This is a genomic window from Microbacterium shimangi (genome assembly GCF_043556445.1).
Taxonomy (GTDB): Bacteria; Actinomycetota; Actinomycetes; order Actinomycetales; family Microbacteriaceae; genus Microbacterium.
Genome location: NZ_JBIGII010000004.1, coordinates 171972 through 287314, shown reverse-complemented (window position 1 = coordinate 287314; position 115343 = coordinate 171972). Strand labels below are relative to the sequence as shown.

General features: G+C 68.9%; 104 protein-coding genes, 2 tRNA genes and 2 riboswitches (2 of these 108 cut by a window edge). Of the genes, 40 read left to right on the top strand and 66 right to left on the bottom strand.

What is annotated here, in order from left to right; translation table 11 throughout:
* The 3 genes from gcvH to ACFXQA_RS08195 form a co-directional block, all read right to left on the bottom strand.
* Positions 1–222: the 5' portion of a glycine cleavage system protein GcvH gene (gene gcvH / locus ACFXQA_RS08205; protein WP_394519329.1), read on the bottom strand. It extends 195 nt beyond the left edge of the window; the window shows 222 of its 417 coding nt (coding positions 1–222); the start codon lies at positions 220–222; its stop codon lies off the left edge, out of view.
* A complete protein-coding gene (locus tag ACFXQA_RS08200) occupies positions 219–1421 on the bottom strand; it encodes a glycine cleavage system aminomethyltransferase GcvT (protein WP_394519328.1) in 1203 nt (400 codons plus the stop codon). The genes gcvH and ACFXQA_RS08200 overlap by 4 nt, the downstream gene beginning before the upstream one ends.
* A 46-nt stretch (positions 1422–1467) precedes the next feature.
* Positions 1468–1583: riboswitch (glycine riboswitch) on the bottom strand.
* Positions 1584–1678: riboswitch (glycine riboswitch) on the bottom strand. It abuts the riboswitch before it with no gap.
* Positions 1679–1766: 88 nt separating this feature from the next.
* Positions 1767–2939, bottom strand: a complete 1173-nt coding sequence (locus ACFXQA_RS08195; protein ID WP_394519327.1) for a MarP family serine protease — start codon at positions 2937–2939, stop codon at positions 1767–1769.
* 101 nt (positions 2940–3040) lie between these two features.
* Between ACFXQA_RS08195 and ACFXQA_RS08190 the strand changes: the two genes are divergently transcribed.
* From ACFXQA_RS08190 to ACFXQA_RS08165, 6 genes are read left to right on the top strand one after another with little or no spacing between them, the layout of a single operon-like run.
* Positions 3041–3787, top strand: coding sequence for an NUDIX hydrolase (locus ACFXQA_RS08190; protein ID WP_394520216.1), 747 nt, complete (start codon positions 3041–3043; stop codon positions 3785–3787).
* An 11-nt stretch (positions 3788–3798) separates the two neighbouring features.
* A complete protein-coding gene (nadA, locus tag ACFXQA_RS08185) occupies positions 3799–5124 on the top strand; it encodes a quinolinate synthase NadA (protein WP_394519326.1) in 1326 nt (441 codons plus the stop codon).
* Positions 5125–5165: 41 nt separating this feature from the next.
* Positions 5166–6809 carry an L-aspartate oxidase gene (gene nadB, locus ACFXQA_RS08180; RefSeq protein ID WP_481825243.1) on the top strand — a complete coding sequence of 548 codons (1644 nt, stop codon included), beginning with the start codon at positions 5166–5168 and terminating at the stop codon, positions 6807–6809.
* Positions 6803–7678, top strand: a complete 876-nt coding sequence (gene nadC / locus ACFXQA_RS08175) for a carboxylating nicotinate-nucleotide diphosphorylase (RefSeq protein WP_394519324.1) — start codon at positions 6803–6805, stop codon at positions 7676–7678. The genes nadB and nadC overlap by 7 nt, the downstream gene beginning before the upstream one ends.
* 2 nt (positions 7679–7680) lie before the next feature.
* Positions 7681–8820, top strand: a complete 1140-nt coding sequence (locus tag ACFXQA_RS08170) for a cysteine desulfurase family protein (protein WP_394519323.1) — start codon at positions 7681–7683, stop codon at positions 8818–8820.
* Positions 8817–9758, top strand: a complete 942-nt coding sequence (locus ACFXQA_RS08165) for a glycosyltransferase family 2 protein (RefSeq protein WP_394519322.1) — start codon at positions 8817–8819, stop codon at positions 9756–9758. The genes ACFXQA_RS08170 and ACFXQA_RS08165 overlap by 4 nt, the downstream gene beginning before the upstream one ends.
* A 118-nt stretch (positions 9759–9876) precedes the next feature.
* Here ACFXQA_RS08165 and ACFXQA_RS08160 read toward each other — a convergent pair whose 3' ends face one another.
* Both ACFXQA_RS08160 and ACFXQA_RS08155 read right to left on the bottom strand, forming a co-directional pair.
* Positions 9877–14376 (bottom strand): glycoside hydrolase family 97 N-terminal domain-containing protein, encoded by a 4500-nt coding sequence (locus tag ACFXQA_RS08160; protein WP_394519321.1) that lies wholly within the window; start codon positions 14374–14376, stop codon positions 9877–9879.
* 178 nt (positions 14377–14554) lie between these two features.
* Positions 14555–16441 carry an ABC transporter ATP-binding protein gene (locus ACFXQA_RS08155; RefSeq protein WP_394519320.1) on the bottom strand — a complete coding sequence of 629 codons (1887 nt, stop codon included), beginning with the start codon at positions 16439–16441 and terminating at the stop codon, positions 14555–14557.
* Between the two features lie 162 nt (positions 16442–16603).
* On the opposite strand from ACFXQA_RS08155, the gene ACFXQA_RS08150 reads away from it, so the two are divergent.
* Both ACFXQA_RS08150 and ACFXQA_RS08145 read left to right on the top strand, forming a co-directional pair.
* Positions 16604–18103, top strand: coding sequence for a DHA2 family efflux MFS transporter permease subunit (locus ACFXQA_RS08150; protein WP_394519319.1), 1500 nt, complete (start codon positions 16604–16606; stop codon positions 18101–18103).
* A gap of 37 nt (positions 18104–18140) precedes the next feature.
* Positions 18141–19775, top strand: a complete 1635-nt coding sequence (locus tag ACFXQA_RS08145; RefSeq protein ID WP_394519318.1) for an FAD-dependent oxidoreductase — start codon at positions 18141–18143, stop codon at positions 19773–19775.
* Positions 19776–19779: 4 nt separating this feature from the next.
* Here ACFXQA_RS08145 and ACFXQA_RS08140 read toward each other — a convergent pair whose 3' ends face one another.
* The 3 genes from ACFXQA_RS08140 to ACFXQA_RS08130 all read right to left on the bottom strand — a co-directional run bounded on the left by ACFXQA_RS08140 (position 19780) and on the right by ACFXQA_RS08130 (position 22262).
* Positions 19780–20592 carry a DNA-formamidopyrimidine glycosylase family protein gene (locus tag ACFXQA_RS08140; RefSeq protein WP_394519317.1) on the bottom strand — a complete coding sequence of 271 codons (813 nt, stop codon included), beginning with the start codon at positions 20590–20592 and terminating at the stop codon, positions 19780–19782.
* Between the two features lie 123 nt (positions 20593–20715).
* Complete coding sequence (locus tag ACFXQA_RS08135) at positions 20716–21609, bottom strand: SDR family oxidoreductase (RefSeq protein ID WP_394519316.1); 894 nt, start codon at positions 21607–21609, stop codon at positions 20716–20718.
* Positions 21610–21698: 89 nt separating this feature from the next.
* A complete protein-coding gene (locus tag ACFXQA_RS08130) occupies positions 21699–22262 on the bottom strand; it encodes a Dps family protein (protein WP_394519315.1) in 564 nt (187 codons plus the stop codon).
* Positions 22263–22433: 171 nt separating this feature from the next.
* Here ACFXQA_RS08130 and ACFXQA_RS08125 point away from each other — a divergent pair, with 171 nt between their 5' ends.
* Together ACFXQA_RS08125 and ACFXQA_RS08120 are read left to right on the top strand one after the other, a co-directional pair.
* A complete protein-coding gene (locus ACFXQA_RS08125; protein ID WP_394519314.1) occupies positions 22434–24242 on the top strand; it encodes a glycoside hydrolase family 15 protein in 1809 nt (602 codons plus the stop codon).
* Positions 24232–25122 carry an SMP-30/gluconolactonase/LRE family protein gene (locus ACFXQA_RS08120; protein ID WP_394519313.1) on the top strand — a complete coding sequence of 297 codons (891 nt, stop codon included), beginning with the start codon at positions 24232–24234 and terminating at the stop codon, positions 25120–25122. Before ACFXQA_RS08125 ends, ACFXQA_RS08120 begins: the two co-directional genes overlap by 11 nt.
* Here ACFXQA_RS08120 and ACFXQA_RS08115 read toward each other — a convergent pair.
* Both ACFXQA_RS08115 and ACFXQA_RS08110 read right to left on the bottom strand, forming a co-directional pair.
* A complete protein-coding gene (locus ACFXQA_RS08115; protein WP_394519312.1) occupies positions 25115–26083 on the bottom strand; it encodes an SDR family NAD(P)-dependent oxidoreductase in 969 nt (322 codons plus the stop codon). The genes ACFXQA_RS08120 and ACFXQA_RS08115 overlap by 8 nt on opposite strands.
* Positions 26083–26880, bottom strand: coding sequence for an SDR family NAD(P)-dependent oxidoreductase (locus ACFXQA_RS08110; protein ID WP_394519311.1), 798 nt, complete (start codon positions 26878–26880; stop codon positions 26083–26085). Before ACFXQA_RS08110 ends, ACFXQA_RS08115 begins: the two co-directional genes overlap by 1 nt.
* Before the next feature lie 54 nt (positions 26881–26934).
* On the opposite strand from ACFXQA_RS08110, the gene ACFXQA_RS08105 reads away from it, so the two are divergent.
* Complete coding sequence (locus ACFXQA_RS08105; RefSeq protein ID WP_394519310.1) at positions 26935–27546, top strand: TetR/AcrR family transcriptional regulator; 612 nt, start codon at positions 26935–26937, stop codon at positions 27544–27546.
* Positions 27547–27573: 27 nt separating this feature from the next.
* Here the strand turns inward: ACFXQA_RS08105 and chrA are convergent, their stop codons facing one another.
* Positions 27574–28764: a chromate efflux transporter gene (chrA, locus tag ACFXQA_RS08100; RefSeq protein WP_394519309.1), complete on the bottom strand. Its 1191-nt coding sequence runs from the start codon at positions 28762–28764 to the stop codon at positions 27574–27576.
* A 3-nt stretch (positions 28765–28767) separates the two neighbouring features.
* Positions 28768–29169 (bottom strand): arsenate reductase ArsC, encoded by a 402-nt coding sequence (locus ACFXQA_RS08095; RefSeq protein WP_394519308.1) that lies wholly within the window; start codon positions 29167–29169, stop codon positions 28768–28770.
* Between the two features lie 86 nt (positions 29170–29255).
* Here ACFXQA_RS08095 and ACFXQA_RS08090 point away from each other — a divergent pair, with 86 nt between their 5' ends.
* From ACFXQA_RS08090 to ACFXQA_RS08070, 5 genes are all read left to right on the top strand, one after another.
* Positions 29256–30332, top strand: coding sequence for an acyl-CoA dehydrogenase family protein (locus ACFXQA_RS08090; protein ID WP_394519307.1), 1077 nt, complete (start codon positions 29256–29258; stop codon positions 30330–30332).
* Positions 30329–31675, top strand: coding sequence for a PIG-L family deacetylase (locus tag ACFXQA_RS08085; protein ID WP_394519306.1), 1347 nt, complete (start codon positions 30329–30331; stop codon positions 31673–31675). Before ACFXQA_RS08090 ends, ACFXQA_RS08085 begins: the two co-directional genes overlap by 4 nt.
* A complete protein-coding gene (locus ACFXQA_RS08080; protein ID WP_394519305.1) occupies positions 31672–32403 on the top strand; it encodes a glycosyltransferase family 2 protein in 732 nt (243 codons plus the stop codon). Before ACFXQA_RS08085 ends, ACFXQA_RS08080 begins: the two co-directional genes overlap by 4 nt.
* Positions 32404–32479: 76 nt before the next feature.
* Positions 32480–32641 carry a hypothetical protein gene (locus ACFXQA_RS08075; RefSeq protein ID WP_394519304.1) on the top strand — a complete coding sequence of 54 codons (162 nt, stop codon included), beginning with the start codon at positions 32480–32482 and terminating at the stop codon, positions 32639–32641.
* A 141-nt stretch (positions 32642–32782) separates the two neighbouring features.
* Entirely contained in the window at positions 32783–34165 is a 1383-nt protein-coding gene (locus ACFXQA_RS08070; protein ID WP_394519303.1) for an SPFH domain-containing protein, read from the top strand.
* On the opposite strand, the gene ACFXQA_RS08065 is transcribed toward ACFXQA_RS08070, so the two are convergent.
* The 4 genes from ACFXQA_RS08065 to ACFXQA_RS08050 all read right to left on the bottom strand — a co-directional run bounded on the left by ACFXQA_RS08065 (position 34151) and on the right by ACFXQA_RS08050 (position 40858).
* Positions 34151–35098, bottom strand: coding sequence for an HTTM domain-containing protein (locus ACFXQA_RS08065; RefSeq protein WP_394519302.1), 948 nt, complete (start codon positions 35096–35098; stop codon positions 34151–34153). The genes ACFXQA_RS08070 and ACFXQA_RS08065 overlap by 15 nt on opposite strands.
* A gap of 86 nt (positions 35099–35184) precedes the next feature.
* Positions 35185–35973: a DUF5819 family protein gene (locus ACFXQA_RS08060; protein WP_394519301.1), complete on the bottom strand. Its 789-nt coding sequence runs from the start codon at positions 35971–35973 to the stop codon at positions 35185–35187.
* 144 nt (positions 35974–36117) lie between these two features.
* Entirely contained in the window at positions 36118–39546 is a 3429-nt protein-coding gene (locus tag ACFXQA_RS08055) for a midas domain-containing protein (protein WP_394519300.1), read from the bottom strand.
* 547 nt (positions 39547–40093) lie between these two features.
* Complete coding sequence (locus tag ACFXQA_RS08050) at positions 40094–40858, bottom strand: formylglycine-generating enzyme family protein (protein ID WP_394519299.1); 765 nt, start codon at positions 40856–40858, stop codon at positions 40094–40096.
* Between the two features lie 59 nt (positions 40859–40917).
* On the opposite strand from ACFXQA_RS08050, the gene ACFXQA_RS08045 reads away from it, so the two are divergent.
* Complete coding sequence (locus ACFXQA_RS08045; protein WP_394519298.1) at positions 40918–41265, top strand: LysR family transcriptional regulator; 348 nt, start codon at positions 40918–40920, stop codon at positions 41263–41265.
* Between the two features lie 6 nt (positions 41266–41271).
* Here the strand turns inward: ACFXQA_RS08045 and ACFXQA_RS08040 are convergent, their stop codons facing one another.
* The 3 genes from ACFXQA_RS08040 to ychF form a co-directional block, all read right to left on the bottom strand.
* Positions 41272–42924, bottom strand: coding sequence for an ABC-F family ATP-binding cassette domain-containing protein (locus tag ACFXQA_RS08040; protein ID WP_394519297.1), 1653 nt, complete (start codon positions 42922–42924; stop codon positions 41272–41274).
* A gap of 30 nt (positions 42925–42954) precedes the next feature.
* On the bottom strand, positions 42955–43725 hold the full coding sequence (locus ACFXQA_RS08035) for an alpha/beta fold hydrolase (RefSeq protein ID WP_394519296.1): 771 nt from the start codon (positions 43723–43725) through the stop codon (positions 42955–42957).
* 694 nt (positions 43726–44419) lie between these two features.
* Positions 44420–45511 carry a redox-regulated ATPase YchF gene (ychF, locus tag ACFXQA_RS08030; protein WP_394519295.1) on the bottom strand — a complete coding sequence of 364 codons (1092 nt, stop codon included), beginning with the start codon at positions 45509–45511 and terminating at the stop codon, positions 44420–44422.
* Between the two features lie 86 nt (positions 45512–45597).
* Between ychF and ACFXQA_RS08025 the strand changes: the two genes are divergently transcribed.
* Both ACFXQA_RS08025 and ACFXQA_RS08020 read left to right on the top strand, forming a co-directional pair.
* Positions 45598–46200, top strand: coding sequence for a 3'-5' exonuclease (locus ACFXQA_RS08025; protein ID WP_394519294.1), 603 nt, complete (start codon positions 45598–45600; stop codon positions 46198–46200).
* A gap of 33 nt (positions 46201–46233) precedes the next feature.
* A complete protein-coding gene (locus ACFXQA_RS08020) occupies positions 46234–47568 on the top strand; it encodes a DNA recombination protein RmuC (RefSeq protein WP_394519293.1) in 1335 nt (444 codons plus the stop codon).
* A 25-nt stretch (positions 47569–47593) separates the two neighbouring features.
* Here ACFXQA_RS08020 and ACFXQA_RS08015 read toward each other — a convergent pair whose 3' ends face one another.
* Together ACFXQA_RS08015 and glpX are read right to left on the bottom strand one after the other, a co-directional pair.
* Positions 47594–47848, bottom strand: coding sequence for a UDP-N-acetylmuramyl pentapeptide phosphotransferase (locus ACFXQA_RS08015; RefSeq protein WP_394519292.1), 255 nt, complete (start codon positions 47846–47848; stop codon positions 47594–47596).
* A 109-nt stretch (positions 47849–47957) separates the two neighbouring features.
* Positions 47958–48947, bottom strand: coding sequence for a class II fructose-bisphosphatase (gene glpX, locus ACFXQA_RS08010; protein WP_394519291.1), 990 nt, complete (start codon positions 48945–48947; stop codon positions 47958–47960).
* 184 nt (positions 48948–49131) lie between these two features.
* Between glpX and fbaA the strand changes: the two genes are divergently transcribed.
* Complete coding sequence (fbaA, locus tag ACFXQA_RS08005) at positions 49132–50163, top strand: class II fructose-bisphosphate aldolase (RefSeq protein ID WP_394519290.1); 1032 nt, start codon at positions 49132–49134, stop codon at positions 50161–50163.
* 67 nt (positions 50164–50230) lie between these two features.
* Here fbaA and ACFXQA_RS08000 read toward each other — a convergent pair whose 3' ends face one another.
* Genes ACFXQA_RS08000 through ACFXQA_RS07980 form a run of 5 tightly spaced genes read right to left on the bottom strand, consistent with a single transcriptional unit; the run spans position 50231 to position 53732 of the window.
* The gene (locus ACFXQA_RS08000) at positions 50231–50779 is read right to left on the bottom strand and encodes an MOSC domain-containing protein (protein WP_394519289.1); all 549 of its coding nucleotides are present in this window, start codon (positions 50777–50779) and stop codon (positions 50231–50233) included.
* 35 nt (positions 50780–50814) lie between these two features.
* Positions 50815–51495 carry an anti-sigma factor family protein gene (locus tag ACFXQA_RS07995; protein WP_394519288.1) on the bottom strand — a complete coding sequence of 227 codons (681 nt, stop codon included), beginning with the start codon at positions 51493–51495 and terminating at the stop codon, positions 50815–50817.
* On the bottom strand, positions 51492–51998 hold the full coding sequence (locus tag ACFXQA_RS07990; protein WP_394520215.1) for a sigma-70 family RNA polymerase sigma factor: 507 nt from the start codon (positions 51996–51998) through the stop codon (positions 51492–51494). The genes ACFXQA_RS07995 and ACFXQA_RS07990 overlap by 4 nt, the downstream gene beginning before the upstream one ends.
* 43 nt (positions 51999–52041) lie before the next feature.
* Complete coding sequence (locus tag ACFXQA_RS07985) at positions 52042–52674, bottom strand: DUF6264 family protein (RefSeq protein WP_394519287.1); 633 nt, start codon at positions 52672–52674, stop codon at positions 52042–52044.
* A complete protein-coding gene (locus ACFXQA_RS07980) occupies positions 52671–53732 on the bottom strand; it encodes a 4-hydroxy-3-methylbut-2-enyl diphosphate reductase (protein WP_394519286.1) in 1062 nt (353 codons plus the stop codon). Before ACFXQA_RS07980 ends, ACFXQA_RS07985 begins: the two co-directional genes overlap by 4 nt.
* Before the next feature lie 78 nt (positions 53733–53810).
* Between ACFXQA_RS07980 and xseA the strand changes: the two genes are divergently transcribed.
* From xseA to ACFXQA_RS07955, 5 genes are all read left to right on the top strand, one after another.
* Positions 53811–55091 (top strand): exodeoxyribonuclease VII large subunit, encoded by a 1281-nt coding sequence (gene xseA, locus ACFXQA_RS07975; protein WP_394519285.1) that lies wholly within the window; start codon positions 53811–53813, stop codon positions 55089–55091.
* Between the two features lie 218 nt (positions 55092–55309).
* Positions 55310–55555 (top strand): exodeoxyribonuclease VII small subunit, encoded by a 246-nt coding sequence (locus tag ACFXQA_RS07970; RefSeq protein ID WP_394519284.1) that lies wholly within the window; start codon positions 55310–55312, stop codon positions 55553–55555.
* Positions 55555–56187, top strand: coding sequence for a DUF4245 family protein (locus ACFXQA_RS07965; RefSeq protein WP_394519283.1), 633 nt, complete (start codon positions 55555–55557; stop codon positions 56185–56187). Before ACFXQA_RS07970 ends, ACFXQA_RS07965 begins: the two co-directional genes overlap by 1 nt.
* Positions 56188–56225: 38 nt before the next feature.
* The gene (locus ACFXQA_RS07960; RefSeq protein ID WP_394520214.1) at positions 56226–56825 is read left to right on the top strand and encodes a carbonic anhydrase; all 600 of its coding nucleotides are present in this window, start codon (positions 56226–56228) and stop codon (positions 56823–56825) included.
* 28 nt (positions 56826–56853) lie between these two features.
* Complete coding sequence (locus ACFXQA_RS07955; RefSeq protein ID WP_394519282.1) at positions 56854–58263, top strand: class II fumarate hydratase; 1410 nt, start codon at positions 56854–56856, stop codon at positions 58261–58263.
* A 31-nt stretch (positions 58264–58294) separates the two neighbouring features.
* Here ACFXQA_RS07955 and ACFXQA_RS07950 read toward each other — a convergent pair whose 3' ends face one another.
* The 5 genes from ACFXQA_RS07950 to ACFXQA_RS07930 all read right to left on the bottom strand — a co-directional run bounded on the left by ACFXQA_RS07950 (position 58295) and on the right by ACFXQA_RS07930 (position 64278).
* A complete protein-coding gene (locus ACFXQA_RS07950) occupies positions 58295–58951 on the bottom strand; it encodes a response regulator transcription factor (protein ID WP_394519281.1) in 657 nt (218 codons plus the stop codon).
* A complete protein-coding gene (locus tag ACFXQA_RS07945) occupies positions 58948–60357 on the bottom strand; it encodes a sensor histidine kinase (protein WP_394519280.1) in 1410 nt (469 codons plus the stop codon). Before ACFXQA_RS07945 ends, ACFXQA_RS07950 begins: the two co-directional genes overlap by 4 nt.
* Positions 60358–60690: 333 nt before the next feature.
* Positions 60691–62046 carry an RNA 5'-3' helicase PhoH2 gene (locus tag ACFXQA_RS07940; protein WP_394519279.1) on the bottom strand — a complete coding sequence of 452 codons (1356 nt, stop codon included), beginning with the start codon at positions 62044–62046 and terminating at the stop codon, positions 60691–60693.
* Positions 62047–62225: 179 nt separating this feature from the next.
* A complete protein-coding gene (locus tag ACFXQA_RS07935; protein ID WP_394519278.1) occupies positions 62226–63347 on the bottom strand; it encodes an aminotransferase class V-fold PLP-dependent enzyme in 1122 nt (373 codons plus the stop codon).
* A 145-nt stretch (positions 63348–63492) separates the two neighbouring features.
* On the bottom strand, positions 63493–64278 hold the full coding sequence (locus ACFXQA_RS07930; RefSeq protein ID WP_394519277.1) for an isoprenyl transferase: 786 nt from the start codon (positions 64276–64278) through the stop codon (positions 63493–63495).
* Between the two features lie 136 nt (positions 64279–64414).
* On the opposite strand from ACFXQA_RS07930, the gene trhA reads away from it, so the two are divergent.
* Positions 64415–65107: a PAQR family membrane homeostasis protein TrhA gene (gene trhA / locus ACFXQA_RS07925; protein WP_394520213.1), complete on the top strand. Its 693-nt coding sequence runs from the start codon at positions 64415–64417 to the stop codon at positions 65105–65107.
* A gap of 14 nt (positions 65108–65121) precedes the next feature.
* Here the strand turns inward: trhA and ACFXQA_RS07920 are convergent, their stop codons facing one another.
* Positions 65122–65403, bottom strand: a complete 282-nt coding sequence (locus ACFXQA_RS07920; protein WP_394519276.1) for a hypothetical protein — start codon at positions 65401–65403, stop codon at positions 65122–65124.
* Between the two features lie 68 nt (positions 65404–65471).
* On the opposite strand from ACFXQA_RS07920, the gene ACFXQA_RS07915 reads away from it, so the two are divergent.
* Entirely contained in the window at positions 65472–65864 is a 393-nt protein-coding gene (locus ACFXQA_RS07915; protein WP_394519275.1) for a DUF4307 domain-containing protein, read from the top strand.
* A gap of 98 nt (positions 65865–65962) precedes the next feature.
* Positions 65963–66454 carry a transcription elongation factor GreA gene (gene greA / locus ACFXQA_RS07910; protein WP_394519274.1) on the top strand — a complete coding sequence of 164 codons (492 nt, stop codon included), beginning with the start codon at positions 65963–65965 and terminating at the stop codon, positions 66452–66454.
* A 23-nt stretch (positions 66455–66477) separates the two neighbouring features.
* On the opposite strand, the gene ilvA is transcribed toward greA, so the two are convergent.
* On the bottom strand, positions 66478–67704 hold the full coding sequence (gene ilvA, locus ACFXQA_RS07905; RefSeq protein WP_394519273.1) for a threonine ammonia-lyase: 1227 nt from the start codon (positions 67702–67704) through the stop codon (positions 66478–66480).
* Positions 67701–68891, bottom strand: coding sequence for an AI-2E family transporter (locus tag ACFXQA_RS07900; protein WP_394519272.1), 1191 nt, complete (start codon positions 68889–68891; stop codon positions 67701–67703). The genes ilvA and ACFXQA_RS07900 overlap by 4 nt, the downstream gene beginning before the upstream one ends.
* 77 nt (positions 68892–68968) lie before the next feature.
* Between ACFXQA_RS07900 and ACFXQA_RS07895 the strand changes: the two genes are divergently transcribed.
* Complete coding sequence (locus ACFXQA_RS07895; protein WP_394519271.1) at positions 68969–70252, top strand: winged helix-turn-helix domain-containing protein; 1284 nt, start codon at positions 68969–68971, stop codon at positions 70250–70252.
* A gap of 4 nt (positions 70253–70256) precedes the next feature.
* Here ACFXQA_RS07895 and ACFXQA_RS07890 read toward each other — a convergent pair whose 3' ends face one another.
* From ACFXQA_RS07890 to ACFXQA_RS07875, 4 genes are all read right to left on the bottom strand, one after another.
* Entirely contained in the window at positions 70257–70826 is a 570-nt protein-coding gene (locus tag ACFXQA_RS07890) for a LemA family protein (RefSeq protein WP_394519270.1), read from the bottom strand.
* Positions 70827–70908: 82 nt separating this feature from the next.
* Positions 70909–72222: a D-arabinono-1,4-lactone oxidase gene (locus ACFXQA_RS07885; RefSeq protein ID WP_394519269.1), complete on the bottom strand. Its 1314-nt coding sequence runs from the start codon at positions 72220–72222 to the stop codon at positions 70909–70911.
* Complete coding sequence (locus ACFXQA_RS07880) at positions 72219–73439, bottom strand: alanine racemase (protein WP_394519268.1); 1221 nt, start codon at positions 73437–73439, stop codon at positions 72219–72221. Before ACFXQA_RS07880 ends, ACFXQA_RS07885 begins: the two co-directional genes overlap by 4 nt.
* 68 nt (positions 73440–73507) lie before the next feature.
* Positions 73508–74716 (bottom strand): sensor histidine kinase, encoded by a 1209-nt coding sequence (locus ACFXQA_RS07875; RefSeq protein ID WP_394519267.1) that lies wholly within the window; start codon positions 74714–74716, stop codon positions 73508–73510.
* Between the two features lie 166 nt (positions 74717–74882).
* On the opposite strand from ACFXQA_RS07875, the gene ACFXQA_RS07870 reads away from it, so the two are divergent.
* From ACFXQA_RS07870 to ACFXQA_RS07855, 4 genes are all read left to right on the top strand, one after another.
* Positions 74883–75476 (top strand): molybdopterin-dependent oxidoreductase, encoded by a 594-nt coding sequence (locus tag ACFXQA_RS07870; protein WP_394519266.1) that lies wholly within the window; start codon positions 74883–74885, stop codon positions 75474–75476.
* Positions 75473–76189 (top strand): ferredoxin reductase, encoded by a 717-nt coding sequence (locus ACFXQA_RS07865; protein WP_394519265.1) that lies wholly within the window; start codon positions 75473–75475, stop codon positions 76187–76189. The genes ACFXQA_RS07870 and ACFXQA_RS07865 overlap by 4 nt, the downstream gene beginning before the upstream one ends.
* Positions 76190–76191: 2 nt before the next feature.
* Positions 76192–76488, top strand: coding sequence for a DUF6510 family protein (locus tag ACFXQA_RS07860; RefSeq protein ID WP_394519264.1), 297 nt, complete (start codon positions 76192–76194; stop codon positions 76486–76488).
* Between the two features lie 336 nt (positions 76489–76824).
* Positions 76825–77319, top strand: coding sequence for a hypothetical protein (locus ACFXQA_RS07855; protein WP_394519263.1), 495 nt, complete (start codon positions 76825–76827; stop codon positions 77317–77319).
* Between the two features lie 233 nt (positions 77320–77552).
* On the opposite strand, the gene ACFXQA_RS07850 is transcribed toward ACFXQA_RS07855, so the two are convergent.
* The 13 genes from ACFXQA_RS07850 to nhaA form a co-directional block, all read right to left on the bottom strand.
* Positions 77553–77625 (bottom strand) — tRNA-Leu (locus tag ACFXQA_RS07850).
* A 46-nt stretch (positions 77626–77671) separates the two neighbouring features.
* Positions 77672–79078 (bottom strand): NAD(P)/FAD-dependent oxidoreductase, encoded by a 1407-nt coding sequence (locus ACFXQA_RS07845; protein WP_394519262.1) that lies wholly within the window; start codon positions 79076–79078, stop codon positions 77672–77674.
* A gap of 13 nt (positions 79079–79091) precedes the next feature.
* Positions 79092–80384: a S8 family serine peptidase gene (locus tag ACFXQA_RS07840; RefSeq protein ID WP_394519261.1), complete on the bottom strand. Its 1293-nt coding sequence runs from the start codon at positions 80382–80384 to the stop codon at positions 79092–79094.
* Positions 80381–80899: a DUF501 domain-containing protein gene (locus tag ACFXQA_RS07835; RefSeq protein ID WP_394519260.1), complete on the bottom strand. Its 519-nt coding sequence runs from the start codon at positions 80897–80899 to the stop codon at positions 80381–80383. Before ACFXQA_RS07835 ends, ACFXQA_RS07840 begins: the two co-directional genes overlap by 4 nt.
* Positions 80900–80952: 53 nt before the next feature.
* The gene (locus ACFXQA_RS07830; protein ID WP_394519259.1) at positions 80953–81432 is read right to left on the bottom strand and encodes an FtsB family cell division protein; all 480 of its coding nucleotides are present in this window, start codon (positions 81430–81432) and stop codon (positions 80953–80955) included.
* Between the two features lie 40 nt (positions 81433–81472).
* A complete protein-coding gene (gene eno, locus ACFXQA_RS07825; RefSeq protein WP_394519258.1) occupies positions 81473–82753 on the bottom strand; it encodes a phosphopyruvate hydratase in 1281 nt (426 codons plus the stop codon).
* A gap of 117 nt (positions 82754–82870) precedes the next feature.
* Positions 82871–83551, bottom strand: coding sequence for an O-methyltransferase (locus tag ACFXQA_RS07820; protein WP_394519257.1), 681 nt, complete (start codon positions 83549–83551; stop codon positions 82871–82873).
* Positions 83552–83582: 31 nt separating this feature from the next.
* Entirely contained in the window at positions 83583–84428 is an 846-nt protein-coding gene (locus ACFXQA_RS07815) for an SGNH/GDSL hydrolase family protein (protein ID WP_394519256.1), read from the bottom strand.
* Between the two features lie 76 nt (positions 84429–84504).
* The gene (locus tag ACFXQA_RS07810; protein WP_394519255.1) at positions 84505–85047 is read right to left on the bottom strand and encodes a hypothetical protein; all 543 of its coding nucleotides are present in this window, start codon (positions 85045–85047) and stop codon (positions 84505–84507) included.
* Complete coding sequence (locus tag ACFXQA_RS07805; RefSeq protein ID WP_394519254.1) at positions 85044–85295, bottom strand: hypothetical protein; 252 nt, start codon at positions 85293–85295, stop codon at positions 85044–85046. Before ACFXQA_RS07805 ends, ACFXQA_RS07810 begins: the two co-directional genes overlap by 4 nt.
* 49 nt (positions 85296–85344) lie before the next feature.
* Entirely contained in the window at positions 85345–86601 is a 1257-nt protein-coding gene (hisS, locus tag ACFXQA_RS07800; protein WP_394520212.1) for a histidine--tRNA ligase, read from the bottom strand.
* An 81-nt stretch (positions 86602–86682) separates the two neighbouring features.
* Positions 86683–87384: a MazG family protein gene (locus tag ACFXQA_RS07795; protein WP_394519253.1), complete on the bottom strand. Its 702-nt coding sequence runs from the start codon at positions 87382–87384 to the stop codon at positions 86683–86685.
* The gene (gene nhaA, locus ACFXQA_RS07790; protein ID WP_394519252.1) at positions 87381–88535 is read right to left on the bottom strand and encodes a Na+/H+ antiporter NhaA; all 1155 of its coding nucleotides are present in this window, start codon (positions 88533–88535) and stop codon (positions 87381–87383) included. Before nhaA ends, ACFXQA_RS07795 begins: the two co-directional genes overlap by 4 nt.
* Positions 88536–88672: 137 nt before the next feature.
* Here nhaA and ACFXQA_RS07785 point away from each other — a divergent pair, with 137 nt between their 5' ends.
* Positions 88673–91342: a phosphoenolpyruvate carboxylase gene (locus ACFXQA_RS07785; RefSeq protein ID WP_394519251.1), complete on the top strand. Its 2670-nt coding sequence runs from the start codon at positions 88673–88675 to the stop codon at positions 91340–91342.
* A 161-nt stretch (positions 91343–91503) separates the two neighbouring features.
* Here ACFXQA_RS07785 and mfd read toward each other — a convergent pair whose 3' ends face one another.
* Positions 91504–95100 (bottom strand): transcription-repair coupling factor, encoded by a 3597-nt coding sequence (gene mfd / locus ACFXQA_RS07780; protein WP_394519250.1) that lies wholly within the window; start codon positions 95098–95100, stop codon positions 91504–91506.
* 198 nt (positions 95101–95298) lie between these two features.
* Between mfd and ACFXQA_RS07775 the strand changes: the two genes are divergently transcribed.
* Positions 95299–95847 carry a hypothetical protein gene (locus tag ACFXQA_RS07775; RefSeq protein WP_394519249.1) on the top strand — a complete coding sequence of 183 codons (549 nt, stop codon included), beginning with the start codon at positions 95299–95301 and terminating at the stop codon, positions 95845–95847.
* Positions 95848–95941: 94 nt separating this feature from the next.
* On the opposite strand, the gene pth is transcribed toward ACFXQA_RS07775, so the two are convergent.
* Complete coding sequence (gene pth, locus ACFXQA_RS07770; RefSeq protein WP_394519248.1) at positions 95942–96526, bottom strand: aminoacyl-tRNA hydrolase; 585 nt, start codon at positions 96524–96526, stop codon at positions 95942–95944.
* Between the two features lie 104 nt (positions 96527–96630).
* Positions 96631–97263 (bottom strand): 50S ribosomal protein L25/general stress protein Ctc, encoded by a 633-nt coding sequence (locus ACFXQA_RS07765; RefSeq protein ID WP_394519247.1) that lies wholly within the window; start codon positions 97261–97263, stop codon positions 96631–96633.
* A 248-nt stretch (positions 97264–97511) separates the two neighbouring features.
* Between ACFXQA_RS07765 and ACFXQA_RS07760 the strand changes: the two genes are divergently transcribed.
* Positions 97512–97634 carry a hypothetical protein gene (locus ACFXQA_RS07760; RefSeq protein WP_394519246.1) on the top strand — a complete coding sequence of 41 codons (123 nt, stop codon included), beginning with the start codon at positions 97512–97514 and terminating at the stop codon, positions 97632–97634.
* 10 nt (positions 97635–97644) lie between these two features.
* Here ACFXQA_RS07760 and ACFXQA_RS07755 read toward each other — a convergent pair whose 3' ends face one another.
* From ACFXQA_RS07755 to ACFXQA_RS07740, 4 genes are read right to left on the bottom strand one after another with little or no spacing between them, the layout of a single operon-like run.
* Positions 97645–99183, bottom strand: coding sequence for a gluconokinase (locus ACFXQA_RS07755; protein ID WP_394519245.1), 1539 nt, complete (start codon positions 99181–99183; stop codon positions 97645–97647).
* 17 nt (positions 99184–99200) lie between these two features.
* Complete coding sequence (locus ACFXQA_RS07750) at positions 99201–100217, bottom strand: L-idonate 5-dehydrogenase (protein ID WP_394519244.1); 1017 nt, start codon at positions 100215–100217, stop codon at positions 99201–99203.
* A gap of 35 nt (positions 100218–100252) precedes the next feature.
* Positions 100253–101020, bottom strand: a complete 768-nt coding sequence (locus tag ACFXQA_RS07745) for an SDR family oxidoreductase (RefSeq protein ID WP_394519243.1) — start codon at positions 101018–101020, stop codon at positions 100253–100255.
* Between the two features lie 14 nt (positions 101021–101034).
* On the bottom strand, positions 101035–102426 hold the full coding sequence (locus tag ACFXQA_RS07740; RefSeq protein WP_394519242.1) for a GntP family permease: 1392 nt from the start codon (positions 102424–102426) through the stop codon (positions 101035–101037).
* A 150-nt stretch (positions 102427–102576) separates the two neighbouring features.
* Here ACFXQA_RS07740 and ACFXQA_RS07735 point away from each other — a divergent pair, with 150 nt between their 5' ends.
* Together ACFXQA_RS07735 and gndA are read left to right on the top strand one after the other, a co-directional pair.
* Positions 102577–103284, top strand: a complete 708-nt coding sequence (locus ACFXQA_RS07735) for a FadR/GntR family transcriptional regulator (protein ID WP_394519241.1) — start codon at positions 102577–102579, stop codon at positions 103282–103284.
* 279 nt (positions 103285–103563) lie between these two features.
* A complete protein-coding gene (gndA, locus tag ACFXQA_RS07730) occupies positions 103564–104979 on the top strand; it encodes an NADP-dependent phosphogluconate dehydrogenase (RefSeq protein WP_394520211.1) in 1416 nt (471 codons plus the stop codon).
* 96 nt (positions 104980–105075) lie between these two features.
* Here gndA and ACFXQA_RS07725 read toward each other — a convergent pair whose 3' ends face one another.
* Positions 105076–105804 (bottom strand): ABC transporter ATP-binding protein, encoded by a 729-nt coding sequence (locus ACFXQA_RS07725; protein WP_394519240.1) that lies wholly within the window; start codon positions 105802–105804, stop codon positions 105076–105078.
* A 41-nt stretch (positions 105805–105845) separates the two neighbouring features.
* Positions 105846–107300, bottom strand: a complete 1455-nt coding sequence (locus ACFXQA_RS07720) for an ABC transporter permease (RefSeq protein ID WP_394519239.1) — start codon at positions 107298–107300, stop codon at positions 105846–105848.
* 161 nt (positions 107301–107461) lie between these two features.
* Here ACFXQA_RS07720 and ACFXQA_RS07715 point away from each other — a divergent pair, with 161 nt between their 5' ends.
* A complete protein-coding gene (locus tag ACFXQA_RS07715) occupies positions 107462–108196 on the top strand; it encodes a response regulator transcription factor (RefSeq protein WP_394519238.1) in 735 nt (244 codons plus the stop codon).
* Positions 108193–109647 carry a sensor histidine kinase gene (locus ACFXQA_RS07710; RefSeq protein ID WP_394519237.1) on the top strand — a complete coding sequence of 485 codons (1455 nt, stop codon included), beginning with the start codon at positions 108193–108195 and terminating at the stop codon, positions 109645–109647. Before ACFXQA_RS07715 ends, ACFXQA_RS07710 begins: the two co-directional genes overlap by 4 nt.
* 134 nt (positions 109648–109781) lie before the next feature.
* Here ACFXQA_RS07710 and ACFXQA_RS07705 read toward each other — a convergent pair whose 3' ends face one another.
* The 6 genes from ACFXQA_RS07705 to ACFXQA_RS07680 all read right to left on the bottom strand — a co-directional run.
* Positions 109782–111278 carry an FAD-dependent oxidoreductase gene (locus ACFXQA_RS07705; protein ID WP_394520210.1) on the bottom strand — a complete coding sequence of 499 codons (1497 nt, stop codon included), beginning with the start codon at positions 111276–111278 and terminating at the stop codon, positions 109782–109784.
* Positions 111279–111334: 56 nt separating this feature from the next.
* The gene (locus ACFXQA_RS07700; RefSeq protein WP_394519236.1) at positions 111335–112213 is read right to left on the bottom strand and encodes an FAD:protein FMN transferase; all 879 of its coding nucleotides are present in this window, start codon (positions 112211–112213) and stop codon (positions 111335–111337) included.
* Positions 112214–112221: 8 nt separating this feature from the next.
* Positions 112222–112707, bottom strand: coding sequence for an FMN-binding protein (locus ACFXQA_RS07695; RefSeq protein WP_394519235.1), 486 nt, complete (start codon positions 112705–112707; stop codon positions 112222–112224).
* A gap of 137 nt (positions 112708–112844) precedes the next feature.
* Positions 112845–113879, bottom strand: coding sequence for a ribose-phosphate diphosphokinase (locus tag ACFXQA_RS07690; RefSeq protein WP_394519234.1), 1035 nt, complete (start codon positions 113877–113879; stop codon positions 112845–112847).
* The gene (gene glmU, locus ACFXQA_RS07685; RefSeq protein WP_394519233.1) at positions 113869–115317 is read right to left on the bottom strand and encodes a bifunctional UDP-N-acetylglucosamine diphosphorylase/glucosamine-1-phosphate N-acetyltransferase GlmU; all 1449 of its coding nucleotides are present in this window, start codon (positions 115315–115317) and stop codon (positions 113869–113871) included. Before glmU ends, ACFXQA_RS07690 begins: the two co-directional genes overlap by 11 nt.
* Position 115318: 1 nt before the next feature.
* Positions 115319–115343: transfer RNA gene (locus tag ACFXQA_RS07680), tRNA-Gln, on the bottom strand (it continues 47 nt past the right edge of the window).

Genomic DNA, 115343 nt, shown 5'->3' with positions numbered 1-115343 from the left:
GGTCGACTCGATCTCGCCGCAGACGCCGGCCGCCTCGACCGCGGACCCGACGGCAGGCAAGTCGACGAACACGACGTCGCCGAGCTTGTCGGCGGCGAAGTCGGTGATTCCGACGGTGACCACGCCGGGCGCCGAGCCTCCGTCGGCCCCTGGGCCCGTCGAAGGGTCCGAGCCGATCCATTCGTGTTCGGCGGTGTAGAAGAGGGCGTCGAGATCGGTCATTTCTTCCTCCGGTAGAACGGCAGGGCGGTCACAGTGGCGGGTATGCGGGTGCCGCGTACGTCGATGGTCAGTGCGGTTCCGGGGGCGCTCGCCTCGCGAGAGACATACGCCATGGCGATCGGATGCTGCAGGGTCGGGCTCAGTGCTCCGCTCGTCACTTCGCCCACCAGGGTGTCGGCGTCGAACACCGCGTAACCGGCCCGGCCTGCGCGCTTGCCCTGGCTGGTCAGGCCGACCAGGACGCGCGCGGGAGAAGCAGCGGTCTCGAGTGCCGCCTTGCCGATGAAGTCGGCCTTGTCGAGCGCGACGACCCGGCCGAGGCCCGCTTCTTCGGGGACCATATCGCGCGAGAGTTCATGACCGTAGAGGGGCATCCCGGCTTCGAGGCGCAGGGTGTCGCGGGCGGCGAGGCCCGCCGGCACGAGCCCCGACGGCTCGCCCGCGGCAAGGAGGGCGTCCCACAGCGGCACCGCGACCCGATTCGGTACGAGCAGCTCGAAGCCGTCTTCGCCGGTGTATCCCGTGCGTGCCACGAACAGCGGTTGCTTCTCGAAGGCGCCCGCGGTCGAGGCGTAGTACGGCAGTTCGGCGAGCGGGGTGCCGGTGATCTCGATGCCGGCCGTGGCCTCGACGATCTCGCGCGCCCGAGGACCCTGGACAGCCAGCAGCGAGGTCTGGTCGCTCACGTCTTCGACTCGGGGGACTTCGGCGCCGACGACGAACGCGAAATCGCCCCGCAACGGCCCGTCGAGGAACGCGTGCACCCGTTTCCACGCCGCGAGCGCAGCATCCAATGCCCCGGCCACCGCGGTGCGGTTCGCAGCGTTCGCCACGACGAGAAAGTACGAAACGCCCGTGCGGTAGACGATCACGTCGTCGACGATGCCGCCATCGTCGGCCAGCACCAGGGAGTACTTGGCCTTGCCCACCGGCATCGCCGAAATGCGACCGGCGAGCGCGTAATCGAGGAAGTCGGCGGCCCGGCCATCGTGCACCCAGAACTCGGCCATGTGCGAAATGTCGAACAGGCCGGCGGTCTCGCGCACGGCACGGTGCTCGGCCAGGTCGGAGCCGTACCGCACGGGCATCATCCACCCACCGAAATCGGTGAAGGCCGCGCCGTGTGCCTCGTGACGCTCCCGGAGCGCCGTGTAGACGGGTTCTGCGTGATCAGGTTCTGCGCCGCGGGGTTCTGACATGGAGTTCTCCCGGTTCAGCATCGGGTTGTCGCCTCGCGGCGACGGGAACTCCCCCTCTGTCATGGGCCTGAGAGTTTCGGTGCGTCACCCCGGAGAGCGGATGCTGCGCCTTTCACCGTCGGCGGACGCCGAGACACGCTCGACATCGCTTTCCAGAGTGGCCCGATCGGCGCGGTACGCGTACCTGAGAGATTGGCGGGGAGGCTTGCTCCTTCGGTGCTCGGCGTGGATCTCCGAGGCTCTCCCGCAACGATCGTGGGGCCGTATGGACTTGTCGCGATCAGCATAGCGGCCGGTTCGGCCGGTCCACCGTCGGGCCGGGCAGACGCTCGACCGCGCCGCGGGTCAAGCGGTGCAGTCGCCCGACGCGACGGCGGAGTCGAGTTCGCCGAGCCGCGCGATGACGGGTGCGAGTTCGACGGGTGTCATCGCGTACCCGACGTCGTCATCGGAGTCGGAGCGGGCGAACACCACGCCGGCCACCTCGCCCGACGGGGTGAGCAGCGGTCCTCCCGAATTTCCGGGGCGCACCACGGCTGCCAGCGCGTAGATGTCTCGGGCCGCCGAGCTCGAGTCGTAGATGTCGGGCACGTTCGGCGACCCGACCGACACGACCTGAGCCGTGCCCGACGTGAAGGGTCCGCCGTGCGGGTAGCCCTGCACGACGGCTGCGGCACCCACCGCGAGCGTCGGCACCACGGTCAAGGGCGCCGCGTCGAGGTCGTCGACCGCGATGACGGCGAGGTCGTCGATCGGGTCGAAGTAGACGATCCGTCCTTCGCGGGCGGGTCGTCCGGGCAATTCGACGACGGGCTGCGCGACACCCGCCACGACGTGCGCATTCGTGACGACGCGGTCGGGCGCGACGGCGAACCCCGTGCCGCTCGCGGTGATGCCGCAGGCGTAGGCGACGCCGGTGATCTTCGCGACCGACTGCGCGGCGGCCGTCAGCGCCGGATCATCGAGGGCGACGGCGGGCGCGGTCGGGACGAACGCGGGCTCGAGCAGCTGACCGAGCGTCGGCAGGCCGTCGCCGAAGACCGAGCCGCGCAGTTCTGCCAGGGTGGCCCGCACCGGCGGCGGGGTCACCCCGTCGATCGTCCGCAAGACCGTCGACGATGCGAGCGCACTGGAGATGATCGGCGTTCCGGTCGACACGAGCGCGCCGCCCAGGAACGACACGGCGAGCGCCGCGGCGGCGAAGCTGACGAGCCCCCCGAGGAGTCGCTCGGGGACGCGGAGCTTGATGCGGTCGACCCCTCGCCGCATCGCTCGGCCGATCCCCGAGCCGACGGCGGCGCCGACGAAGAGAAGCAGGATGCCGACCCCGACGACAGCCGGAGCACGCCAGATCGCCTCGGGGATCCACGAGCTGACGAGGGGCATGACCCAATAGGCGGCGACAGCGCCGAGCGCGATCCCGGCGAAGAGACCCACGCTGGCGAGGAGTCCTCGGCGGAAGCCGACGAGGGCCGAAGCGACGAGAAGCACGATGAGAACGACGTCGACCACGATCACGGTTCCACCTCCTCGGCCAGGCTACGGGGGGTGGCTGACAGACCCCTGGTTTGCCCTTCGAGTCGCTCTGACTATAAGATGATCGTGAGGTAATGGTCATGATGACACAAAGCACCGCTCCGGCCCCCGGCCCTGTTGCAGCCCCTGGCACAGAGGCCGCACGCGTCGCCGTCTCGACGGTGATCTTCAGCCTGCGGCGCACCGACGATGCCGCGTCGTCCGATCTCGTGCTACCCCTCGTGCGGCGCACCCGTGACCCGTTCGACGGTTCGTGGGCGTTGCCGGGCGGCTGGCTCGATCCCACGGAGGGTCTGGATGCCGCGGCCTCCCGCACGCTCGCCGAGACCACGGGTCTCTCGGCGAGCTACCTGGAGCAGCTCTACGCCTTCGGGGCCGTCGATCGCTCCCCCACCCGCGTCGTGTCGATCGTCTACTGGGCGTTGCTGCGCGCCGATGAGGTCGACGCGCAGGTCGCGGCCCACGCGCTCTCGGCCGACGCGCCCGAGAACGTGGCGTGGTTCGATGTCGCCGCACTTCCGCAGCTCGCCTTCGACCACAACGCGATCGTCGACTACGCCCTCTGGCGGCTGCGCAGCAAGGTCGGGTACAGCCGCATCGCCCACGGCCTGCTCTCGCCCGAATTCACCCTCGCCGAACTGCGAGAGGTGTACGAATCGATCCTGTCGCGCAAGCTCGACCCCGCGAACTTCCGGCGGCAGGTCGAGAACTCCGGAACCCTCTTCCCCACCGACCGCTTCCGCACCGGAAGCCACCGCCCCGCCCGCCTGTACCGCTACGACCCCGACGTCGAGCTCGCCGAGCGCGGTCCGCTGACCGCCCGCCATTGATGGGAGCCCCCATGACCGCGATACCCCTCACCCTCGACCGGCGCGACCCCGGCCCGCTCGCCGATCCGTCGGTCGACCACGAGATCCAGGCAATCGTCGCGGGCGACTCCCTCACCGCGACGTGCACCACCGACCTCGCGGCCGGGCCCTGGAACTTCGACAGTCGCCCCGGCTACGGCCCCGGCGCGTCGATGGGCGACGTGATTCCCACCGGGTCTCCGCGCCAGGGCGAGTTGCCCCCGGAGTACCGCGACGCCTCCGACGAAGAGCTCGAGGCCCGCATCGTCGCCGCCAAGGCCACCCTCGGCGATCGCGTCGTCGTGCTCGGGCACTTCTATCAGCGCGAAGAGGTGATCCGCCACGCGGACTACGTCGGCGATTCGTTCCAGCTCGCCAACGCCGCGCAAGCGCACCCCGATGCCGAGGCGATCATCTTCTGCGGCGTGCACTTCATGGCAGAGACCGCCGACCTTCTCTCCCGCCCCGAGCAGTCGGTCATTCTGCCCAACCTCGCCGCCGGATGCTCGATGGCCGACATGGCCGACATCGACCAGGTGGAGGAGTGCTGGGAGCAGCTCGAAGACGTCTTCGGCGACCTCGAGGCCACCGACGCCGATGGCCTCGTGCCCGTCATCCCGGTGACGTACATGAACTCCTCCGCCGCCATCAAGGGCTTCGTCGGACGCCACGGCGGCATCGTCTGCACGTCGTCCAATGCACGCACCGTGCTCGAATGGGCGTTCGCCCGGGGCCGCCGGGTGCTGTTCTTCCCGGATCAGCACCTCGGCCGCAACACCGCGAAGGCGATGGGGGTGCCGCTCGAGCAGATGCCGATGTGGAACCCTCGCCGGCCGCTCGGCGGCAACGACGACGCCACCCTCACCGACAGCCGCGTCATCCTCTGGCACGGCTTCTGCTCGGTGCACCGCCGTTTCTCGGTCGACCAGATCGATCGCGCTCGTACGGAACACCCGGGCGTGCGCGTGATCGTGCACCCCGAATGCCCGATGGACGTCGTGGATGCGGCCGACGAGGCGGGCTCCACCGACTACATCCGCAAGGCCATCGCCGCAGCGACCGAGCCGACGACGTTCGCGATCGGAACTGAGGTGAACCTCGTGCAGCGGCTCGCCGCGCAGCATCCGGAACACCGCATCTTCTGTCTCGACCCGGTCGTCTGCCCGTGCTCGACGATGTACCGCATCCACCCCGGCTACCTCGCGTGGGTGCTCGAAGGGCTCGTCGCCGGCGTGGTGTTGAACCGCATCACGGTGCCGGCATCGGTGGCCGAGCCCGCCACCGTGGCACTCGAACGGATGCTGGCGGCCAAGCCATGAGCGCCACCGACAGCGCCGGCATGTCCCGATTTCCGCAAGGAATGGGGCCATTTCCTGCGGAATTCGGGACATGGGTGGGATCGGGAACAGGCGCACGCGTCGTCGTCGTCGGGAGCGGCATCGCGGGACTGACGGCCGCCTTTCACGCCCTCGCCACCGGATGCCGCGTCACCATCGTGACGAAGACGTCGATTGCGGAGTCGAACACCCGCTACGCGCAGGGCGGACTCGCGGCGGTGTGGGACCCGGACGACACCGTCGACAGCCACGCCCACGACACGCTCGTCGCCGGCGCCGGACTGGGCGATGAAACCGCCGTGCGCACACTCGTCTCGGAAGGCCCCGCGCGGGTCGCCGAACTCATCGCCCACGGCGTCGCCTTCGACCGGAACCCCGACGGCTCTTTCAGCGCGGGTCTCGAAGCCGCGCACTCCTTCGCCCGGGTGCTGCACGCCGGCGGTGACGCCACGGGGTTCGCGATCGAGCGGGCACTGGTCGCGCGCATCCGGGCGAGCGCCGCCACGGTCGCCGAGAACACCCTGGCGACCGGCCTGACACTCGACGGCGACCGCGTCGTGGGCGTCGACGTGCTCCGAGACGGCGAGCGCCGCACCCTTGCCGCCGACGCCGTCGTCCTCGCCACCGGAGGCGCCGGCCAGCTGTACGCGCACACCACGAATCCGACCGTGGCGACGGGCGACGGCATCGCTCTCGCGCTGCGAGCCGGTGCGGCGGTCGCCGACCTCGAGTTCGTGCAGTTCCACCCGACGGTCTTGTCGGGGCAGGCTGACGCGGCGCCGTTCCTCATCTCCGAAGCCGTCCGCGGCGAGGGGGCGGTGCTGCGCGACGTCACCGGCCGACGCTTCGCGTTCGATACGCACCCCGACGGCGAGCTCGCGCCGCGCGATATCGTCGCCCGAGCCATCGACGGCGCCATGGCGGCGCAGGGGGGTCGGCCCGTCGTGCTCGACGCGACGGCGCTCGGGGCGAGCTTTCTCGCCCGCCGCTTTCCGACCATCGACCGCACCGTCCGTGAGCGCGGCCTCGACTGGTCGCGCGAGCCGATCCCGGTGACCCCGGCGGCGCACTACCTCATGGGCGGTGTCGTCACCGATCTCGACGGGCGAACGACCGTCGCCGGGCTCTACGCCGCCGGAGAGGTCGCCCGCACGGGCGTGCACGGCGCGAACCGACTCGCCTCGAACTCGCTGCTGGAGGGCGCGGTGTTCGGAGCCCGCGTCGGCGACGCGATCGCGTCCGACCTCACCTCCCCCGCCTGGCAGGGTCCGCGGGTCACATCGCCGCCCGCTCTCCCGACGCCTCCGACCGCCCCGCACGCGATCGCCTTCACTCGAGCCGCACTGCAACGACTGATGTGGGCGGATGCTGCGCTCACCCGCACCGCGGAGGGCCTCGAGCGCGCTGCATCCGTCCTCGCCGGCTGGTCGGCCGTCGCCACCGACTCACGGACCGTCGCCGACCACGAAGACGCCAATCTGCTGCTCGTCGCTCGACACGTCGTCGATGCCGCGCGGCGCCGGACCGCCTCGCTCGGTGCCCACCACCGCTCCGACACCCCCGACGAGTTGCGTCATACCGTCGGAGAACCGGCCGGACATCGACGAGACGGCGCCGCTGGCGCGCCCGAAGAGGCGGTAGAGACCGAAGGAGTACTCGCATGCTGACACCATCGATCATCGACCGCGTGGTCATCGCGGCGCTCGAAGAAGACGCACCCTGGGGCGATCTGACGAGCGAGAGCCTCATACCCGCGACGGCGACCGCCCGCGCCGAGCTGGTCGCGCGCGAGGCGGGCGTCTTCAGCGGCGGAGACGTCTTCGCCGCCGCGTTCCGACTCACCGACCCGCGCATCACGGTCGAACTGCTCGTCGACGACGGCGACGGATTCGCCTCGGGCGCCGTCCTCGCACGGGTCAGCGGGCCGGCGCGAGGAATCCTCACGGCGGAGCGGATCGGGCTCAACTTCGCCCAGCGCATGTCGGGGATCGCGACGATCACCGCCTCCTACGTCGCCGAAGTCGCTCACACGGGTGCGCGGATCGTCGACACCCGTAAGACGACGCCCGGGCTCCGCGCGTTCGAGCGCCACGCAGTGCGCAGCGGCGGTGGCCACAACCACCGCCACTCGCTCTCCGACGCCGTGATGGCGAAAGACAACCACCTCGCCGTTCTCGCGGCCGGAGGGGTGTCGGTGACGGCCGCCCTCCAAGGCGCGATCGCGCGGCTCCCCCACACCACGCACATCGAGGTCGAAGTCGACCGCGTCGACCAGATCGAGCCCGTGCTCGCCGCCGGCATCGGCACGATCATGCTCGACAACTTCTCGCTCGACGACCTCCGCCGCGGCGTCGCCCAGATCGCCGGGCGCGTCACGGTCGAAGCATCCGGCGGCGTGAATCTCGACACCGTGCGCGCGATCGCCGAAACGGGCGTCGACGTCATCTCGGTCGGCGCGCTCACCCACTCCGCGCGCGCTCTCGACCTGGGCCTCGACATCACCATCGACGCCGCGCCCGTCATCGCCGCACGCTGACCGTGCGCTACTTCGACAACGCCGCCACGACCCCGGTGCGAGCCGAGGTGCTCGAGGCGATGATGCCGTACCTCACGCGGTGGTTCGGCAACCCCTCGAGCCATCACACCGTCGGCGAGGCCGCCGCATCCGCCCTCGAGGATGCCCGCGCCCGCGTCGCCGGCCAACTGGGGGTTCGCCGGAGCGATGTCGTGTTCACCTCCGGCGGCACGGAGGCCAACAACCTCGCGGTGAAGGGCATCGCCATCGCGGCCCACGCGAGCCGGGGCGCCCGGCGCGTGGTGACGACCCCCCTCGAGCACGAGTCGATCCTGCAGTCGGCGGATTACCTCCGACGCATCCACGGGTTCACGGTCGACCTGCTGCCCGTCGACGCCGCCGGACGCGTCGACCCGGCTGCGGTGGCCCGTGCGGTGACCGACGACACCGCCCTGGTGTCGATCGGGTACGCGAACAACGAGATCGGGACGGTGCAGGATGCTGCTGCCCTCGTCGCCGCGGCCCGTCACCGGGGTGTGCCGTTGCACCTCGACGGCGTCCAAGCCGCGGGGTGGCTGCCGCTGCGCGACACCGGTGCCGACGCCCTCTCGATCGCGGGGCACAAGCTCGGCGCACCGAAGGGGACCGGGGTGCTCGCGGTGCGCGGACGCATTCCCCTCGAGCCGCTGATGCACGGCGGCGGTCAGGAACGCGGCCGCCGATCAGGCACCGAAGACGTCGCCGGGGCGGTCGGGATCGCCACCGCGCTCGAGCTCGCAGAAACCGAGCGGGCGGAGTCGGCGGCCCGGGTGGGTGGGCTTCGCGACGCGTTCGTCGCGCGGGTGCTCGCGACCGTGCCGCGCGCGGTGCTCACGGGCCACCCCGTGCATCGTCTCCCGGGAACGGCGAGCTTCGTCTTCCCGGGTACGAGCGGCGAGGCGATCCTCCTCGAACTCGAACGACGCGGCGTGGTGTCTTCTAGCGGCTCGGCGTGCGCCGCGGGCAGCGACGAGCCCTCCCACGTGCTCACGGCGATCGGGGTCGGCGACGACGACGCCCGCACCGCTGTGCGCTTCACCTTTCCGCGCGACCTCCACACCCCGCTCGACGACGTCGCCGACGCCCTCGCCGCGTCGGTCGCGGTCGTAGGATCGGCCGCGTGAGCAGTCCCGTCGTCACGATCATCGTCCCCGGATACGACGTCGCCGAGTACGCCGCCGACGCCCTCGCCTCACTCCGCACGCAGACCCGTACCGACTGGACCGCGGTTCTGGTCGACGACGCGTCGACCGACGCGACGGGTGAGATCTTCGCCGCCGCCGCAGCATCCGACCCCCGGTTCCGTGTCGTCACACAGCCGCAGCGACGAGGTCTCGGCGCGGCGCGGAACGTCGGTCTCGATCTCGTCGAGACGCCCCTGGTCGGGTTCCTCGACGCCGACGACATCCTCACCCCCGGCGCTCTGGCGGCATTGACCGGAACGCTGGGCGCATCGGGCAGCGATTTCGCCGTCGGCGCTTATGTGCGGCTGCGTCCCGATTCGGCGGGGGGCTACACCGCCGGCACCGTGCAGCCGTGGGTCGCGGCCGCCACCGACCCCGCGCGCATCGCGACGACGATCGATGAGCACCCCGCGGCGTCGGGCAACATCGTCGCGTGGTCGAAGGTGAGCCGCACCGGGTTCTGGCGCTCCGCCGGACTGCGTTTTCCGGAGGGGCGGCTGTACGAAGATCAGGTCGTGGCCCAGCTGATGTACACGCGGGCCCGCACGTTCGACGTGGTGCCCGACGTCGTGGTGCAGTGGCGCCACCGCGCCGACGGGTCGTCGATCACGCAGCGCACCGCCCGCCTCGAAGTGCTCGTCGACTACCTCGAGGCGATGCGGGCCGGCGTCGCGATCCTGGATGCCGCCGGCCACCGCGACGCGGTGAGGGAGCGGGTGCGGCTGATCGCGGCGATGGACCTGCCACCCCTGGTCGAGACGGCTCGCACCCACCCCGACGACGCCTACCGGCGGGCCGTGGGGTCTTTCGCGCGAGATCTGCGCGCGCTTTCCCCCGCCGTGCCCGACCCGGTGGCAGCGGCCGCCGAGCGGTGGTGAAGCACGACCGCGCACAACTCCTGCATACCGGGCGCGTGCGCGACCGCCGAGGCCCGAGTTTCCGGGCCCCGGCGGCGAAGCGCCCCGCGGAGTGCAGGAGTTCTGTCGCGCGTTTCGATCAGCCGAGCGCGGTCAGCGTCATCGTGGCGCGGTAGGTTCCGTTCGCCACCTCGACGGGGAGCTTCAGCAGCAGGTCGGCACCGAGCCGGGCCGAACCCAGCTCGTGGCCGGCGTCGGCCGAGCCGAGGGTCGCCGAGACGGCAAGGCCTGCTCCGCCGTCGAATGCCGGTGCGATGGCGACGCCCGCCCGGGCTCCCGCTCCGGCATCGATCACCTTCGGCGTCCAGCCGAGGTGCTCAGCGCCGAACGTTCCCGCTGTGCCGGTGAAATCGCTCACCTGCGCGGAGAGCGACCAGGCGCCCGCCGCGCGGCGGGTGTCGGTGACGCGGATGGGGTGGATCTCACCCGTGGCCTCGTAGTAGCCGGGGCCCTGCACGGCTTCGCCCATGTCGACGGGCGCGTTCGAACCGTCGACGCTCCAGACGAACTCGCCCTCCGCGATCAGCGGGACGGCGACCTGCACCTGCTGCGATGCCGTGGACGGGTCTTGCGCGACAGTCTCGGACACCGCGCGCAGCACGGGCCGCTTCTTCTCGGCGTCGAACTCCCAGACCCCCGCGAGGTCCCAGCCGATGCCCTCGTACGTCGAAGCCGTCGCCAGCTCGTCGGCGGTGCGGTCGGCGCCGTTGCGGTTCGAGGCGGTGCCGCCCGTGACCGCTGCGCCGTTCACCGTGGCCGTCGCCAGCGAGAGGTTGTCGGTGTACGTGGGCACCCCGTTCTCGCGGGCGAGGATGCGGGCGCGCGGGTTGTTCGCGGTGGTGACCGAACCGCTCACCACGACGTTGCCGCGCACCTGGGTTCCGGCATAGCCGTAGCCGCTCAGAATGCCGCCGTTCTGCACCTCGGCCTTCACGTCGGCGCCGGCGACGTAGTTCTTCGTCAGCACGCCCGTGGCCGAGTTGAACGCGACGAGTCCGCCCGCCTCCCAGTTCGAGACGACCTTCGCGTCGACGGTGTAGCTCGAGCGCACCTCGCCGGTGTTCTCGGCCGCGATCGGCGCAGTGCGCCATCCGCCCGACACCTCGGCGCCGCGCACGAACACCTCGTCGATCAGACCGGCGTTGGCGACGGCGACCACCGCGACGCGTGTCGTCTGCACATAGGGCGCGGGCACGGTCGAGACCGGGTCGACGAACCCGAGCTGGCGGATCACGCCGGAGTTGTTGACGATGAACGCCTTCGACGCTCCGCCCTCGACCTCGAGCCCCGAGATCTTGTGGCCCTTGCCCTCGATCGTGCCCATGAACAGCGGCACGGGCGCCCACGGCTTCGTCAGCGTGATGTCGGCGGTGAGGGTGAAGGTGGCCATCGGATGCTGCGCGATGAGCGCGAGATCTGCCTCGTCGTCGATCGTGTAACCGTTCGCCCCGCCCTCGCCCAGCGGGTTGTCGATCGCCTCGGTCGTGATGCGGGCGACGAACCCGCCGCCGCTGCGGACCGACGCCGTCAGGGTGCTCGAGGCGTCGACCTCCGACACGGTTCGGCTCATCGCCGTCGACGTGGTCTTGTCGGCGTAGACGTCGGCGTTGTAGGTGGTGCCGGCGGGAAGGAAGTCGAGGGGGATCGACATCTCGCCCGGCGCCGTCGAGCCCGAGGTCACGGCCACCCAGAACTCACCGTCGGAGGTCTCGCGGACGACCGCGGTGAGGCTGCCGATGTCGCTCTGCGGCAGCATCCGACTCTGCTTCCAGGTCGTGGGCAGGTTCGCGATGACGTCGCCCGCGATGTCGTGGTACTGCCCGCCGGGAGCGAGGTAGTCGGGACGCTCCGACAACTGCAGGAACGGCATCGAGTACACGACCGTCGACGCGAGCTGGTGCGCCCAGGTCACGTTGCCGCCGGCTCCCGAAAGGAGGAAGGGGGTGTAGTCGGCGGTGCCGGCGATCATGCGGGAGAAGGGCGCGAGCGTCTGCTGGTTCGCGCTGTACCCCGACTGCAGGCCCTTGATCGCTTCGCGCCCGAGCTCGTTCGGGTAGGTGCGGTTCAGCCCGGTCGGTTCGAGCGGGTTGTGGTAGATCACCATGAGCTTCTCGGCCGCGGAGTCCCGGGCGAAGTCTCGGAAGAAGTTGACCTTGGTCTCGGTCTCTTCGTTGGTGTGGTCGACCTTGGTGCCGGCGATGCCCGTCTCGCTCACGAGGTCGAGGTAGGCGTCGCGCAGGTCGGGGTTCTGCAGGCTCACCTGCGGGTAGGCGCTGCCCGAGTCGTACGTCACGCCGCTGGTGAAGGTGCTGTCGACGCCCGCGGCCTTGTCGTAATCGGTCCACAGCCACACCGAGACGGGGAAGGCTTTCGACTCCCCGCGGTCGACGAGGGCCGCGATGTTCGCGAAGCGCTCGGCCGTCGTGGTACCCCATGAGGCATGGGTGAGGTTGCCCTCGATGAGGATTCCCGGGATCCGCGCCGCGGATGCGTCGTCGAGAAGCTTCTGCATTCCCGCGACGCTCTGGTCGTTCGTCGTCAGGGTCGACCAGGCGTTCGTTCCCGGTTCGATCCAGCTCGTGTCGCCGTCCGGGAAGACCGACGTATCGACCGCCGGGTTCACCGCGGTGACGATGTCGGAGTTGGTGAAGTCGGTCAGGTTGTCGGCGATCGTGACGACGCGGAACGGTGAGTAGGGGCGCGCGGCTGTGACGGCGAAGGTGCCCTGCTTGTTGTCGGTGGCCCAGTAGTAGGTGGAGATGACCCCGCCGCGGGTCGTCTTCAGCGCGATCGCCGGCCAGTCGAGGATGTTGGCCTCGGTGATGTTGGCGAAGTGGCCGTCGGGGGTTTCCACCGTCGGCAGCACCGTGATGTCACGGTCGCCGGCGCCGTCGAAGCTCGCCCGGCTGAAGCTGTTCTGCAGGTCGTCGATGGTGCTCGCCGTGACCGGCTGGTAGGTCAGGGTCGAGGCGGGGTCGAACGCGAACGCGGTGTCTTCGCGGGAGACGACCTTGCCGGCGAGCGACGGGTCGAGCACGTAGCGCACGGCGATACCGGTGTCGAACGCCCGGATCTCGACCGACACGAGGGATCCGTCGCCGCGGACGAGCGGGATGACGCTCGTGTTGCGATGGTCGCGGCCGGAGTCGTTCAGCCCGATGAGGGGGTACGTCTCGTCGGTGCTCGAGGTGGCAGCGGCGCCGAGGGTGACGGCCGCTCCCCAGTCGACACCGTCGACCACGAGGCCGAGTGCCGAATCGCGGACGATCGTCTTTCCGTCCTGCGTGACCGAGTACGAGAGCTCGCCGGTGGCGTCGGTCGACACGGTGGCGACGGTCTTGCCGTCGGGGCTGGTGACGAGCGAGGTCGCGGTCAGGTCGGTGACCGTCGGCGTCGGGGTCGGGGTGGGTTCGATCGTCGGCTCGATGGTCGGCTCGATGGTCGGCTCGGTCTTCTCGGCGACCGCGCTGAGGTGCGGACGCAGGGTCGCCGCATCCATCCGCCACGTGCGGTCGAAGTCCCAACCGATGGCTTCGTAGGTGGCCCGCTGGGTGAGCTCGGCCGCGGTCTTGCCGAGGCCCTGGCGGTCTGTCGCGGTACCGGTGACGGTGTTCGCGGCGGTGCCGGTCGTCAGGCGCAGGGTGTCGAGCGCGAGGTTGTCGGCGTACGACGCGCCCTTGCCGCCGACGCTGGTGTTGTTCTGGCCGTTCACCCGGCCGATGTTGCTCGTCGACTGTCCCGAGCCCTGGGTGACCGAGCCGTCGAGAGCCACGGCGCCGCGGATCGTCGCGTTGCTGTAGCTGTACCCCGCCACCATGCCGATGTTGCGTGTTCCGGTCGCGATCGCGCCGCTGACGTACACGTTGGTGATCTTCTGCACGCCGGCGTTGTCGTTGCGGGCCGTGATGCCGCCCGTCTCCCACCCCGAGGTGACCGAGCCTCGGAAGTAGCTGTTCTGAATGGTGCCGCCGCCCATGTTGTCGGCGACGATTCCGCCGGTGCGCCATCCGCCGTCGACCGAGCCGACCACGTAGACCTGATCGATGAGCCCGTGGTTGTGGGCGGCGACCGTCGCCTTCTTCGTCGCCGTCGTCTGGCTCTCCGCGGCGCTGTTGCCGCTGATCGAGACCTGGCTGAAGCCAATCCGCTCGACGGTTCCGCGCTGCGCGTTGATGAGCGCCGCCGTCTTGTTGGTGCCGTTCGACGCCTGGAAGGCCGCAGATGTCGTGTAGTCGATCGTGAGACCGAAGACGGTGTGTCCGGCACCGTCGAGCACGCCCGAGAACGTGTTCATCATGGGGACGGGCGCGGTGAGCGCGATGTCGGCACCGAGTTCGTAGTGCGCAGCTGCGGCGCCCGTGCCCGCGGTGTCGGCGTTGACGGTCTGGATGAACGTCGAGAACTCGGCCGCGTCGTCGATGACGTAGGGCGTCTCGGCGGTACCGGCTCCCTCGAGGGCGGATGCTGCACCCCCGAGCAGAGTGGCGGTGATCACGCCGGCGGCGACGACGGCGGTGGCGACCCCCGCGCCGATGAAGAGGGGAAGTCGGCGCTTCGGGGTATCGAGCAGAGGGGGCATGGTTCTCCATGACAGACGGGCGCGCGCGCAGGCGCGTCCGTCGGAACGGGCGGTTTCGGGTAACCGTCACGCTCGCGCAAGGCGAGGAACGCGCAGTGTGCGCGTAGGTGAACGAGACCTCGCCCGTGGACGAACACTGCGCGCCACCACGAGCGACGCCGTCGTCTCTTGCCGGGACTCAGCCGGCGTTCTGCTCCTCGGTCAGCACGCGCGTCGCGGCGAGCTGTTCGGCGGCGAGACTCGCGTACAGCCCGCCCGCGGAGAGCAGCTGCGAGTGCGTGCCCGACTCGACGATGCGCCCGCCGTCGACGACGTGGATCACGTCGGCGCCGATCACGGTCGAGAGCCGGTGGGCCACCGAGAGCGTGGTGCGTCCGCGCGCAGCAGCATCGAGTGCCTCTTGAACGATGCGCTCCGACACGGTGTCGAGGGCGCTCGTCGCCTCGTCGAGGAGGAGCACGGGCGGGTCTTTCAGCAGCACGCGCGCGATCGCGATGCGCTGCTTCTCTCCCCCCGACAGGCGGTAGCCGCGTTCGCCGACGACGGTGTCGTAGCCCTGCTCGAATCCTGCGATGACGTGGTGGATGTTCGCGGCCCGGCAGGCTGCTTCGAGCTCGTCGTCGGTGGCCTCGGGGCGGGCGTACCGCAGGTTCTCGCGGATCGTGGCGTGGAAGAGATAGGTCTCTTGCGAGACGATGCCGATGTTGTCGATCACCGATTCGGCGCGCAGGCTCCGCACGTCGGCCCCCGCGAACATCACCGACCCGCCCGTCGCCTCGTACATGCGCGGCGCGAGGTAGAGGATCGTCGTCTTTCCGGCGCCCGACGGGCCGACGAAGGCGACGTGACGGCCGGGTTCGGCGACGAACGAGACGCCGTCGAGCGTGGGATGACCCGCCGCGGACGCATCGGGGTAACGGAACTGCACATCGCGGAATTCGAGTCGTCCGACGGGGCCGGGCGCATCCGCCACATCGATCGCGTTCGGAACGTCGCGGATCGCGGGCACCAGGTCGAGGTACTCGAAGATGCGGGCGAACAGCGCGGCCGAGGTCTGCAGGTCGAGCGCAACGCGCATGAGCCCGAGGAGCGGCATGAGCAACCGCGCCTGAACGGTGGTGAACGCGACGATCGTGCCGGCCGTGATCGTGTCGGCGCCCCCCGTGACGAGATAGCCCGCCACGAGGTAGATGACCGCGGGCACGCTCGCCATGAGCACCTGCACGACGGCGAAGAAGCCTTGACCGCTCATCGCGCGGCGGATCTGCAGGCGCACCTGATTGGTGTTCTCACCCGCGAAACGCGCCGACTCGGCGCGCTGGCGGTTGAACGACTTCGACAGCAGGATGCCCGACACGCTCAACGTCTCTTGTGTGATCGACGTGAGCTCCGACAGCGACTCCTGCGTCTCACCGGCGATGCGCGCGCGCACCTGCCCGACACGGCGCTGCACCAGCACGAGGATCGGCATCATCACCACGGCGATGAGCGTGAGCCGCCAGTCGATGAGCACCATGGCGACGAGCGACGCGACCACGGTCACGGTGTTGCCCAGAATGCTCGTGACCGTGTTGGTCAGCACCCCCGACACTCCCCCGACGTCGTTCTGCAGGCGTGACTGGATGACCCCCGTCTTCGTGCGGGTGAAGAAACCGAGCTCCATGGCCTGCAGGTGATCGAACAAGCGCAGGCGCAGATCACCCGTCACGGCGTTGCCGACGGTCGCGGTCAGCCAGGTCTGCGCGACGCCGAGCACCGCCGACAGCAGGAAGAACACGATCATCAGCACGACGAGACGGGCGAGGACCGGGATGTCGGGCGAACCGCCGTCGACGGGGAACAGCCCGTCGTCGAAGATGCGCTGCACCAACAGCGGGGGGATGACGGCGACCGCCGCACCCGCGATGACGAGAAGCGCCGTGATGGCGATGCGCCACCGATAGGGGCGGAACAGCACGACCACCCGGCGGCCGAGGTGGGCGACGCGCGGGGCATCGGCGTTGCGCTTGCGCTGCGCCTCGATGTCGACGCCGCGAAAGGCACCTCCACCGCCAGCCATGCTCATGCCGGTCAGCCTACGTCCGGCCGACGACACCGGAGGCGGTCTTGACCGTCCGGAGATTGTTCACTCCCGCGGGAATTCCGTGTCGTCCGTCGTCGTTAGGGTGTGGGTGCCACCCGTCCCGGTGGCGACCAGCGCCCCAGACTGCACGATGAGGAGCCATCTATGGCCGCCCCCGCAACCGACAGCATCCGTACCGCTGCGCCGACGACCTCCGCCTCCGGGGTGACCCCCGAGCAGAGCCGCGTCATCTGGCTGCTCCTGGTCGCCGCATTCGTGGCCATCCTGAACGAGACGACGATGGGTGTGGCGATTCCCGCCCTCATCGAAGACCTCGGAATCTCGGCTGTCGAGGGCCAGTGGCTCACCACCGCGTTCATGCTCACGATGGCCGTGATCATCCCGATCAGCGGGTTCCTCCTGCGCCGGTTCAGCACGCGGCAGATGTTCATCGCCGCGATGTCGCTCTTCTCCCTCGGAACGCTCGTCGCCTTCGTTTCGGTCGGTTTCCCCATGCTCCTCGGGGCTCGCGTGATCCAGGCCTCCGGCACGGCGATCATGATGCCGCTTCTCATGACCACCCTGATGACGGTCGTCCCGCCGCACCTGCGCGGCCGCATGATGGGCCGGGTGAGCATCGTCATCTCGCTCGCCCCCGCCATCGGCCCCACCGTGTCGGGCTTCATCGTCGACACGATCGGCTGGCACTGGAACTTCGGCATCGTTCTCCCCATCGCGCTCGTCTCGCTCGCGATCGGCGCCAAGTGGATCCGCAACATCTCCGAGACCGAGCACGGCCGGATCGACATCCTCTCGGTCGTCCTGTCGGCCGTCGGTTTCGGCGGCGTGGTCTTCGGACTCAGCCAGCTCGGCGGCGGCGGCCACGGCGGTGCCGAGGGGTCGAGCGAACCCTCGTCTCCGCTCGTGCTCATCGTCGCACTCGTCGTCGGCGCGGCCGCGCTCGTGCTCTTCGGGTGGCGCCAGCTGCGCCTGCAGCGCACCGATGACGCTCTTCTCGATCTGCGCGTGTTCCGGGTGCGCAACTTCTCGTTCGCCGTCGCCCAGCTCGGCGTGATGTCGCTGGCGTTCTTCGGGACGATCACGCTGCTCCCGCTTTACCTGCAGCAGGGTCTCGGGCTCGAAGCGGGCGCGAGCGGGCTCGTTCTTCTCCCTGGCGCGCTGGCGATGGGACTCGCCGGCCCGTTCATCGGCCGCATCTACGATCGCGTCGGCACGAAGGTGCTCCTCGTTCCCGGTGCGATCCTGGTCAGCGGCATGCTCTGGGCGTACGCGCTCGTCAGCACGACGACGACACCGATCTGGCTCATCGTCATCATGCAGACGCTCCTGTCGCTCGGACTCGCCCTGTCGTTCACCCCGCTCATCACGGCGTCGCTCGGCTCGCTCCAGCCCCGGCAGTACTCTTACGGCTCAGCCATCGTCAACACTCTGCAGCAGGTCGCGGGAGCTGCGGGAATCTCGATCCTCATCACGACCATGGCCTCCGTCATGGCCGCGTCGACCGAGACGGCCGCCGTCGCAGAAGCGACGGGCGCGCGCGGCGCGTTCTTCGTCGCCGCGATCATCTCGCTGCCCCTGCTGGTCGGTGCGTTCCTCGTCAAGAAGCCGGCCGACGCGCCGTCTGAACTGCCGCTCGCGCACTGACGACCCACGGCCCCGATGGGCTCGGTAGCCTGGCCTCGTGCAGACTACCGAGCCCGTTCTCGTTCAGCAGCCCGTGCTCACCGACGCCCAGTGGGAGCGATTGACCGCCTTCGGCGTGCCCGAGGCTGTCGAGGCCGGCGACTACGGCTTCCGCTCCGGAGATCGTGAGTACGACCTCCTCCTCGTCGACACCGCGGAGGTCGAGGTCGTCCGCGACTCGCTCTGGTGGATCGGCGAGACGATCCTCGCCACGATGGGCCCGCGAACGTTCGTGGGCGAACTGGGTCTGCTCAATCATCAGGGCGCGTTCCTGTCAGCGCGGGTGTCGAAGCCGGGCACGATCCTCCGCGTCTCGCGGACCGCCTTGCGCAAAGTCATGAGCGAAGACGACGAGCTGTGCGATCTGCTGCTCCGGACCCTCTGGTACCGGCGCGAATCGCTGCGCAAAGGCCCTGCCGCCCTGACGTTGAAACTCGTCGGTGTGGAATCCTCCCGCGAGTTCCTCGCTCTCCGTCGCTTCGCCGAGCGCCTGGATCTCGTGCACAGCGCCGTCGAGGTCGACCTCGCCGACCAGGCCGACATGGCCAAGCACAAGTTCTCCGAGGGCGACCTGCCGCTCGCCTACATCCAGGGCGAGCCGCTCCTGCGGGCGACCCCCGGGCTGGTCGCCGATCGTCTGGGGTTGAGCTACCAGGGCGAGGCCGACGAGGTCGTCGACCTGGTCGTGATCGGTGGCGGGCCGGCCGGTCTCGCCGCGGCCATCTACGGAGCATCCGAGGGGCTCAGCACCGTTCTCCTCGACGCCGTCGCACCGGGCGGCCAGGCGGCCGCGACGTCGCGCATCGAGAACTTCCTCGGCTTTCCCTTCGGCGTCAGCGGCCGCGATCTCATCGGACAGGCGTCGCTCCAGGCGCTCAAGTTCGGCGTGCGCGTGTACGCACCCTGCGAGGCCGTGAATCTGCGCAGCACCGACGAGGGACTCGAGATCACCCTCACCGACGGCCGCGTCGTGCACGCCCGGACGGCGATCGTCACCTCGGGTGCCGCGTACCGGCGCCTGCCGCTTGAGCGCTGGGACGACTTCGAGGGGGCGGGCATCTATTACGCCGCGACCCAGCTCGAACTGCGCCACGTGACCGACTCCCCCGTCGTCGTGGTCGGCGGAGCCAACTCCGCGGGTCAGGCGGCGCTTTTCCTGGCCTCGGGCGGATGCCCGGTGCGCCTCGTGGTGCGCGGCGACGACCTCAGCAGCCGGATGTCGGCCTATCTCGTCGACCGCCTTCTCGAAGACGGTCGCGTGGAAGTGATGACGGGTTCGCGGGTCACCGCGCTCCACGGGGAGTCCGAACTCGAACGGGTGCGCATCGACACCGCCGGCGATGTCGACGCGCGCGGACTGTTCTGCTTCATCGGGGCGGAGCCCGCGACGACGTGGCTCACGAGCCTCGACAGGGACAGCGACGGGTTCCTGCGCACGGGTACCGACATCGCGGCCATGGACGTCGGGTCGCCGTGGCGCCGGCTGGGGCGCGAACCGCTCCCGTTCGAGACGTCGATCCCCCGCGTGTTCGCGGCGGGAGACGTGCGGCGTGGATCGATGAAGCGCGTCGCAGCCGCCGTCGGAGAAGGATCGAGCGCCGTCGCGTCGGTGCACCGCGCGCTGGCAGGCTGACCGATCAGCCGGGGAGCGGAACGCCTCCGGTCTGGCACTGCGGGCAGTACTGCGCCGACCCCTTCGACCCGGGCACGTCGAGAACGGTGCCGCCGCACACGGGGCACGCCTCGCCTGCTCGCCCGTGCACGCGCATCGCCGCGACCTTCGCCGCCTTCTGTTGCGACAGCGGGATGCCGCGACGGGCCGCGGCGGCGTCGGTCAGAACGCTGACGACCGCCGCGAACAAACGGTCGCGATCGTCAGCGGACAGATCAGCCGCGTGAACCACCGGCGAGAGCTTCGCGAGGTGCAGGATTTCGTCGGAGTAGGCTCCGCCGATCCCCGCCATCGACTCCTGCTCCTGCACCAGCGCCCGCAGCTGCTTCCGACGCGCGCCGAGCGCGGCCTCGAACTGTTCGCGCGTGTAAGCGGGGTCGAGCGGATCAGGACCGAGCTTCGCGATCGATGAGACCTCGCCCGCATCGCTGACGACCGAGAGGCCGAGCGAGAGGAACGACCCGGCATCCGTGACGGTGAGCACAGAACCGCTGTCGAAGCGCAGCTGCGCGAGCACCGCAGCATCCGAGTCCTCGTCGAGGAGCGCCCACCCGGCACGGCCGAAGCTGATCACGAGAGAGGCACGGTCGGTGGCGATCTCGACGTGTTTGCCGTGACGGCGAACGGCGGTGACCGTCGCGCCCACCAACTCGTCGAGCGGCCGGGCACGTGTCTTCAGCGCGCGGAACTCTTCGAGCTCGACCGCCGCGATTGTCTGCGTGACGAGGCGCTCATCGAGGATCTCGGCGAGCGCCTGCACTTCGGGTGACTCGGGCACGAGACCATCCTCCTCTTTCCGAGGCTCTCCGGACCCCTCGACAAGCTCAGGGACCGGGTGCCTGAACACAGCACAGCCCCGGTCGCCGATCTCGTCGAGGCGTCCGGGGCTGCACCGCATCGATCAGTGGGTGGGCGAGCCGCCCGTGACCGCGATGGTCTCACCGATGACGTAGCTGGACTCCTGCGACGCGAGGAAGACGAAGGCCCCCGCGAGCTCGACCGGCTGTCCCGCGCGACCGATCGGGGTCTCTTCGCCGAAGTTCTCGATCTTCTCGTTCGGGACGAACGCGGGCTGGAGCGGCGTCCACACCGGTCCGGGTGCGACGCCGTTCACGCGGATGCCGCGCTCGATGAGCTGCTGCGCCATCGCGCGCGTCCAGTTCGCGATACCGGCCTTCGACACGGCGTACTCCGCGAGATTCGGCGAAGGAACGAAGCCCTGGATGCTGGAGGTCGTGATGATCGACGCGCCCGGCTTGAGGTGCGGCGAGGCCGCCTTCGTGAGCCAGAACAGCGGGTAGATGTTGGCCTTGAGCACGTGGTCGAGGGTCTTCGTCTCGAAGTCGTCGATGCTGTCGACCGTCGGCATCGTGCCGGCGTTGATCACGAGGATGTCGAGTCCACCGAGTTCGGCGACCGTCTTCGCGACGATCTCCTGGTCTACGGTCTCGTCCTGCAGGTCACCGGGGAGGAGCACGGCCTTGCGGCCTTCCTTCTCGATGAGGGCGGCGACCTCTTCAGCCTGCTCCTGCTCCTCGGGGAGGTAGCTGATGGCGACGTCGGCGCCTTCGCGCGCATAGGCGATGGCGACCGCCCGGCCGATGCCGGAGTCGCCTCCGGTGATGAGCGCTTTGCGGCCCGGAAGGCGGTTGTTGCCGATGTAGCTGGTCTCGCCGTGGTCGGGAGCCGGGTCCATCTTGCGGATGTCGCCGGGGCCGGTCTGCTGCTGCGCCGGGAACGGCGGCCGCGGGTACTGGGTGTTGGGATCTTGGGGCGTGTACATGTTGTCGGCCATGGCCCCACGGTAAGACGACGAACCGCCGCCGCTCCCGGGGGTTGCGGCGGCGGTCTCAGCCGACTACGCGAGGCGACTGCGCGCGCGGTTCAGCGCTTCTGCGGCGTGCGGTTCTCCGCGCTGACCATCCACGCGAGCTGTTCGAAGCGCTCGAGGATGGAGTGCAGGATGTCGGCGCTCGTCGGGTCTTCGTCGTCGACGTCGTCGTGCACCTCGCGCACGGTCGAGATCGCCGACTCGAGACGCACGGTGATGAGGTCGACGACCTCGCTCGTGTCGACCTCGCCCTGCGGGAACTCCGGCAGGGTCGTGGTCTCGGCGATGGTGTCGCTGCGGCCGTCGGGGAGGGCGTGCAGCGCGCGCATGCGCTCGGCGACGGTGTCGCTGAACTCACGGGCCGCTTCGATGACCTCGTCGAGCTGCAGGTGGGTGTCGCGGAAGTTCTTCCCCACCACGTTCCAGTGGGCCTGCTTGCCCTGGATCGAGAGCTCGATGAGATCGACGAGCACGCGCTGCAGAAGCTCGCTCAACTCGGCGGACGCGGTGAAGCCGTTCTCGGCGTTCTCGGTCGCGGTGAGGCCTGCGCCGCTTCCTCCCTTGGCGGGACGGCGGCGGTTGCGGGGGGCGTCGGTGGTCTTCGACGTCGTTGCCATGATGTCTCCTCACGTTCGTAACGGGGTTTCGTGCTCGACGCTAGACCCGGCTCGGGCGGCGGGCTCGGGGGTTGTCGAAGCATCCGTTCGTTGTTAGGGAGCCCGGCTAGACCCGCGAGGTGGTTCACGCAAGCCCGTCGCCCCGGGCTCCTCGCCTCCTACGGTGGAAGAGTGCCCGACAACCCTGTTCTTGCTGAGCCCCTGAGTTCGTACGCCCCCATCGGCGATGGGCGGACCGTTGCTCTCGTGGGGATGCACGGTCAGATCGACTGGATGCCGCTCCCGAACCTCGATTCGCTCCCGGTGTTCGCGCGTCTGCTCGATCCCGAGACCGGCGGAGCGATCGATCTGCACCCCTCCGACGACTACGAGGTGACGCGGCGCTACATCCCGCGCACCAACGTGCTCGAGACCACGTTCACCACCGCGACGGGGAAGGCCAAGGTGACCGACGCCATGGTCACCGGCGTCGCCGGGCGTCTGCCCTGGGCAGAACTCGCCCGCCGCATCGACGGCATCGAGGGCGAGGTCGCGTTCGAGTGGATCGTGCAGCCGGGCACCCAGTTGCAGACCGCCTCCCCGTGGATCGAAGACATCGACGGGGCCTGCGTCATGCGCGTCGGCCAGATCTCTTTCGCCGTCGTGGGCAAGAACCACGGTCGCGACGACTCGGAGTCGGGAACCGTCGAGGGGCCGAGCATGCGCGGCCGATTCACCACGGCCGACGAATCCCGCCACCTCATCGTGCTCGCCGCGACCGACGACGAGCCCCTCCACCTTCCCGATCCCGACAACGTCGACCGCGGCATCGACCGCACGATCGAGGGGTGGCGCGACTGGTCGCGGGAGTTCTCGTACGAGGGTCCCTGGGCGCGCGATGTGCAACGCAGTGCGCTCGCGCTCAAACTTCTCGTCTACTCCCCCACGGGTTCGATGGCCGCCGCGGCGACCACGTCGCTGCCCGAGAACCCCGCCGGCGGCAAGAACTGGGACTACCGCTTCGCGTGGGTGCGCGACCTCGCCTACGCCGCGCACGCGCTCATTCTGTTCGGCCTCCGCGAAGAGACCCACGCGGCGATCTCGTGGCTGCTCCGGACGATTCGCGAGAACGGGCCCGATCTGCACGTGATGTACACGCTGCGCGGCGAGACCAAGACCGAGGTGCAGAAGTTCGACGTCGCCGGCTACCGCGGGATCGGCCCCGTCGTGACGGGGAACCCCGCCCAGGGCCAGTTGCAGCTGGGCGTGTACGGCGACCTCTTCGCGATCTGCCGCACGTACGTGGATTCGGGCAACATCCTCGACGTCGCCACGGGCCGCATGCTGGCCGACATGGCCGACCGCGTCTGCGATCTGTGGCGCAACCCCGACTCCGGCATGTGGGAGCTTCCCGAGGTGCGTCACTACACCTCGTCGAAGATGGGATGCTGGCAGGCCCTGAACGATGCGGTGTCACTGGCCGAAGCGGGGCAGATCCCCGGCAGTGCCGCCCGGTGGGCCGCCGAGCGCGATCGCGTACGCCTCTGGGTCGACGAGCACGGCTGGTCGGAAGAGGCTCAGGCCTACGTCATGTATCCGGGCACGACAGACCTCGACGCGTCGGTTCTGCTGCACGGTCCGAGCGGCTTCGACCGGGGCGAGCGGATGTCGTCCACCATCGACGCGATCACCCGTGACCTCGGTGCCGGCAACTTGATCTACCGCTACACCGGGGTCGACCAGGAGGAGCACACGTTCGTCGCCTGCGCCTTCTGGCGTGCGGCGACCCTCGCGTGCGTCGGCCGCCACGACGAGGCCGTCGCCGCCATGGACGACCTCGTCACCCGTGGCAACGACGTGGGTGTCTACGCCGAGATGATCGCCGAGGCCGACGGCGAATCGTGGGGCAATCTGCCGCAGGCGCTCAGCCACCTCGCTCTCGTCAGCGCCGCTCTGACCATCCGCGACCTCGTTCCCCCGGAGCTTCTCGATGAACGATGAACCGCAGGTCTTCCGACGCCTGAACTCGGTGCTCGTGGAGAGCATCTTCTGGGACGATCGCCACGACGAGGTCGCGTGGGTCGACATCACCGCCGGCACCTTTCATCGCGCGCATCTCGGTGACCCTGTCGACGGTTCGCGAGACCGGGTGGTCGAACTGCCGGCGCCGGTGAGTGCGGTGCAACCGGCTCGGGGCGGCGGATACGTGGCGGCGCTGAAGGACCGCATCGTGACCCTCGACGGCGACGGTGCCATCGTCGCGACGCTTGCCGAGATCGAGCATGCCCATGCGGGGATCCGGTTCAACGAGGGCAAGGTCGATCCGTTCGGGCGGTTCATCGTCGGGGGTATGAACATGACCTCTGGCGAACCCGACGCAGCGCTCTACGCTTTCGCGGAGGGCGACGAGCCGCGACTCCTTCGCGGCGGCTTCGGTGTCGCCAACGGTTTCGAGTGGTCGGGCGACGGCCGCGAGATGTACGTGACCGACACGTCGACCAAGACCGTGTATCGCGCGCCCTACGGTCCCGCGCGCGGCGAGCTCGGCGAGTTCGAGCCGTATTTGCGCGGGTACGACTCCGACGGCCTGGTTCGCGACGAGGACGGATGCTTCTGGAACGCCGTCTACGGCGCCGGTGAGGTGCTGCGCTGGAGCCGGGACGGGGAGGTCACGATGACCCTGCGGGTTCCCGCCCCCAACCTCACGTCGGTCGCCGTCGGCGGGCCCGATCGTCGCACCCTGTTCGTCGGCTCCGCCCGCGAGAACCTCACCGAGTCCGATCTGGCCGCCGCGCCCCTCAGCGGCTCGCTGTTCACGTTCGACCTCGACGTCGCGGGTCGACCCGTCGGCGTTTTCGGCGAAGCATCCGCCTCTATCTGAAGCCGCCGCCCTCGCGAAGCAAGCTCCCCTCTCGGTTGCGAGCTCCCCCGACGAGTTCGGCCGAGACGTTCCACAGTCTTTCCGCGGCGGCCGGGTCGAGCGCATGCGGCAACACGCCGTGCAGACCATCCGGGATCGACGTCACCACGCGCGCGGGGCGGCAGTCCTCGAAGTACACGGGCCCACCGGGGGTCACCTCGGCCCTGGTCGAAGCCCAGACAGAGGTCGCCGCCCCTTGCGCAGGAGTCTTCGTCGGGTATCGACGTTTCATGTCCGCGAGGAAGACGGGGTCCCAGTACCGCTGCAGGTTGGTCCAGATGCCGCCCGGCATGACCGCGGCGGCGGTGACGCCGTACGGCGCCCAGCGTTTCGTCGCCTCGAGGGCGAAGAGCACGTTCGCGGTCTTCGATTGCCCGTACGCGAGTCCCGGATCGTACACGTCTCGCTGGAAGAACATGTCGTCGAAGCGAATGCCGCTCGATGCGTGTCCGCTCGAACTGACGGAGACGATGCGCGCGTCTCCCGCTTCGGCGAGCGCGGGAAGCAGTTCGGTGGCGAGCGCGAAGTGACCCAGGTGATTGACGGCCATGTGCATCTCCCAGCCCGCATCCGTGCGGAGCTCGGGCGCGTGCATGATCCCCGCGTTGGTGATCAAGAAGTGGAGCGGGCCGGACCACGATGCCGAGAACGATCGCACGGACGCGAGATCGGCGAGGTCCAGCTCGACGACATCGATCGCAGAATTGCCGGTCGCGGCGCGGAGGGATGCAGCGGTTCGTCGACCGGCATCGATATCCCTGACCGCAAGAGTCACGTTCGCGCCCGCGGTTGCGAACGCCCGCGCGGTTTCAACGCCGATGCCGGAGCTCGATCCCGTCACGATCGCCGACCTGCCACCCAGGTCGAGACCTTCCACCACGTCGAGTGCGGAGGCATCCGGACCGAAGGTACGGGTCTGCATCAGCCGACTCGGGTGTGGGCGATGCCGCCGTCGACATCGAGCACGCTGCCGTGCACGAACGACGCCTCATCCGATGCAAGGTAGCGAACTGCGAAAGCGACATCCACGGGGCGAACGGGTCGGCCGGCGGCGGTGGCAGCGGTCATCACCGCGAGCGCTTCCGCACTGTCGGCGTTGCCCGGAGTGCTCGTCGCGCCGGGCGCGACGGTATTCACGTTGACGCCGCGCGGCCCGAACTCGGCCGCCCAGGTTCGGGTCATCTGCTCGAGTGCGGCCTTCGACGCGGTGTACATCGCGCCGAAGGGGAGGCCGACCCGCGACATCCAGGAGCCGATGTTGACGATCGCCCCGGTGCCCCGCTCCGCCATGGCGGGGGCCAGTTCTGCCACGAGCACGTGCGGTGCCCGTACGTTCGTCATCAATACCGCGTCGAGGTCGCTGTCAGAGAGACCGGGCGTCGGGGGCACTGGGTAGATACCGGCGTTGTTGACGAGGATGTCGACGCGACCACCGAGTATCTCTGTGGCGGAGCGGGCGAAAGAGCGGAGATCGTCGGGGGTGCCCGCCAGATCGGCCACGACCACGTGAGCCGCTCCCCCGGCGGCGACGATCGCGTCGACGACCACCTGCGCTCGGCCCGCGTCACGGCCGTTGACGACCACGGTGGCTCCGGATGCGGCAAGCACACGGGCGATGGCCTCGCCGATGCCGCTGCTGGAGCCCGTCACGACCGCGGTGCGCCCGGCAAGACGGGAATCGGAGGGAAGGGATTGGAGGATTTCGGTATTGGACTTCATGGTCCATTCCTAACACACACTGGACTCATTGGTCCATTAAGCTATAGTGACGGCATGGCTGCCACCGCAACGACTGAGCGCGGACGACAGACCCGTCAGCGGATCATCGAAGCCACCGGCGAGCAGATCCTCGCTTCCGGAATCGGCGGCACCACGCTCGACACCGTGCGAGCGGCCACCCTGACCAGTAAGAGCCAGCTCTTCCACTACTTCCCCGGCGGTAAAGCCGAACTGGTTCGCGAGGTCGCCCACTGGGAAGAACGGCAGCTGCGGGAGGCCCAGGAGCCCGACATCGGGGATCTCGGGTCGTGGGAGTCGTGGGAGCGGTGGCGCGCGCGGCTGGTGGAGTACTACATCGGCCGCGGCCGCTGGGCGTGCCCCATCGGTTCGCTCGCGACGCAGGCGGCCACAACCGATCCCGAGCTGGCGAGCATGATCGCCGAGGCCATGAGGGTGTGGCGCGGGGCCCTGGCCGACGGGGTGCAGCGGATGCAGAGCGCCGGCATCGTGGATGGATCAGCCGACGCGCAGCGGATCGCGACGGTCATCCTGGCCGCGATTCAGGGCGGTCTCGTCCTCAGCCAGCCCGAGGGATCCGCCTGGCCCTTGGAGGCCGCGCTCGATAACGCTCTCGCGCCTCTCCACCGAGTGGCCACGTCGGCGTAGCCGCCGAATCGGATCCGCGACGGCGCTTCACACGAACGCGAGCAGCACGCCGCCCGCCGCGCCCACCAGCACGACGATCCACGGCGCGACGCGCCACGATGTCAGCAGCACGAAGCAGACCAGGGCGAGTGCGAATGTCCAGCCGTCGATGACGGCCGAGACGAAAACGGGGTCGTAGAGAGCCGCCGCCAGGATGCCGACGACCGACGCGCTGGCGCCGCGGAGGACAGCGCCGGCCCACGGCCGTGCGCGCAGGACGTTCCAGAACGGCATCACCCCGACCAGCAGCAGAAACCCCGGCACGAAGACGGCCGCCAGCGCGAGCACCCCTCCGACGACTCCTCCCGGGCCGACGCCCGACAGCGCCCCGAGGTAGCCCGCGAAGGTGAACAGGGGGCCGGGCATCGCCTGGGCGACTCCGTATCCCGCAAGGAACTGCTCCGGCGTCACCCAGCCCGTCTGCACGACACCGGCGTCGAGCAGCGGCAGCACCACGTGTCCGCCCCCGAAGACCAGGGCGCCCGCGCGGAAGAAGGCGTCTGCGAGTGCCACGGCGCCGTTCCCGGTGAGCGCGGCGGACACGGGGAGCGCGATCAGGAGCATCGCCAGCGTCGCCAGGCAGATCCCGCCGACGACGCGTGACACCGGAAATGTCAGCGACCCCGCCGCGGTGCCATCCTTCGATCGGCAGAGCCACAGGCCCGCGAGGCCACCCAGCACGATCGCGACGATCTGACCGGCCGCTCCGAACGCGACGACCGCGATCACCGCGGCGGCCACGGCGATCCCGGCGCGTCGACGGTCGGGCGTCAGCGTCTTCGCCATACCCCACACGGCCTGTGCGACGATCGCGACCGCGACGACCTTCAGACCCTCGATGATCCCGCCCCCGAGGGGTCCGCGCAGAAACTCGGCCCCGAACGCGAAGGCGATCATCAGCGCCGCCGACGGCAAGGTGAACGCGATGAAGGCGGCGAGCGCACCGCCGACGCCGGCGCGCAGCATCCCCATCGCGAATCCGACCTGGCTCGACGCGGGCCCTGGGAGGAACTGGCAGAGTGCGACCAGGTCGGCGTATCGCTCGTCGTCGAGCCAGCGCCGTCGGGTCACCAGCTCGTCACGGAAATAGCCGAGGTGCGCGACCGGCCCGCCGAACGACGTCACTCCGAGCTTGGCGAAGACGGCGAAGACCTCGCCGACCGTGCCTGGCCGCGGCACGGTTCAGCTCGGTGAGAGCGACGCGATGAGCGCCTCGACGCGCGCGCGGATGTCGTCGCGAATCGGGCGTACGGCCTCGATGCCTTGGCCGGCCGGGTCGTCGAGCTCCCAGTCCTCGTAGCGCTTGCCGGGGAAGATCGGGCAGGCGTCGCCGCATCCCATCGTGATGACGACGTCGGACTCGCGCACCGCGTCGACCGTCAAGACCTTCGGGCTGCCGCCGGCGATGTCGATGCCTTCCTCGGCCATCGCCGCGATGGCCACGGGATTGATCTCGTCCTTCGGTTCAGAACCCGCCGAACGCACGTCGACGCGGTCTCCGGCGAGCGCCTGGAGATAGCCCGCCGCCATCTGCGAGCGGCCGGCGTTGTGGACACAGACGAACAAGACGGTCGGGTTGGTCACGTCACCAGTATGCCGAATGGATATCAGCCGAGTGCAGAGTGGGCAATCCCGAAACGCGGGCCGTGCGTTCTGCTTAGGCTCGCGCCATGGACGACCCGATCTCTGCCGGACTCCCCCTCGGTCTCGGCGCGACGGGCCCCTCGCCTCTGGCGACCTCGGTCGCTCTCACCGCCCGCGAGACTCCGGGCTTCGGTCTCGACGTCGAGGGCACTCTCGGCTGGGTGCGGGCGACGGGCGCGGCGGTCGCATCGGCCCCGCAGACCTCGGCGACCTGGGAAGCGCTGGCCGCCGCGGCGGCGGTCGATGTTGCGGGCGCCCGGATGCTGGAACCCCACGTCGACGCGCTCCAGATCCTGACGCAGGCGGCCGCCGTCACCGATGTCGACGGGGTGCGCAACGAGGTCGGCGCCGGAGAGGACGCAACGTGGGGCGTCTTCGCCGCGGAGGGAAGCGGCGTCTCGCTCCACGCGCGGCAGGTCGGCGACCGATGGACGTTGTCGGGCACGAAGCCCTGGTGCTCCTTGGCCGGTCACCTGAGCCACTCCCTCGTCACGGCGTGGACAAGCAGCAATGAGCGACGACTGTTCGCCGTCGATCTGCGCGCACCCGGAGTGCACGCGAGAGGCGGCCCCTGGGTCTCGAGAGGGTTGGCGCAGGTGGTCAGCGCACCGGTCGACTTCGACGACGCCGCTGCCGCGCCTGTGGGAGGGAACGCGTGGTACCTGCAACGCCCCGGCTTCGCATGGGGCGGCGTGGGGGTCGCCGCCGTGTGGTGGGGCGCGACGCTCCCCCTCGTGCACGCCGTCATCGGCGCGGCCGCCCATGACCGGGCGGACCAGATCGCGGCCGCGGCTGCCGGAGAGGCGGATGCTGCGGCGTGGGTCGCTCGCACCGTACTCGCCGATGCGGCCGCGCGCGTGGACCGCGAGGCGCAGGCGGGAGACGCGGCACCGGCCGTCATCGCGCACCGCGTGCGCGCGACGGTGGCGGATGCGGCGGAACGGATCATCGCCGTCACGGATCGCTCCCTCGGGCCCGGCCCCCTCACCACCGACGAGAGTCACGCAAGACGGGTCGCCGACCTGCGCATCTACTTGAGGCAGCACCACGGACTCCGCGACCTGGCGAGCCTCGGACGAAAGCTCGGTGCGTCGTGGGCGTGACGTTCGATCATCGCGACCCGGGAACCCTCGAAGCGGAGTGGGCCGATGCGGCCCCCTGGCGATCGTCTCCCCCGTTGCCGCTGGAGGCCGACGCTGTGGTGATCCTCTCGGCGCACCCCGACGACGAGACGCTGGGAGCCGGCGGTCTGCTCGCCCGATGCCAAACGAACGGCGTGCCGGTGACGGTCATCGTCGTCACCGACGGTGGCGCCTCGCATCCGTCTTCCGACGACGGCGACGCGCTCCGCCGCGAGCGACGGCGCGAGGTCGTCGATGCGGTGGCCGACCTCGCACCGTCGGCGTCGCTCGTCTTCCTCGGGTTCACCGACGGACGTGTCCGGGAACAACGCGAGGAGATCGCGGAGACGATCCGCGGCATGATGGCGGGCGTCGCCGGGACGAGGATTCTGCTGGCGGCGCCGTGGTGGGGCGACGGACACCGCGACCACCGCGTGCTCGGCGAGATCGCGATCGACCTCGCCGGTGCATCGATCGAGGTCATCGGGTACCCCATCTGGTTCTGGCACTGGGGCACCCCCGCCGACGCGGATACCTCCGCGTGGCAGAAGGTGGAGTTGACGGATGCTGAGCTCCACGCGAAGTCGGTGGCGATCGGCCGTCATCGCACCCAGGTCGCGCGGCAGTCCGATGGTCCTGACGGCGGGCCGACCGTCCACGACGGCATGCGCGCCCACTTCCTGCGCGCGACGGAGGTGTTCGTCACGGCTCCGGCACCCCTCGAGGCGAGCGTCGGCGTCGCTGCGTTCGACGACTTCTTCCAACGCCACGACGACCCGTGGGGCTTCGACACCCGCTGGTACGAACAGCGCAAACGCGCTGTTCTCCTCGCCGCGCTCCCCCGCCCCTTCTTCGACACCGCCCTCGAGCTCGGATGCGCGACCGGAGTGACGACGGCCGACTTGGCCCCCCGATGCGGCGACCTCCTCGCCGTGGACGGGTCTGCCCACGCTGTGAGCGCCGCGGTCTCGCGCACCGCCGGACTCGACAACGTGCGGATCGCACAGCGTCGCCTACCCGCCGAGTGGCCCGACGGCGTTTTCGATCTCATCGTGGTCTCTGAGCTGGCCTACTACTTGGGCCGAACCGACCGCGAGGGCCTCGCCCGCAGCATCCGGAGATCTCTGACCCCCGACGGCGTCGTCGTCGCGTGTCACTGGCGACGACCGATCGATGACGCGCCGTCGTCGGGTGACCGCGTGCACCTCGAGCTGGCGCACGCTCTCGGCATGCATCGTCTCGTCCGTCACGAGGAGGCCGATTTTCTTCTCGAAGTGTTCACGGTGAGGTCGGCGTCGGTGGCTGAGAGAGAAGGTCTGGCGTGACCGCGGTCGACGACGTCTCGGCCATCGCCGTGATCGTGCCCGTGCACGACGAAGAGGAGTTGCTCGACGCGTGCTTGGTGTCGATCGAACGGGCCGCGCGTCATGCGCGGGGCCTGCGGATCGTCGTCGTCGTCGTGCTCGACGCGTGCACCGACGGATCACCGTCGATCGCCGCCGTCCGCGACGTCGAAACGGTCTTCATCGAAGCGAGAAGCGTCGGCGCGGCCCGAGCCGCGGGGGTCACCGCCGCACTCGCCCTTCTGTCCGACGTCCCGCCCGCCGCAGTCTGGACGGCACACACCGACGCCGATTCGGTCGTGCCCGAGAACTGGCTGACACAGCAACGGGAGCTGGCTGCGCGGGGAACGGATGTCGTGATCGGCACCGTGCACCCCGACTTCCGCGACCTCGACGAAGACCGCGCGCAGGCGTGGCGTGCCACCCACGTCCCCGGCACGGCGAATGGTCATGTGCACGGCGCCAACCTCGGTATGCGGCTGTCGACACTCCTCGCGGCAGGAGGCTTCGAGCCGATCGCCGAGCACGAAGACGTGAGGCTCGTCGAGCGGGCGACGTCGCACGGCGCGCGGGTCGCCGCATCCGCCGACGCCAGCGTGCGCACCAGCGGCCGAACGCAGGGACGCACCCCGGGCGGGTACGCGCGCTATCTGCGCGAGGATCTCGTTCCGCTCGCGGCCGCGGGAAATCCCGGCACCGCCGACGGGTGAGGCGCATCTGTCAAGGTGGTGCGGGCCCGTGCGGCGGGGCGTAGCGTACGAATCCCCACATTCAAAGGAGACGGCGATGACCGATCGCAAGGGTTCGGACGACGCAGCGAAGCGCGCCACCACCAACGAGGGCGAGTACACCGACATCGAGACCGAAGACGGTCGCGACAGTCACAAGAACGACGTCGTGCCCGGCGAGTACACCGACACCGACCTGGGAGAAGATTCCTCTCGCTGACGGGGTCGCACCCCCGATGCGGCGGCCGGAGAAGAGCGCGTCACGCCGGGATCGGTTGACGGTGCGTCACAGGTGACAGATAGATTGGGTCGTGGCCGGCACACCGCCGCGTCGATATCGACGCACGACGGAGGAGACCCCATGGAGTTTGCAGCAATCGGCGTACTGGTTCTGATTGCCGTGGCGGTGGTCGTCGCCGCTCTCGTGCTCGGGGCGATCCTCATCCGCGCGTGGTACCGCGTGGCGAAGGCCGACGAAGCCCTGGTGATCGTCGGTAAGCGCCAGAAGAACACCGACGGGGTCACGTCGTCGCGGATCACCGTGATCACCGGCGGCGGCGCGATCGTGAACCCGCTGACCCAGCGCGCCGAGATGATCTCGCTGCGCGCACGCCAGATCAAATTCGAGCCGACCGCGCAATCCTCCACCGGCGTCACCGTCAACGTGAGCGGTGTTGCTCTCGTGAAGATCGGATCCGACCCCGAATCGGTGCGCCGTGCCGCTGAGCGGTTCGCGTCGCAAGACAAGGCGATCGAACAGTTCACGACCGAGCAGCTCGAGGGTGCCCTTCGCGGTGTCGTCGCCACGCTGACTGTCGAAGAGCTGATGCGCGACCGCCAGCGCCTGTCCGACCAGATCGCCGAGGGCATCAAGCAAGACCTTTCTTCGCAGGGTCTGATCCTCGACTCTTTCCAGATCCAGGGCATCACCGACTTGAACGGCTACATCGCCGCCCTCGGCGCCACCGAGGTCGAGCGCGTCAAGCGTGAGGCCGAGGTCGCCCGCATCAACGCGGTCCGCGAAGTCCGCGCCCGCCAGATCGCGACCGACGAGGCCAACCTCATCGAGCAGACCGCCCTCGACAAGAACAACGCCGCCGCCAAGGCCGAGGTCGGTCGCGCGAACGCCGAGGCCGAGCAGGCCGAAGCCCTCGCCCGCGCCGAGCGCCAGCAGGCCGTTCTCGTCCAAGAAGCCCAGAACACGCAGGCCCGCCTCGAGTCGGAGGTCAGCCGAGTGGCCGACGCCGACCTCTACCAGCGCAAGCAGGATGCTGACGCCGAGGCCTACTCGCAAGTGAAGGCATCCGAAGCCCGGGCTCAGATCGCTGCCCAGGAAGCGACGGCCGTCCGCCTGCGCGCCGAGGCTGAAGCAGACGCGCTGCGCCTCACCGGTGAAGCGCGAGCATCGGCTATCAGCGCCGAGGCCGAGGCACTGTCGAAGAACCAGCAGGCACTGCTGGCCCAGCGTGCACTCGAGACGCTCGTGCCGATGATGACCGAGTTCGCCAAGGGCTACGACAAGGTCGGTTCGATCACCGTGCTCGGCGGCGAGGGCGCGAGCAGCCACCTCGCCAGCGAATCGGCCATGGGGCTGCGCGCCTCGTTCGACGCCGTCAAGGCGGCGACGGGCATCGACCTCAGCTCGATCATTCAGGGCCGGGCGATCGGCGAGGCCTTCGCCGAAGGATCCGCTCGTCGACCGTCTGAAACCGTCGCGGCTCCGGGCGTGTCAACCGACGCGTGACAGCGCGGGCCTCGTCCCCGCCTTTCGTGCGCGGGCGGTGACCGTTCTGCGGACGAGGCCCCACGCGTGCGTCCACGACCCGTCGCGGATCAGAAGCAGGTCGAGCGCGATCATCGCCAGCGAGAACGGCCACAGACCCAGAAGCACGGCGATACCGAGGTGGATCCCCGTGATGAGTACGACGGCCACGTAGCGGCTCGGCTTCCACAGAAGGGCCACGGGGAACAACAGCTGCACGCCGAGCGCAAGCCAGGTGCCGAGCATGACGAGCGGCGTCGACTGCCAGACGGTGTCGCTCAGTGCCGGGAAGATGCGGAACTCCTCGATGACCAGCGAGTAGTACAGCGCCGACCCCTGCAGCCATTCGTCCCCCTGAAGTTTCAGGATCGACGAGACGAGATACACCAGCAGAATCTGGTAGCAGCAGAGAATGAGCACCGTGTTGTGCATCCACGGGCTGATCCACTCGAACCGCCGCGCACGAACAACGCCTCTCGCCTCCGCTCGCCTTCGCAGCCAGGCGTCTACGGAGAAATGCTGGCTCAAGTTCGCGAAGACCGCGAACAGCAGCACGATGCGCATCAGCACGTCGCCGCCGTTGGTGAGGAGGGTGCTGTTCGTCGACAGTCCCACCCAGAACACCAGCAGCACCGGCGTCACCCAGCGGGTTTTGAACCCGATGATGAACACCAGAACCAACGCGATCAACACGAAGTAGGCGACGTCGAACCACAGCGCGCTGTCTTTGGAGAACACCATGCGCAGCGGCTCGAACCACCCCCGACGGCGCGCTTCCGGGTCGATCCACCGCGATCCCACACCCCAGAGGTACTGGCGGTCGGCGAAGCTGGGAATCAGAACGATCAGCATGCTGATGCCGAAGATGATCCGCAGCAGCGAAAAGCTCACCGTCGCGTGGGGGACGCCCGTCAACCAGTCCTGCAAACGGGTCCAGGCGCCAGTCGACGACCCTTGGTCCGCCCGAGTGGGCCTGGTCGCTCTCCCGCGATTCTTCACACTCACGGCTCGTACCTCCCCAGTACGTCGTCGAACACGGCGGCGGTATCGTCGGCGGGATCGCCCGAGGGCTGACGCCATCCGAAGGTGATGTACGACGTCGGCTTCACCCGCGACTCGAATCGCTCCTCGAAATCGTTCGGCCGATCGAAACGGATGCGCCACCGCACGCGTTCGACCTCTTCGCCGAAATGCGCTTCGGCGAAGGCGTCGGCGTAACGGCCGAGCATGTAGTCGTAACGCATGAAACGGATGACGTCTGCTTCGTTGTCGTCGCCCAGGTCGGTCAGCTCGCTGACGAGTTCGTCGTCGGCGATCGGAGAGAAGCCGCCATCGTCCGTCACCTCGATGAACGTGTCTTCGACGCGCTCCTGCTGTTCCTCGGACAACTCCTCGTAGCGTGTGATGTAGGTGCCGACCGCATTGACCGTGTTCTTCGAGATCCGCGACGAGAAGCTGGAGCCTTTGACGGCCCCGAGTTCCATGTCGGTCGCCCCTACCCAGTCGCTGTGAACGAGTTCACCATCAGCGTCGCGCCACTGCGCCTGCAGCTCGAGAGAGCTGTTGGTCTTGAGGATGTTCGGCGCGAAGACGTCCCACCGCTGCGAGAAGTAGGGAGCGAACACGTTCTCGACCGCCGCCTGAGCGGGCGTGGGCGGCATCGTGAAAGCGCCGCTGACGAACACGTAGCCCGCGACGATCGCGAGGGTGCCGATGGTCGCGGTCGCGCGACCTCGACTTTTCTGCGGTGGGGCGGCCTGCGCCTTCCGCGCCTTCTTCTGGTTCTTCACGGTGTTCCATTGCCGGGTTGCGCGCCGCCCTCTGGCCCGGAGGCGCTGACGCGTGTGCGTGCAGCCCCTCCGGGTCAGCGGATAGCGCTATCGAGGACGGGTGAGGAGGTCAGGCACCGACCGTGAGGTCAGCGCCGCCGGGCGTCAGTTCTGCCGTTTCTCCGTGGGGTGCGTTCGAGTGAAGAATGCGCGCAGACGACTGAGCAGCGGTGGACTATCGCCACGAACGTCGTGGCCCGGCCGGCCCCGCGTCGGTGTCTTCCGGGACTCGAAGAGAGGCCTCACCCCCTGTGCGGGTCGAGCCGTCGCCGGCAGCGATCGGGCCCGCACCGGCGGAGAGCCGTGGAGCGAGAGCGAACCTGCCGCCATGCGCCACCCAGTCCCGTCGCCGCGCTCGGTCGGCCGCGCGTCGGGGACAGATGCAGTGGCCAGCGAAGGCTCGTTCTCCCCAGACCGCCGCCGCACGATCATCAGGATCGCGCCGCCGATGATCAGAGCGAGCGCGAATCCGGAGGCCAGCGGGCCATCCATCTCGAGCCCGGTGACAGCGAGGCCGCCGGCGGCACTGTAGGGCTGCGACTTCACCGATGCGGGCGCGTCGGTCGAGTCGGAGGAATCGGATGCGTCGATCGAGTCAGACGAATCCGTCGAATCAGTCGAATCGGTCGAATCGGTGGAGTCGGTGGAGTCGTGCGCCTCGGTCGAGTCCGTCGAGTCGTGGGCCTCGGTGGAGTCCGTCGAGTCGTGAGCCTCGGTCGAGTCCGTCGAGTCGTGAGCCTCGGTCGAGTCCGTCGAGTCGTGCGCCTCGGTCGAGTCCGTCGAATCATGCGCCTCGGTCGAGTCCGTCGAATCAGTCGAGTCGTGCGCCTCAGTCGAATCCGTCGAATCGTGCGCCTCGGTCGAATCCGTCGAATCGTGCGCCTCGGTCGAATCCGTCGAGTCGTGCGCCTCGGTCGAGTCCGTGGAGTCCGTGGAGTCCGTGGAGTCGTGCGCCTCAGTCGAATCCTTGGTGTCCGTCGAGTCGGCCGAATCCGTCGAGTCGTGCGCCTCAGTCGAATCCGTGGAGTCCTGAGCTTCGGTCGAGTCCTTGGTGTCCGTCGAGTCCGTCGAATCGGTCGAGTCGTGAGCCTCGGTCGAGTCGGTCGAATCCGTCGAATCGGTCGAATCCGTGGAGTCGTGAGCTTCGGTCGAGTCCTTGGTGTCCGTCGAATCCGTCGAATCCGTGGAGTCGTGAGCCTCGGTCGAGTCGGTCGAATCCGTCGAGTCGTGAGCCTCAGTTGAATCCTTGGTGTCGGTCGAATCGGTCGAATCCGTCGAGTCGTGCGCCTCCGTCGAATCCGTGGAGTCGTGAGCCTCCGTCGAATCCGTCGAGTCGTGAGCCTCCGTCGAATCCTTCGTGTCCGTCGAGTCGGTCGAATCGTGAGCCTCGGTCGAATCCTTCGTGTCCGTCGAATCCGTCGAGTCGTGAGCTTCGGTCGAGTCCTTGGTGTCCGTCGAGTCGGTCGAGTCGGTCGAGTCCGTCGAGTCGGTCGAGTCCGTCGAATCCGTCGAGTCGGTCGAGTCCGTCGAATCCGTCGAGTCGTGAGCCTCAGTCGAATCCTTGGTGTCCGTCGAGTCGGTCGAATCCGTCGAATCGTGCGCCTCAGTCGAATCCGTGGAGTCCTGAGCTTCGGTCGAGTCCTTGGTGTCGGTCGAATCCGTCGAATCGTGCGCCTCAGTCGAATCCTTGGTGTCGGTCGAATCGGTCGAATCGGTCGAATCGGTCGAATCCGTCGAGTCGTGAGCTTCGGTCGAGTCCTTGGTGTCCGTCGAGTCGGTCGAATCGTGAGCCTCAGTCGAATCCTTCGTGTCCGTCGAATCCGTCGAATCCGTCGAATCGGTCGAATCGTGAGCCTCGGTCGAATCCGTCGAGTCGTGAGCTTCGGTCGAGTCGGTCGAATCCGTCGAGTCCTTGGTGTCCGTCGAGTCGGTCGAATCCGTCGAGTCGTGAGCCTCAGTCGAGTCGGTCGAGTCCGTCGAGTCGTGCGCTTCGGTCGAGTCCTTCGTGTCCGTCGAATCCGTCGAGTCGGTCGAGTCGTGCGCTTCGGTCGAATCCTTCGTGTCCGTCGAATCCGTCGAGTCGTGCGCCTCAGTTGAATCCGTGGAGTCGTGAGCTTCGGTCGAGTCCTTCGTGTCCGTCGAGTCGGTCGAGTCGGTCGAGTCGGTCGAGTCGTGAGCCTCGGTCGAGTCCGTCGAATCCGTCGAGTCGTGAGCCTCAGTCGAATCCTTGGTGTCGGTCGAATCCGTCGAGTCGTGAGCCTCAGTCGAATCCTTCGTGTCCGTCGAATCGTGAGCCTCAGTCGAATCCGTGGAGTCCTGAGCTTCGGTCGAGTCCTTGGTGTCCGTCGAGTCGGTCGAGTCGGTCGAATCGGTCGAATCGTGAGCCTCGGTCGAGTCCTTCGTGTCCGTCGAATCCGTCGAATCGTGAGCCTCGGTCGAGTCCTTCGTGTCCGTCGAGTCGTGCGCCTCTGTCGAATCCTTCGTGTCCGTCGAATCGGTCGAATCCGTCGAGTCGTGAGCCTCGGTCGAGTCCTTCGTGTCCGTCGAATCCGTCGAGTCGTGAGCCTCGGTCGAATCCGTCGAGTCATGAGCCTCAGTCGAGTCCTTGGTGTCGGTCGAATCCGTCGAGTCGTGAGCCTCAGTCGAATCCTTCGTGTCCGTCGAATCGTGAGCCTCAGTCGAATCCGTGGAGTCCTGAGCTTCGGTCGAGTCCTTGGTGTCCGTCGAGTCGGTCGAGTCGGTCGAATCGTGAGCCTCGGTCGAGTCCTTCGTGTCCGTCGAATCCGTCGAATCCGTCGAATCGTGAGCCTCGGTCGAGTCCTTCGTGTCCGTCGAGTCGTGCGCCTCTGTCGAATCCTTGGTGTCCGTCGAATCGGTTGAATCCGTCGAGTCGTGAGCCTCGGTCGAGTCCTTCGTGTCCGTCGAGTCGTGAGCCTCGGTCGAATCCTTCGTGTCCGTCGAATCGGTCGAATCCGTCGAGTCGTGAGCCTCTGTCGAATCCTTCGTGTCCGTCGAATCGGTCGAATCCGTCGAGTCGTGAGCCTCGGTCGAGTCCTTCGTGTCCGTCGAATCCGTCGAGTCGTGAGCCTCGGTCGAATCCGTCGAGTCGTGAGCCTCAGTCGAGTCCTTGGTGTCCGTCGAATCCGTCGAATCGTGAGCCTCAGTCGAATCCTTCGTGTCCGTCGAATCCGTCGAATCGTGAGCCTCAGTCGAATCCGCGGAGTCCTGAGCTTCGGTCGAGTCCTTGGTGTCCGTCGAATCCGTCGAGTCGTGAGCTTCGGTCGAGTCGGTCGAATCCGTGGAGTCGTGAGCTTCGGTCGAGTCCTTGGTGTCCGTCGAGTCGTGAGCCTCGGTCGAGTCGGTCGAATCCGTGGAGTCGTGAGCTTCGGTCGAGTCCTTGGTGTCCGTCGAATCAGTCGAGTCGGTCGCGTCGGTGGTCCCCGGCGCGTCAGTCGACGTCGTAGGCGGGGGTGTCTCACCGCCGCCCGTGGCGTAGGCCCCCTGGGCCCCGCCGAACAAAAAGATAGCGCTCACAGCGGCGACCGCAATGAAACGGCCCCCGTTGTTCTTGAGCGAAAAAAGTCGTGCACCTGCTGTGTGGTCATCGGCGCTTCGCACCATGAACCTCCGGCTATCAGGCCCCCCCGAGCACCGCGCCGATTACATTACGGATAACAAACCGGTACGAGAAACCGAACTCTTACGGTTGATCCGGCGTTTCAGATCTGCTAACGACGGTTGGTCACCTACGAGCTAGCGTGTACGCGCATCACCCCGAAGATCCTGATCCGCGAGGCTCGAAACTCGAGGCGGGAACTCCCGGGACAACGGTTTCGAGCAGATGTCTGAGCGACCCTCACTGCCACGGAGGGGGCATCCTTGTGCTTGACAGTGAGGGTAGCCCGACCGGGACAGCCTAGTCACATGTCCCCCGTTCGGGGGACATGTTGGACGGAAGTTAAGTAGTCGACTTTTCGGAGAGTCGAGTCCCGGGGCAGAAGCGACCCACGCGCAGACAAGCCAGATTCTGCTGACTTCACGACGCCGCACCCACAGCATGCCAAATTCGGCATATGGTGGTTTATGCCCGTGTTTCCGGCCTTCGCCCCCGCGGTGTCCACCCCAACGGTGAGAGGCCGTCGTCCGATCCGCGTCCCGCATCAATCGCTGCAGACCACCCCTGCGCAGCATCCGTACCGTCGAATCCACCCCGGGCCAATCGGAACCCGACGTCGTCTTGACTGGCTCGATGCGGCCCGCCTCTCCGCGTGGATGCGCGCACCGACCACGCGTCGTCGGCGAAACCGCCGCCACGGAAGACGCGGTAAGAGTCGTACCGCGCCGGGTCGAGAAGGTTCCAGCACCACTCCCACACGTTTCCGAGGGTGTCGAAGAGGCCGTTGAGGTTCGGATGCTTTCCGCCCACATCCTGCGGAGTCGTCACGCCGTCGGCACTCGTCCACGCGACCTCAGCGAGCGGGCCGTAGTGCGGTCCGTTCGAGCCCGCTCGGCAGGCGAACTCCCACTCGGCCTCCGTAGGAAGTCGATACCCGTCGGAATCGACGTGCCACGTGACGTCTTCCCCGTCGAACGTGTAGGCGGCATCGAGTCCCTCCCACTCCGACAGGGCGTTGCAGAAGCGGATCGTGCGCAGCCAGCTCACCTCGGTGGCGGGGCGCCTCGGATGCGGCGCGGGTTCACCGATGATCTCGGCAAGCTGCTGCTGGGTGACGGGATAGACCCCGATCTCGAACGGCTCGAGCGCGACCGACCATCGCAGCTTGCGCCGCGCGTCGTGCAGCCCCACCATTCCCGCCTCGATTCGGGCCATCTCGACGTCGGTCATCTCGGCAGTCTGGCAGGTACGCACAGGACCTCGGGCGGAGCCCCGGCTAGATTCGAAGGGTGAGCCGTCTTCAATCCCTCGTCCGGTTCGTCGCCGCCGCCGAAGAACTGCACTTCCCGCGCGCCGCCGAAACGCTCGGTATTTCTCTGCCCGCCCTCTATTCGGGCATCGAGAAGGTCGAGGCCGAGGTAGGACACCCGCTCTTCACGCGCGAGAACGGCAAGACCAGCCTGACCGCCGCGGGAGAAGTCTTCCTCGACGAGGCGCGACGGCAGATCGCCGAGACGCCGACCTCGGAGCGATCGCCTGCCCCCGCGGGAGGCAAGGCCAAGGCGTCGAAAGGAAAAGGACGCGCACCGGTGGTCAAGGGTGAGCCCAAGCCGTTCAAGAAGCGTCAGGGGCGGTAGCCCTCGTCACACCTCGGTGACCTGCCCCGCTTCGACACGCCAGTGCCGATCGGTCTGGACGGCGGTCAGCATCCGACGGTCGTGTGTCACCAGAAGCAGCGTGCCCTCGTAGGTCTCCAGCGCCTGCTCGAGCTGCTCGATGGCGGCGAGGTCGAGATGGTTCGTCGGCTCGTCGAGTACGAGCACGTTCACTCCCCGCGCCTGGAGGAGCGCCAGCCCCGCGCGGGTGCGTTCTCCGGGAGAAAGCTCATCGACCGGACGATTGACGTGATCGGCCTTCAGACCGAATTTGGCGAGCAGAGTGCGCACCTCCCCCGGCGCCATGTCGGGAACCAGCGCCGAGAACGCTTCAGTGAGCGCAACGGACCCGGCAAGGAGCGCCCGCGCCTGATCGATCTCGCCGATCTGCACGTTCGCGCCGAGGCTGGCCGTGCCGGCGGTCGGTGTCTGAGTGCCGAGGAGCGCGCGGAGCAGCGTCGATTTTCCGGCGCCGTTAGGCCCGGTGATGCCGATCCGCTCCCCGGCGTTCACCTGCACCGACACGGGGCCGAGCGTGAACGCGCCCTGCTTCAACACGGCGGAACTCAGGGTCGACACCACGGAACTCGAGCGGGGAGCTGCCCCGATGGTGAACTCCAACTGCCATTCTTTGCGGGGTTCATCCACCTCGTCGAGCCGCGCGATGCGGCTTTCCATCTGCCGCACCTTCTGCGCCTGCTTCTCGCTCGACTCGGTCGCCGCTTTGCGCCGGATCTTGTCGTTGTCGGGCGACTTCTTCATCGCGTTGCGCACGCCCTGGCTCGACCACTCGCGCTGAGTGCGTGCGCGACCGACGAGGTCGGCCTTCTTCTCGGCGAACTCGTCGTACTTCTCGCGTTGATGGCGACGCACTGTGGCGCGCTCCTCGAGATAGGCGTCGTAGCCTCCGCCGAAAACACGGTTCGAGGCCTGCGCCAGATCGAGTTCCAGCACGCGTGTCACGCAGCGTGCCAGAAACTCGCGGTCGTGGCTGACGAGAGCCACCCCGCCGCGGAGCCCACGGACGAACGCCTCGAGCCGCTCGAGGCCGTCGAGGTCGAGATCGTTGGTGGGCTCGTCGAGCAGAACGATGTCGAAACGCGAGAGAAGCAGCGCCGCCAATCCGACTCGGGCGGCCTGGCCACCCGACAGAGAGGTCATTTCCGTCTCGCCCGCGAGCTCGAGGCCGAGGTCGGCGAGCACGGCCGGGAGCCGCTCCTCCAGGTCGGCCGCGCCGCTCGCGAGCCACCTTTCCAGCGCGGCCGAATAGACGTCGGCAGGATCGACGCCGTCGATCAGGGGCGGTGGATCCGCGAGCGCGGCCGCCGCACCATCCATCTCCTCTGTGGCGCGCGTGCACCCCGTGCGACGACCGACGTACTGGGCGACCGTCTCACCGGCGAGACGCTCGTGCTCCTGCGGCAGCCAGCCGACGAAGGCATCGGCAGGAGCGAGGGCGATCGACCCGGCTTGCGGTTCGTCGATACCCGCGAGCAGGCGCAGCAGCGTGGACTTGCCCGCGCCGTTCGCGCCGACGACGCCCACCACATCGCCCGGAGCGAGGGTCAGGTCGAGCCCGTCGAAAAGCGTGCGGTGGCCGTAACCGCCGGCTACGCCGCGAGCCACGAGTGTCGCGGTCATCGTCTCATCCTGTCGTCAGCGGTGCTCGGCTCAATCCCAGCCGAGGTAGTCCTCGATCTCGGCGCCGATCTCGCCCGGGTGCGTGAGTACGAACAGATGCCCGCCGCCCTCGATGGTGGCAAGGCTGGCCCGTGTCGGGGCAGTCGCGCGGAGGGCCTCAGCGTGCGACGGCGGGTTCACCCGGTCGTCGGCGCCCTGGACGATGTTCACGGGGATGCTGTCGGGCAGCGGCTCCCAATCATCCGCCGGCGTCGCAGCGAGAGCGGATGCTTGCAGCGCCCGGGCACCGACATCGCGCGAGCGCGAGAACACGTTCCACGCGAACGTCGGGTCGACCGCGTCGCCCGCCAGCACGCGGATCGCTTCGACTCTGGTCTCCGCGGCGAACGCCTCATTCTGCGCCTCGACGACCCCGTCGGCGGGCAGCTCGGAACTCTCGACGCCGAGCAGGACGAGCCCCTCGACCCGACCGGCGTGATCGCGGGCGATCGTGCGCGCGAGGGCTCCACCGAACCCATGCCCGCCGATCCAGGCCCTGTCGATGCCGAGGGAGTCGAGCACGTCGACGACATCGCTCGACAGGTCGTGCAGCGTCAGCGCTGCGGTGTCGGCCGGCTGCGCGCGAACGCCGATGCGGAGGATGCGGAATCCCTCCTCCTCGAGCACGTGAGCGAGGGTGCCGAGCGAGGTGATGCTCAGCCCGAGCCCGGGCAGGAGCATCAGCAGGTGCCCCTCCCCCTCGTCGATGAAGGGAATGGAACGGCCATCGGGCTCGAAGGTCTGGGGCGCGCTGATCGACATGCTTCCATTCTCCCTGATGCCCTGGGACGGTGACGGACGCCCCCGCTGGGCTACCTCAGTGGGCTGCAACCGCCGCCTGCGGCCCGCCCCGCTGCACTAACTCAGGCTGAATACGGCGAGCGCGGCGCACAGGCGCGGAATCACGCGGGTGCTGTGACCGGCGGCGCGATCCAGCCTGAGTTAGTGCGGAGGGCGGGCGGTGCGGCCGCGGGGGGCACCCAACTGCACTAACCCAGCCCAGCGAGCCGTGCGAGGCGCCGACGACCCCACTCCGCTGCACTAACTCAGGCTCAACGCGGCGACCACCGCGCAGAGGCGCGGAATCACGCGGGTGCAGTGGCCGACGGCGCGATCCAGCCTGAGTTGGTGCGGCGAGCGTCGGCTTAACCTGGCCAGCTCAGTTATTGGGCCGGAACTCCACGACGTCGCCGTCGATCACGCTCGCCGGAAGCGAGAAAGCTCTTCGCGGATCTTTGTGTCGTGCGCGGCGATGAGCGACACGAGAGCCTCGATGTCAGTATCAGTCGCAAAGCATCGGGGGTGCACCAGTCGTTGCGGCTCACCGCGAAGGTCCTCGATGAATGGAACCCACCGAGAAGTCCATGAGTCGCTGGGCCGCTCCCGCGACGATGCCACGCCTGGGCCTGCGGGATTTTGACCCAATCCGCACAGCGGACAGACGAGACTCGGCATCCTACTTCGAGCCGCCAGATGTATTTCCGAAGCGGAACTCCACGACGTCGCCGTCCTGCATCACGTAGTCCTTGCCCTCGAGGCGGGCCTTGCCCTTCGCGCGGGCCTCCGCGACCGATCCGGTCGCCATGAGGTCGGCGAACGAGATGACCTCGGCCTTGATGAACCCCTTTTCGAAGTCGGTGTGGATGACACCGGCCGCCTGCGGCGCCTTCGATCCCTGCGGAATGGTCCAGGCCCGCGATTCCTTGGGCCCCGCCGTGAGGTAGGTCTGCAGTCCGAGCGTCGAGAATCCGATGCGGGCGAGCTGGTCGAGGCCCGACTCCTCCTGACCGGTCGAAGCGAGCAGCTCGGCCGCGTCTTCGGGGTCGAGATCGATGAGCTCCGACTCGATCTTCGCGTCGAGGAAGACGGCCTGGGCGGGCGCGACCAGGGCCGCGAGTTCGGCCTTGCGCGCAGCATCCGTCAGCACTGCTTCGTCGACGTTGAAGACGAAGATGAAGGGCTTGGCGGTGAGCAGTCCGAGTTCACGGATGGGCGCGAGGTCGAGGCCGCTGGCCGACAGCACCTCTCCGCGCTGCAGCGCATTCTGCGCGGCGACGGCGGTCTCGAGCACGACCGGGTCGATCTTCTTTCCCCTGACCTCTTTCTCGTACCGGGTCATCGCCTTCTCGAGCGTCTGGAGATCGGCGAGCTGAAGCTCGGCGTTGATCGTCTCCATGTCGTTCTGCGGGTTCACCGCACCTTCGACGTGCACGACGTCGTCGTCGGCGAAGCCGCGCACGACCTGTGCGATCGCGTCGGCTTCGCGGATGTTCGCCAGGAACTGGTTGCCCAGCCCTTCACCCTCAGAAGCGCCGCGCACGATGCCGGCGATGTCGACGAACGACACAGCAGCCGGCACCGTCCGCTCGCTCGAGAAGACCTCGGCGAGCTGGTCGAGCCGGGGGTCGGGGAGGTTTACCACACCGACGTTCGGTTCGATCGTGGCGAACGGGTAGTTCGCTGCGAGGACCGAACTCTTCGTCAGAGCGTTGAACAGGGTGGACTTGCCGACATTGGGCAGTCCTACGATCGCGATGGTAAGAGCCACGGGCACCAAGTCTAGGCGGGGCCCGGAGTTGCGCCCGCGGCGGCGCGCCTCCCCCGAACCGGGCGACCGCCGGAGAACCTGGATCCGTGGCCCTGGACTTCACCGCGATCGACTTCGAGACGGCGAACTCCAGCAACGCCTCGGCGTGCTCGGTGGGACTGACCCGGGTGCGCGACGGCCGTGTCGTCGCCACCGCCGGCTGGTTGATCCAGCCGCCGCCCGGGCACGACGAGTTCCTCGACTTCAACACGGGCATCCACGGCATTCGGCGAGAAGACTGCGCCGACGCTCTCGGCTGGTCGGCCCAGCTCACCGAGCTGGCGGCGTTCGCGGGCGCCGACATCCTGGTCGCCCACAACGCCGGCTTCGACATGGCCGTCCTCCGCCGCGCGTGCGAGGCGACGGGCGACGTCTGCCCGCCCTACCGCTACCTGTGCAGCCTCCAGGTCGCGCGAAAGACCTACGACCTCGCGTCGTACCGTCTGCCCTTCGTCGCCGCCGAAGCGGGCTTCACCGGGTTCGCCCATCACGACGCGGTCGCCGATTCGCTCGCCTGCGCCCACATCGTCATCGACGCGGCACGGCGGGCCGGTGCCGCCGATATCGGCGAACTCGCCGCCGCAGCCGGTGTGCGCGTCTCGCAGATCACCGCCGAGCAGCGCGTTCCCCTCCTCGCCGCCGTGGCGTGACCCGATGTCGGAGGGCTGCGGCATCCTGACGACATGGACGCACTCGCACTGTTTTTGACGGCGATCGGATGCTTGGCGCTCGGCCTCGTCGCCGGGTTCGCGTTCGCGAGCGCCCGGTCGTCACGAGAACGCGCCGACGCGGCTGGGCGGCTCGCCGCGGCGGAGGCGGCGCGGGCGGGCGTGCAGGCGCAACTCGACCACCAGCAGCTGCTCTACCGGGAGCTTTCCGGGCAGGCTCGCGCCGATCAGGCAGCGCGGGAAGAGCGGGAACGGCGAGAGCAGACCGTCCTTCGAGCCCTCGCGCCCGTCCGCGACTCGCTCGACTCGATGCAGCGGAAAGTCGAAGATCTCGAACGCGAGCGCGGCGTGCAGTTCGGCTCCCTGAGCGAGCAGCTGCGTCGAGCCCACGAGTCCGACGAAGTGCTGCGAACGACGACCGAGGCCCTCGCCTCCGCTATGCGGTCGAGCAGCTCGCGCGGGGTGTGGGGCGAAACGCAGCTGCGACGGGTCGTCGAAGCGGCCGGGCTGCTCCGGTTCGTCGACTTCGACACGCAGGCTACCGTCACGACGGTCGACGGCACCGGGCGACCCGACATGATCGTGCGGCTGCCCGGCGACAAGACTCTCGCCATCGATGCGAAGGTTCCCCTCGACGCCTACCTCGAGGCGAGCGCGATTCCCTTCACCGCCCAGGGCGAAGAGGGCGCACGGCGTCTTTCTCTTCTCGACCGTCACGCGCGCGCGGTCCGCGCGCACGTCGACGCTCTCGCGAAGAAGGGTTATTGGACCGGGCTGGCCTCGAGCCCCGAGTTCGTGATCTGCTTCATTCCCAGCGAGTCCTTGCTCTCAGCCGCGCTCGAGCACGACCCCGCCCTGCTCGACTACGCCTTCGGCAAGCGTGTTGCGCTCGCCTCTCCCGTCAATCTCTGGGCGGTGCTGAAAACCGTCGCCTATACCTGGACGCAGCAAGACGTCTCGCAAGAGGCACGCCAGTTGGTCGCGCTCGGCACAGAGCTCTACGACCGCATCGGGGTCGTCGCCGGCCACGCCGACGATCTGAGGCGCGCGATCGAACGCACGGTCGACTCCTACAACAAGTTCGCCGGCTCCCTCGAGAGTCGCGTTCTCGTCAGCGCGCGCAAGTTCCCCGGTATCGACGACACCCGACTCGAAGCCGCGGCTGCTCCCCCGGTCATCGACCGCAGCACCCGCCGGTGGACGGCTCCCGAACTGCTCGACGGCCTCGACGAGGCCGACGATCGCCTCCGCCAGAATGACGACACCCGCACACGCGAGGGCGACGAGTCAGCGGTCGCCGCGAGCGGACCCGTCATCGCCGACATCGGCGATCTGCGCGGGCGACTCTAGCGGCGAACCACCTGAGGAACGCGGGTCAGGCGCCGCCGGGGACGAAGCTCAGAATGGTGATGACGGCACCGGAGACGACGACGAAGGCGCCGATCATCCACCACACGCTTGCCTCGTGGCCCTCTTCGCGACGAACGCGGAAGAGCACGTCGGGGCGACGCGCGGGGTCGACCGGTGCCACGGATGCGCCGTGCGCAACCGATGCGGCATGGGCGACCGCATCGGCCACAACGGCCTGGGCGCCGGTCTGCGGCGCGGACTGACTCGATTGAGCGGACATGTCCACTCTCCTCACGTCGGAAATCACGGAAGCATCGCCGTTGACACCGACTTCGATTTTGCCACGCCCCACCCGAACGAGGCGTTGCGACTCGGTCACGACCTCGGGCTCAGAGCCACTTCGAGGTCAAATGCTCCGATGAGATCCAGCGGAGGGTTCCGGATGCCCCCCGAATCACCACGCTCTCGGTGTACAGCAGGCCGCCCTCTCGGCGCACGCCGCCGACGAGCTGACCGTCGGTCACACCGGTGGCGACGAAGATCGTGTTCTTGCCCTTGACGAGATCATCGGCCTCGTAGACGAAGTCGTCGAACCTGAGTCCGGCGTCGATCCCCTTCTGCCGCTCATCGTCCGAGCCCGGCCGCAACCGACCCTGGATGTGTCCGCCGAGCGCCTTGATCGCGCAGGCGGTGACGATGCCCTCCGGGCTTCCCCCGACGCCGACGCACATGTCGGTGCGAGCGTTGTGACGCGCCGCGTTGATTCCCCCGGCGACGTCTCCGTCGCTCATGAGCCGCGTGCCCGCGCCCGCCGCACGGATCTCTTCGATGAGCGATTCGTGCCGCGGCCGGTTCAGCACCGAGACGACGATCTCTTCGACGGGCTTTCCGAGGGCTTCTGCGAGCAGCCGGATGTTCTCGCCGATCGGCAGCCGGATGTCGACGACACCGACGCCCGCGGGGCCGGTGACGAGCTTGTCCATGTAGAAGACGGTCGAGGCGTCGAGCATCGTCCCGGCGTCGGACACGGCGATGACAGAAAGCGCGTTCTGGCGCCCCGCCGCCGTCAAGGTCGTGCCGTCGATCGGGTCGACGGCGACGTCGCACTGGGGTCCGCGACCGCTCCCGACCTTTTCGCCGTTGTAGAGCATGGGCGCCTCGTCTTTCTCGCCCTCACCGATCACGATGGTGCCGTCGAAGTCGACGGTGCTGAAGAAGGCCCGCATCGCGTCGACGGCAGCCCCGTCGGCGGCCAGTTTGTCGCCGCGCCCGACGAACGGCACCGCGCGGATCGCCGCCGCCTCGGTCGCCCGGACCAGCTCCAGCGCCAGGTTCCGATCGGGGTGCAACGGGGTCATGTCTGCTGTAGGGCTCACCATGGGGCCAGCCTAAACCCGGGGTTTTGCCGAATCGGATGCTTCGCGCCGACTGCGCCCGAAGGAATCGCGTTTCTTAACGCGACAGCATCCACTCGGCACGGCCTCGCCCGTCGAAGCACACCGGGTCGGATCCACGGCCTTCGGTAGGCTGAGCGAAGACCTCTGTCGAACCCAAGGAGCCGCTATGCCCGTCGCCACCCCCGAGCAGTACGCCGACATGCTGGACCGCGCCAAAGCGGGCGGCTTCGCGTACCCCGCCATCAACGTGTCGAGCTCGCAGACCATCAACTCCGTCCTCCAGGGCCTCACTGAGGCGGGCTCCGACGGCATCATCCAAGTGACCACCGGCGGCGCCGACTACTTCGCCGGCCAGACCGTCAAGTCCCGCGCCACCGGCGCCCTCGCCTTCGCGAAGTTCGCGACCGAGGTGGCGAAGAACTACCCCATCACGGTTGCCCTCCACACCGACCACTGCCCGAAAGACGCGCTTCCCGGCTTCGTGCTCCCCCTCCTCGAGGCGTCCGAAGAAGAAGTCCGCGCCGGTCGCAACCCGATCTTCCAGTCCCACATGTGGGACGGCTCGGCGGTTCCGCTCGACGAGAACATCGAGATCGCCAAAGAACTCCTCCCCCGTATGAAGGCGATCCGCGCCATCCTCGAGATCGAGGTCGGCGTCGTCGGCGGTGAAGAAGACGGCGTGCAGCACGAGGGCTCGAACGAGGCGCTCTACACGACGGTCGCCGACGTCACGAAGGCCGTCGAGGCTCTCGGCCTCGGCGATCAGGGCCGGTACATCTCGGCGCTGACGTTCGGCAACGTGCACGGCGTGTACAAGCCGGGTGGCGTGAAGCTGCGCCCCGAGTTGCTCGGCGAGATCCAGGCAGGCATCGCCGCGCACTTCGGCACCGGCCCCAAGCCCCTCGACCTCGTCTTCCACGGCGGCAGCGGCTCGACCGACGAAGAGATCGCTCTGGCCGTCTCGAACGGCGTCGTGAAGATGAACATCGACACCGACACGCAGTACGCGTTCACCCGGTCGATCGCGGGCTACATGCTGTCGAAGTACGACGGAGTCCTGAAGCTCGACGGTGAGGTCGGCAACAAGAAGGTCTACGACCCGCGCGCGTGGGGCAAGGTCGCCGAGTCGGCGATGGCCGCCCGCGTCGTCGAAGCGACGAAGCAGCTCGGCTCGCAGGGCAAATCGCTCGGCGTCTGACGCACTCTCTCGAACGGGCGTCCTGCTTCGGCAGGGCGCCCGTTTCTCGTCAGCGGATGCGGAGCGTTCAGGCGCCGCGGTAGCCGTCGAGCAGGCCGGGTGCGCCGTCGGGTGCCGGTACGACGATGATCTCGTCGCCGGCGCGAACGATGCCCGCGCGCCGGGTCCGGAGGTAGGGGCCGAGCCGGCGCTCGGCATCGAAACGCTTGACCCACCCGCGTGCGGCGGATCCACCGACCCACCGCGCGAACGTCGCGCAGGGAGTGCGCGGCATCGTGACCTCGACCTCGACGCGTTCGCCGATGCGCCACACATCGCCGATGCGCGAGGCATTGACGTCGATCCCCTCGACACGCAGATTCTCGCCGAACCAGCCCGGCGGCAGGGCACGACCGAGTTCGCTCTCCCAGAACGCGGCGTCGTCCTGGGAGTACGCGTACAGCGCCTTGTCGTGACCGCCGTGATGCTTACGGCTCGCCTGCACGTCACCGCGCACCCCGAACGGGCCGATACGTACGTCGCCATCGATTGCGCGTTTGTCGATCGCGGTCACCCCGACCGAGCCGGAGTCGGCCCGCAACTCATGGACGGCGCAGACGGCGAGAAGTCGGGGCATTGGCCGATCCTACGACCCGCGCGGTCCGGCTGCCGTCAGAGGTCGGCTTCGTAGCGCATGAGCACCCGGTCGCCCGCAACGGTGCGAATCTCCACCGCGCCGATATCACCGACCCCGAGGTCGGTGCCCGCGCTCAGCTGCGTCGTCGACCCCGGTGCTGCGCGCCAGGTCGACAGGGTCGTGGATTCGCCGTCCGCGTCGACGACGGCGAGCGCGTACGGCCACCCGCCCTCGGGCGCGTCGAGCACTTCACCGCTGTACCGGCACACGAGGTCGATGCGGGTGCCCCAGGCGGCGTCGGTCAGACGAACGGATGCTTCCAGCGGGGCGTCGGCGAGATCGGTCAGGGCGTAGACGGGGCCCGGGTCCGTAGAGCTCTGCACCGCGAGCGGGACGGCGATCGCGGCGACCACCAGTGCCGCAGCGGCGACCGTTCCGGCGATCCATCCGTTGCGCCGCCGCCGGGCGCGTCGACCGGCGATCGAGATCAGCTGGGTGCGGCGAGCAGCATCCGGCCCCGCCTCTGCGGCGGGTTGCGGAAGCGGAGCCGGAACCCGGGAAAGAAGACCCACGGTCGGTGCGACTTCGGCGACCGCGCGTGTGCATTCCGCGCACGTGGAGAGGTGTTCCTCGTAGGCGCGTCGATCGGTCGCTGACAGTGCGCCGAGGACGAATGCGGCGTCCCACTCCACGAAGCGCGCGTGATCGGGATTCATCGCGTCACTCCCTTCTCTTGCAGGGCGAGCTTCAGTGCTCGCAATCCGTAGTGCAGCCGAGACTTGACGGTGCCCTCGGGAATGCCGAGTTCGGCGGCGCACTGGGCGACGCTGCGCCCCCCGTAGTAGGCGGTGACGATCACGGCTCGGTGATCGGGGCTGAGTCCGGCCAGCGCCTCTTCGATGAGGATGGCGTCGAAGAGGGCGTCGGTGTCGTCGGCGGTGGCCCGTTCAGGAAGATCGGCCACCGGGTTCTCGTGTCGACGACGCGCGCTTCGCGCCTCGTCGACGACGAGATTGCGCGCCACCGTGATCATCCAGGAGCGCAGGGCCGCCGGGTCGTCCGCCATCACGCGCGGGGTCCGCCACGCCCGCAGGAGCGCTTCTTGCACGATGTCGTCGGCGCCGGCGCGGTCACCTGTCAGTGAGACGACGTAACGCCAGACCGGAGCCGCATGCGCGTCGTAGAGCGCCGCGAGCTGCTCAGCCTCGTCTGCACGCATCATTCGCCTCCCCCTCAGAACACGAGACGAAGGCGACGGGGGTTCAACCGCCCGAGGTTGCGACCTGGTTGAACAGCTCGCCGAAGGCGGGGTCGTTGAAGATCGGGATGGTGATGAAGATCGATACGGCGAGGCCGAAAACGACGGCCCCGACGAGGGGGATCCAGAACGTCACGCGGCCGCGACGAAGCGAGCGCCACGAGACGAAAGCGGTGAGCGCCCACCCGAGGATTATCGTGATTCCCGCGATCGTGCCCCACAGCTGGCCCTGGGCGATGTTGGTGAAGGCCTCGTCGACACCGAAGAGACCGAGAGCTGTGTTGGCGTACCGCTCGAAGGAGAACAGCTGCACCGATGTCGCGATGGCGTTGAACAGGCCGTAGCCGAGCAGACCGAACGTCACGATCCGGTCGGCGAGCCGCCAACCGGTGACGCGCTGCGCCAGGAGGGAACCCGCGGGCCTGCCACGCTCGGGCCGACGGGGCGCGACCGGAGCGGCGGCGTCGGGGTTCGCGGGCGCATCGAGTGCCTGACCGGCGAGCAACGCATCGGTGGCGTCGGGCTGGCTGATGCGCGCCCGCTGCTCTTCGGCGGTCGCGTACTCGCCGTATTGCGGCCGCGGACGCGGATCGGGGGTCTGCGCCGTGTCGCCCTGGCCGGGTACCGGAGCGCTCACGCGGTGCCCCGGCCGCCGAGAGCGCGATCGTCGCGGCGACCCGTCGCATCGGTGCGCAGCTCTTTCGGCAGGGAGAACAACAGGTCTTCCTCGGCCGTCTTGACCTCTTCGACATCGCGGTAGCCCGCGACGGCGAGTTCGGCCATGACCTCTTCGACGAGCACCTCGGGCACCGACGCACCGCTGGTGACGCCGACGGTCTCGACGCCATCGAGCCATTCCTGCTTGACCTCGTCGATGTAGTCGACGCGATAGGCGGCCTTGGCGCCGTATTCGAGGGCGACTTCGACGAGGCGGACGCTGTTCGACGAGTTCGCCGATCCGACCACGATCACGAGGTCGGCGTCTTCTGCGACCTTCTTGATGGCGACCTGACGGTTCTGCGTGGCGTAGCAGATGTCATCGGAGGGCGGATCCTGCAGCTGCGGAAAGCGCACCCGCAGTCGACGCACGGTCTCCATGGCCTCGTCGACCGAGAGCGTGGTCTGCGAGAGCCAGACGACCTTCGACGGGTCGCGCACCTCCACGGTGTCGGCCTCGTCGGGTGAGTTGACGATCGTGATGCGGTCGGGCGCGTGCCCGGCCGTTCCCTCGACCTCTTCGTGGCCCTCGTGGCCGATGAGAAGAATCTCGAAGTCGTCGCGGGCGAATCGCACGGCCTCGCGGTGCACCTTCGTCACCAGCGGACAGGTGGCGTCGATGGCTTGCAGTTCACGCTCGGCCGCCGCACTCACGACCGCCGGCGACACGCCGTGCGCGCTGAAGACGAGGTGCGCACCGCGGGGGACCTCGTCGACCTCCTCGACGAAAATGGCCCCGCGGGCTTCGAGTTCGCGAACCACGTGGACGTTGTGGACGATCTGCTTGCGCACATACACCGGAGCGCCGAAGCGATCGAGCGCCTTCTCGACGGCGACCACCGCGCGGTCGACGCCGGCGCAGTAGCCGCGGGGAGCCGCGAGCAGCACCTTCTTGTGTCCGAGCACCGGGATATCCTGGAGCCGCCCTCGACGCCCCGGTACTCGGGGCACGGGCAGCTTGACGACAGGAGTGCTCACCCCTCGATTCTACGGGGGTACCCCTGTGCAGCGGCCGCGATACACCCCACCTCGAAGAACCCGACGAAGCCGGAGCCCATGACGACGTTCGAACCCGAGAACGTGCCGGGCCAACCGCCACCCCCGGATTCGGTGCCGCCACGCGATTCGACCGCGCAGGCACCCACCTCGGTGGCGCGGCTGAACGACACGATCCGCGGGTTCGTCGAGAAGTGGGGATCGGTCTGGGTCGAGGGCGAGATCACCTCGTGGAACCAGCGCGGCGGCAACGTGTTCGGTCGGGTGAAAGACCTCGCCACCGACGCCACCATCTCGTTCCGCATCTGGTCGAGCACCCTGCAGCGGCTCCCCCGCGACCTGAAGGTCGGCGATCACGTCATCGCGTGCGTCAAGCCCGATTACTTCCCCCGCACCGGGGATTTCAGCTTCTCGGTCTCCGCCATGCGGCACGTCGGCCTCGGCGATCAGCTCGAGAAGCTCGAACAGTTGCGCTCGTCCCTGCGCAAAGAGGGCCTGTTCGATCCGGCCCGCAAGAAGCCGCTGCCCTTCCTCCCCCGCTACATCGGCCTCATCACCGGCGAGAACTCCGACGCCGAGAAAGACGTGCACCGCAACTCCGAGCTGCGGTGGCCGCACGTGCAGATCCGCACGAAGCACGCCGCCGTCCAAGGTGATCGCTGCGTCCCCGAGACGATCGCGGCGCTGAAGGCGCTCGATGCCGACCCCGACATCGACGTCATCATCATCGCGCGCGGCGGCGGTGACCCGCAGACCCTCCTCGGATTCAGCGATGAGCGGATGCTGCGCGCCGTCGCCGCAGCATCCACCCCCGTCGTCAGTGCCATCGGTCACGAGAACGACCACCCGCTGCTCGACGATGTGGCCGACCTGCGGGCCTCCACCCCGACCGACGCCGCCAAGCGCGTCGTGCCTGACGTCTCGGAGCAGCGGGCCCTGGTCGCGCAGCTGCGCGCGCGGCTGGTCGGCCGCCTCTCGCAGCGGGTGGGCCACGACATCGCGCAGCTCGAGCAGCTGCGTTCCCGGCCGGTGCTGCGCACGCCCGAGTCGACGCTCACCGCGCGGGCGCAGGAGATCTGGATGCTGGTGAGCCGCGGCCGCGACCTCCTCGACCGCACCGTGTCGCTGAGCGAGCGACGCACGATGGAGCTGCGCGCCTCGCTGCGGGCGCTCTCCCCCGTCGCCACCCTCGCCCGGGGCTATGCGATCGCCCACATCGGCGACGGCGTGATCGTGCGCGACGCCGCGCAGGCTCCCGCGGGCACGGCCATGACGATCACGGTCGCGCACGGTTCGGTCGGCGCGCGGTCCGACGGCGAGATCGCCGAATCGACCGACTGACCCGACTCCCGCGTCACGGCCGTTCTCGCGCTGCCGTTCGGTGCGTCGCGCCGCCGTTTCGTGTGTCGCGCCGCTCTTCGGTGCCCGCGCTGCGCATCTTTGGGCCGCGCTTGCACTAACCGGCCGCGCGAGCGGGGATGCATCGGCCGCGCGAGCAGGACACGTTCGGCGAACGAAGGGTCCGGCCGACGTCCGAGCCCCGAACTAGAATGGACGACATGACCGCGACACCCTCGGACCCCGCCGCCGACGTCGCGAACCTGTCGTTCGAGCAGGCCCGCGACGAGCTCGTGCGCGTCGTCGCCGAACTCGAGCAGGGCGCTCCGACCCTCGAAGAGTCGCTGTCGCTGTGGGAGCGTGGCGAGTCGCTCGCTGCGCGATGCGAGGAGTGGCTGCTGGGCGCCAAACGCCGCCTTGACGCTGCACGCTCCGACACCGCCGCAGACGCGCGCGCGGAGGCATGATGGCACGCGTCGTCGCCGAACTCGGGCGCCCCGAGACCCCTGATGAGACAGCGGCCCGCAAGGCCGAGTTCTCGCGTCGCTACCGGTCGAGCAAGACCTTCCCCAGCCTCATCGGCGCCGTGCTCGCGACGCTGGCCATCATGTTCGTCGTGGTTCTCGGTGTCCCGCGCGGAACACCGGCCGATCCGCCGCCCATCGATGTGTCGTCCGAGTCCGATGCCCTGGCATCGACCTTTAACCGCTTCGTGATCGATCCGGCGGTCCCTGAGACGTGGCGCGTCAACGCGGCCCGGGTTGAGGGCGGGAACGTCGAGGCGTTCACTATCTCGTATGTCCCCGACAGTGCACGAGGCTTTCTGAACATCGCCCAGGGTTTCGACGCGGGCGAATCGTGGCCCGCCGAGAAGCTGCGAGGCGCCACGATCACGGGCAGCGTCACCATCGACGGCATCGTGTGGGACGAATACTCGATCTCCGACGCGGCCGGTGCCGGAAACGTCTCTTATGCTCTCGCGACGACCGCCGGCCCTGACCGCGCACTCATCTTCGGCACTGCGTCGCCCGACGTAGCCAAAGTGGCGGCCACCGCGCTCGCCGACGACATCCGCACACTCCGAGAGGTCGCACCGTGACAGACACCCGTCTCACCCCCCGCCAGGTCTGGGACGAAATGCGGCTCGGCAACGAGCGTTTCGTTGCGGGCGAGCCGCAGCATCCGCGGCAAGACGTCGAGCACCGTCACGAGCTCGCCGCCGGTCAGACCCCCCGCGCCGCACTGTTCGGGTGCGCCGACTCCCGCCTCGCCGCCGAGATCATCTTCGACGAGGGCCTGGGCGACCTGTTCGTCGTGCGTAACGCCGGCCAGGTCATCTCAGACTCGGTCATCGGCAGCCTCGAATACGCCGTCGCGGTGCTCGACGTGCAACTCATCGTCGTGCTCCGTCACGACGCGTGCGGCGCCGTGAGCGCGGCGATCGACAGCACCGGCATCGACGCCCCCGATCTGCCGGCCCAGATCTGGAAGCAGATCGCCCCGATCGTCCCCGCCGTGCGGCGCGTGCTGCGCGCGAACGAGGGTCCGGCTGATCCCGAATTGGTCGGTCGCGAGCACCTCCGCGACACCGTCGCCGAGCTTCTGCACTCGTCCGAGCTCATCAGCGACGCCGTCGCCGACGGTCGCATCGCCATCGTCGGAGCGAACTATCGCCTCGACGAAGGGCTGGTCGAGCCCGACGTCATCGTGGGCGACGCCGGCGACTCCCGCCCCTGATCTTTCGAACACCACCGCACATCGGCTAATGGAGGACAACGACGTGACCGACACCGAGTACCGCATCGAGCACGACACCATGGGCGAGGTGCGCGTTCCGAAAGACGCCCTCTACGCCGCGCAGACGCAGCGCGCCGTCGAGAACTTCCCCATCTCGGGTTCCGGTCTCGAGTCGACCCAGATCGCGGCGCTCGCCCGCATCAAGAAGGCCGCGGCTCTCGCCAACAAAGAACTCGGCACGTTGGATGCGGCGATCGCCGACGCGATCGCCGGTGCGGCCGACGACGTCGTCACCGGCCGGTACGACGACCAGTTCCCCGTCGACACCTACCAGACCGGCAGCGGCACCTCGTCCAACATGAACATGAACGAGGTGCTCGCGACGCTGGCGACGCGGCGCCTGGGGGCACCCGTTCACCCGAACGACCACGTGAACGCCTCGCAGTCGTCGAACGATGTCTTCCCGACCTCGGTACACATCGCCGTGACCCAGGCTCTGATCGACGACCTGATCCCGGCGCTCGACCACCTCGCCGTCGCGCTCGAGACCAAGTCCGATGCGTGGAAGACGGTCGTCAAGTCAGGACGCACCCACCTCATGGATGCCACCCCCGTCACCCTCGGCCAGGAGTTCGGTGGTTACGCGCGGCAGATGCGGCTCGGGATCGAGCGCGTGCAGTCGGTGCTCCCCCGGGTGAGCGAGGTGCCGCTGGGCGGCACCGCGGTCGGCACCGGCATCAATACCCCTCCCGGATTCCCGCAGCGCGTCATCGAGCTGCTCGCCGCTGAGACCGAGCTGCCGATCACCGAGGCGAAAGACCACTTCGAAGCACAGGCCAACCGCGACGGCCTCGTCGAAGCATCCGGCGCCCTCCGCACCATCGCCGTCTCGCTGACGAAGATCAACAACGACATCCGCTGGATGGGATCCGGGCCCAACACCGGTCTCGGCGAACTGCATATCCCCGATCTGCAGCCGGGCTCGTCGATCATGCCCGGAAAGGTGAACCCCGTGGTTCCCGAGGCGGTGCTCATGGTCTCAGCCCGTGTCATCGGCAATGATGCGACCGTCGCGTGGGCCGGGGCATCCGGTGCGTTCGAACTTAACGTCGCGATCCCGGTGATGGGCACCGCGCTGCTCGAGTCAATTCGGCTGCTGTCGAACGCCATGCGCGTGCTCGCCGACAAGACCATCGACGGGCTCGAGGCCAACGTCGAGCGCGCGGCCGCGTTCGCCGGAATGTCGCCGTCGATCGTGACGCCCCTCAACAAGCTGATCGGGTACGAGGCCGCGGCGAAGATCGCGAAGCACTCCGTCGCGAAGGGCATCACGGTGCGCGAAGCAGTCATCGACCTCGGCTACGTCGAACGCGGCGAGCTGTCCGAGGCGCAGCTCGACGAGAAGCTCGACCTGCTGTCGATGACCCACCCCGGCTGACCCGCCCCGGCTGAACCAGCCTCCGCGGGGCTCACTCCCAGCGGTAGCCCGCACCGCGCACGGTGGTGATGCGGTCGTGCCCGAACTTGCCTCGGAGATAACGCACGTAGACGTCGACGATGTTCGAGCCCGGGTCGAAGTCCATTCCCCACACTCGGCTGAGGAGTTGTTCGCGGCTGAGCACCTGACCGGGGTGCCGCAAGAACTGCTCGGCGAGGGCGAATTCGCGGGCGCTGAGGTCGACCTCGGCCCCCGCGACGGTGGCGCGCCGCGAGAGCACATCGAGGCTCACGTCGAGGTGCGACAACGCGATCGTGGCGGAGGCGACGTTCTCGCGCAGTCGAGACCGAACCCGTGCAAGCAACTCGTCGAACTTGAAAGGCTTGGCGATGTAGTCGTTGGCTCCGGCATCGAGCCCGTCGACCGTGTCGCTGGTGCTGGATCGCGCCGTCAGCATGATGACCGGCAGCGATGATCCTTGACCTCTGAGGTGGCGGAGCACCTCGAACCCGTCCATCGTCGGCAGACCGACGTCGAGCAGAACGAGATCGACCTCACCCGTCATGGCGAGGTTCAGGGCCTCCTCGCCGTCTTCGACGATGACGGTCTGATATCCCGCGGACTCGAGCCCGCGGGCGACGAAGGCCGATATGCGGCTCTCGTCTTCGACGATGAGAATGCGGGTCATCCGGCGGCCTCTCTCTGAAGTACGACGTCACCGGCGCGTACCGGCGCGGGGAGGTCGGCGGGTGCCGTCGCCCGCGCGAGGGGAAGGTGGATCGCGAAGGTGGCACCGCCCCCGGGAGTGTCCACCACGGCGCAGTGTCCTGCGTGACCCTTGGCGATGGCATCGACGATGGCGAGCCCCAGCCCCGATCCGCCCACGGTTCGCTTACCCAGGGCGCGGTCGAAGCGACGGAAGATCCGGTGGCGCGACGCGGGAGGAATGCCCGGCCCGTGGTCGCGCACCCAGAGCACGGCTCCGTACTCGTCGACGGTGCTCCCGATCTCGACGGGTGAACCCTCGGGCGTGTACTTCGAGGCGTTGTCGGCGAGCTGCAGCCAGGCCTGAAGCAGCCGGTCGTAATCCCCCTCGACGCGTCCGCGCCCGCGCTGCTCGACCGACCAGCGGTGCCCGGGGATCACCGTGACCAGTTCACCGACCCGAGCGGTCAGCGCCTCGACGTCGACGACGCCCATCGCGAACCCGCCGCCCTCGACCGAGGCCAGCATGTCGATGTCATCGACGAGACGCGTCATCCGGTCGAGCTCAGAGATACCGATGTCACGCGTGTTCGCCACGTCCGCGGGATCGCCGGTGTCCATCACCTCGAGGTGCCCGCGCACGATCGTTATCGGAGTCTTGAGTTCGTGGCGGACGTCATCGAGCAGTTGCCGCTGCACATCGACCGACCCTTCGAGACGATCGAGCATCGAGTTGACGGTTCTTCCCAGGTCGGAGATCTCATCGGTGCCCTCGGTCGTGATCCGGGCGCCCAGGTCGGCGAGGGTGATGGAGTCAGCCGTCTCTCGCAGTCGACGAAGAGGACGCAGCAATCGACCCGTCACGAACCACCCGACGATGCCGATGGCGACGAGTGTGATGACGGCGGCGATCGCGTACGTACCGACCCCTACCGCCACGAGCTCCCCGCGCGCGCTGGAGGACACCGCGGCGACGATCACTGCTCCTTCAGCCGGCACAACGATGTAGCGGTACGCGGCGGCGTCACCACGCATATCGCCGATCCCCGGGGGCGCGTCGACGATGCGGCGCATGAACTCCGCGTCAGAGGTGAGGTCGAGCCCCGATGCGCCCGACGACGCGACGATTTCTCCTCCCGAGAGCACGAGGGCGCCCTCCATGGGTCCGCCCAGAGTTCTCGAAACGATCGCGCGGGCCTCGTCGATGCTCGGCGTGCCGTCGACGGCAGCGGCGAAGGCTCGGAGTTGTGCGTCGATGTTGCTCAAGACGTGGTTGCGCTGCGACCAGAAGGTGGCCGCGCCAACGACGATCAAGCCGACGCACGCGACGGCGAGGACGGCCCCGAGAATCCGCGCGCGCGCCGAGAACAGTCTCGGCGGGCGACTCATCGTCCGATTATGGCGCGTGCCGGCAGTTCACGTCACCGCGAACCCGCCCGGAAGCCTCCGCGCAAAGAGAGAGCCCCCGGCGCTGGGGGACGCCGGGGGCTATGGGAGACCCGGAGTTCTGGGGGAAGCTCCGGTCGCATCTCGCGCGATACCCGAATCGCGAAGATTCTTTCTCCGTGGCGGACCCGATGGGTCCGTACCTCTATGGGGGAATCCGCCGTAGGGCGGTAGCGGGGTCACCCCCGCTGGTTCTCATCCTGAATGGGATGCGTGAGAAGTTCAGGAATCGAGCGTGAGAGTCCTCTCATCTCGACGCATGCTTCGCGCCGGGCCTCAGGAAAGCTCACCGGCCTCGAGGAGTTCCGTCACGAGTGCCGCAATGGCCGACCGCTCCGAACGTGTGAGGGTGACGTGCCCGAACAGGGCGTGACCCTTCAGCGTCTCGATGACCGAGGCGACGCCGTCGTGACGGCCGACGCGCAGGTTGTCGCGCTGACCCACGTCGTGCGTCAAGACGACACGGGAGTTCAGGCCGATGCGACTGAGGACTGTCAGCAGCACGTTCCGCTCGAGCGACTGCGCCTCGTCGACGATCACGAACGCGTCGTGCAACGAGCGTCCGCGGATGTGAGTGAGGGGCAAGACTTCGAGAAGCCCTCGCGCGAGCACCTCTTCGATGACGTTCGGAGAGACGACCGACCCGAGCGTGTCGAAGATCGCCTGACCCCAGGGGTTCATCTTCTCCTGCGCGTCACCGGGCAGGTAGCCGAGCTCCTGCCCACCGACGGCGAACAGCGGACGGAACACGATGATCTTCCGCTGCTCCTGTCGCTCCAGCACAGCTTCGAGAGCCGCGCACAGGGCGAGGGCCGACTTGCCGGTGCCGGCCCGGCCGCCCAACGACACGATTCCCACCTCGGGGTCGGTGAGCAGGTCGATGGCGATGCGCTGTTCGGCCGAGCGTCCGTGGAGTCCGAACACGTCACGGTCGCCGCGCACGAGCTTGAAACTGCCGTCGCCGGTGACGCGGCCGAGAGCCGAACCACGCTCGGAGTGGATGATGAGGCCGGTGTTCACCGGGAGACCGACGACGTCGTCGCTGAGGGCGACCTCGCTCTCGTACAGGTCGCTGATGTCGTCGCCCGAGACGTCGACGGTCGCGATACCTGTCCAGCCCGAATCGACGGCTTGCTCGGCGAGGTACTCCTCGGCGGAGAGACCGAGCGATGCCGCCTTGACGCGCATCGGCAGGTCTTTCGAAACGACCGTGACCTCGTTGCCGTCCTGTGCCAGGTGGGTGGCTACAGCGAGGATGCGGGTGTCGTTGTCACCCAAACGCATGCCCGAGGGCAGCACCGACGGGTCGGTGTTGTTCAGCTCGACGCGGAACGTTCCGCCGGTGCCGACCGGCACCGGGAAGTCGAGGCGACCGTGCTCGACGCGAAGTTCGTCGAGATGACGCAGGGCTTGGCGAGCGAAGTAGCCGATCTCGGGGTCGTGGCGCTTGCCCTCGAGTTCGGTGATCACCACCACGGGGATGACGACGGAGTGCTCCGCGAATCGGAAGATGGAGCGCGGATCGCTGAGGAGAACCGAGGTGTCCAACACGTACGTGCGGAGCGTCTGCTCCGTCGACGTGTCGTCCACGTAGTTCTCGAGGCGCTGCTTCTGAGGTGCTCGTACGGTCACAACTCACTCCCGACCCGGGATCACATCCCGGAAAGCGACGAGTCGACCAGGGGTCACGAGTCGCGATCCAGAAGGCCGACTCGACCAGGCGCCATGCCCGATGCGATCAAGCTACGACCCGACACCCATCCGTGGGAAGCGACACGCCTGGTCCGAAATGTTAAGACCCGGTGAACTCGCTACCAGACGCGGGAGGCAGCGAACGCGGCGAGCGCGTCGCCCATCTGGCGCAGGGTCTCGGGGCTCGTCCCGGCGTGCACGGCGACGCGGATGCCGCCCGAGCGGACCGTCACGGCGAGTCCGTGATTCGTGAGCGCAGCCGCCAGCGGGGCAGCATCCTGCGCCTCGGGTGCCAGGGCGACGATGCCCGCCCGGTGTTCCGAATCCTGCGGCGTGGCGACAGGAATACCGTGCTGCTCGGCGAGGGCGAAGACTTCGGAGGCCCTCTCGCCGACGCGGGTGCCGATCGCGGCGACTCCGACCTCGCGGATGTCGCCGACCGCGGTGGCCAGGCGGCCGGCGGCGAGCGGATCGATGTCGCTGACCGTGAAAGCCCGCGCGCTGCGCGCGGGGGGCGGAACCTCATCGAGCGGCAGCCCTTCGACGTCTGTTCCCATGAACCCTGAAAGCACCGGATCGAGGCGGTCGAGGGCGCGATCGCCGAACCAGGAGTATCCGGTACCCCGGCCGGCGCGCAACCACTTGTAGCCGTTGCCGCAGACGACATCGGCCGATGCGTAGTCGGCGTCGACGACGCCGAACCCCTGGATGGCATCGACGATGAGCAGCCGGTCGCCGATGACTTCGCGCAGCGCGGTGAGGTCGGCGCGGTACCCGGTGCGGAAGTCGACGAGGCTGACCGCCACCGCCGTCACGTCGTCGGTGAGGGCTTCTCGAACCACCTCGGGCGTGACGTATCCGGCGGGGGGCAGCATCCACGAGACCTGCGCTCCCCCGACAGCCGCCGATCGCGCGGCCGCCACCGTGAGGCTCGGAAATTCGGCGGACGAGACGAGCACGGTGCCCCGAAGGGCGTAGATCGCCTGCATGAGCCCGTAGGCCGTCGAAGGCTGCAGCACGACCTGGTCGAGCGGCGCGCCCAGGAGGTCTGCCACAGCGCCGCGGGCCTCGGCCACGTTGTCGACGACGAGGTCGATGCTCGAGCGCCGACCCGATGAGAGAAGCTCCGCATCGGCGGTCGCCTCGGCGAGAACCGAAGGTGCGAGAGGCCCGAACGATGCCCAGTCGAGGTAGCCCGTTTCGTCGCCGAAGGAGTCCGCGTAGGTTTCGAGATCGGTCACGAGAGGCAATTCTCTCACTCTCAGCTGCCGTAACGGCGGTCCCGCTTCGCGAAGTCCCGAACAGCACGCAGAAAATCCACCTCACGCAGGTCGGGGCCGAGCGCTTCGACGAAGGAGAAGCTCGTTGTGAGCCTGTGCCGCCGGCTCAGCTGCCGTAACGGCGGTCCCGCTTCGCGAAGTCCCGAACAGCACGCAGAAAATCCACCTCACGCAGGTCGGGGCCGAGCGCTTCGACGAAGTAGAACTCGCTGTGCGCGCTCTGCCACAGCAGAAAATCGCTGAGCCGTTGTTCGCCCGACGTGCGGATCACGAGATCGGGGTCGGGCAGCCCGCCGGTGTAGAGGTGCTCACCGATCTGCTCGGGGGTCAGGCTTGCCGCGAGCTGCTCGAGCGAACCGCCCTCGCTGTCGTGTTGGGCGATGATGCTGCGGACCGCGTCGACGATCTCGCTGCGGCCCCCGTACCCCACGGCGAGGTTCACGTGGAGGCCGGTATGCGCACGAGTGCGGTCTTCGGACTCGGCCAACACCCTCGCGAGCTCGGGCGGGAGGTTGTCGGAGCGGCCGACGTGCTGGACCCGCCAGTTCGGCTCGCGCGACACCTCGTCGGCGAGCTCGGCGATGATGTCGAGAAGATCTGCGAGCTCGCGAGAATCGCGCTTTCGCAGGTTGTCGTTCGACAACAGGTACAGCGACACGACACCGACGCCGAGGTCATCGCACCAGCGCAGGAATTCGCGCATCTTGGCCGCGCCCGCGCGGTGCCCGTGCGCCGCCGAATCGAACCCGAGCTGGCGAGCCCACCGACGGTTGCCGTCGATCATCATGGCCACGTGGTGAGGGACGAACTGCGGTGTGAGCCGACGACGAAGCCGCTTGATGTAGAGGCGGTAGAGCGGCCCCCTACCCTCGTTGATCCCGTTCGCCGTCACGCCCCTACGCTACCCCCCGACCTGTGGAGTGCATGGGGAACCCCATCGAGTACCCGTGCCGGTATACGGCCGGACGTAAAGTCGAGACGTGACCCGACCCGCCTCTTCTGCTCCCACCGAAGGCGACGGCGCCGAGATGCCCCAACTTCCGCTGATCGACGCGGCGGCAGTGGGTGCGAGCGCCGAGGTCAGGCCGACCTGGCGCGGCTGGATCCACGCGGCGACCTTCCCCGTCGCGATCGTCGCCGGCATCGTCCTGATCGCCGTGGCGCAGGGAGCTCCGGCCAAATGGGCGTCGGTGGTCTTCATGGCCACGTCGCTGCTCTTGTTCGGCAACTCCGCGCTCTATCACCGGTTCGACTGGAAGCCGAAGACGCTCGCGGTGCTCAAGCGCATCGACCACGCGAACATCATGCTGCTCATCGCCGGCACCTACACGCCTCTCTCGGTGCTCGCGCTCCCCACCGACAAGGCGATCATCCTGCTGTCGATCGTCTGGGGAGGCGCCATCCTCGGCATCTTCTTCCGCGTGTTCTGGATCAACGCGCCGCGCTGGTTGTACGTCGCGCTGTATCTCGCCCTCGGATGGGCGGCGGTCGTGTACATGGGAGACCTCTTCGCGGCGAACTTCGCGATGATGGTGCTCGTCGTGATCGGCGGAGTGCTCTATTCGGGCGGCGCGGTGGTCTACGCGCTCAAACGGCCGAACCCCTGGCCCGGACACTTCGGGTTCCACGAGATCTTCCACGTGTGCACGGTTCTGGCGTTCCTCTGCCACTGGACGGCGTCGCTGCTCATCGTGCTCCACCCCGCCTTCCACGCCGGGTGAACGTGACGGCGGTGTCAGCGCCGCGCGGGGTCGTCGCCCGGGTCGATGTCTTGATCGTCGATGTCGGACGCGTTCTCGGAGGCCTTCGCCTGAGCCTCGGCAGCATCCAGTTCTTCGTTCACCGCTTGGCGGTAGTTTCCCCGGCGGATGCGACGCAGCATGTCCCAGACGAGCACGAAGACCGCGACGGCCACGAAAGCGATCGCCGCGAAGCCCCACGGACCCGGGGTCACGAGCTCGGGCGGCGGAGCCGACGGCTCGGGGGTCGCTACGGCGAGAAAGATCGCGGCGTACATCACACATCCTCGTTCTGCGCGGAAGCGCTTAGCCTGGAGTCTCAGCCTAGATCCGACCCGAGGTACCGATGACCCAGCAGATGCTCGATGAGCGCTATGGCCGACGGCACTCCACGCGGCGCCGCGTGATCGGCTGGACGATCGTCGGCGCGCTCGCTCTCGGGCTCATCGGCTGGGTCGGATGGGGCGTGGTGGCGCGTTCCGCCGTCGAAGTCGGTGTCGACCTCACCGCCTTCGACGTTCCCGACGAGCACACCACTTCGGTGTCGTTCCAGATCACCTCCCCCCCGGGCAGCACCGTCGCCTGCGCCCTGGAGGCGCAGGACGAAGAACACGGCATCGTGGGCTGGCGCGTCGTCGAGTACCCCGCCGTCGATGCGCACGCGCGGGCGTTCACCGAGCGGATTCCTACGGTCGGCCTGGCCACGACAGGTTTGGTGAACAGCTGCTGGGTCACGTAAACTCAGTCGAAACGTTCGATCTACGCCCTGGCCGATGCCGGGGCGTTTCGACTTGTCGGCGTCTTTTCGCCGCCCGCCCACCATTGAAGGAGACCGACGTGTCCAACGACGCCCCGGTGACGTTCCTCACGCAAGACGCCTACGACCGCCTCGTCGGTGAGCTCGACCGCCTCTCGACGACGGGCCGTGAAGAGATCGCGAAGCGCATCGAGTCGGCGCGCGAAGAGGGCGACTTGAAAGAGAACGGCGGCTACCACGCCGCCAAGGACGAGCAGGGAAAGCAGGAGGCACGCATTCGCACCCTGCAGTTCCTGCTGAAGAACGCCACGGTCGGCGAAGCGCCTGAGAGCCACGGCGTCGTCGAGCCCGGAACGATCGTCACCGCGGTCGTCGCGGGTGGCGAAGAGCGGTTCCTCTTGGGCAACCGTGAGATCGCCGTCGACTCCGAGCTCGACGTCTACAGCGAAGCGTCTCCTCTCGGAGCCGCGATCCTCGGCCAGCGCGAGGGAGCGAACGTCTCTTACACGGCGCCCAACGGTCGCGAGATCCCCGTCGAGGTCGTCAAGGTCGAGACCTACTCGGGCGAGTAGGCCGCCGCCGCGACGAAGGGGCTTCAGTCGCGCGTGACGGTCGCGACGAACCCGGCCTCTTCGAGCGTGCTGATGACGAGACCACGGTGGTCTTCGCCGCGCGTTTCGACGCTCAGCTGCAGCACGACGTCGCTGATCTGCATGCCCTGACCGTGACGGGTGTGCATCACCTCTACGACGTTGGCCCCCACCTGGGCGAGCAGCTCTGACACCCGCGCCAGCTGGCCCGGGCGGTCGGGCAGCGGAATACGCAGGGTCATGTAGCGACCGGATGCTGCGAGGCCGTGCGCGACGACGCGTTGCAGCAGCAGCGGGTCGATGTTGCCGCCGGACAGGATCGACACGGTGGGGCCGGCCGCAGTGACCTTGCCGGCGAGGATCGCCGCCACCCCGACCGCGCCCGCGGGTTCGACGACCTGTTTGGCGCGCTCGAGCAGCACGAGGAGGGCTCGTGCGATGTCGTCTTCGGTGACGGTCACGACGTCGTCGAGGTGCTTGCTGATCAGCTCGAAGGGAAGGTTGCCGGGCCGCGCGACCGCGATTCCGTCGGCGATCGTCGGCCAGGTCTCGACCTGGAGGGGGCGCCCGGCGGCGAGAGAGGCGGGGTAAGCGGCCGAGTTCTCGGCCTGCACCCCGATCACGCGCACCGTGCGACCCTCGGCGGCGGCGCGCGCCTTGACCGCGGCGGCGACGCCCGCCGCGAGACCCCCTCCGCCGATGCCGACGATGACGGTGTCGAGATCGGGGAGGTCGTCCATCAGCTCGAGGCCGAGCGTTCCCTGACCCACGACGATGTCGCGGTGATCGAAGGGGTGGATCAGCACGGCACCGGTCTTCTCGGCGAACTCGGCCGCGAGCTGCAACGGGGTCTCGACCGTGTCGCCCTGCAGGATCACCTCGGCACCGTAGCCTCGGGTGGCCAGGAGCTTCGGCAACGGGACTCCGAGTGGCATGAAGATCGTGGCGGGGATGCCGAGCTGCTGAGCCGCCAGCGACACGCCCTGCGCGTGGTTCCCCGCGGAGGCCGCGACGACGCCCCGCGACCGCTCCTCATCGGTGAGCCGTGACAACCGGTAGGTGGCCCCGCGGATCTTGAACGACCCCGTGCGCTGCAGGTTCTCGAGCTTCAGGTGCACCGGTACGTGCAACAGATCGCTCAGGTGCTGGGATTGGTCGAGGAATGTGCGCGTGATGATGCCGCGCAGCGATTCGGCCGCGTCTTCGAACTCGGCCAGTGTCGGGTCGGTCATGCCTTTTTTCTCTCTTTGCGCGGCACGGTGCTCCAGATCAGGTTCGCCGGGGGCGATGACTCCCCCGTCGACTTCCACGCGTGCGACGAGAGATACACCGCGACGACGTTCACGAACGCCGCGAGCGGCACCGCGAACAGCGCACCCGGTATGCCGCCCACCATGGCACCGCCCGCAACCACGAGGACGACGGCGAGCGGGTGCACCTTGACGGCGGAGCCCATGAGGATGGGCTGCAGGATGTGGCTCTCGATCTGCTGCACGGCGAGGACGACGATCAGCATCCACAGTGCGATCCACGGACCGTTGTAGACAAGGGCGATGAAGACGGCCACCGCGCCGGTCACCACGGCACCGACGAAGGGCACGAACGCCCCCAGGAAGACGAGCACGGCGATGGGGATGGCCAGCGGAACACCGAGGAAGAACGCCCCGACGCCGATTCCGACCGCGTCGATCGTCGCGACGAGAAGTTGGGTGCGCGCATAGGTCACGACGGTGCGCCAGCCTGCGCGCCCGGCACCGTCGACCGCCGGTCGTGCGGCTTTCGGGAACAGGCGGGTGGTCCAGCGCCAGATGCCGCCGCCGTCGGCGAGGATGCAGAGGAGGATGAAGAGCGTGAGCAACAGGCCGGTCGCGACGTGCCCGACCGTGCTGCCCACCGCCAGCGCACCCGACAGCAACACCTCGGCCTGCTGCTGAGCGAACTCGAGACCCTGCGACAGCCCGTCGTCGATCTGCGTACCGGTCAGGTGCAACGGTCCGTCGATCAGGAACTGGCGGAACTGCCCGGCCGACGCGACGGTGCGATCGCGTACCGATCCCCACTCCCGCGTGATCTGCCAGACGGCGAGCCACATCAGACCGCCGACGATCGCGATCGTACCGAGCACGGTGATCACGATGGCGAGCCACCGCGGCCAACGGTGGCGCAGCATCGCGCTGAAGGCGGGCCAGGTGAGGGCGGCGATGAGGATGGCGATGAGGAGCGGGATGACCAGGAGCTTCAGCTGGATCACGAGCCAGATCACGACACCGATCGCGGCGGCGAGTACGAGGAACCGCCACGCGTACGCGGTCGCGATGCGCAGCCCGTTCGGAACGACCTCGGGGGTGTCGATCGAGACCGTGCGACGACGTAGCGCGTCGAAGAACGAACCGCGTGATTCGGGGGCGGGATCGCTCATCCACTCAGTCTAGGCTCGGCGCATTCCGCGAAGCGCATGGCCGCGGCGCTGTCGGTGGCCGTCGTTAGGCTGACGCCGTGAGAGACACACTCAGCCGCGCCGAAGCCCGGCGGATCGCCCTCGCCGCGCAAGGGTTCGCCCGCCCCAGACCCGAGGCCGTCGGCACGCGTCAGCTCAACGGTGCTCTCGCCCGCATGGCGACGCTGCAGATCGACTCGGTCAACGTCTTCGCCCGGTCGCACTACATGCCGCTGTTCTCTCGCCTCGGCGCCTACGACACCGCCCTCCTCGATCGACTCCTGTTCGCCCGCAAACCTCCCTACGTCGAGTTCTGGGCTCACGTCGCCGCGTTCATTCCCGCCGACGACTGGGCGCTGTTCCGCTTCCGCATGGATGACCATCGCGAGAAGTACGCGCGACCGGATGGGTGGGTGAGCACCCATGCCGAGATCGTCGACTGGGTGCGCGCTGAACTGGCATCTCGCGGCCCCCTCCGCCCCGCGCAGATCGAACACGACGCCGCACAGGGGCAGCGGGGCCCCTGGTGGGGGTGGAACGACGTAAAGCTCGCTCTGGAGTACCTCTGGTTGCTCGGCGAGGTGGCGATCGCGGGGCGACGCGGGTTCGAGCGTCGCTACGCCCTCGCAGAGCAGGTGATCCCGGCCGCCGTTCTGGCGGCCCCGGTCGACCGACCCGACGCCATCCGCGAGCTCATTCGTCGGGCAGCGCGTGCATACGGGGTGGCCACAGCATCCGACCTCGCCGATTACTGGCGCATCCGCGACCGCCGCGCGGTGCTGGCGGCTCTCGACGACCTCACGGCGTCGGGTGAGGTGCAGCCGGTGGCGGTCGAGGGGTGGCAGATCGGCGGCCGCCCGGCGAAAGCCTGGCTTCACCGAGACGCGGTTCTCCCCCGTCGCATCGGCGGCGCGGCGATCCTGACGCCCTTCGACCCCGTCGTCTGGTTCCGCGATCGCGCAGAGCGCTTATTCGACTTCGAGTACCGCATCGAGATCTACACGCCGTCGCCGCAGCGTCGTTTCGGCTACTACTCGCTGCCCGTCCTGGTCGGTGACGACGTGGTCGCCCGCGTCGATCTCAAAGCGGATCGCGCGACGCAGACGCTGCTCGTGCAGTCCGCGTGGTGGGAGCGCCGACGGCCTGACGATGCGGCCGAGCGGGTGTCCGCCGAACTACGCCTCGCCGCGTCGTGGCAGGGCCTCGAGCACATCTCGCTCTCGCGATGGGGTGACGCGACAGACGATCTCGCCCGGACGATGCCGGGCGCGACCCGCCACGACCGCCTCACGACCGCAGAACCCGGCGCAGCCGAGCCGGAGCCCGACGCACTGATGAGCTAGCGGCTCAGAACTGCACGCGGGGCGGCTCGGAGATGGCGGCGCCGTCGACGACCTCGAAGAACTCGCGCTCGGAGAAACCGAGACGGCGGGCGAAGAGGTTGTTGGGGAAGACCTTGACCTTGGTGTTGAGTTCGCGCACGCCGCCGTTGTAGAACCGGCGCGAGGCCTGGATCTTGTCTTCGGTGTCGACGATCGACTGCTGAAGGTGCAAGAAGTTCTGACTCGCCTGCAGCTGGGGGTAAGCCTCGGCTACGGCGAAGATCGACTTCAGCGCCTGCTGCATGTGACCCTCGGCCACTCCGGCTTCGGCGGGCCCGCCCGCAGAGAGCGTTTCGGCTCGCGCACGCGTCACGTTCTCGAACACCGCCTTCTCGTGAGCGGCGTACCCCTTCACCGCCTCGATGAGGTTGGGGAGAAGATCGGCGCGTCGCTTCAGCTGCACAGTGATATCGCTCCACGCCTCATCGACGCGGACGTTCAACTGCACCAGCGAGTTATAGGTCGCCCAGAGGTAAATGCCGCCGATCACCACGATGGCGACGACGATCAAGACGGGGATCAGCCATTCCCACATTGCCGGGTTCTCCGTTCGACGATTTTCCTCATCCTAGCCGCGGGCGGCGGCCGCGAAGACCCCGCGATACGCCTCTCAGCCGTTACTCACCGAGCACGTGCGCGAGGTAGGGATTCGCGAAGAGCCGATCGGGGTCCAAACGCTCGCGTACGGCCGCGAAATCCTCGAACCGCGGATACAGGCGCCGCAGCTCGTCGCTACCGAGGGAATGCTCTTTGCCCCAGTGCGGACGCCCGTCGTATTCGCGCATGATCTCTTCGACCGCGTCGAAGTATTCGGTCGGATCTTCCCTCCAGTAGCGGTGCACGGCAATGTAGCCGGTCTGCCGCCCCGCCGCCGTCGAGAGCCAGAGGTCGTCGGCCGCGGCGACGCGCACCTCGATCGGGAACGAGATGCGCCACCCCCGCTCCTCGATCACGGCGCGCACGGCGGCGAACGCTCGCGGCAGGTCATCGAGCGCCACGGCGTACTCCATCTCGCGGAAGCGCACGGTGCGCGCCTGCGTGAACACGCGATGCGACCGGTCGACGTATTCGCGGTTCCCCATCAACGCGCTCGCGATACGCGCCACCGGGGGCACCGTTCCCGGCGCCACCGTGCCGACGGCGCACGTCGCTCGGTACACACCGTTGGCCAGCAGCGTGTCGTCGACCCATCGCCGGACGAGCGGGAGAGGACGCAGGGGGCTACCGCCGTCGAGCCGGGCGTTGGTCTTCGTGACGGCTCCGTCGGTGTGCGGAAACCAATAGAACTCGAAGTGGTCGACGTCTGCGACGCGCTCGGAGAAGGCGCCGGTGACATCGCCCAGCGGCTCCAGACTCTCGGTCGCGGCGAGCACGAACGCCGGCACGCACTGCAGGGTGACGTCGACGAGAATCCCCAGAGCCCCCAGACCCAGCGCGACCGCGGGGCGCAATCCGCTCTCGTGCTCGTCGTCGATCCGAAGCAGGTCGCCGGCGCCGGTCACGATCGTGGCCCCGACCACCTGGGTCGAGAGCCCCCCGAAGCGCAGCCCGGTGCCGTGAGTGCCGGTCGAGATCGCGCCCGCGATCGTCTGCCGATCGATGTCTCCGAGGTTCGGCATCGCCAGCCCGAACGGGGCCAGCAGCCCGGGGATCTCGTACAGGCGAGTACCCGCACGCAGACGGACGCGCTGCCGTTCCCTGTCGACCTCGACGAGACCACGCAGATCTCGCAGGTCGAGCATGATCCCGGCCGCGACCGCGATGCCCGAGAAGCTGTGGCCCGCGCCGACGGCCTTGACCGTGAGGGAGCGAGCGGATGCTGCCGCCACCGCGCGTCGCACCGCACCCTCGTCTGCGGGGAACTCGATGCGACGAGGGCGCACTTTCTGCGACCGACCCCAGTTGCGCCACGTGCCGCCCGGGCGGGTCACAGAAAGGCCTTCCCCTCGCCGCGGTAGGTGGGACTTTCGTCGACGATCCGGCCGTCCTCGACGAGGAGATACCGGTCGACACGCTCGGCGAGCTCCCCGCTCTTGGCGTGACGGAACCAGACCCGATCGCCGACACGGAGGCCACGCGCGGCGATTCCGCGCAGCGGCGTCTGCACCTCCCCCGCACCCTCTCGGGCGAGCAAGCTCAGCTTCTCGGGCCAGACCGCCAGCGGCTGCCGCGACGCGACGGGCGGCCCCGAGGCGATCCAGCCGCCGCCGAGCACCGTGGCGATGTCGGGCTGGGGCTTGCGGACGACTTCGAGCGAGAACGCGGCGGCCGGAGCCGGATGGAACGAGCGGTATCCGTCGAAGAGATGTCCGGCGAGCAGTCCGCTGCCGGCGGTGAGCTCGGTGACGACCGCGTCGGCGGCGGTGCGCTCGAGCGAGCCGGTGCCGCCGCCGTTCACGAACTCGAGCGGCGCCACCGCGCGTACGCCGTCGACGATGGCGGCGCGGCGGTCGGTCAATTCCGCGACGGAACGCCGCTGCATCCATCGGATGACGGGGTCGCTCAGCCCGGTCGCGTCACCCTGCCCGGCGATCTGCGCTTCGTACATCATCAGTCCGACCAGGGCGAAGCCCGGTCGCTCGGCGACGCGGCGGGCGAGAGCGACGACCTCCGCGGGGTCGTGCACCGGCGATCGCCGAACGCCGACGTGACCGAGAACGACCGACCGCCACGATGCGTCCGCGTCGATCGCGACCCGGACCCGGGCCCGTCCCTTCGGGGGCGCTATCGCGTCGACGAGGTCGAGCTGAGCCGGATCGTCGATCATCAGGGTCACCCGGGCGGTTGCCCGGTCGTCGGTGACCAACTCCGCGAGGGCGTCGCGGTCGACCGTGGGGTATCCGACGACGATGTCGTCGTGGTCTGCCGCGAGCCACAGTGCTTCAGGAAGGGTGAACGCGAGGATGCCCCGGTACCCCGGGAGAGCTAACACCGCGTCGAGCACCGACCGCACCCGCACCGACTTGCTGGCCACCCGGATCGGCACACCGGCCGAGCGCACCAGCAGGTCGGCGGCGTTGTAGCGGAGCGCAGGGAGGTGGATCGTCGCCACCGGTCCGCTCACCGCCGACACGGCACGGGTGAGCTCGGGCCACAGCTCACGGCCCGGAGGGTGCGCTCCCGCGCGAGAGATCAGATCGATCGGCACCGCGGGTGCCTCCCTCTGCGCATCGCCCCAGCCTAGGACCCGGCGCTGAAGCTGTCTCGGCTCGTCTGTCAGGACGCGACGGGTAGCGAGAACGTGAACCGCGCGCCCTCGCCCTTCCGCCCGGCAGCCGACACGACGCCGCCGTGGAGCGCGACGATCCGCGCTACGGACGCCAAGCCGAGCCCGGTGCCGGGAAACTCGTCGACGGAGTGCAGTCGGGTCAGCGGACGGAACAGGCTGTCGGGGTCGGTGGTCTCGAATCCGTCGCCGTTGTCGCTCATCTCGAAAGTCTGGAACGGCCCGCCCGCGCCGATCGCGCTGAGCCGGATCACGGCGGCGTCGTTCTTCGACGTGTACTTCACCGCGTTGTCGAACAGGTTGCTGAGCAGGAGGTGCACGAGCGCGGGGTCGGCCGACACGCGGAGACCCGGTTCGATGTCGATCGCGATGTCGCGCCCTCGGTTCTGCACGAGAAGGTCCGACGCGATCCCCTCGCCCACCTCGCTGAGATCGAGGGTCTCGAGCCGCAGGGGTTCGGAGGTCACCCGGTAGATCGACAGCATCCGGTCGATCTGCGCTGACATGCGCTGCCCGGCTCCCAGCGCCGAGTGCGCATAAGCTGCGGCGCTCGAGACGTCTGTCGCGGTGCCGTCGGCGACCAGTTCGGAGAAACCCATCATGGCGCCGAGCGGACCTCGGAGGTCGTGCACCAGTGAGTGCATGGCGGCGTCGAGCTCATCGGCACGGGCGGCCTGCTGATCGCGTTCCGCGCTGCGCCGGGCGATCGCTCCGCGAAGCTCGAGGTTCTCAAGAGCCACCGCGGTGCTGTTGGCGAGCACCTCGAGCTGGCGCACCACCTCGGGGTCGGGAACGTGCGTGTCGGCCCAGTACGCCCCGAGGGCGCCGATCGGGTCGGAAGAGCGGATGGGGGCCATGCAGAGGCTGGTGACGAACGTCGGCCGATAGGCATCGTGGGGCACGCGAGGATCGGAGTAGATGTCGGCGATGACCACCGTCTCCTGGTGCAGCATCGCCCATCCGCTCACGCACGCGGTGAGCGGGAAGCGATTGCCCTTCCAGAGCGGGGTGATCGCGTTCTCATCGGCGTAGAAACACTGATCGTCTTCGCGGAGAACGAACGAGGCACCGTCGGCGCCGGTGAGCGCACGCACCGCGGCGGCGACGATCTCGGTCACCTGCGCGAGGCTCGCCGCGCTGGACAAGCGGTCGACGGTCTCGGTGAGAACGAAGATCTGATTGCCTGCGGTCGGGTTCATGACGGCCATCGTTGCCCCCAAAGCAACTCGGATACGTGCGGATAGACTACCGGACCCCCGCACGACAACGGTCGGAACCTGCCCGAGTGCCTCCCCGATCGACGACCCGCCGCCGTACGCTGGTGCGGGGCGCGAGTGCGCACCGTCGTCGGACCAGGAGGACCCCATGGCCGTATTCTCGAGAGGCTTCGGCGCCCGCAGGCGCGAATCCGATCCGAACCTCCCCCCGGGCCAGTACCTCACCGAGGATTTTCCCGTTCTCTCGGCGGGTCCCACGCCCCGCATCGACACCGCGGACTGGAGCTTCAGCATCCGGACGGAGAAGAACACGTCGACGACGTGGTCGTGGGAGCAGCTCCACTCGCTGCCCATCGAGAGTATCGACACCGACATCCACTGCGTGACGCGGTGGTCGAAGTTCGGCACGTCGTGGCGGGGGGTGTCGCTCGACACGCTCTTCGCCGATGTCGACACCGACTACGCCTACGCGATGGCGCACTCCTACGGCGGCTACACGACGAACATCGCGATGGCCGACCTTCTCGGCGGCAAGGCCTGGGTTGCCTTCGAGTTCGGCGGCGAACCGTTGGCTCCCGAGCACGGCGGACCCGCCCGACTCCTCGTGCCGCACCTGTACTTCTGGAAGAGCGCCAAGTGGGTGAACGGCCTGGTGATGCAGAAACGCGACGAACCGGGCTTCTGGGAGCAGAACGGGTACAACCTCCACGGTGACCCCTGGACCGAGGAGCGGTATTGGTGACCGTGGGCGGCTGGCTGCCCGCGACCCTCGCCGCTGTCGAACCGTCGACCCCCACCGCTCGCGTTCTGCGACTGGCGGTACCGGGATGGACGGGAAACCTGCCCGGGCAGCACCTCGACCTGCGCCTGACCGCCGAAGACGGCTATCAGGCCGTGCGTTCGTACTCGATCGCGTCGTTCGGACCGGGTGAACACGTCGAGCTCGGGGTCGATGAGGTTCCCGACGGCGAAGTGTCGCCCTACCTCGTGCTCGACGCGCGGCCCGGCGATGCCCTCGAAGTGAAGGGACCCCTCGGGGCCTACTTCGTGTGGCACGACGACGATCCCACCCCGGTGCAGCTCATCGCCGGTGGCTCGGGCATCGTGCCGCTCATCGCCATGGCTCGGGCCCGCGCGCGATCGGGATCGTCGGCGCCGTTCCGCCTGCTCTACTCGGTGCGTCGGCCCGCTGACGCGATGTACCGCGATGAGATCGCCTCTCTCGGCCCGGACATCGACGTCAGCTGGGCGTACACCCGCGAGGCTCCCGAGGGGTGGAGCGGCCCCGTCGGGAGGGTGAGCCGTGAACTGCTGCAGGATGCTGCGTGGTCGCCGACCGAAAAGCCCGCGGTCTTCGTCTGCGGCCCGACCGGCTTCGTCGAAACGGTGGCCACGGCGCTGGTCGCGCTCGGCCACGACCCCGCGCGCGTGCGCACCGAGCGATTCGGAGGTTGACCATGGTCAGAGCAGTCACACCCGGCGACAACGTGGAGAGCGTGGTCGTCGACGGCAATGCCGTCGCCGGGCTCTTCTCCGATCTGCAGCATTCCGACGCGACGCTCATCGAGCTGACCTGCGGGTCGTGCGACCGACACAGCGTGCTGGCAGAGGCGCTCGTCGAGCTCGACGACGTGGGCGCGATCGTCCGCTGCCGTGCGTGCACGCACACCATGCTGACGTTGCTCCGGCGCCCCGACGGCCTCACGCTCCGCATCGGCCGATTCGAGATGGGCTTTCCGCGCACCACCGAGTGACGCAGCGGAGTGCCCGGATCGACCCTCACCGTCGAGACATCGCCGTGGGTAACGGGCGCCGGGGTCAGCTATCAGTGGTTCCGCGACGCTCATCCGATCCCTGGAGCGACCGGCAAAACGTACAAAACGTCATGGGCGGACTTCCTTCCGAATTCCGCGCTCATAAGCTCCTCTCGCGCTTGGTGAACGATGAGATGGGTGGGTCTTGGGCGCTCCGACTCCGGAGGGATCAGCAGCGCCGAACGCTGGGTGACCGTCGGACGGTACCGGCGGGCCTGCAGAACAGCAGGCACAACCCGCCGCCCGTCCGACCGTCCTCCTGGATATTGTTCCCGGGTGAGCCTTCTCCGCAGACTGCGCCGCCCGCCCGCCGCCACACCAACCGCTTGGAGCGACCAGCACGCCGCTGACGTCTTCGCGTACGAGATGCTCGCGCTCCGCGAGCTCGAGCAAGATGCGATGCTGTGGCAGACGCCGGCTCTCGCTCTCGCCGCGCAAGCCTTCCTGCTCACTATCGCGCTGAACCCTGAGGTGACCGTGTGGGGCCAGCTGATCGCCGCCTCGCTGGGGATCGTCATCGCAGCCGTCTCGATGCAACTCATGGCGAAGCACCGACAGCTCGCCGCGATCGATAGGACACTGCTGGCGCAGCTCGAAGTCCGGCTCGGAATTCCCGCTATCAGCAGCCGCCGCTTCGCCCCCCGTCGCGGCGATGAGGCACCCGCATCAACGTGGTGGCGCCGGCTCCCGTCATACGTGCTCTGGCAGTTCGCGCTCGGGACGTTCGTTATCGCGAACGCCGCCGCAGTCGTGCTCGCCTTCGTTCCCTAGGGGGGCGCGAAGGAATAGCAGGCCGAGTTGGCGCTCGACGAGCTGGCTGCCACAGGATCGCCCAGGTGACGCGGAAGCACTACGCGGAGCCGCTCGCCATCGGCCCCGATGCGACTTCAGCACTGTCGGAGTTCGACGAAAACAGCGAGTAAACAGCGAGAAGCCCCCTCCGACCCCATGTCGGAGGGGGCTTCTCGGTTCAACTGATACCTGGTCAGAGGCTGGTTCGGGAGTGCCCCCGGTGGGACTCGAACCCACACTGAAGCGATTTTAAGTCGCCTGCCTCTGCCATTGGGCTACGAGGGCCGAACCCGAACCCACCGTAGCGGGCCGCCCGGGCTCTGACGACGGCTCAGCCGGCAGCGACCTTCTCGGGCTCGGCCTTCTTCTCGATCGGCTTGGCGTCATCGGTCGGCGCCGCCTGCGGAGGCTTCGGACGTGCGGCGAACTCCTCGAACACGGCGCGGGGCGTCTGCACGGCCTCGAGGCTGACGATGTCGCGCCCGAGGAAGAAGTTGTTGACCCACCCCATGACCACGCGAACCTTGCGCTCCCATGACGGCATGGCCAGACCGTGGTAACCGCGGTGGGCGAACCAGGCGACGACTCCCTTGAGGGCGATGTTGCCCGACTGGAACACGCCGTTGTACAGACCGAGACCGGCGACGGCACCCAGGTTCTTGTGGACGTAGTTCTTGGGGACCTCACCGCGGATGACCGCGGCGAGGTTCTTCGCCAGCAGCTTTCCCTGGCGGACCGCGTGCTGGGCGTTGGGAACGCAGAACCCACCCACGCCACCGCCCGAGAGGTCGGGCACGGCAGAGACGTCACCGGCAGCCCATGCGCCCTCGACGATGTCTTCGTCGGTGCCGACGCGCAGGTCGGGCCGGGTGCGGATGCGCCCGCGCTCTTCGACGGGGAGGTCTCCGCCGCGGACGACCGTGGGGTTGGCCATGACGCCGGCGGTCCAGACGATGAGGTCGGTCGGGATCGACTCTCCGGTCGAGAGCTGCACGATGCCGTCGACGGCGCTCTTCAGCTGGGTGTCGAGGTGCACCAGCGCCCCGCGCTTGGCGAGGTCTTTCAGCACCCACTCGCTCGTCTTGAGCGATACCTCGGGCATGATGCGGCCCATGGCCTCGATCAGGTGGAAGTGGGTCTCGTCGAACGAGAGCTGCGGGTAGTTCTTCAGCAGCGCCGACGCCATCGAGCGCAGCTCGGCGAAGACCTCGATACCGGCGAATCCGCCACCGACGACGACGACCGTGAGCAGACGCTCGCGCTCGGGTCCGGCGGGGAGCACCGACGCGCGGTCGAAGTTCGACATCAACCGGTCGCGCACCGCGACGGCCTCTTCGATGGTCTTGAGGCCGATCGCGTTGTCGGCGACTCCCGGGATCGGGAAGGTTCGCGAGACCGCACCCGCGGTGACGACGATCTGGTCGTACTCGTGCTGCCACGGCTCGCCGTCGGCGGGGGTGATCGTGGCGACCTTGTTGGCGTGGTCGATCTTGGTGATCTTCGCGGTGACGACCGTGGTGCGCTTGAGATGCCGGCGCAACGCGACGACGGCGTGGCGCGGCTCGATGGCGCCGGCCGCGACCTCGGGAAGGAAGGGCTGGTAGGTCATGTACGGAAGCGGGTCGACGATCGTGACGTCGGCTTCGCCGCGACGGGTCTGCTTCTCGAGGTGCCACGCGGTGTAGAACCCCGCGTATCCGCCACCGACGATGAGGATCCTGGGAACGGTGTTGGTCACGGTGGAAGAGCTCCTAGATGGGTTTCCGGCTCGGCTCGCGAGATGCGCGCGCCGATCTGATGCGCCGGGCAGCAGCAGTGAGGCCGAGCGCAATCATTATAGCCGCGACGGTACCGGCCATGAGCGGCACCGTGCCGTACCGGACCGTCTCAGCCGTGGGAAGCAACGGTGGCGCCGCGCGCGTCTGTTCCTCGCGCTCGGGGAGCGGCGGCACTTCGACCGGTGCCGCGGTGGGCTCGGGCGCGGGGCCGGCGTCGGCGCGTCGATAGAGGCGGATCCACTCGGCCAGGGTCAGTCCGAGCGGGCTCTCGGTGACAGTGGAGACCTGAGCCGTGACCGCAGCGGAGGCGTTGACAAGCCCGTACCCGTACAGCGGGTCGGGCGTCTCGCCGATGCCGGGCACCGGGCTCGCCGTCTTGATGAGTCGGTTGATGACGTTGTCGGCGTTCATCTCGGGGTGGGCGGAGCGCACGAGGGCGGCGATCCCCGCGACGAGGGGTGCGGCCCCGCTCGTCCCGTTCCAGCTGACGAGCTGCCCGTCGGGTGAGACCCCCAGGAGGCGCTCACTGGGCGCGGCGACGCCGATCGTGATGCCCTGGGTGGATGCTTCTTGGCTCGCGACACCGGCGGGATCCACGCCGCCGACGGTCAGCACGCCCGGGATGGTGGCCGGAGCCCCCACACGGTTGGTGCCGCTCCCCCGGTTGCCGGCGGCGACGATGACGACGACGTCGTTCTCGAAGGCGTAGAGGAACGCGTCGTCCCAGCTGACGTCCCAATCGAGTGTGTTCGTCGTGAGCGAGAGGTTGATCACATCGGCGCCGTTGTCGACGGCCCACCGCATCGCTTCGGCGATCTGCTGGGTGAACGGCACCGTCGTCGTCGCACCGAAGCCGACCGAGATCGACAGCAGCTCCGCTTCGGGGGCCACGCCGATCATTCCTCGACCATCGCCCGTTCCGCGCGCGGCGGCGAGCGAGGCCACCCAGCTGCCGTGGGACTTGTCCACACCCCCGACGGGGGTGCGTCCGTCGGGCGATCCGACGCCCGAGACGTCGGTGCCCCCGGCGACTGCTCCGGAGAATTCGACCGGACCGTTGCCGATCCCGGTGTCGATGATCGCGATGCGGGTTCCGGCGCCGCGCGTGGTGTTCCACGCCTCGCGCACCCCGTACTGATCGAGCCAATATTCGGCCGCGCGCACCTGATCGGTCGGCTCGTCGGCGACCGGCGGGGGCGGCGAGGCCGCGCCCACCAGGGTGCCGGCAAGAGTCATGGCGACGGCGGCCGCGGTCAGCCGCCTCACGCCGCGTTCCCCGGGGTCACGCACACGCACCGATCGGGCGACCAGGTCGAGAGTGCGAGCGCGCGGTCGCCGATGGGGTTGACCCCGGCGCCTGCGGCCAGCGCGTGCCCCGCCAGAGCGTGCAGGCACTTCACACGCGTCGGCATGCCGCCGGCCGAGATGCCCGCGATCTCCTCGGGTTCTCCGTACTGAGCGCGGTCGCTCAGGTAGGCCTCGTGCGCCCGAAGGTACTCGGCACGGACGTCGTCGTCTTCGACGAGGACGTCGGTGAACTCGCGCATGACGTGGTCGGCCTCGAGCACCGACATCGCCGCGGTGGCCGCAGGGTGGGTGAGGTAGTAGAACGTCGGGAAAGGCGAACCGTCGCCTAGGCGCGGAAGCGTGGCGACGACCGTGGGGTTTCCGCAGACGCATCGCGCCGCGACGCCCACGACGCCGCGCGCGGGACGACCGAGCTGCTCGCGGAGAACGTCGAGCTCAGCGTCGGTGACCGGCGGGTAGGGCGGCGTACTCATCCCTCTCAGGGTACCGTGCGGCCCCGCTGTCGCGCGGAGGCCGACGACGCCCGTCAGGGGGCGGGCAGCGCGGTCTGAGCCAGGCCGGCGGTCGTGACGGAGCGGACGAGCTGCGACATCCAATCGGTGCGCGTCTGCTCGACGTCTTCACTGACGGGCGCTTCATCTTGGGGAAGCGCCGAAGCGGGGAGGTCGTTGTCGACGAGGTACACGACCTCGCCGGGTTTCACGTAATACAGCCGTTCCCGCGCCTGCGTGGTGATGTAGGCGGGGTCGGTCCAGCGGTCGCGTTGCGCTTCGAGGTCGGCGACCTCCGACTCGCTCAGCGACACAGCATCCTGAAGCGCCGCGATCTGTTGACGCTGGTCGACGTACGTGCCGACCGTGGGCACGAGCACGAAGACCGCGAGTACGACGAGCCCGAGCATGATCACCATGAAGCCCGAGAACCGGATGCCGCCGAGCCATGCGCGCACGTCGACCCGCGGATCGCCCGCGTCGGGCGTGCGAGAGGGGGGAACCCGGTCGTTCATGGTTCCCCCCTCTCGTCATGCAATGGTGCGTCGAGCGTGCTCAGCCCTTGAAACGCGGGAAGGCGGAGCGGCCGGCGAAGACCGCCGCGTCGCCCAGCTCTTCTTCGATGCGCAGAAGCTGATTGTATTTCGCGACGCGCTCGCTGCGAGCGGGCGCGCCGGTCTTGATCTGGCCGCAGTTCACCGCGACCGCGAGGTCGGCGATGAAGGTGTCTTCGGTCTCACCCGAACGGTGCGACAGCATCGAGCGGTAGCCGTTCTGCGTCGCGACCGAGACGGCGTCGAGCGTCTCGGACAGCGTGCCGATCTGGTTGACCTTGACGAGCAGGGCGTTCGCGACACCCAGGTCGATGCCGCGCTGGAGGCGCTCGGGGTTGGTCACGAACAGGTCGTCGCCGACGAGCTGCACCTTCGAGCCGAGCAGATCGGTCTGCACCTTCCATGCGTCCCAGTCGTCTTCGGCGAGGCCGTCTTCGATGGTGACGATGGGGTAGTTCGCAACCAGGTCGGCGTAGTAGTCGTTCAGCGTCTCGGCCGACCAGGCCTTGCCCTCGACCGTGTAGACGCCGTCGGAGAAGAACTCGGTCGCGGCGACGTCGAGGCCGACGGCGATGTCGGAGCCGGGGGTGTAGCCCGCCTTCTCGATCGCGCGCATGAGGAAGTCGAGACCCTCGCGGTTGCTCGGCAGATCGGGGGCGAAGCCGCCCTCGTCGCCGAGGCCCGTGGCGAAGCCCGCGGCCTTCAGCTCGCCCTTGAGCACGTGGTAGACCTCGGTGCCCCAGCGCAGCGACTCGGAGAACGTCTCGGCACCGATGGGCGCGAGGAAGAACTCCTGGAAGTCGATGCCGTTGTCGGCGTGCGAACCGCCGTTGATGACGTTGAACAGCGGCACGGGGAGGACGTGCGCGTTGGGTCCGCCGAGGTAGCGGAACAGCGGCAGGTCGGCGCTGTCGGCGGCGGCCTTGGCGACGGCGAGGCTGACGCCGAGGATGGCGTTGGCGCCGCTGCGCGACTTGTTCTCGGTGCCGTCGGTCTCGATGAGGATCTCGTCGACGATGCGCTGCTCGCTGGCGTCGACGCCCTCGAGCGCGGGGCCGAGCTCGTCGACGACCGCAGCGACCGCCTTGAGCACGCCTTTGCCGCTGTAGCGGCTCTTGTCGCCGTCGCGGAGTTCGTACGCCTCGAAGGCGCCGGTGGATGCGCCGGACGGAACGGCCGCGCGCTGGACGATGCCGTCGTCGAGCAACACCTCCACCTCGACGGTCGGGTTTCCGCGCGAATCCAGAATCTCGCGCGCGTTGACAGCCTCGATTAGTGCCACGGAGGACTCCCTGTGTGATCTCGGGGTGTGAGGTGGTGCGGAGCGTCGTCGGTCCTCGTCGAGTCTAGTGATGCGCGCGCCGCCGCACCGAGCGACGTCGCGGTGGGATGGAAGGAATCAGGATGCTGCGGACGTCACGAGCGCGATGGCGGTGCCGTCCCACCCCTTGCGGTCGAGGGTCTGCAGGGCGGTCGCGTCGAAGCGCGGGTCGGTGCCCAGCATCTCGAGCGCGGCACGGGTGCCGATGACCATGGGATCGGTCGAATCGGCGTCGGCGACATCTCCCCCGCGGCCGATGTTGTCGAGCACGACGACGGTTCCCGGTCGGCCGAGCCGCGCGGCCCAGTCGAGGTAGAGGGTGTTCGACTGCTTGTCGGCGTCGATGAAGACGAGGTCGAACGGCTCGCCTCCCTCGAGGGTCGGGAGCACGTCGGCGGCGCGCCCCTCGCGCACGTCGACCCGCTCGCTCTCTCCCGCCCGGGCGAGGTTCGCTCGGGCGACGGCGGCGTTCGCGGGCTCGGCTTCGATCGAGATGACGCGCCCGTCGGCGGGCAGACCGCGCACCAGCCAGATCGTCGAGTACCCGCCCAGCGTGCCGATCTCGAGCACGCGGCGAGCACCGCTCAACCGCGCGAGCAGGTGGAGGAGCTTGCCGTTGACGGGCGCCACCTCGATCGCGGGGAGCCCGGCGGCATCCTGATCGGCGACCGCCGCCTCCAGCGCAGGGTCGTGTCCGACGAGGGTTTCGGACAGGTACGCGTCGACCGCGCCGTACGCCTCGGGAGTCAGATCGGCCATGCCGTCAGCCTCGCGGGGCCGCGGTGCGCCGTCAAGCAACGGGCAGTGTGATCGCGGCGCTCGGCGGGTGCGCGTCGGGGTTGCCGTGCACGTCGAGACCCAGCGCGTCCAGGGCGACCGGGAGCAGCGCGTCGGCGGTCCGGCGGTAGCCGAGCGCACTGGGGTGGAACCGGTCGAGGCTGAACATCTCTTCGGGCTCGGAGAGGAACATCGGCCCGACCGTGCGTCGCAGCGAGAACACCGACGCGCCGGCCGCGAGCGCCGCCTCCGCCTGCGCGCTCGCCAGCTGCCGGGACAGCCGCGATGCGAGACTCCGAAGCGGCTGCGGCACGGCCCGGAGAGCGCGCAGGTCTGGGCACGTCGCGACGACGACGGCCGCACCACGGTCGCGAAGGCGCTGGATCGCGTCGGTGAGATGCCCGGTCGAAACGGTCAGCGGAATGCGGTGGGTGACGTCGTTGCCCCCCACGATGATGATCGCGAGGTCGGGGGTGTAGTCGGCGGGGAGGCCGTCGAGCTGCGGCGACAGCGCCGACGATTCCGATCCGACGACGGCCGCGGTGCGAAGGCGCACGGGGCGACGCGTGCGCCGGGCGAGGCTCTTCGCGAGGCGCGCGCCCAGGGTGTCTTTGCGCCGCTCGGCGCCCAGGCCCGCGGCGATCGAGTCGCCGAGGAGGAGGAGTTCGACAGGGGTGCCCTCCAGCGACCGCCGCCACACACGATCCGCGTTCGGGGCCAGCTCGCCCAGGGGCTTGCCGATCCGCCGGCGCGCGACCGCCGCCTGGCGGCGCAACATCTCGCGGAGCGCGACCGCGGTCACCCCGACGCCGGCGACGGACGACGTCACGGCGACGGCCAGACGAGTGGAGCGACCCATGCGACGATTCGACACTGCCCGGGTGAACAGCGTCTGACATCGCCGTATCAGCGGGCTGCGAGACGCGGGATCAGGGTCAGAGATCCGCGAGGGGTTCGACAGCCGGGACCCCGGTGTCACGGATGAGGTACATCCAGGGGAACGCTCGACACCCGACCTCCCACCCGCTCGCTGCGTCGGCCGCTATGGAGGCCCGCCAGAGGACGCGTCGATGTTCCCATTGCGTGTTCGTCTTGACGACCCGGTGCGACAGCATCCCCGCCTCCACCGTGTGCCACCCGGCTCGTCCTGCAAGGGCGAGTTCGGCCATCTCGTCGAACGCCGTGACCGGGCCGATCCATCGCTCGCCGGCGACGTCGGATGGCTCGTATTCGGCGCCACCGAATCGTTGTTGAGCGGCTTGCCGCGTCATCCGGAGCTCAGCCCCGATCAGCGCCCAGCTCGCGCCCCCCGCGCGCGCCGCCGCGACCGAGCGCTGGAGCAGCGCCCGCACTTCGCCTTCGGCGCGGGCGCTGGCAGCAACGAGGGCGAGATGGTCGTCGATGCCGAGATCGTCGACGTCGCCTACCCCGGCGGTCTCCACGACGGCGCGCGCGACGGCATCGGAAAGGTCTGTCACTCGCTCGCGCTCGAGCTCGGAAGCCAGATGGCGGCGGAACCCGCCCGACGCAGCCCTCGCGCGTAGCCCGAGAAGTAGGCACCTGCAACAGCCAACATGACCCCGCCGCCGAGGGCGAAGCCGCCCCAGAAGCCGCCGAAGTCGAGGACGGTGCCGACGAGGAGAAGGGCCGCGCCCACCCCGACCATCGAAAGCGAGAGCGCCGTCAAGGGGGCGAGACGTGGACGAGGTGTCGGTGAGAGAGCCATGGTGTCAACATAACGTTGACACCATGGCTCCGTCAACCTGGAGTTGACATCACGCGAGCGGTTTGACCTCGAGACTTGCTGCGACGTCGCCCGTCCGCACGAAGGCGAATCCGGTGTAGCCGTCGGCGGCGGCGCGTTCGAGGAGGGGCTTCAGGTTCTTCGGCCGCTGTTCCAGGCGCACGCGCGCTCCGTCGGCGATCAGTCCCGCCTTGAGCGCGACGAGTTCGGCGACCGAGACGTCGCGGTCGTGGACCAGGACGATCGCGCGGTCGGCGGCATCCGCATCGCCCTCGAGAAGGTCGACGATCCGCTCGAAGCCGATCGAGAAGCCGACGGCGGGCACGTCCTGACCGAGAAAACGCCCGATCATGCCGTCGTAGCGACCGCCGCCGCCGAGCGAGTAGTCCACGCGGGGGTGCGCGAGTTCGAAGATGGTGCCGGTGTAGTAGCCCATGCCGCGCACGAGGAACGGATCGAAGACGACCGGGATGCTGCGCTCCCCCGGCCGCGCGGCGGCTACGGCGTCGCCGATGCCGACCAGGTGCGCGACGATCTCGTCGGGGATGCCGCCGGGAAGGGCGGTGCGGATGTGCTGGTCGCCGAAGGGCGAGGTGTCGGGGGCGGGTCGGCGCAGGAACTCTCCGAACGCATCCACCGCCGTCGGCGTCGCGCCGCGCTCCGACAGTTCGCGCACGACGCCGTCGGGCCCGATCTTGTCGAGCTTGTCGATCGTGATCAGCACGCGGGGGCGCTCGGCCTCGTCGAAGCCGAAGCTCTGCAGCATCCAGTCGAGTACCCGGCGGTCGTTCACGCGCACGCTGCCGCCCTCGAGACCCAGCGCGTCGAGGGTGTCGAGGGTGGCCGCGATCAGCTCGGCCTCGGCGCGCGCCGTCGCGTCGCCGATGACGTCGATGTCGCACTGCACGAACTGCCGGTAGCGGCCCTTCTGCGGGCGCTCGGCCCGCCAGACCGGTGCGATCTGGACGGCACGGAACACCCCGGGCAGCTCGCCCCGGTGAGTGGCGTAGAAACGCGCCAGCGGCACGGTGAGGTCGTAGCGGAGCCCGAGATCGGTGAGGCTCGCGGGATCGTCGGCCGACGCACGGATCTTGTCAGCGTCGAGCCCCCGGGCGAGCACGTTGAAAGCCAGCTTCTCGTTGTCGCCACCGATGCCGGCGTGCAGTCGCCCGTACTCCTCCATGACCGGAGTCTCGATCTCGTCGAACCCGTGCGCGTGGTAACGCTCACGGATGACGGCGAGCACACGCTCGCGACGGGCCTTCTCGGCGGGGAGGAAGTCGCGCATGCCGCGCGGCGGGTTCACGGTTGCCACGGGTCCATTGTTCCAGGTCGGCTCGCGGAGGCCGGCCGGGACGCAGCGACGGGCTCAGAGCCCGGCTGGCGCTTCTGCCTCGGCGGCCCGGACGTCGGCCTGCAGCGTCCGCAGTCGTTCGCGCAGGGCGCGCTCGGCGTCCCACCCGTGCTCGCGGCCCTCGGCGACCAGCGCGAGCAGCGCGTCGCCGAGGTCGGCCTCGGACCGGGGTCGAGAATCTGTGGGGCGTTCGAGCATCGGCGCGTCGCGCGGAGTCTCAGGCGCGCCGCCGATTCTCGCGGCACCGACTCCGACCTGGGCGGCGCGACCGAGTAGCTTCTGGGCGAGGGCGAGCGACGGCATGTGGGCGGATACGCCGTCGAGCACGCTCGTGCGCTCGCGCTTCTCGGCGGCTTTCGCCGCGTTCCAGTGCACGAGCACCTCTTCGGGGGTGTTCGCCGTCGCGCCGGCGAAGACGTGGGGGTGCCGGCGCACCATCTTCTCGGTCAGCACGCGCGCCACGTCGTCGATGTCGAAGGGGTCGTCGGCGTCGCGCGACGCGATCTCGGCATGGAACAGCACCTGCCAGAGCAGATCGCCGAGCTCTTCGCGCAGCTCAGCGCGGTCGCCGGTCTCGACCGCCTCGATCACCTCGGCACTCTCTTCGACCAGGTACGGCACGAGCGCGCGGTGATCGATCTCCTGCGACCAGACGCAGCGGTCGCGGACGGCACGCATCGTTTCGGCCGCCTCGCGAAGCGGATCTCGACTGCTCATGCGGCGCTCTCTTTCGCTCGGATGCTGCGGTACGCCCGCGCACGGCTCGACACCAATACGGCGGCCAAGACCACCGAGACGGCCGATCCCGCGAGAACCCCGAGTGTCGCCTGGTCGCGCAGCACCGGAGTCGTCGCGAAGGCGAGTTCGGAAAGCAGCAGCGACACCGTGAACCCGATGCCGCCGAGGGCGCCCGCGGCGACCAGATCGGCGATCGGGAGCGGCGGGGCGTCGGTGCGGGCCACCCGCTGGGCGACCCAACCGAAGACAGTGATGCCGATGATCTTCCCCACGGGGAGCGCGACGAGCACACCCCAGAACGCCGGTGACAACTCGCTCGGCGCGACGGCCGGAATGACCACGAGCGCGGCGGCGAAGGCGAACAGCGGCAGAATGACGGCGTTCACCCACGGTTCGAGGGCGTGCCTGACGCGGAGCGCGGGTCGCTGCATCATGATGAGCCCGAGCGCGACGCCCGCGATCGTCGCGTGCACGCCCGAGAGGTAGACGGCGACCCAGGCGGCGATCCCGACGACGACCAGGGCGATGAGCACCAGGATTCTCGCACGGGTGCCGAGCAGACGACTGAGCAGGCCGAACAGACCGACGAGCACCGCGCCCGCGATCATCATTCCGAAGTCGACGTCGGTCGTGAAGAGCACGGCGATGAAGATGATGCCGACGACGTCGTCGAGGATCGCGAGTGCGAGGAGGAAGATCCGCACCGCAGACGGGAGACCCCGCCCGAATACCGCGAGCACCCCGAGCGCGAACGCGATGTCGGTGGCCGTGGGAATGGGCCATCCCCGCGCAGCATCCGATCCGCCCGTGATGACGGCATAGATCACGATCGGCACGACCACGCCGCCCGCGGCGGCGATCGCGGGCTGTATGGCCTTGCGCGGACTGTCGAGCTGGCCGGCGGTGAGTTCGTATTTGAGCTCGACGGCCACCACGAAGAAGAAAACGGCGAGCAGTCCGTCGGCGATCCAGTGATCGATCGACAGGTCGAAGACCCCGGGGATGCCGAGGTGCAGGCCCATGAAGGCCTCGACCCCCGGCCCGAGCGGGGTGTTCGCGACGATGAGGCCCACGGCCGCCGCGATGAGCAGCACGACAGCGGGAAAGCGGGCGGAGCGGAGCAGATTCATGAGGGGTTTCCGTTCGACGAACGTTTCCACCGCGGCGTGTGCGCGGTGAGCCGACCAGACTTCCCGGCACTCCTGCGCACAGTTTACCCGGGCGCCCCCGTGTCAACGGCGTCACCCGGCGGCGCTAGCGTGGAGGGATGCGCGAACTGACCCACACGGAGGCCATCGATCTGGTCGGCCGATTCGAAGCGGGCCAAGAGATCCCCGAGCAGATGCGCGCCGACGTGCGCCTGCTCGGCTCGCTCCTCGGCCGAGTGCTACGAGAGAGCGGCTCACCCGGCCTGTACGAAGACGTCGAGAACCTGCGAACGGCGACGATCCACGCCTACACCGACGAGACCCCCGAGGCTTTCGAGCGTGCCGCGGCGATCGCCGACGGGTTCACAATCGAACGCGCCGACGAAGTCGCCCGTGCGTTCACGGCGTACTTCCACCTCGTGAACCTGGCCGAGGAGCACCAGCGCGTGCGCGCTCTGCGCGAGCGCGACGGCCGCCCCGGCAGGTCGGCCACCGACTCCATCGCGGGCGCGTTCGCGCAGCTGTCGACCGAGGTCGGTGAAGAGACTGCGCTGCACCGTCTGCAGGCACTCCGCTTCCACCCCGTGTTCACCGCGCACCCCACCGAGGCACGTCGCCGCGCGATCTCGAGCAGCATCCGCCGCCTCGCGGAGTTCATCGACGAACGAGACGCGGCGATCCGCGATGGCGCCGACGCGGCTCGCGTCGAGCCGAAGATGATCGAAGAGATCGACACGCTGTGGCGCACCGCGCCGCTGCGCGCCGAGAAGCCGTCGCCCACCGACGAGGTGCGCGCCGTCATGGCGATCTTCGACGAAACGCTCTACACCGCCGTGCCCGACGTCTATCGCCGCGTCGACGAAGCGCTGCAGGGCGCCGACGCAGGTTCCCGCCCGCCGATCGTGCGCCCTTTCGTGCGCGTGGGCTCGTGGGTCGGCGGCGACCGGGACGGCAATCCCTTCGTCACCGCGAAGGTGACGCGAAAGGCCGCGGGGATCGCGAGCGAGCACATTCTGCTGGGCCTCGAGCGCACCGCGCTGCGGATCGGTCGCGGCCTGACCCTCGACGCCACGACGACCCCGCCGAGCGAGGCGCTGGTGTCGCTGTGGCGGCGTCTGCGGGCCGCCGACGAAGACGCCGCCACCGAGATCGCCAAGCGTTCGCCGAACGAGCCGCACCGCCGCATCCTGCTGCTGGTCGCCCGCAAGATCGCGGCCACCCGCAGCCGTGACGCCGACCTCGCCTACCGCGACCCCGAGCACCTGCTCGCAGACCTCCGCACCGTGCAGGACTCGCTCGTCGCCGCCGGTGCCGCCCGTCAGGCGTACGGCCACCTGCAGCACATGATCTGGCAGGTCGAGACCTACGGTTTCCACCTCGCCGAGCTCGAGGTGCGCCAGCACTCCGCCGTTCATCGGGCCGTGCTCGCCGAGCTCGAGGGCGGCGGCCCGCGCAGCGAGCAGACCGAAGAGGTGCTCGAGGTCTTCCGTGCGATCGCTTTCGTTCAGGAACGCTTCGGCCCCCGCGCGGCGGGTCGCTACATCGTCTCGTTCACGCAGTCGGCCGACGACCTCGCGAACGTGCACACGCTCGCCCGCTACGCCATGGGTGAGGGCGCGACGCTCCCCGTTCTCGACGTCATCCCGCTGTTCGAGACTTTCGCCGATCTGCAGGCAGCTCCCGCGATCCTCGCCGAGGTCGTGCACCACCCCGAGTTCGCCGCGCGCCTCGATGCGACCGACCGCCGCCTCGAGGTCATGCTCGGCTACTCCGACTCGTCGAAAGACGTCGGCCCGGTCGCGGCGAATCTCGCCCTCTACGAGGCGCAGGCCCTCATCTCGGCGTGGGCGCGCGAGAGCGCGATCGAACTGACCCTGTTCCACGGCCGCGGCGGCGCCCTCGGGCGCGGCGGCGGGCCGGCGAACTCCGCGATCCTCGCCCAGCCACCGCACTCGGTCGACGGGCGTTTCAAGCTCACCGAGCAGGGCGAAGTCATCTTCGCCCGCTACGGCGACCCCGCCATCGCCATGCGCCACATCGATCAGGTCGCCGCCGCGGTACTCATGGCCTCGGCGCCCTCGAACGAGGATCGCAACCGCGACGCCGCCGAGCGCTACGCCGACGTCGCAGCGACGCTCGACGAAGCATCGCGCGCGCGCTTCTTCGACCTGGTGAAGGCACCGGGCTTCGCCCCGTGGTTCGCGACGGTCACGCCGATGGAAGAACTGGGCCACCTCGCGCTCGGTTCACGGCCGGCGCGCCGCGGACTCTCGGTCGAATCGCTCGAAGACCTGCGGGCGATCCCCTGGGTGTTCGCGTGGACACAGGCCCGCATCAACCTCGCCGGATGGTTCGGCCTCGGCACGGCGCTCGAGGCGGTCGGCGATGAGCACCGCCTGCGTCAGGCCTACGCAGACTGGCCGCTGTTCCGCACCATGGTCGACAACGTCGCCATGAGCCTCGCCAAGGCCGACACCCGCATCGCGCAGCGCTACCTCGACCTCGGCGACCGCGACGACCTCGCCGAGCTCGTGATGGGCGAGATGTTGCTCACGCGCTCGTGGGTCATCCGTGTCACCGCGGGCAAAGAGCTGCTCGACAACAAGCCGGTCCTCCAGCGTGCGGTGAAGATGCGCAGCCCCTACGTCGACGCGCTCTCGCTGCTGCAGCTGCGGGCCCTGCGCTCGCTGCGGGCGGCGGATGCCGCGGCACCGCGCGACCCGGAACAGGAGCGCCTCCTGCTGCTCTCGGTCAGCGGAGTCGCCGCGGGGCTTCAGAACACCGGCTGAGCGCACCGCATCCGCGACTATCGTCTCCCCTGTCACGAACGGCGAGTCGAAGCCGCCACTCACGACAGCGGAAGCGTCGCGCCTGCACGCGAACCCCGCTCCCCTGTCACAAACGGCGGGTCGAACGCGCCACTGGCGACAGGGGAAGTGTGGCTCGGGCGTCAGGCGGGCTGCGGCTCGACGGCTGCCGGCTCGGGGAAGAGCGCGTCGAGCAGTTGCCGCACCCAGGCGATGAGGTTCGCGTCCGAGGCGTCGGTCGGCAGCGGGACGACCATGGCGTCACCGCCCGAGACGAGCTTCGCCTTCGGGTAGAGGCGCTGCAGGCGCACCTTCATCGAGTCGGCGAGATGCGCCGGCGCGACGCGCAGGTTGGGGCCCATGGCCACGACGTCTTCGAGCCCCGCGCGGGCTGCGCGGCGGCGCAGGCGCGCGATGGCGATGAGCCCGTCGACCTCGGCCGGCGGCTCGCCGTAGCGGTCGCGCATCTCGTCGATGACGAGGTCGATCGCGTCGTCTTTCGCGGTGGCGGATGCTGCCGCCGAGAGCTTCTGGTAGGCCTCGAGCCTCAACCGCTCGCTGTCGATATAGGTCTCGGGGAGGCGCGCATCGACCGGCAGCTCGAGGCGCAGTTCCGACGGGCCCTCGGTCTCTTCGCCTCGGAAGGTCGCCACGGCTTCACCGACCATGCGCAGGTACAGGTCGAATCCGACCCCGGCGATGTGGCCGGCCTGCTCGCCGCCGAGGAGGTTTCCGGCGCCGCGGAGCTCGAGGTCTTTCAGCGCGACCTGCATTCCGCTGCCGAGGTCGTTGTTGACGGCGATGGTCTCGAGCCGGTCGGCCGCGGTCTCGGACAGGGGTTTCTGGTCGTCGTAGAGGAAGTAGGCGTAGGCGCGCTCGCGGGCACGCCCGACCCGCCCGCGCAGCTGGTGCAGCTGCGACAGCCCGTACTTGTCGGCACGATCGATGATGATCGTGTTGGCATTGGCGATGTCGAGGCCGGTCTCGATGATCGTCGTCGACACGAGCACGTCGGCGCGGCGTTCCCAGAAGTCGTCGACGACCTGCTCGAGCTGATGCTCGCCCATCTGTCCGTGTGCCACGGCGATGCGCGCCTCGGGCACGAGCTCGGCGAGCTCGGCCGCGACCTTCTGGATCGACTGCACCCGGTTGTGGACGTAGAAGACCTGCCCCTCGCGCAGCAGCTCGCGCCGGATGGCCGCGGCGATCTGCTTCGGGTTGCGCGCACCGACATAGGAGAGGATCGGGTGCCGGTCTTCGGGCGGCGTCTGCAGCGTCGACATCTCGCGGATGCCGGTGACCGCCATCTCGAGCGTTCGAGGGATGGGCGTCGCGCTCATCGCGAGGATGTCGACGTTGGTCTTCATCTTCTTGAGCGAGTCTTTGTGCTCGACGCCGAATCGCTGCTCCTCGTCGATGATCATGAGTCCGAGGTCTTTGAACTGCACCTTCTCGGTCAGGATGCGGTGCGTCCCGATCACCATGTCGATGGTGCCGTCGGTGATCCCGGCCAGCACTTCGCGCGCTTCTTTGTCGGACTGGAACCGCGAGAGGGCGCGCACCTTCACCGGGAAGCCCGCGAACCGTTCGCCGAACGTCTCGGTGTGCTGCTTCACCAGGAGCGTGGTCGGCACGAGCATCGCGACCTGCTTGCCGTCTTGGATGGCCTTGAACGCCGCACGGACGGCCACCTCGGTCTTGCCGAAGCCGACGTCGCCCGAGAGGAGGCGGTCCATCGGGATCGGCTTCTCCATGTCGGCCTTGATCTCGTCGATCGTCTGCAACTGGTCGGGCGTCTCGGCGAACGGGAAAGCCTCTTCGAGCTCGCGCTGCCAGGGGGTGTCGGGTCCGAACGCGTGCCCCTTCGCCGCCATGCGTGCCGAATACAACTTCACGAGTTCGACGGCGATGTCGCGCACCGCCTTGCGGGCACGCCCCTTCGCCTGCGCCCAATCGCTGCCGCCCATCTTCGACAGGGTTGGGGCTTCTCCGCCCACGTAGCGCGAGAGCAGATCGAGCTGGTCGGTCGGCACGTACAGCTTGTCGCCCGGGAAACCACGCTTCGAGGGCGCGTATTCCAGTACGAGGTAGTCGCGGATGCTCTTGACCGCGTTGCGCCCGCCGCTGGACACCTCGCGTTGCGAGAGTTCGACGAACTTGCCGATCCCGTGGGTCGCGTGCACGACGTAGTCGCCGGTCTTCAGCTGCAGGGGATCGACGACGTTACGCCGCTTCGAGGCGAGCTTCTTGACCACCCGCGAGTCGTTCGCGATCGTCCGGCCGTAGAACTCCGCCTCGGTGAGCACCGCGAGGAGAGACGCCGGCATCTCGAACCCGCGCTCGAGCTCGGCGCAGACGAGCCGCACGACCCCCGGCTCGGGGGCTGCCAGAAGGTCTTCTTCGCGGCGGGCGGCGATGCCGCGCTCGGAGAGGACGTCGCGCGCCCTGTCGACGAGACCGGGGCCCGACGCCACGACGACCACGCGCCATCCGCTCGACAGCAACTGACCGACGTGCTCGGTCGCACCGTCGATGTTGCCCTGGAAAGACGGCACCGCCTCGGCGCGGATGCGCACCGAACCGTCGCCGGCGAGGCCGTCGTACTCGGTGCCGCTCAGTTCGGCCGACGCGTCGGCGGCGCCCGAATCGAACGCCGACAGCGACCACCACGCGCCGCCACGGTCGCGCGCTGCGTCGCGGAGCGTGGCGAGTGAGAGGAAGTCGCCCGCGCCGAGGCTGATCGGCGTCTCGGCTCCCGCCGTCGCGGCAGACCACGCCGCATCGAGGAACTCTCGGTTGGTGTCGGCGAGCGTCGTCGCGCGAGCGAACGAGCGCTCGGGGTCGACGAGCGCGACCGCGGCTTCGAGGGGCAGGTACTCGACGAGCGGCACGACGCGATCGAGCAGCGCCGGGGTGAGCGACTCCATCCCCTCGACGGGGATGCCCTCGGCCATCTTCTCGAGAATCGAGCGGAGCGCGGGCAACTCGTCGCGAAGCTCCGCGGCACGGGCCCTCACTTCGGCGGTGAGCAGCAGCTCGCGGCTCGGGACGAGCGAGACGGATGCGACGTCGCCCGGCAACGAGCGTTGGTCGGCGACCGAGAACGCCCGGATCTGGTCGACCTCGTCGCCGAAGAACTCGACGCGGAGCGGGTGGTCGGCGACCGGCGGGAACACGTCGAGGATGCCGCCGCGAACGGCGAACTCCCCGCGACGGGAAACCATGTCGACGCGGTGGTAGGCGCGCTCGACGAGCTGCGCCGACACCGCCTCGAGGTCGTGCCCGCGTCCGCCGACGGTCAGTTCGATCGGAGCGACGTCGGCGAGACCGGCGGCGAGGGGCTGCAGGGCGCTACGGACCGAGGCCGTGACGATCAGGGGTGACGTGCCGTCCCAGGCCGCGATGCGGCGGAGCGCCTCGAGCCGGCGGCCCACCGTCTCGGGACTCGGGCTGAGCCGCTCGTGCGGCAGCGTCTCCCACGCGGGGAAGTGGAGCACCTGGGCTCCGGGGATCAGCGCCTCGAGTGCCGGGCCGAGCGAGTCTGCCCGCCGGCCGGTGGGGGCGATGACGAGCACGGCCGGGGGCTTGCCCGCGGCGCGCCGGCGCTCGATCAGGCCCGCGAGGGCGGGTGCGTGCAGGCCCTCCACCAGCGAGAGGTCGGCGTCGACCACTGCTGCGGCCATCGCCTCCCGGAACGATTCATCCTGCTCAAGGGCGCGCACGATCCCGGGAACTGTCACCGGAGAAGCATACGCGCCACCGTCCCCATCGGGGTTCGGCGCAGCATCCGACCCCCGCGTCGCGCCGGATCATATCCCCGAGAACGCGTGTGACGCGAGGGGCGGCGCGGCTCTCGACCCGGAAACACCGCCCGCCCTAGACTTGCGCCGTCGCAGCCGCCCTGGCTGCCTTCCGCTCGCCGACAGCCAGGAGAAGCCATGAGCAACATCCCGCCCGCCCCCGAGCCGCAGGGCTCGCAGCCCGCCTACCAGCCCCCCGCGCCCGGAGCCTCGGCACAGCCGCCGGCCCCGCAGTACACGCCCGGCGCCTACCCCGCCGCACCCGGCGCGTCGTACGGCAGCGATCCCGCCGCGCAGCCGAAGCCGTCTAACCGGCTCGGGCTCATCGCCCTCATCATCACTCTCGCGGCCGTCATCATCGGCTCCATCGTCGTCTACATGGGCGGCCAGACTCTCGGCGGTCTGGTGGAGTACACCGGAACGACGGGCACCGTCGAGGCGGAGACCCTCCCCGCAGAGGCGCAGTCGGCAGCGGCCTCGGGAGCCCTCGTCACCGCGGTCGGCTTCGGCATCTTCGGCATCCTCGCTCTCTGGGGCTTCATCCAGGGAATCGTGGCCGCGGTGAAGAACCGTGGTCGCGGTTGGGGCATCGCCGCGATCATCCTCGCCGTGATCGGCGGCGGCATCGTCGGCGCCCTCTGGTTCGCCGGCTTCACGGCCGGCGCGGGTCCGTACCTCTCGGCCTGACACGTTCACCGAAGAAGGCCCCGTCTCCTGAGGAGGCGGGGCCTTCTTCGTTCGCGCGCACGGACCGGCTCGATGGACTCGCGCGAAGCGAGCGCTATTCGCGCGGGGCGTGAAAGCGTTGCTGGGCGGCGACGAGGCCCTCGGAGATGAGCTGCTCGACCGCGTCGGCGGCGTCGCCCACGAGGATCGGCAGCGTCTTGCGTTCGGTAGCTCCGAACGGGTCGAGCACCCAGTCGGCCGCGTCCTGTCGTCCGGGCGGCCTGCCGATTCCGACGCGCACCCGGGGGAACTCGGGGCTGTCGAGCGCTTTCGCGACGTCGCGGACGCCGTTGTGCCCGCCGTGCCCTCCCCCGGTCTTCAACTTGATCGTGTCGAAGGGGATGTCGAGTTCGTCGTGCACGACCACGACCCGCTCGGGCGCGATGCTGTAGAAGTTCGCGAGCGCCGAGACGGGGCCGCCCGAGACGTTCATGAAGCTGTTGGGCTTCGCGAGCACGAGCTTCGCACCCCCCGGCCGCAACCAGGTCTCGGCGACGCGCGCCTGCGCCTTGTGCGCGCGGAACGACTCACTGCGCCGAGCGGCGAGTTCGTCGACCACCATCTGCCCCACGTTGTGTCGGGTCGATTCGTACCGCGAACCGGGGTTGCCGAGTCCGACGACGAGCCACGTATCTGCCATACCCACATCCTGCAATGAACGCCCCGCCGGAAACGAAACGAGGGGGCGCACTCGGCGCCCCCTCGACCTTCACGCTCTCGGACTGACCGAGAGCCCGAAGTGAATTACTCGGATTCTTCGGCGGCTTCGGCTTCGATCGCCTGTGCCGCAGAAACGGCGGCGTCGGCCTCGGCGATCTCCTCTTCCGCGGCGAGCGTCGCAGCCGGCACCGAGACGGCGATGATGAGCGCTTCGGGGTCGGCGGCCAGCACGGCACCGCGGGGCAGTTTGAGGTCGCCGGCGGTGATGTGCGTGCCGTCTTCGAGGCCCTCGACGCTGACCTCGAGGTTCTGCGGGATGTCGGTCGCCTCGACCTCGAGCAGCACGGTGGCGCCTTCGAGGTTCGCGATGGTGCCGGGGGCGGGCTCGCCGACGACGTTGATCGGAACGTCGACCGAGACCTTCTCACCCTTCTTCACCACGAGGAGGTCGATGTGCTCGATGATCTGACGCACGGGGTCCTTCTGCACGTCCTTGACCAGGGCCAGCTCGGGGGTGCCGGCGATGTCGAGGTCGAGCAGCGCGTTCGCGCGGCGGATGAGCAGCGAAACCTGGTGGCCGGGCAGCGACACGTGCTTGGGCTCGGTGCCGTGGCCGTAGATGACGGCGGGGATCTTGCCCTCGGCGCGCAGGCGACGGGCGAAGCCCTTGCCGAAGTTCTCGCGCAGTTCGGCGATGACCTTGTTGTCTTCCGACATGGTTGTTCTCCTCGCGGGCATGCGAGCCGCGGTTCGCGGATGCTGCCCAGTGATAGTGGTCTTGGGGTCTGGATTCGACTCGAACGCGAGCGCGTGAGGAAAGCCATGAGCCTGCATCACTGCGTCGATCACGGATGCTGCGTCCGCCCTCACGGGCGACCAGGGCATCCCTCGCCGAAGTTCAAGAATCGAGTCTACCAGCGGCGCCACTACGATGAAGACGCACCCGATTTCCGCCGGAGGACCCCTTGGACGCGAACTTCTTCTCCCACCTCATGCTGTGGATCGTCGGCGGCATCACCGCCGTCGGAGGGCTGGGCCTGGTCGCCGCGCTCTTCTCGATGGGCCGGCAGGGTTCTCGCAAGTACTGAGACGACGGCGTCACTCCTCGTCGCGCAGCTCGATCGGAAGCGACGGCGCAAGACGACGCATGCTGGCGAACGTCGGCACCAGTTGGTCGTACAGCGATGCGAAGACGGGCTGCAGTTGTCGATACACGGATGCTGCGGTGGGGTCGGGGCGAGCTGAGTCGTCGATCGGGATGAGATCCGCCGCCACGTCGATGGAGTCGATCAAGCCGAGCGCCTCCATGCCGAGGAGAGCCGCCCCGAAGCTCGATCCCTCCTGACCCTCGGCGAAGTCGATCCGCATGTCGAACGCCGACGCGAGAACATCGCGCCAGAGATCGCTCTTCATCACTCCCCCGGTCGCCCGCACCTGGGTGATCTCGAGCCCCGCGGCCCGCATGGACTGCAGGACGAGCGCGAGCTGAAGACACACGCCCTCCAGCGCGGCACGGATGAGGTGCTCGCGGGTGTGGCCGCGCGTCAGGCCGATGTAGGCGCCCTTCGGCAATGCACTCCAGTGGGGGGCGCGTTCGCTCAGGAGGTACGGGAGCATGATCAGCCCTCCCGAACCGGGCTGCGCGCGCGCCGCCAGCTCGAGCAGTTCTTTCTCGTCGCCGATCTCGAGCTCGGGGGCGAGAAGAGTGCGCGCCCAGTCGAGGGTCGCTCCCCCGTTGTTGATCGCTCCGCCGACGACCCACCGGTCTTCGGTGAGGGCGTAACAGAAGACCCCGCCCTGCGGGTCGACGGCGGGCCTGTCGACCCCGACCCGCAGAGCGCCACTCGTTCCGATCGAGCAGGCGGCGACCCCGGGGCGGACAGCTCCCACACCGAGATTGGCCAACGGCCCATCGCCCGCTCCGACGACGACAGCCGTGTCGGCGGGGAGCCCCATCGCGGCGGATGCCTCGTCGGTGAGCCCCCTCAGCACGTGGCGGGTGGGCACGAGTTCGGGAAGCTGCTCGACCGAGACACCGGCGATCGCGAGCGCCTCGTCGTCCCAGCTCAGGGTGTGGATGTTCATGAGACCGCTGGCGGAGGCGAGCGAGTGGTCGACGACCAACGCCGCGCACATGCGGACGATCACCCAGTCTTTGATGCCCACCCAGAAGGCGGCGGACTCGTGCAGTTTGGGCTCGAGCTCGCGAAACCACACCAGCTTCGGCAGCGGTGACATCGGATGCAGCGGCGTGCCGGTGCGGCGGTGGAGTTCCAACCCGCCGGGGCTGGCCCGCAGCCGCTCGGCGTGCACGCCCGCCCGAGTGTCGCCCCACGTGACGACGGGCGTCAGCGGCCGGTAGGCGGCATCGAGGGCGAGCAGGCTGTGCATCGCGGACGAGAACGAGATTCCGGCGACGCGCTCCACACCCACGACCGCGACGACGTCCCGGACGGCGGCGTACGCCGCCGCGAGGATCGACTCGGGATCCTGCACCGCGTGGCCCGGGTGCGGCGTCTCCAGCGGATAGCCGTGCGACGCCGTGGCGACCTGGGTGCCGTCGACGGCGAAGGCCACGGCTTTCGTGCTCGTCGTTCCGAGATCCAGGCCGATGACCAGGTCTGCAGCATCCGTCATGATCTGATTCTCGCCTCTCAGGGGGTCGACGTGAGATCGACGACGACCTTGCCGCTGGCCGAGGAGTCTTTCGCGATCTCGAAAGCTCGGAGCGCGTCGACCTGCGGCAGCACGTGCGTGATGACCGCCTCGATCTCGGGCCGCTCGGCGAGGAGGCGCACCGCCTCGTCGATCTCGTCCTTGAACCGGAACACGCCGACGAGCGACACCTCTTTGGCGATGAGCGGGGCGATGTTCAGCGGACGCGGCTCGTTGGGCACCATTCCCACCTGCACGACCGTGCCGCGGCGCCGCACCGCTCCGAAAGCGGCGGTGATCGCGGGAGCCGCCCCCGAGCACTCGAAGACGACGTCGTAGGCATCGGCCTCCAGACGCTCTTCGCTGACGAGGACGACCGCATCCACGCCGAGGGCCGCGGCGCGGGCGAGAGGCTCGGAAAGGACGTCCGACACGGTGACGTGCGCCGCACCGTGCGCCCGGGCGGCGGCCGCCGTCAGGAGCCCGATCGGTCCCGCTCCCGAGACCAGCACGCGGGCGCCGACGAGGGATCCGGCTCGGGCGACGGCATGCAGCGAGACCGCCAGCGGCTCGGCTAGCACGGCGCGACGCACCGGGAGATCTGCCGGGAGCACCCGGATCATGCCCGCGTCGACGATCAGCATCTCGCTCATCGCCCCCTGCGTGTGCGGATGCGTCGAGGCACTGCCGAGGTACGACCCGCCGGGCCAGAGATGCGGCTCGTCTTCGGTGCCGCGCGTCGGCGAGCCGAACCGAGCCGGGTGCACCGTGACCGGGGTCCCGGGTGCCCACTGACCGCTCGGATCGAGGTCGACGCGGCCCGAGAGCTCGTGACCGGGGACGAGGGGCTCGTCGACCGTGAAAGCACCGTTGGCGCCCTCGTAATAGTAGTGCAGATCCGATCCGCAGATGCCGACGTAGTCGACGCGCACGCGCACCTGACCATCGGCGGGCTGCGGTACGGGGACGTCGGTGACGACCAGGTCGAGCTTGCCGTTGATGACGACCGATTTCATGGTCGCTCCTTTCGTTGCCGGGGGCGTCGCGTCGGTCAGACCACGGAGGTCATTCCGCCATCGACGAAGATGTTCTGACCGCTCACGAAGTCGCTCGCCGCGGAGGCGAGGTAGACGAGGGTGCCGCGAAGCTCTTCCGGGCGCCCCCACCGCTGTGCGGGCGTGCGCTGTTCGACCCACGCGGTGAAGGCCGGGTCGTCGACGAGCGCGGCATTCATCTCGGTCGCGAAGTAACCCGGCGACAGGGTGTTCACCTGGATGTTGTGACGAGCGAGGTCTGCCGCCATGCCCCGTGTCAACTGCGCCACCCCGCCCTTACTGGCTGAGTAGGGCGCGATCGTTTGGCGTGCCAGCATCGACTGCACCGAGGCGATGTTGACGATCTTTCCCGAACCCCGCTCGATCATGCCCGGCGCGACGAAACGCGAGACGTAGAAGACGCTCGAGAGGTTCGAGGCGATCACGGCATCCCAGTCGGCCACCGGAAACTCCGCGATGGGCGCGCGACGCTGAATGCCCGCGTTGTTGACGAGGATGTCGGGCACGCCGTGCTCGTCGACCAGCGCGGCGATCGAGTGTTCGACCTCCTCCGGGTTCGTCACGTCGAACCGCACCGACGCCGGGCGCCTGCCGCCGGCGTCGGCGACCAGGTCGGCCGATGACGCCAGCGCCGCCTCGTCGCGTCCGTGCAGGATCAGCTGCGCTCCCGCCCCGGCCAGCGCAATGGCGAGCGACTGGCCGAGGCCGCGGGAGGAGCCGGTGACCAGTGCGGTCTTCCCGGTGAGGTCGAACATGTCCGGCATCGTCAGCCTCTCTCTCAGAACAGCTGGGCGATCATGTACACGATGAGGACCAGCACAAAGCCGATGACCGACTCCAGCGCCTGCTGAACGGTCCACGTGCGCAGCGTCGTCTTGACGTCCATTCCCATGAGGCGCCCCACGAGCCAGAACCCGGAGTCGTTGACGTGCCCGGCGAACACCGAACCGGCCGCGGCGGCCAGGGTGATGGCGGCGACCTCGAGCGGGTTGAACCCTCCCGCGAGGACCGCGGGAGCGACGAGGCCGGCGGAGGTGACGAGCGCCACCGTGGCCGAACCCTGGGCGAGTCGGAGCACCACGGCGATGACGTACGCCGCGAAGATCACGGGCAGACCCAGATCGCTCAGGGTTCCCGACAGCGCGTCCCCGATTCCGGACGAGCGCAGAACGCCACCGAACATGCCGCCGGCGCCGGTGATGAGGATCACCGAGCAGATCGGGCCGAGCGAACGCTCGACGACCTTCTCGAGTGCACTGCCGCCGACGCCGCGCGCCCGGCCGAGAACGACCAGGGCGACGAGCACGGCGATGAGGAGTGCCACGGGGCTGGTTCCGATGAGGGTGAGCGCCTGAACCCAGACGGCTTCGGGATCGACGACGCCGATGGAGCCGAGGGCGTCCAAGCCGGTGTTGAGGAAGATGAGCAGCATCGGAACGGCGATGATGCCGATGATCGTCCCGGCCTTCGGCGGGTTGGTCGGCTGCACGTCGTCTTCGGGGCGACCGAAGAGCGCGAGCACCGGCATGGGGATGCGCTTGTTGACCCGCTTCGCCCACAGGTACCCCGAGAGGTACCAGGTGGGGAAGGCCACGAGCATGCCGACGAGAAGCACGATCCCGAGGTTGGCCTCGAAGTACTCCGTGGCCGTGACGGGACCCGGGTGCGGCGGCAGGAAGACGTGCATCACCGAGAACGCCGCGGCCGACGAGATGCCGTAGAGCAGGAGGTTGTTACCGCCGACGCGACGCGCCACGGCGAAGACGACGGGGAGCATCACGATGAGGCCCGCGTCGAAGAACATCGGGAAGCCGATGATGAGCGAGGCGATACCGAGGGCGAAGGCGGCGCGCTTCTCGCCGAAGACGTCGACCATCTTCTCTGCCAGCACGCGTGCGCCACCGCTGGATTCGACGAGACTGCCGAGCATCGCTCCGAGCCCGACCAGGAGCGCCACCGATCCGAGCGTGCCCCCGAATCCGCTGACCAGCACTCCCGAGATCTCCCCGGTGGGAATACCGGTGGCGACCGCGGTGAGCAGCGACACCAGCACCAGCACCAGGAAGGCGTGCAGCTTGACGACGATGACGAGGAACAGGATGAGGGCGATCGCTCCCGCTGCGATGAGCAGTAGCGGTATCGCGCCGAGTGTTTGAGTCCACTCTTCCATGGGCATTCTCCATTGAATTCGAGCGGTCGGTCGGAGTGAGTCTCCGTCGCCGCGGCCAAGGCTGACTAGGGTGGGACCGCCTCAGCGGTGTGCTTCCCCGGAAGCCACTGCCAGGGTGACAGAAAGGTAGTACTTTTGCAAGCAGGGGGCATGATGACCGGAATGGTGCGCGAGGGCTCGCACAGCCGCGTCGTCGGAGAACTGGGTCGTCGCATCACGGGTCGCACGCTCCCGAGCGGCACGGTCCTCACCCTGGCCGGGCTCGAAGAGGAGTTCGGCACGTCGCGAACAGTCGTCCGTGAAGCGATCCGCGTGCTCGAGACGCACGGGCTCGTGCGTGCTCGACGTCGCGTCGGGATCACCGTGCAGCCCCGCTCCGAGTGGGACAACCTCAACGCCTCGGTCATCCAGTGGACGCTCGACGGGCCGCGACGCCGAGAGCAGCTGATCGAGCTCATGGACCTCCGCGCCGCGGTCGAGCCTGTCGCCGCCCGGCTCACCGCCCAGCGCGCGAGTGCGACCGAGCGCGCCGACCTCTTGCGCTGGGCGAACACGCTGAACGACCTCGGCAGCCTCGGCGGCGGCGATTCCGACGAGTACCTCGCCGCCGACATCGCCTATCACTCGCTCCTCCTCGCGGCGAGCGGCAACGCCCTGCTGGCGCAGATGACCGGGCCCATCTCCGAGATCCTCCGCGGGCGGGCATCGCACGGCCTCACCCCCGCAGTCCCGCGGGCCGGCACGCTGGAGGCCCATGTCGCGACGGCGACCGCCATCTTCGCCGGCGATGCCGAGACCGCCGAGCGGGAGGCCCGACACCATCTCGCGCTCGTCGCCGGCGAGGTCTTGGACTCCTGAGACGCTGATCGACGTTCGCAGCCGACCTCGCTGCGGACCCGCCCGCTGCTATCCCGATACCCTGAAGGAGTTCCGAGACCTCAAGGAGTTCGCGTGTCTTCTGACAATCCGTCCGCCCAGATGCACCTTTCGCAGGATCCCGCCGACGGGCCCGATTCCGGCCCTGACCACGAATCGGCGCCCGGCGCAGAAGACGTCACCCGCCCCGTCGGCGAAGCCGGAGTCGACGCTCCCGCCACCGATGGCCCCGCCAACATCGGCGTCGTCGGGCTCGCGGTCATGGGTTCGAACCTCGCCCGCAACCTCGCCAGCCGCGAGGGCAACACGGTCGCGGTGTACAACCGCAGCTCCGACAAGACCACCCACCTCGTCGAAGCGCACCCCGAGGCCGGATTCACCCCGGCCTTCTCGTACGAGGAGTTCGCCGCGTCGCTCCAGAAGCCGCGCGCCGCGATCATCATGGTGAAGGCCGGTCGGCCCACCGACGCGGTGATCGACGAACTCGTCCGCGTGTTCGAGCCGGGCGACATCATCGTCGACGGCGGCAACGCGCTGTTCACCGACACGATCCGCCGTGAGAAGGCCGTTCGCGAGACCGGCATCAACTTCGTCGGCATGGGCGTCTCCGGTGGCGAGGAGGGCGCACTGCTCGGTCCATCGATCATGCCGGGTGGTTCCGACGAGTCGTGGATCACCCTCGGCCCGATCCTGAAGTCCATCGCCGCGGTCGCCGAGGGTGAACCGTGTGTCACCCACGTGGGCCACGACGGCGCCGGACACTTCGTGAAGATGGTGCACAACGGCATCGAGTACGCCGACATGCAGCTCATCGCCGAGGCCTACGACCTGATCCGCCGCGGTACCGGCAAGTCGCCGGCCGAGATCGCCGACGTGTTCGCCGAATGGAACCGCGGCGAGTTGGAGTCGTACCTCATCGAGATCACCGCCGAAGTGCTGCGCCAGACGGATGCGGGGACCGGACGCCCGCTCGTCGACGTCATCGTCGACCAGGCCGGCGCGAAGGGCACCGGAGCGTGGACGGTGCAGACCGCCCTCTCGCTCGGCGTGCCCGTCTCGGGCATCGCGGAGGCGACCTTCGCCCGCTCGCTCTCGTCGCACGCCGAGCAGCGTGAGATCTCGGGGGGCCTGCCCGGCCCTTCGGGCGATGGCGACGCGGAGTGGGTGGTCGACGACGCCGACGAGTTCATCGAGAAGATCCGTCTGGCCCTCTGGGCATCGAAGATCGTCGCGTATTCGCAGGGATTCGACGAGATCCGCGCCGGTGCCTCCGAGTACGACTGGCAGATCGACCTCGGTGCGATCGCCGGCATCTGGCGGGGTGGCTGCATCATCCGCGCGCAGTTCCTCAACCGCATCACCGAGGCTTACGCCGAGACCCCCGATCTGCCGGTGCTCCTCACCGCCCCGTACTTCGTCGAAGCCCTCGAGCGGGCCCAGTCGGCGTGGCGCGACGTGGTCGCGACGTCGGCACGCGTCGGCATCCCGGCCCCGGCGTTCTCGTCGTCGCTGGCCTACTACGACGGTCTCCGCGCCGAGCGTCTGCCCGCCGCGTTGATCCAGGGCCAGCGCGACTTCTTCGGAGCGCACACCTACAAGCGCATCGACAAGCCGGGCACCTTCCACACGCTGTGGTCGGGCGACCGCACCGAGATCGAGGCCGAAGACACGCACTGACCTCACCGTGAACCGCGAGACTTCACCTCGCGGACGAGGCTGCGGGTGGTACCCACGGTCTCGTCCGTCGGAAGAAGTCTCGCGGTTCACGGGTGTTCAGCGACGCGTGATGTCGGCGACGCGACCGCGCTCGAGACGCAGGCGCCGCCGGGCACGGGCGGCGACCGCAGAATCGTGCGTCACCACGATGAGCGTGAGTCCCTGATCGTTGAGCGCTTCGAGCACCGCGAGGATCTCATCGCGCATGCCCTCGTCGAGGTTTCCGGTGGGCTCGTCGGCCAGCAGGACGCGCGGATGCTTCGCCACCGCCCGCGCGATCGCGACGCGCTGCTGCTGCCCTCCCGACAGCTCCCCCGGCCGATGGTCGGCACGGTCCGAGAGACCCACCTGGCCCAGCGCCTCCGCCACACGCGTTCTGCGCTCGTCGCGCGTGAGGCCCAGCGGCTCGAGTCCCATGTCGACGTTCTCCGCGGCCGTCAGCGTCGGAATGAGGTTGAACCCCTGGAAGACGAATCCGATCTCGGATGCCCGCAGGCGTCCGACCTCCGCATTCGAGGCCGTGGCGACGTCGACCTCGCCCAGGCGGACCGAGCCGGCCGACGGCCGATCGAGCGCGCCGAGCAGCTGCAACAGCGTCGACTTGCCGCCGCCCGTCGGCCCCTGGATGGTGACGAAGTCGCCCTGCTCGATCTCGATGTCGATGCCCGCGAGCGCTGTGACGACGCGATCGCGCTGCCGATAGGTGCGGGTGACCCCCTTGAGGCGGTACAGGGGCGAACGCTCGTCGATGTCGAGCAGGGGGTTGCCGGCTTGGGTGATGGTCATGCTGTTCTCTCTTCCAGTCGTCTCGAACGTTCCGCCGGTGCTCATGCCACCGACCTCAGTGCTTCTGCCGGGCTGAGGCGCGCCGCGCGCCAGCCGCCGAACGCGCCGGCGACGAGTCCGCCGCCGATGGCCAGCCCCACGGCGGCCACCACGACTCCGATCGTGATCGGAGCGCTCAGCACGACGTCGGCCGCTTGCGTCGCGGCCTGACCGAACGGGCCCCCACGGGCCATTCCCTCGCCCGGCCCGCCGGTCGTCGTCGGAGCCGACGAGATCGTCGGGCCGATGATGTTGATGACGGCGATGCCGGCGAGCCCGATAGCCAGACCCGCAACCCCGCCGATGAGCCCCTGTACGAGCGACTCGCCCGCCACCTGGCCGACGACCCGTCGGTTCGACCAGCCGATGGCCTTGAGCGTGCCGAATTCACGGGTACGGCGCGAAACACCCGAGATCGTGAACAGCACCGCGAGCGCCAGCGCGACGAGCAGCACGAGAACCGACAGCCAGGTGCCGAGGTTCGCGACCAGCGCCGAGGCACTCGACAGCGAGCCCGACACGGTCGAGGCGAGGTCGGACTGGGAGCTGACCGTCGCATCCGGCACGGCCGCCTCGATCTCGGTCTGCACGGTGGTGATGCCCTCGGCGGAGGACGCCTGCACGTAGACGGTGGAGACGACGTCGTCGACCCCGGCGAGCGCCTGGGCGACGTCGAGCGGGAGGTAGACGTTCGCGGCGGTGTCGGCGTCGGATGAGGTCGAGGCGACGATACCGACGATCTCCATGGCCGTTCCGGCGACCTCGACCGTGCCGCCGACGGCGAGTTCATTGGTCGACGCGTAACCGCTGTCGAGCACGGCGACGTCGGCGCCCGCGTCGCCGTCATCCAACCCCCGCCCTTCGGTGACCGTCACCGCAGAGAGGGGTCCCACTGCCGCCGTCGCCGGGTCGACGCCGAGCACGCTGAACGACTCGACGCCGAACGCGCTTCCTCCCGCACCGTCGGGCCCACCGGCGGGCGGCTGTCCGGTGCCGCCACCGGGGGCGGCACCGCCCTCGGCGATATCGGACCGGTCGGGCATCTCGCCCGAGAAGGTGGTGTTCGTCAACGCGAGGGCGCCGGATGCTGCGGCCACCCCGTCGAGCTCGGCAACGCTGTCGACGGTCGCTGCGTCGAGGGTGCCGCGCATCATGTCGGTCATCAATCGCGACTGGCTGAGGCTGGTCGTGCCGTCGGCGGTCTCGCCCGCTCCCTCGTCGAATTCGAACTGCTGCCCGCCCCGCCCCGCCCCGGGCTCCACCGCGGCGCCGGTCACGGTCAAGTCGGTTCCGACGCCGTAGACCGACGCGAGCGCCTGCGTCTGAGCGTCGCGAACGCCCGCCGACAGCGAGTTGACGACGATGACGAGGGCGATCGCGATGGCGAGCCCTGCGGCGACGATGATCGTATGTTTCTTTCGGCCCGCGAGTTCGCGGCGCAAGTACGTCCAGTACATGAATCTCCTTCCGGCGCCCGGATGCCGCCGTCGACCCGACAGTAGGAATCGCACCGATGCGCGCCGTCTGTCACCGCTATGAGCAACCGATGAGCCGCTTTCACAGCGCGGCCATAGCATTCCCCATAGGAAAGCCATAGGAGGGAGCGCAAAATAGAGGCATGACCGCGACCGTCGCCTCCCCCGCCCTGACCCGCCCCGACGGCTCCGCGCTGCGCGTCCTCGTCGTCGACGACGAGCAGATGCTCACCGACCTGCTGTCGATGGCACTGCGCATGGAGGGTTGGGACGTGCAGACCGCCGCCTCGGGACTGCAAGCGCTCCAGGTCGCGCGGGAATACGCCCCCGACGCGATGGTGCTCGACATCATGATGCCCGACCTCGACGGCATGGCCGTTCTGCAGCGCCTGCGTCATTCGGGCAACGACGTGCCCGTGCTCTTCCTCACGGCGAAGGATGCTGTCGCCGACCGCGTCGCCGGACTCACCGCCGGGGGCGACGACTATGTCACGAAGCCCTTCAGCCTCGAGGAGGTCGTCGCACGATTGCGCGGTCTCATGCGTCGCGCCGGTACGGCCCTCGCCGGCGGCGGCGAGCCGATTCTGCACGTCGGCGACCTGTCGCTGAACGAGGACAGCCACGAGGTGGTCCGCGGCTCCGACTCGATCGAGCTCACGGCGACGGAGTTCGAGTTGCTGCGCTACCTCATGCGCAACCAGCGTCGAGTCGTGTCGAAAGCACAGATCCTCGATCGAGTGTGGAACTACGACTTCGGCGGACGATCGAGCGTCGTCGAGCTGTACATCTCGTACCTGCGCAAGAAGATCGACTCCGGCCGCGAGCCGCTCATCCACACCGTCCGCGGCGTCGGATACATGATCAAAGCACCGCAGTGACGACCGCGACACCCGAAAAGCCCGCCGCGAAGCGCCAGGGGCGTGTCTTCAGCCTGCAGGCGCGACTCATGACGGCGATCATCGGGATGGTCGCGATCATCCTGGCGATCATCGCACTGGGCACGAGTGCGATCCTGAGCAACGTTCTGCAGGACAACCTGCAGACGAAGGTGCGGTCGCAGGTGCAAGAACTCCGCGCCGGCCCCCAGAGCACGGCCAGCGAGATGCTGAACGGGCCGTCTTTCGCAGACGGCACCGTCTTGGTCGTGCGGAACTTCATCGGGCAGTTCTCCGGCGCATACGTCGACGGGGGGGAGGTGCGCGAGCTCGACGCCGACCAGGTCAGCGGCATCGTGACGACACTTCTCGACGCCCCCGCATCCGAGGTCGTCGACCTGCCCGGGCTCGGTGAATACCGCATGGCGGCCGACGCGTCGGGGTCGTACGTGCTGGGTCTTCCCCTCACCGACGTCACCTCCACGATCGCGCAGATCCTCACCACGATCGCGCTCGTGACCACCGGGGGGCTCCTCCTGCTCGGGGCGGTCATCGCGATCGTCATCCGCGCCGGGCTCAAGCCCCTGCACGCCGTCGCCGAGACCGCACAACGGGTCGCCGCCGTGCGGATGGACCAGGGCGAGGTGTCGATCACCGAGCGCGTTCCCGCCGAAGAAGCCGACGACCGCACCGAGATCGGACAGGTGGGCGCGGCCCTCAACAGCCTGCTCGACCACGTCGATGCGTCGCTCGCGGCCCGCCAGCAGAACGAAGAGCTCATGCGGCGGTTCGTCGCCGACGCCAGCCACGAACTGCGGACGCCCCTCGCCTCGATCCGCGGGTACTCCGAGCTGTCACTGCGCGACCGCACCCTCAGCGACACGTCGCACGAAGCCTTGGCCCGCATTCAGGCGCAGTCGTTGCGAATGACGACGCTGGTCGAGGATCTGCTGCTCCTCGCCCGCCTCGACGAGGGCCAGGAGCTCGTCTACGGCACCGTCGAGCTCACCCAGCTCGCGCTCGAGGCGGTCGGCGATGCGCGACCCGCGGGCCCCGACCACAACTGGGAGATCGACGTCCCGGACGAGCCGGTGCAGCTCGCCGGAGACACCTCTCGCCTGCACCAGGTGGTCGCCAACCTTCTCGCGAACGCCCGGACGCACACCCCCGCCGGCACCACCGTGACGGTCTCGGTGCGGCGCGAGGGCGACGAGGCCGTGCTGCGCGTGCACGACGACGGCCCGGGCGTCGACCCCGCTATCGCCGACGAACTGTTCGAGCGCTTCTCCCGGGCCGACCGCTCCCGCGCGCGGAAGACCGGCGGCACCGGCCTCGGCCTCTCCATCGCCCGGGCCATCGCCCAGGCACACGGCGGCACGCTGTCGGTCCGCAGCATCCCCGGAGACACGACCTTCGAAGTGCGCCTGCCCGCGAAGCCGTCCGACCCGGCCTGATCGCGCAATCCCCGTCGGCCCGGTCGGGCGCAGCATCCGCCCCGCCCCGCCCCTCCGCGCAGCGCCGCGAACGTCCGCACGCGTACGCCGCGCACCCGGCCCGCGCTCTCGACGCGGGGCCGGATGCTGCGGCGTCAGTAGCCGGCGAAAGCGTCGGTCGTCAGCGAGCGGGCGCGTCCGAGGGCCGGCGCGAGGTCGGCGATCAACGCGGGCGGCCCCGAGATGTAGGCGTGCCGGCTCTCGATGTCGGGGACGACCCGCACGAGGCCATCGGAGTCGAGGCGCGTGCTGCGGCCCGCCCACGTCCACCGCGGAGGAAGATCGGTGGGCTCATCGCGGGTGAACAGCACGACGGGTATGCCGGCGGCGGCGATGTCGTCACGGAAGGCGAGCTCGCTCGCCGACGAGGCGACGTAGACCAGCACGATGTCGCGATCCTGGTCGGTCGCGACGAGGTGCCGCAGCTGCGAGACGAACGGGGTCACTCCGATTCCGGCGGCGACCAACAGCACCGGCGAGGTCGACTTCGTCGGCAGCAGGAAGTCACCCCACACCCCCGTCACCGCGAGTGCCGAGCCGGGTTCGATGTCGGCGAGCGCACGCTTGTAGCTGCTCTTCGACCCCTCCTTGAAGGCGATGCGCACCGTGGGGAGGTCTTCGGGTGCCGAAGCGATCGAGAATTCGCGACGCGTTCCCCGAGCGTCGGGCCGCTTGTGCGGAACGTCGAGTTCGAGATACTGACCGGGGCGGAAGGCGAACGACCGCTTGGCGCGGAAGGTGAGCTCGCGCACCGTCGGGGTGATGTCCCGACGCCCCTCGACCGTGAGTCGCACCGCGGCACGGAGCGTGAAGAGGAAGGCGACGAGGTTGCCGATCAGCAAAGCCCGCTCCTGGCCGAGCGTCACCGCGCCGAGGTCGATGGGCCAGCCCACGAGCACCCCGACGACGACCGCGACGGCGTACTGCTGCCACCGACGCGGCGGCATCGTGAGCGGCTCCGACAGCATGAACGCGCCGAGGAAGAGGAACGGCGAGGCGAAAGCGACCTGCGACAGCAGCTGCGCGGGTTCCATCTCGAGACCGGCCGCCTGATACTGCGAGGTGGTTCGGACGAACGCGACAGCCGTCGCGATGACCCAGAACCCCAGCACCATGCGCAGCTTCTCGGTGCGCCAGAGCACGGCGATGCCGAACAGCAGCACGGGAGCGGCGAGCACCGGGGTACCCACCCACCACGCCGACGAGCCGAGTTCAGGGGCGAGCAGGCTCACGAAGGTGAGCACCGACGCGCCGACCGCTGCGGGGTTGAAGATGTGGCGTCCGCGCCAGACGAGGACGTATTTTGAGAGGGATGCGGCGACCGCCGCGAGCACGAGTCCGAGAACTCCGAGCGGCTCCAGCGTCGGACGCAGGATGAACAGCAGGATCGCCGCGGTGATGAACGACGACTCGAATCGGCGCGGCATGCGCAGCGCGCTCTGCGCGGCGAGGTCGGTGCCGGCGCAGGCGAGGACGAGCACGACCGCGGTGACCAGGATCTCGAACGGACCGGGGCCGATGAGGTCGAAGAACGACAGCACGAACGACAGCGCCGCCAGGACGCCCAGCGACAGCATCACGAGGCGGTACATCGAGAGCCGGCCGAGGACGGCGAGAACGCGGGCCGAGCCCGAAGCGAGTACGGCGATCACGAGAACAACTCTGCCGTACTGCCCGGCGACCACTCGACGCGGCCGTCGGTGCTCATGCGCACCCACTCGGCCCCCCACGAGGCGGCGAGCTCCGGCCCGCCCTCGAAGAACAGCGCCGTCGCGAGGGCGTCGGCGTGCATCGCGTCGTCTGCGACCGCCCACGTCGCGGCGTACGCACGCACCGGCTCCCCCGTTCGCGCGTCGAGTACGTGGTGCAGGCCGTCGCCCCACGCTCGGCGGGTGACCGCCGACGCGCAGAGCGCAGCATCCGTCACCTGGAAAACGCCCAGCACGCGGCGCGGGTCGTACGGATGCTCCAGCCCGACCCGCTGCGAGACGCCCCGCGCGACGAGGTCGCCGCCGCCGTCGACGATGAACCCGCCGTCGATCCGCTCGGAGAGCACCGCGGCGACGAGGTCGACGAGGCGCCCCTTGCCGAGCGCCCCGACGTCGATCATCGCGGGTGCGTCGAGCACGAGCGTCGATGAATCCCACCGCAGCACGTCGCGCCACCGGGCGGGCGCGGCAACCGGCTCGCCGTGCACCGCGAGCGTGTAGCCCGGGTCGTAGCCGAGGCGGGACAACGCATCGCCGACGAGGGGATTGACCGCCCCGTCGGTCGCCGCATCGAGCTCCGCGTACACGTCGAGCATCACCGCCGCATCGGGGGGCGCGGGAACCGACCGGCCGCCGGTGCTGAGCTCGGCGACGACCGAGTCGGTGCGAAAGCGCGACCATTCACGGTCGAACGAGGCCATGACGTCGTCGATCTCGGTGCGTACTGCCGGGGTGAGGGGTGCGTCGGTCTCGATCGTCCAGACGGTGCCGATGGCGTCGAACGACCACGCTGCGCGCGTGGGTGTCACGGTCGTCATGGCGTCGCTCAGGCCGCGGCCTCGGACTTGATGGCCTCGAGCGCCTGCATGAAGCCGCCGCTGGTAAGCGACGAGCCGGCGACCCGATCGACCGAGATGTCGTCGAGGGACTGACCCACTACCTCGTCGGAGATGCCGCCGATGAACTCGGACTGATAGCGCTGCGACTCGGCGGCCTGCGGATCGCCCACGACCTCGACGGCCGTGACGGCATCGCCCGCCAGGGTGATGGTCACCTCGATCGACTCGACCGATTCGGGGGTCGCATACGAACCCTCGGCGGTGTACGTGCCGTCGGCGTAGGCTCCGCCGGCGGACGAGCCGGTGCTGTCGGTCGTGCTCTCACTGGCCGCGGACGACGGCGTTTCGGTCGTCGCGTCGGCGGCGGCCTCGGTCTCGGGCGTCGAGCACCCGGCGAGGGTCACGATGCCGAGGACGCCGACGAGAGCGGCGGCGGCCCGGGCGGGGCGGGGTACGGCGGTGGTGCGGATCATGGGAGGGTCCTCCTTCTGCAGTGCCTCGCGACCCTGCTATTCGGAGAAGCAGGATCGTCACGGGGGTAACACGACACCACCAGCGTCGCGGTTCACCCTATGAAGCGGCTCTCACCGGCCTCTCAGGAGACGCAGGGTTACGCCTCGCCACCGAACATGCTCGTGACCGAGCCGTCTTCGAAGACCTCGCGGATCGCGCGCGCCAGAAGCGGCGCGATCGGCAGCACGGTCAGCGCGGGGAACCGCTTCTCGTCGGGGATCGGCACCGTGTCGGTGACGACGACCTGGTCGATCGCGGTGTCCTGCAGCAGGTCTCGGGCCGGGTCGCTGAAGATCGCGTGGGTGGCCGCGACGATGACCTTGCGAGCACCGGCCGCCTTGAGCGCCTGTGCCGCCTTCGCGATCGTTCCGCCGGTGTCGATCATGTCGTCGACGAGGAGGCAGGTGCGCCCCGCGACCTCACCGACGATCTCGCGCACGGTGACCTGGTTCGCCACCTTCGGGTCGCGCCGCTTGTGGATGATCGCGAGAGGCGCGCTGAGGCTGTCCGACCAGGTGTCTGCCACGCGAACGCGACCCATGTCGGGCGAGACCACGGTGAGCGTCTCGCGGTCTTCGGGGCTCAGGTTCGCCTGGAAATGCTCGAGCAGCACGGGCTTCGCGAAGAGGTGGTCGACGGGGCCGTCGAAGAAGCCCTGGATCTGCGCGGCGTGAAGATCGACGCTCATGACGCGGTCGGCGCCGGCGGTCTTCAACAGGTCGGCGACGAGGCGGGCACTGATGGGCTCGCGCCCGCGCCCCTTCTTGTCTTGCCGCGAATACGGGTAGTACGGGGCGACGACGGTGATGCGCTTGGCCGACGCGCGCTTGAGGGCGTCGAGCATGATGAGCAGCTCCATCAGCCACTCGTTGACCGGAGGACCGAACGACTGGATGACGAAGACGTCGCACCCACGGATCGACACCTCGAAGCGGGTATAGATCTCGCCCGACGCGAACGTGCGGTGCTCGGTCGGCGCGAGCTCGGTTCCGAGGTGCAGAGCGACCTGGTGCGCGAGCTCGGGGTGCGAGCGACCGGTGGCGACGACGAGACGCTTCTTCGTCTTGGCGACGAGTCCCGGGGCGATGCCATTCTCGCGGTCGAGGTCTACGGTCTTCTTCTTACGAGCCATCGCCGGCTTCCTGTGCAGACCGAGCGCGTGCTGCGGCGGCTGCCGCTCCGGTGCCCGATCGGTTCTTGTCGACCCACCCCTCGATGTTGCGCTGGGGGGCCACGCTGAGTGCCAGGGCACCGGGAGGAACATCCTTGCGGACGACGGCTCCCGCGCCGGTCTTCGCGCCGTCTCCGATCCTAACGGGCGCGACGAAGACGTTGTGCGAGCCGGTGTGCACCTCGTCGCCGATCTCGGTGCGGTGCTTGGCGATGTCGTCGTAGTTGGCGGTGATGGCCCCCGCGCCGAGGTTGACCCGCTCGCCGATCGTGGTGTCGCCGATGTACGAGAGGTGCGGCACCTTGCTGCCCTCCCCGATCGTGGAGTTCTTCGTCTCGACGAAGGTGCCGATCTTTCCTTTCGCACCGAGGACGGTGTTCGGTCGCAGGTAGGCGAAGGGCCCGACGGTGGCTCGGGCTCCGATGACGGCGAGGGTCGCGTCGGTGCGGGTCACGGTGGCGTCTTCGCCGACCTCGCAATCGACGAGGCTCGTGTCGGGGCCGATCATGGCCCCCGTGCCGATGACGGTGGACCGGAGGATGTGGGTGTTCGGCAGCACCGTGACGTCGGCGGCGAGCGTTGCGGTCACGTCGATCCAGGTCGTTGCCGGGTCGAGGATGGTGGCACCTTCGAGCTGCCAGCGGCGCACCGTGCGGGCGTTCAAGATGCGCGCCGCCTCAGACAGCTGCACGCGATCGTTCACGCCCAGGGCGGTCGACGCATCCGGCGCCTGCGTCGCGGCCACCGTGTGGCGGGAGTCGCGCAGAAGCCCGACCACGTCGGTGAGGTAGCGCTCGCCCTGCGCGTTGGCGGTGCCCACGAGCTCGAGGTGCGTCCGCAGTGCCGGCGCCTGGAAGACATAGACCCCGACGTTGATCTCGGTGACGGATGCTTCGTCTGCCGACGCGTCCTTCTGCTCCACGATGCGCTGCACGCCGCCGTCTTCGCCCCGGATGATGCGGCCGTACCCCGTGGGGTCATCGAGCCGGGCGCTGAGGAGGGTGGCCGCGGCGTGCTGCGTGCGATGCGCGTCGATGAGGGCGGCGAGGGTGGCCGACTCGAGGAGCGGCACGTCGGCGCTGAGCACGAGCACATCGCCGTCGAAGTCGCCGAGCTCGGCCAGCGCGACCTGCACGGCTCGTCCCGTGCCGGGGATCTCGTCCTGATCGACGACGACGACACCCGGGGCCAGCCCCAGCACGGTGTCGGCGACGAGGTCGCGCTCGTGGCGGACGACCACGATCACGCGCGTCGGGTCGAGCGCACCGGCGGTATCGAGAACGTGCCCGACGAGGGGGCGACCGCCCACCGCGTGCAGCACTTTCGGCAGACGTGAGCGCATGCGCGTGCCCTGCCCCGCGGCCAGGATGACGATCGCCAGTTCGCTCGTTGCGTTCATGCTCCGCCGCCAGGATTCGAACCTGG

Excerpts from the sequence above, each read along its gene's own strand:
- ACFXQA_RS08200 (WP_394519328.1), bottom strand. The coding sequence starts at position 1,421 with ATGTCAGAACCCCGCGGCGCAGAACCTGATCACGCAGAACCCGTCTAC.
- ACFXQA_RS08190 (WP_394520216.1), top strand. The coding sequence starts at position 3,041 with ATGACACAAAGCACCGCTCCGGCCCCCGGCCCTGTTGCAGCCCCTGGC.
- nadA (WP_394519326.1), top strand. The coding sequence starts at position 3,799 with ATGACCGCGATACCCCTCACCCTCGACCGGCGCGACCCCGGCCCGCTC.
- nadB (WP_481825243.1), top strand. The coding sequence starts at position 5,166 with ATGGGGCCATTTCCTGCGGAATTCGGGACATGGGTGGGATCGGGAACA.
- nadC (WP_394519324.1), top strand. The coding sequence starts at position 6,803 with ATGCTGACACCATCGATCATCGACCGCGTGGTCATCGCGGCGCTCGAA.
- ACFXQA_RS08160 (WP_394519321.1), bottom strand. The coding sequence starts at position 14,376 with ATGCCCCCTCTGCTCGATACCCCGAAGCGCCGACTTCCCCTCTTCATC.
- ACFXQA_RS08155 (WP_394519320.1), bottom strand. The coding sequence starts at position 16,441 with ATGAGCATGGCTGGCGGTGGAGGTGCCTTTCGCGGCGTCGACATCGAG.
- ACFXQA_RS08150 (WP_394519319.1), top strand. The coding sequence starts at position 16,604 with ATGGCCGCCCCCGCAACCGACAGCATCCGTACCGCTGCGCCGACGACC.
- ACFXQA_RS08135 (WP_394519316.1), bottom strand. The coding sequence starts at position 21,609 with ATGGCCGACAACATGTACACGCCCCAAGATCCCAACACCCAGTACCCG.
- ACFXQA_RS08130 (WP_394519315.1), bottom strand. The coding sequence starts at position 22,262 with ATGGCAACGACGTCGAAGACCACCGACGCCCCCCGCAACCGCCGCCGT.
- ACFXQA_RS08120 (WP_394519313.1), top strand. The coding sequence starts at position 24,232 with ATGAACGATGAACCGCAGGTCTTCCGACGCCTGAACTCGGTGCTCGTG.
- ACFXQA_RS08115 (WP_394519312.1), bottom strand. The coding sequence starts at position 26,083 with ATGCAGACCCGTACCTTCGGTCCGGATGCCTCCGCACTCGACGTGGTG.
- ACFXQA_RS08110 (WP_394519311.1), bottom strand. The coding sequence starts at position 26,880 with ATGAAGTCCAATACCGAAATCCTCCAATCCCTTCCCTCCGATTCCCGT.
- ACFXQA_RS08105 (WP_394519310.1), top strand. The coding sequence starts at position 26,935 with ATGGCTGCCACCGCAACGACTGAGCGCGGACGACAGACCCGTCAGCGG.
- ACFXQA_RS08090 (WP_394519307.1), top strand. The coding sequence starts at position 29,256 with ATGGACGACCCGATCTCTGCCGGACTCCCCCTCGGTCTCGGCGCGACG.
- ACFXQA_RS08075 (WP_394519304.1), top strand. The coding sequence starts at position 32,480 with ATGACCGATCGCAAGGGTTCGGACGACGCAGCGAAGCGCGCCACCACC.
- ACFXQA_RS08070 (WP_394519303.1), top strand. The coding sequence starts at position 32,783 with ATGGAGTTTGCAGCAATCGGCGTACTGGTTCTGATTGCCGTGGCGGTG.
- ACFXQA_RS08050 (WP_394519299.1), bottom strand. The coding sequence starts at position 40,858 with ATGACCGACGTCGAGATGGCCCGAATCGAGGCGGGAATGGTGGGGCTG.
- ACFXQA_RS08040 (WP_394519297.1), bottom strand. The coding sequence starts at position 42,924 with ATGACCGCGACACTCGTGGCTCGCGGCGTAGCCGGCGGTTACGGCCAC.
- ACFXQA_RS08035 (WP_394519296.1), bottom strand. The coding sequence starts at position 43,725 with ATGTCGATCAGCGCGCCCCAGACCTTCGAGCCCGATGGCCGTTCCATT.
- ACFXQA_RS08020 (WP_394519293.1), top strand. The coding sequence starts at position 46,234 with ATGGACGCACTCGCACTGTTTTTGACGGCGATCGGATGCTTGGCGCTC.
- ACFXQA_RS08015 (WP_394519292.1), bottom strand. The coding sequence starts at position 47,848 with ATGTCCGCTCAATCGAGTCAGTCCGCGCCGCAGACCGGCGCCCAGGCC.
- glpX (WP_394519291.1), bottom strand. The coding sequence starts at position 48,947 with ATGGTGAGCCCTACAGCAGACATGACCCCGTTGCACCCCGATCGGAAC.
- fbaA (WP_394519290.1), top strand. The coding sequence starts at position 49,132 with ATGCCCGTCGCCACCCCCGAGCAGTACGCCGACATGCTGGACCGCGCC.
- ACFXQA_RS08000 (WP_394519289.1), bottom strand. The coding sequence starts at position 50,779 with ATGCCCCGACTTCTCGCCGTCTGCGCCGTCCATGAGTTGCGGGCCGAC.
- ACFXQA_RS07995 (WP_394519288.1), bottom strand. The coding sequence starts at position 51,495 with ATGAATCCCGATCACGCGCGCTTCGTGGAGTGGGACGCCGCATTCGTC.
- ACFXQA_RS07990 (WP_394520215.1), bottom strand. The coding sequence starts at position 51,998 with ATGCGTGCAGACGAGGCTGAGCAGCTCGCGGCGCTCTACGACGCGCAT.
- xseA (WP_394519285.1), top strand. The coding sequence starts at position 53,811 with ATGACGACGTTCGAACCCGAGAACGTGCCGGGCCAACCGCCACCCCCG.
- ACFXQA_RS07970 (WP_394519284.1), top strand. The coding sequence starts at position 55,310 with ATGACCGCGACACCCTCGGACCCCGCCGCCGACGTCGCGAACCTGTCG.
- ACFXQA_RS07965 (WP_394519283.1), top strand. The coding sequence starts at position 55,555 with ATGGCACGCGTCGTCGCCGAACTCGGGCGCCCCGAGACCCCTGATGAG.
- ACFXQA_RS07960 (WP_394520214.1), top strand. The coding sequence starts at position 56,226 with ATGCGGCTCGGCAACGAGCGTTTCGTTGCGGGCGAGCCGCAGCATCCG.
- ACFXQA_RS07955 (WP_394519282.1), top strand. The coding sequence starts at position 56,854 with ATGGAGGACAACGACGTGACCGACACCGAGTACCGCATCGAGCACGAC.
- ACFXQA_RS07950 (WP_394519281.1), bottom strand. The coding sequence starts at position 58,951 with ATGACCCGCATTCTCATCGTCGAAGACGAGAGCCGCATATCGGCCTTC.
- ACFXQA_RS07945 (WP_394519280.1), bottom strand. The coding sequence starts at position 60,357 with ATGAGTCGCCCGCCGAGACTGTTCTCGGCGCGCGCGCGGATTCTCGGG.
- trhA (WP_394520213.1), top strand. The coding sequence starts at position 64,415 with ATGCCCCAACTTCCGCTGATCGACGCGGCGGCAGTGGGTGCGAGCGCC.
- ACFXQA_RS07920 (WP_394519276.1), bottom strand. The coding sequence starts at position 65,403 with ATGTACGCCGCGATCTTTCTCGCCGTAGCGACCCCCGAGCCGTCGGCT.
- ACFXQA_RS07915 (WP_394519275.1), top strand. The coding sequence starts at position 65,472 with ATGACCCAGCAGATGCTCGATGAGCGCTATGGCCGACGGCACTCCACG.
- ilvA (WP_394519273.1), bottom strand. The coding sequence starts at position 67,704 with ATGACCGACCCGACACTGGCCGAGTTCGAAGACGCGGCCGAATCGCTG.
- ACFXQA_RS07900 (WP_394519272.1), bottom strand. The coding sequence starts at position 68,891 with ATGAGCGATCCCGCCCCCGAATCACGCGGTTCGTTCTTCGACGCGCTA.
- ACFXQA_RS07890 (WP_394519270.1), bottom strand. The coding sequence starts at position 70,826 with ATGTGGGAATGGCTGATCCCCGTCTTGATCGTCGTCGCCATCGTGGTG.
- ACFXQA_RS07875 (WP_394519267.1), bottom strand. The coding sequence starts at position 74,716 with ATGAACCCGACCGCAGGCAATCAGATCTTCGTTCTCACCGAGACCGTC.
- ACFXQA_RS07870 (WP_394519266.1), top strand. The coding sequence starts at position 74,883 with ATGGCCGTATTCTCGAGAGGCTTCGGCGCCCGCAGGCGCGAATCCGAT.
- ACFXQA_RS07860 (WP_394519264.1), top strand. The coding sequence starts at position 76,192 with ATGGTCAGAGCAGTCACACCCGGCGACAACGTGGAGAGCGTGGTCGTC.
- ACFXQA_RS07835 (WP_394519260.1), bottom strand. The coding sequence starts at position 80,899 with ATGAGTACGCCGCCCTACCCGCCGGTCACCGACGCTGAGCTCGACGTT.
- ACFXQA_RS07830 (WP_394519259.1), bottom strand. The coding sequence starts at position 81,432 with ATGAACGACCGGGTTCCCCCCTCTCGCACGCCCGACGCGGGCGATCCG.
- ACFXQA_RS07820 (WP_394519257.1), bottom strand. The coding sequence starts at position 83,551 with ATGGCCGATCTGACTCCCGAGGCGTACGGCGCGGTCGACGCGTACCTG.
- ACFXQA_RS07815 (WP_394519256.1), bottom strand. The coding sequence starts at position 84,428 with ATGGGTCGCTCCACTCGTCTGGCCGTCGCCGTGACGTCGTCCGTCGCC.
- ACFXQA_RS07805 (WP_394519254.1), bottom strand. The coding sequence starts at position 85,295 with ATGGCTCTCTCACCGACACCTCGTCCACGTCTCGCCCCCTTGACGGCG.
- hisS (WP_394520212.1), bottom strand. The coding sequence starts at position 86,601 with ATGCGCGACTTCCTCCCCGCCGAGAAGGCCCGTCGCGAGCGTGTGCTC.
- ACFXQA_RS07795 (WP_394519253.1), bottom strand. The coding sequence starts at position 87,384 with ATGAGCAGTCGAGATCCGCTTCGCGAGGCGGCCGAAACGATGCGTGCC.
- nhaA (WP_394519252.1), bottom strand. The coding sequence starts at position 88,535 with ATGAATCTGCTCCGCTCCGCCCGCTTTCCCGCTGTCGTGCTGCTCATC.
- ACFXQA_RS07785 (WP_394519251.1), top strand. The coding sequence starts at position 88,673 with ATGCGCGAACTGACCCACACGGAGGCCATCGATCTGGTCGGCCGATTC.
- ACFXQA_RS07775 (WP_394519249.1), top strand. The coding sequence starts at position 95,299 with ATGAGCAACATCCCGCCCGCCCCCGAGCCGCAGGGCTCGCAGCCCGCC.
- pth (WP_394519248.1), bottom strand. The coding sequence starts at position 96,526 with ATGGCAGATACGTGGCTCGTCGTCGGACTCGGCAACCCCGGTTCGCGG.
- ACFXQA_RS07765 (WP_394519247.1), bottom strand. The coding sequence starts at position 97,263 with ATGTCGGAAGACAACAAGGTCATCGCCGAACTGCGCGAGAACTTCGGC.
- ACFXQA_RS07755 (WP_394519245.1), bottom strand. The coding sequence starts at position 99,183 with ATGACGGATGCTGCAGACCTGGTCATCGGCCTGGATCTCGGAACGACG.
- ACFXQA_RS07750 (WP_394519244.1), bottom strand. The coding sequence starts at position 100,217 with ATGAAATCGGTCGTCATCAACGGCAAGCTCGACCTGGTCGTCACCGAC.
- ACFXQA_RS07745 (WP_394519243.1), bottom strand. The coding sequence starts at position 101,020 with ATGCCGGACATGTTCGACCTCACCGGGAAGACCGCACTGGTCACCGGC.
- ACFXQA_RS07740 (WP_394519242.1), bottom strand. The coding sequence starts at position 102,426 with ATGGAAGAGTGGACTCAAACACTCGGCGCGATACCGCTACTGCTCATC.
- ACFXQA_RS07735 (WP_394519241.1), top strand. The coding sequence starts at position 102,577 with ATGATGACCGGAATGGTGCGCGAGGGCTCGCACAGCCGCGTCGTCGGA.
- gndA (WP_394520211.1), top strand. The coding sequence starts at position 103,564 with ATGGGTTCGAACCTCGCCCGCAACCTCGCCAGCCGCGAGGGCAACACG.
- ACFXQA_RS07725 (WP_394519240.1), bottom strand. The coding sequence starts at position 105,804 with ATGACCATCACCCAAGCCGGCAACCCCCTGCTCGACATCGACGAGCGT.
- ACFXQA_RS07720 (WP_394519239.1), bottom strand. The coding sequence starts at position 107,300 with ATGTACTGGACGTACTTGCGCCGCGAACTCGCGGGCCGAAAGAAACAT.
- ACFXQA_RS07715 (WP_394519238.1), top strand. The coding sequence starts at position 107,462 with ATGACCGCGACCGTCGCCTCCCCCGCCCTGACCCGCCCCGACGGCTCC.
- ACFXQA_RS07705 (WP_394520210.1), bottom strand. The coding sequence starts at position 111,278 with ATGTACCGCCTCGTGATGCTGTCGCTGGGCGTCCTGGCGGCGCTGTCG.
- ACFXQA_RS07700 (WP_394519236.1), bottom strand. The coding sequence starts at position 112,213 with ATGACGACCGTGACACCCACGCGCGCAGCGTGGTCGTTCGACGCCATC.
- ACFXQA_RS07695 (WP_394519235.1), bottom strand. The coding sequence starts at position 112,707 with ATGATCCGCACCACCGCCGTACCCCGCCCCGCCCGGGCCGCCGCCGCT.
- ACFXQA_RS07690 (WP_394519234.1), bottom strand. The coding sequence starts at position 113,879 with ATGGCTCGTAAGAAGAAGACCGTAGACCTCGACCGCGAGAATGGCATC.
- glmU (WP_394519233.1), bottom strand. The coding sequence starts at position 115,317 with ATGAACGCAACGAGCGAACTGGCGATCGTCATCCTGGCCGCGGGGCAG.